Source organism: Actinokineospora auranticolor, assembly GCF_002934265.1.
In the GTDB taxonomy this organism is placed as follows: Bacteria; Actinomycetota; Actinomycetes; order Mycobacteriales; family Pseudonocardiaceae; genus Actinokineospora; species Actinokineospora auranticolor.
Map to the genome: position 1 here is coordinate 690,093 of NZ_PTIX01000001.1, position 115,343 is coordinate 805,435.

General features: G+C 72.9%; 65 protein-coding genes and 3 pseudogenes. 42 read left to right on the forward strand and 26 right to left on the reverse strand.

Features of this window, described 5'->3' with window-relative positions; genetic code table 11:
- The first annotated feature begins 37 nt into the window (after positions 1–37).
- The 17 genes and pseudogenes from CLV40_RS02920 (at position 38) to CLV40_RS03000 (ending at position 43,984) form a co-directional block, all read left to right on the forward strand.
- Positions 38–1,069 carry a 3-oxoacyl-ACP synthase III family protein gene (locus tag CLV40_RS02920; RefSeq protein ID WP_245930989.1) on the forward strand — a complete coding sequence of 344 codons (1,032 nt, stop codon included), beginning with the start codon at positions 38–40 and terminating at the stop codon, positions 1,067–1,069.
- A gap of 11 nt (positions 1,070–1,080) precedes the next feature.
- A complete protein-coding gene (locus CLV40_RS02925) occupies positions 1,081–1,302 on the forward strand; it encodes a phosphopantetheine-binding protein (protein ID WP_104476812.1) in 222 nt (73 codons plus the stop codon).
- Entirely contained in the window at positions 1,299–2,039 is a 741-nt protein-coding gene (locus tag CLV40_RS02930) for a 2-oxo acid dehydrogenase subunit E2 (RefSeq protein WP_104476565.1), read from the forward strand. Before CLV40_RS02925 ends, CLV40_RS02930 begins: the two co-directional genes overlap by 4 nt.
- Complete coding sequence (locus CLV40_RS02935; protein ID WP_104476567.1) at positions 2,036–3,106, forward strand: alpha/beta fold hydrolase; 1,071 nt, start codon at positions 2,036–2,038, stop codon at positions 3,104–3,106. Before CLV40_RS02930 ends, CLV40_RS02935 begins: the two co-directional genes overlap by 4 nt.
- On the forward strand, positions 3,106–3,816 hold the full coding sequence (locus CLV40_RS02940) for a thioesterase II family protein (protein ID WP_104476569.1): 711 nt from the start codon (positions 3,106–3,108) through the stop codon (positions 3,814–3,816). The genes CLV40_RS02935 and CLV40_RS02940 overlap by 1 nt, the downstream gene beginning before the upstream one ends.
- A gap of 25 nt (positions 3,817–3,841) precedes the next feature.
- Positions 3,842–20,209 (forward strand): type I polyketide synthase, encoded by a 16,368-nt coding sequence (locus CLV40_RS02945; RefSeq protein WP_104476571.1) that lies wholly within the window; start codon positions 3,842–3,844, stop codon positions 20,207–20,209.
- A gap of 317 nt (positions 20,210–20,526) precedes the next feature.
- A complete protein-coding gene (locus tag CLV40_RS02950; protein WP_104476573.1) occupies positions 20,527–30,177 on the forward strand; it encodes a type I polyketide synthase in 9,651 nt (3,216 codons plus the stop codon).
- Between the two features lie 18 nt (positions 30,178–30,195).
- Positions 30,196–33,153 (forward strand): annotated as a pseudogene (locus tag CLV40_RS02955) (type I polyketide synthase); the annotation flags it as partial.
- Positions 33,154–33,161: 8 nt separating this feature from the next.
- The gene (locus CLV40_RS02960; RefSeq protein ID WP_104476577.1) at positions 33,162–35,048 is read left to right on the forward strand and encodes an HAD-IIIC family phosphatase; all 1,887 of its coding nucleotides are present in this window, start codon (positions 33,162–33,164) and stop codon (positions 35,046–35,048) included.
- Positions 35,049–35,711: 663 nt separating this feature from the next.
- Entirely contained in the window at positions 35,712–36,080 is a 369-nt protein-coding gene (locus CLV40_RS02965; RefSeq protein ID WP_281261637.1) for a transposase family protein, read from the forward strand.
- Positions 36,081–36,347: 267 nt separating this feature from the next.
- Positions 36,348–37,343, forward strand: coding sequence for an MsnO8 family LLM class oxidoreductase (locus tag CLV40_RS02970; RefSeq protein ID WP_104476581.1), 996 nt, complete (start codon positions 36,348–36,350; stop codon positions 37,341–37,343).
- Between the two features lie 195 nt (positions 37,344–37,538).
- Positions 37,539–39,137 carry an ABC transporter substrate-binding protein gene (locus tag CLV40_RS02975; protein ID WP_219823882.1) on the forward strand — a complete coding sequence of 533 codons (1,599 nt, stop codon included), beginning with the start codon at positions 37,539–37,541 and terminating at the stop codon, positions 39,135–39,137.
- Positions 39,134–40,111: an ABC transporter permease gene (locus CLV40_RS02980; RefSeq protein ID WP_245930992.1), complete on the forward strand. Its 978-nt coding sequence runs from the start codon at positions 39,134–39,136 to the stop codon at positions 40,109–40,111. Before CLV40_RS02975 ends, CLV40_RS02980 begins: the two co-directional genes overlap by 4 nt.
- Entirely contained in the window at positions 40,111–40,959 is an 849-nt protein-coding gene (locus tag CLV40_RS02985; RefSeq protein ID WP_245930994.1) for an ABC transporter permease, read from the forward strand. The genes CLV40_RS02980 and CLV40_RS02985 overlap by 1 nt, the downstream gene beginning before the upstream one ends.
- Complete coding sequence (locus CLV40_RS02990; protein ID WP_104476585.1) at positions 40,956–42,560, forward strand: dipeptide ABC transporter ATP-binding protein; 1,605 nt, start codon at positions 40,956–40,958, stop codon at positions 42,558–42,560. Before CLV40_RS02985 ends, CLV40_RS02990 begins: the two co-directional genes overlap by 4 nt.
- 43 nt (positions 42,561–42,603) lie before the next feature.
- Complete coding sequence (locus CLV40_RS02995; protein ID WP_104476587.1) at positions 42,604–43,791, forward strand: cytochrome P450; 1,188 nt, start codon at positions 42,604–42,606, stop codon at positions 43,789–43,791.
- A 4-nt stretch (positions 43,792–43,795) separates the two neighbouring features.
- Complete coding sequence (locus CLV40_RS03000; RefSeq protein ID WP_104476589.1) at positions 43,796–43,984, forward strand: ferredoxin; 189 nt, start codon at positions 43,796–43,798, stop codon at positions 43,982–43,984.
- A gap of 87 nt (positions 43,985–44,071) precedes the next feature.
- On the opposite strand, the gene CLV40_RS03005 is transcribed toward CLV40_RS03000, so the two are convergent.
- The 4 genes from CLV40_RS03005 to CLV40_RS03020 all read right to left on the reverse strand — a co-directional run bounded on the left by CLV40_RS03005 (position 44,072) and on the right by CLV40_RS03020 (position 49,183).
- The gene (locus tag CLV40_RS03005; RefSeq protein WP_104476591.1) at positions 44,072–45,070 is read right to left on the reverse strand and encodes an aldo/keto reductase; all 999 of its coding nucleotides are present in this window, start codon (positions 45,068–45,070) and stop codon (positions 44,072–44,074) included.
- A gap of 3 nt (positions 45,071–45,073) precedes the next feature.
- Positions 45,074–45,583 carry an allene oxide cyclase barrel-like domain-containing protein gene (locus CLV40_RS03010; RefSeq protein ID WP_219823883.1) on the reverse strand — a complete coding sequence of 170 codons (510 nt, stop codon included), beginning with the start codon at positions 45,581–45,583 and terminating at the stop codon, positions 45,074–45,076.
- Positions 45,584–45,648: 65 nt separating this feature from the next.
- A complete protein-coding gene (locus CLV40_RS03015; RefSeq protein WP_104476593.1) occupies positions 45,649–48,393 on the reverse strand; it encodes a helix-turn-helix transcriptional regulator in 2,745 nt (914 codons plus the stop codon).
- 151 nt (positions 48,394–48,544) lie between these two features.
- On the reverse strand, positions 48,545–49,183 hold the full coding sequence (locus CLV40_RS03020; protein ID WP_104476595.1) for a TetR/AcrR family transcriptional regulator: 639 nt from the start codon (positions 49,181–49,183) through the stop codon (positions 48,545–48,547).
- Between the two features lie 104 nt (positions 49,184–49,287).
- Here CLV40_RS03020 and CLV40_RS03025 point away from each other — a divergent pair, with 104 nt between their 5' ends.
- Positions 49,288–50,727 (forward strand): MFS transporter, encoded by a 1,440-nt coding sequence (locus CLV40_RS03025; protein ID WP_104476597.1) that lies wholly within the window; start codon positions 49,288–49,290, stop codon positions 50,725–50,727.
- Between the two features lie 9 nt (positions 50,728–50,736).
- On the opposite strand, the gene CLV40_RS03030 is transcribed toward CLV40_RS03025, so the two are convergent.
- Positions 50,737–51,495, reverse strand: coding sequence for an AfsR/SARP family transcriptional regulator (locus CLV40_RS03030; RefSeq protein WP_219823884.1), 759 nt, complete (start codon positions 51,493–51,495; stop codon positions 50,737–50,739).
- 460 nt (positions 51,496–51,955) lie between these two features.
- On the opposite strand from CLV40_RS03030, the gene CLV40_RS03035 reads away from it, so the two are divergent.
- Positions 51,956–53,167: a cytochrome P450 gene (locus CLV40_RS03035; RefSeq protein ID WP_104476600.1), complete on the forward strand. Its 1,212-nt coding sequence runs from the start codon at positions 51,956–51,958 to the stop codon at positions 53,165–53,167.
- Positions 53,168–53,236: 69 nt separating this feature from the next.
- The gene (locus CLV40_RS03040) at positions 53,237–53,638 is read left to right on the forward strand and encodes an HNH endonuclease (protein ID WP_104476602.1); all 402 of its coding nucleotides are present in this window, start codon (positions 53,237–53,239) and stop codon (positions 53,636–53,638) included.
- Positions 53,639–53,640: 2 nt separating this feature from the next.
- Here CLV40_RS03040 and CLV40_RS03045 read toward each other — a convergent pair whose 3' ends face one another.
- From CLV40_RS03045 to CLV40_RS03055, 3 genes are read right to left on the reverse strand one after another with little or no spacing between them, the layout of a single operon-like run.
- Entirely contained in the window at positions 53,641–54,063 is a 423-nt protein-coding gene (locus CLV40_RS03045) for a nitroreductase family deazaflavin-dependent oxidoreductase (RefSeq protein ID WP_104476604.1), read from the reverse strand.
- A 56-nt stretch (positions 54,064–54,119) separates the two neighbouring features.
- Complete coding sequence (locus CLV40_RS03050) at positions 54,120–54,875, reverse strand: class I SAM-dependent methyltransferase (RefSeq protein WP_104476606.1); 756 nt, start codon at positions 54,873–54,875, stop codon at positions 54,120–54,122.
- 38 nt (positions 54,876–54,913) lie between these two features.
- The gene (locus CLV40_RS03055; RefSeq protein WP_104476608.1) at positions 54,914–55,240 is read right to left on the reverse strand and encodes a plasmid stabilization protein; all 327 of its coding nucleotides are present in this window, start codon (positions 55,238–55,240) and stop codon (positions 54,914–54,916) included.
- Between the two features lie 216 nt (positions 55,241–55,456).
- Between CLV40_RS03055 and CLV40_RS37715 the strand changes: the two genes are divergently transcribed.
- Positions 55,457–56,080, forward strand: coding sequence for a hypothetical protein (locus CLV40_RS37715; protein WP_181043286.1), 624 nt, complete (start codon positions 55,457–55,459; stop codon positions 56,078–56,080).
- Here CLV40_RS37715 and CLV40_RS03065 read toward each other — a convergent pair.
- The 11 genes and pseudogenes from CLV40_RS03065 to efeU all read right to left on the reverse strand — a co-directional run bounded on the left by CLV40_RS03065 (position 56,073) and on the right by efeU (position 65,012).
- Positions 56,073–57,122, reverse strand: coding sequence for an MFS transporter (locus tag CLV40_RS03065; RefSeq protein ID WP_281261638.1), 1,050 nt, complete (start codon positions 57,120–57,122; stop codon positions 56,073–56,075). The two genes, CLV40_RS37715 and CLV40_RS03065, sit on opposite strands and share 8 nt — an antisense overlap.
- On the reverse strand, positions 57,123–57,446 hold the full coding sequence (locus tag CLV40_RS38745; protein WP_219823886.1) for a hypothetical protein: 324 nt from the start codon (positions 57,444–57,446) through the stop codon (positions 57,123–57,125).
- 77 nt (positions 57,447–57,523) lie between these two features.
- Positions 57,524–57,952 (reverse strand): RidA family protein, encoded by a 429-nt coding sequence (locus tag CLV40_RS03070; RefSeq protein WP_245930996.1) that lies wholly within the window; start codon positions 57,950–57,952, stop codon positions 57,524–57,526.
- Between the two features lie 24 nt (positions 57,953–57,976).
- Positions 57,977–59,529: pseudogene (locus CLV40_RS03075) on the reverse strand (amidase).
- A gap of 85 nt (positions 59,530–59,614) precedes the next feature.
- Positions 59,615–59,836, reverse strand: a complete 222-nt coding sequence (locus CLV40_RS03080; RefSeq protein ID WP_104476614.1) for a hypothetical protein — start codon at positions 59,834–59,836, stop codon at positions 59,615–59,617.
- The gene (locus CLV40_RS03085; protein ID WP_219823887.1) at positions 59,833–60,171 is read right to left on the reverse strand and encodes a hypothetical protein; all 339 of its coding nucleotides are present in this window, start codon (positions 60,169–60,171) and stop codon (positions 59,833–59,835) included. The genes CLV40_RS03080 and CLV40_RS03085 overlap by 4 nt, the downstream gene beginning before the upstream one ends.
- Before the next feature lie 67 nt (positions 60,172–60,238).
- Positions 60,239–60,982 (reverse strand): VOC family protein, encoded by a 744-nt coding sequence (locus CLV40_RS03090; RefSeq protein ID WP_181043287.1) that lies wholly within the window; start codon positions 60,980–60,982, stop codon positions 60,239–60,241.
- A 62-nt stretch (positions 60,983–61,044) separates the two neighbouring features.
- Positions 61,045–61,767: a class I SAM-dependent DNA methyltransferase gene (locus CLV40_RS03095; RefSeq protein ID WP_104476617.1), complete on the reverse strand. Its 723-nt coding sequence runs from the start codon at positions 61,765–61,767 to the stop codon at positions 61,045–61,047.
- Between the two features lie 16 nt (positions 61,768–61,783).
- Complete coding sequence (efeB, locus tag CLV40_RS03100) at positions 61,784–63,028, reverse strand: iron uptake transporter deferrochelatase/peroxidase subunit (RefSeq protein ID WP_104476619.1); 1,245 nt, start codon at positions 63,026–63,028, stop codon at positions 61,784–61,786.
- A complete protein-coding gene (efeO, locus tag CLV40_RS03105; RefSeq protein WP_104476621.1) occupies positions 63,025–64,161 on the reverse strand; it encodes an iron uptake system protein EfeO in 1,137 nt (378 codons plus the stop codon). The genes efeB and efeO overlap by 4 nt, the downstream gene beginning before the upstream one ends.
- Complete coding sequence (gene efeU, locus CLV40_RS03110) at positions 64,158–65,012, reverse strand: iron uptake transporter permease EfeU (protein ID WP_104476622.1); 855 nt, start codon at positions 65,010–65,012, stop codon at positions 64,158–64,160. Before efeU ends, efeO begins: the two co-directional genes overlap by 4 nt.
- 217 nt (positions 65,013–65,229) lie before the next feature.
- Between efeU and CLV40_RS39285 the strand changes: the two genes are divergently transcribed.
- Both CLV40_RS39285 and CLV40_RS03120 read left to right on the forward strand, forming a co-directional pair.
- Positions 65,230–66,822 (forward strand): serine/threonine-protein kinase, encoded by a 1,593-nt coding sequence (locus CLV40_RS39285; RefSeq protein ID WP_245930997.1) that lies wholly within the window; start codon positions 65,230–65,232, stop codon positions 66,820–66,822.
- A 94-nt stretch (positions 66,823–66,916) separates the two neighbouring features.
- Complete coding sequence (locus CLV40_RS03120; RefSeq protein ID WP_104476624.1) at positions 66,917–67,891, forward strand: dioxygenase family protein; 975 nt, start codon at positions 66,917–66,919, stop codon at positions 67,889–67,891.
- Between the two features lie 157 nt (positions 67,892–68,048).
- On the opposite strand, the gene CLV40_RS03125 is transcribed toward CLV40_RS03120, so the two are convergent.
- Positions 68,049–69,359 carry a M20/M25/M40 family metallo-hydrolase gene (locus tag CLV40_RS03125; protein ID WP_245930998.1) on the reverse strand — a complete coding sequence of 437 codons (1,311 nt, stop codon included), beginning with the start codon at positions 69,357–69,359 and terminating at the stop codon, positions 68,049–68,051.
- 185 nt (positions 69,360–69,544) lie between these two features.
- On the opposite strand from CLV40_RS03125, the gene mptB reads away from it, so the two are divergent.
- Positions 69,545–71,155 carry a polyprenol phosphomannose-dependent alpha 1,6 mannosyltransferase MptB gene (gene mptB, locus CLV40_RS03130; protein WP_181043288.1) on the forward strand — a complete coding sequence of 537 codons (1,611 nt, stop codon included), beginning with the start codon at positions 69,545–69,547 and terminating at the stop codon, positions 71,153–71,155.
- 102 nt (positions 71,156–71,257) lie between these two features.
- Positions 71,258–71,494: a hypothetical protein gene (locus CLV40_RS03135; RefSeq protein ID WP_146107906.1), complete on the forward strand. Its 237-nt coding sequence runs from the start codon at positions 71,258–71,260 to the stop codon at positions 71,492–71,494.
- Between the two features lie 45 nt (positions 71,495–71,539).
- Here CLV40_RS03135 and CLV40_RS03140 read toward each other — a convergent pair whose 3' ends face one another.
- Positions 71,540–73,243 (reverse strand): serine/threonine-protein kinase, encoded by a 1,704-nt coding sequence (locus CLV40_RS03140; protein ID WP_104476819.1) that lies wholly within the window; start codon positions 73,241–73,243, stop codon positions 71,540–71,542.
- Between the two features lie 229 nt (positions 73,244–73,472).
- Here CLV40_RS03140 and CLV40_RS03145 point away from each other — a divergent pair, with 229 nt between their 5' ends.
- Together CLV40_RS03145 and CLV40_RS03150 are read left to right on the forward strand one after the other, a co-directional pair.
- On the forward strand, positions 73,473–73,778 hold the full coding sequence (locus CLV40_RS03145) for a hypothetical protein (RefSeq protein WP_104476630.1): 306 nt from the start codon (positions 73,473–73,475) through the stop codon (positions 73,776–73,778).
- Between the two features lie 74 nt (positions 73,779–73,852).
- The gene (locus CLV40_RS03150) at positions 73,853–74,239 is read left to right on the forward strand and encodes a VOC family protein (protein ID WP_104476632.1); all 387 of its coding nucleotides are present in this window, start codon (positions 73,853–73,855) and stop codon (positions 74,237–74,239) included.
- A 654-nt stretch (positions 74,240–74,893) separates the two neighbouring features.
- Here the strand turns inward: CLV40_RS03150 and CLV40_RS03155 are convergent.
- Entirely contained in the window at positions 74,894–77,704 is a 2,811-nt protein-coding gene (locus CLV40_RS03155) for a polysaccharide lyase family 8 super-sandwich domain-containing protein (RefSeq protein WP_146107907.1), read from the reverse strand.
- A gap of 65 nt (positions 77,705–77,769) precedes the next feature.
- Entirely contained in the window at positions 77,770–78,438 is a 669-nt protein-coding gene (locus CLV40_RS03160) for a class I SAM-dependent methyltransferase (protein ID WP_104476821.1), read from the reverse strand.
- A 337-nt stretch (positions 78,439–78,775) separates the two neighbouring features.
- On the opposite strand from CLV40_RS03160, the gene CLV40_RS03165 reads away from it, so the two are divergent.
- Complete coding sequence (locus CLV40_RS03165; protein WP_181043289.1) at positions 78,776–79,240, forward strand: MBL fold metallo-hydrolase; 465 nt, start codon at positions 78,776–78,778, stop codon at positions 79,238–79,240.
- On the opposite strand, the gene CLV40_RS03170 is transcribed toward CLV40_RS03165, so the two are convergent.
- On the reverse strand, positions 79,220–80,500 hold the full coding sequence (locus CLV40_RS03170; protein WP_104476635.1) for a cytochrome P450: 1,281 nt from the start codon (positions 80,498–80,500) through the stop codon (positions 79,220–79,222). The two genes, CLV40_RS03165 and CLV40_RS03170, sit on opposite strands and share 21 nt — an antisense overlap.
- A gap of 119 nt (positions 80,501–80,619) precedes the next feature.
- On the opposite strand from CLV40_RS03170, the pseudogene CLV40_RS03175 reads away from it, so the two are divergent.
- The 12 genes and pseudogenes from CLV40_RS03175 to CLV40_RS03230 form a co-directional block, all read left to right on the forward strand.
- A pseudogene (locus tag CLV40_RS03175) lies at positions 80,620–93,354 on the forward strand (amino acid adenylation domain-containing protein); the annotation flags it as partial.
- Positions 93,351–94,739: a phthiocerol/phthiodiolone dimycocerosyl transferase family protein gene (locus CLV40_RS03180; RefSeq protein ID WP_181043290.1), complete on the forward strand. Its 1,389-nt coding sequence runs from the start codon at positions 93,351–93,353 to the stop codon at positions 94,737–94,739. The pseudogene CLV40_RS03175 and the gene CLV40_RS03180, both read left to right, overlap by 4 nt.
- 15 nt (positions 94,740–94,754) lie before the next feature.
- Positions 94,755–95,627, forward strand: coding sequence for an SDR family oxidoreductase (locus CLV40_RS03185; RefSeq protein ID WP_104476639.1), 873 nt, complete (start codon positions 94,755–94,757; stop codon positions 95,625–95,627).
- Complete coding sequence (locus CLV40_RS03190; RefSeq protein WP_104476641.1) at positions 95,624–96,763, forward strand: FAD-dependent monooxygenase; 1,140 nt, start codon at positions 95,624–95,626, stop codon at positions 96,761–96,763. Before CLV40_RS03185 ends, CLV40_RS03190 begins: the two co-directional genes overlap by 4 nt.
- 24 nt (positions 96,764–96,787) lie before the next feature.
- Positions 96,788–97,687 carry an esterase/lipase family protein gene (locus CLV40_RS03195; RefSeq protein ID WP_104476643.1) on the forward strand — a complete coding sequence of 300 codons (900 nt, stop codon included), beginning with the start codon at positions 96,788–96,790 and terminating at the stop codon, positions 97,685–97,687.
- Positions 97,688–97,692: 5 nt separating this feature from the next.
- Complete coding sequence (locus CLV40_RS03200; RefSeq protein ID WP_181043291.1) at positions 97,693–99,051, forward strand: cytochrome P450; 1,359 nt, start codon at positions 97,693–97,695, stop codon at positions 99,049–99,051.
- A 521-nt stretch (positions 99,052–99,572) separates the two neighbouring features.
- A complete protein-coding gene (locus tag CLV40_RS03205) occupies positions 99,573–100,928 on the forward strand; it encodes an FAD-dependent oxidoreductase (RefSeq protein WP_219823888.1) in 1,356 nt (451 codons plus the stop codon).
- Positions 100,928–101,605, forward strand: a complete 678-nt coding sequence (locus CLV40_RS03210) for a DUF6875 domain-containing protein (RefSeq protein WP_104476648.1) — start codon at positions 100,928–100,930, stop codon at positions 101,603–101,605. The genes CLV40_RS03205 and CLV40_RS03210 overlap by 1 nt, the downstream gene beginning before the upstream one ends.
- A complete protein-coding gene (locus CLV40_RS03215) occupies positions 101,602–105,840 on the forward strand; it encodes a non-ribosomal peptide synthetase (RefSeq protein WP_104476650.1) in 4,239 nt (1,412 codons plus the stop codon). Before CLV40_RS03210 ends, CLV40_RS03215 begins: the two co-directional genes overlap by 4 nt.
- A 218-nt stretch (positions 105,841–106,058) precedes the next feature.
- Positions 106,059–107,393: an MFS transporter gene (locus tag CLV40_RS03220; RefSeq protein WP_104476652.1), complete on the forward strand. Its 1,335-nt coding sequence runs from the start codon at positions 106,059–106,061 to the stop codon at positions 107,391–107,393.
- On the forward strand, positions 107,371–111,339 hold the full coding sequence (locus CLV40_RS03225) for a non-ribosomal peptide synthetase (RefSeq protein WP_104476654.1): 3,969 nt from the start codon (positions 107,371–107,373) through the stop codon (positions 111,337–111,339). Before CLV40_RS03220 ends, CLV40_RS03225 begins: the two co-directional genes overlap by 23 nt.
- A gap of 389 nt (positions 111,340–111,728) precedes the next feature.
- Positions 111,729–112,601 carry an alpha/beta fold hydrolase gene (locus tag CLV40_RS03230; protein ID WP_104476656.1) on the forward strand — a complete coding sequence of 291 codons (873 nt, stop codon included), beginning with the start codon at positions 111,729–111,731 and terminating at the stop codon, positions 112,599–112,601.
- A gap of 60 nt (positions 112,602–112,661) precedes the next feature.
- On the opposite strand, the gene CLV40_RS37725 is transcribed toward CLV40_RS03230, so the two are convergent.
- Together CLV40_RS37725 and CLV40_RS03245 are read right to left on the reverse strand one after the other, a co-directional pair.
- A complete protein-coding gene (locus CLV40_RS37725; RefSeq protein ID WP_181043292.1) occupies positions 112,662–113,207 on the reverse strand; it encodes a hypothetical protein in 546 nt (181 codons plus the stop codon).
- A 134-nt stretch (positions 113,208–113,341) separates the two neighbouring features.
- The gene (locus tag CLV40_RS03245) at positions 113,342–113,806 is read right to left on the reverse strand and encodes a nuclear transport factor 2 family protein (RefSeq protein ID WP_104476662.1); all 465 of its coding nucleotides are present in this window, start codon (positions 113,804–113,806) and stop codon (positions 113,342–113,344) included.
- A 101-nt stretch (positions 113,807–113,907) separates the two neighbouring features.
- Between CLV40_RS03245 and CLV40_RS03250 the strand changes: the two genes are divergently transcribed.
- Complete coding sequence (locus tag CLV40_RS03250; protein ID WP_104476664.1) at positions 113,908–114,708, forward strand: TetR/AcrR family transcriptional regulator; 801 nt, start codon at positions 113,908–113,910, stop codon at positions 114,706–114,708.
- 126 nt (positions 114,709–114,834) lie between these two features.
- Complete coding sequence (locus CLV40_RS03255; RefSeq protein ID WP_181043293.1) at positions 114,835–115,182, forward strand: DUF3253 domain-containing protein; 348 nt, start codon at positions 114,835–114,837, stop codon at positions 115,180–115,182.
- Positions 115,183–115,343 lie beyond the last annotated feature (161 nt).

Here is a 115,343-nt window from a genome sequence, read left to right on the forward strand (position 1 = left end):
GGGCGGGAATCCTCGGCAATTCCGGGAGGGACGGACGGTGGGCGGGTTACCGGCGCGGGTGTTGGGTGTGGGGACGGCGCTCCCCGGGGGCGCGGTCGACACGGCGGCGTTGGCGGGGCGGTTCGGGATGAACCAGGTGTGGCAGCAGTGGGTCGACGCGTTCATCGGGACGCGGACGCGGCACCTCGCGATTGACCTGGCGACGGGGGAACAGCGGTACTCGTTGGCCGATCTGGCGGAAACGGCGGCGCGGCAGGCTATTGAGGACGCCGATGTGTCTGTTGAGGACATCGACGTGGTGGTGTTCGGGACCGCGACGCCGGACGACCTGATGCCCGCGACGGTCAACGTCGTCGCCGACCGGTTGCGGATCGACGGGATCCCGACCTTCCAGCTGCAATCCGGGTGTTCCGGCGCCGTGCAGACCTTCGACGTGGCGACGGCGCTCCTCTCTACCGGCCGCTACCGCACCGCGCTGGTCATCGGGGGTGATGTGATCGCCAAGCACTACGACGTCACGGCCGACCTGACCGGTGTGCCGCCGGAGGAGCTGGTCAACTACGTCCTCTTCGGCGACGGCGCGGGCGCGGCAGTGCTCAGCACCGAGGAACGCGAAGGTGCGCCCGTAGTGAGATCCGTCCTTACCAGACTATCCGGATTGGACCGGCAGCCCGGGCAGGTGTTGCGCTGGTTCGGCATCGTCGACCGGGATGGCGCGGCGGTCCCGGCCAGCGAGGACTACCGGGCCATCGCCGAGTCGGTCCCCGTGCTCGCCCGCGAGGTCGCCGACGAACTCCTCGACGACCTCGGCTGGGCCCGCGACGAGGTCGACTTCCTGCTGCCGCCCCAACTCTCCGCGACGATGACCGCGAAGATCACCGAGGCGTTGGGCTTCCCGGCCGCCAAGGAGGTGTCGCGGGTCGCCGACATCGGCAACAACGGCAACGCGTTGCTGTTCTTCCAGCTGCGGGACCTGGTGCCCGCCATGTCGGCGCCGAGCCGGGCCATCGCGGTGGCCATCGAGTCCAGCAAGTGGATCAAATCGGGTATCGCCCTCGAAGCGGCGTGAAGGAGACACACGTGACCACCGCGGAGTTCGTCCGCATCATCCGGGACGAGATCGGCCTGGACGTGCGCGCCGACGACCTGGACCGCGACCTCGACGAGGTCCGCGACTGGGACTCGGTGCACCTGCTGGCCCTGGCCATCTCGCTGGAGAAGCACAGCGCGGCCCGGGTGTCGCTGCCGGACCTGCTGGAGGCCCGCACCCTCGGCGCCATCCACGGCCTGGTGACGGCATGACCGCGCCCCGCCCCATCCCCGCGCAGCGCAGGCACACCCTGCTCTTCCTCGACCAGATCCGCGACTTCAGCCCCGTCCACCTCGACACCGAGGTCGACGCCACCGCGATCGTCGCCGCGCGGGCCGGGGCCGAGGCCGACGGGCGCAGGCTCTCCGTGGTGACGCTCATCGTCAAGGCCGCCGGGGAGGTGTTGGCCAAGCACCCCGGTGCCAACTCGGCGATCCACGGCACCGAGATCATCACCTTCGACTCCGTCAGCGCGAAGGTGACGCTGGACAAGCGGTTCGACGGTGCGCGGGTCGTCCTCGCCACCGTCCTCCCGGCCGACGCCGATCTCGCCGACATCCAGGCGGGCCTCGACGACGCCATCGCCGCCGACCCCGACACCGACCCGCGCTTCGCCGGGATCCGCGCCCTGCGCGAACTGCCCGCCGAAGCCGCCCGGAACGCCTTCCGCGAGTCCGCCGCCGACCTGACCCGCCGCGCCCAGCTCACCGGCACGTTCGCCGTCACCTCCCTGGGCCACCGCGACGTCGACGGGTTCCACTCCGTCGGCGGCACCACCGTGACCTTCGGCGTCGGGCGGATCGTCGACCGGGCCGTGGTGCGCGCCGGGGAGATCGTCGTCGCGCCGGTGTTGCGGCTGTCCCTCACCTTCGACCACCGGGTGATCGACGGCGCCGAGGCCGCCGACGTCCTGACCGAGACCAAGACCGCCCTGGAGGGACTCGCGTGAGCGACCTGGCCGAGTTGAAGCAGTTCGTCGTCGCGCACGCGATTTCGCAGAACCTGCCCGCCGACCACTACACCCGCCTGCTCGACGCCATCACCACCGCCGACGGCGACGGCCCCGGTTCCTGGGCGCACGAGTGGATCGCGGCGGGCGACGCCGAGACGGACCCACAGGCCGCCACCCAGTACTACGTCCTGGGGCGCTTCCCGTTCGTCGAGGGACCCGGCCGCGCCCGTGCCCTGGCCAAGGCCATCGAGTCCTTCGACCGTTGGCGCGCGACGGAACCCGCCATCGAGCCCCGCACCGTCGAGGTCGAAGGCGAGACGATCACCGTCTGGACCGCCGGACTGTCCACATCGGAACTCAAGCCGCTCCTCGTGCTCAGCGGCGGCATCGTCAGCCCCAAGGAGCAGTGGGCCGCCGTCCTCCCGCAGATCGCCGCCTTCGGCCTCGCCGGTGTCGTCACCGAGTACCCCGGCGTCGGCGAAAGCCCCCTCACCGCCCACAAGGAGAGCTGGCGGCTCTTCCCCGCCATCCTCGACGCGCTCAAAGCCGAGGCCAAGGTCGACCAGACCTACCTGCTGGCCCTCAGCTTCAGCGGCCACCTGGCCCTCCGCGCCGCGCTCGACGACCCGCGCGTACGCGGCGTCGTCGGCAACGGCCCGCCCCTGCGCGACTTCTTCACCGACACCACCTGGCAGGGCAAAGTCCCCGCCATCACCCGCGACACCCTCGCCCACCTCGCAGGCGTCACGCCCGACCTGGTCTGGGACCACGTCCGCGACTGGGCGCTCTCCGAGGACGACCTCCGCGCCCTGAGCATCCCTGTCGCCGCCGTCACCGCCCGACGGGACGAGATCATCCCGGCCTCTGACACGGCGTTGCTGCGCGCGGCCGTCGCGGACATCACGATCAACGAGCACGACGACGTGCACGGCGCGCCCTCCCACCTGGCCGAGACCCGGGTCTGGAGCCTGCTCGCCGTGCTGCGCCAGTGGCCCGACGCCCACCCCGCCGTCCTGGCCGCCCTGTCGGCCGCGGTCGACGCCGCCCGGAAGCCCGCGGACTGATGCGCTGGCTCCGCCGGTTCGCGACCACCCCGCCGGGCGCGCCGCGCGTCGTCTGCTTCCCGCACGCGGGCGGCGCCGCGGGCGCGTTCGTCCCCCTGGCCAAGGAACTGGCGCCGCACGTCGAGGTGCTCGCCGTGCAGTACCCCGGCCGCCAGGACCGCCGCCAAGAGTCCACTGTAGACTTGAGGACCGCCGCGCGCCTGGTCGTCAACGAACTCGCCGCGCTCCCACCCGCGCCCACCACCGCCTACTTCGGACACAGCATGGGCGCGATCGTGGCCTTCGAGGCCGCGCTCCTGGTCCGGCCGGAGGTCCTGTTCGCCTCCGCCGCCCGCGCGCCGTCCCGGGTCGACGTCGACCCCGGGCTCCTCGACAGCGAGCAGGCGCTGGTCGCCGAGGTGCTGGCGCTGGGCGCGACCTCGGCGCGCGTGCTGGCCGAGCCCGACCTGCGGGCCATGGTCCTGCCGCCGCTGCGGTCGGACTACCGCGCGCTGCTCGGCTACCCCGGCAACCGGTCCCGGATCGACGCGCCGATCGTCGCGCTGGTCGGCGACGCCGACCCCCGCGTGGCCGAGGCGGACGCGCTCGTCTGGGCCGACCACACGACCGACTTCACGTCGCGGGTGTTCCGCGGCGACCACTTCTACCTGATCCCCGGGCTGCGCGAGGTCGCGCGCGTCGTCGGGGCCGAGCTGGCCGCGCTCGTCTGAGCGCGACGGGAAAGGTGAGCCCCAGGTGTTCTCCCAGTCGACAGGGCCCGAGCCGATCGCGGTGGTCGGGGTGGCGTGCAGGCTCCCCGGCGCGCCGGACCCGACCGCGTTCTGGCGGCTGCTCGCCGACGGCGGCTCCGGCGTCGGCGCCGTCCCCGCGCACCGCGTCGACCCGGACGCGCTGGCCCGGCAGGTGGAACTCAGCCCGGGCGCGCGGTTCGGCGGCTACCTGGAGCACATCGACCGGTTCGACCCCGAGTTCTTCGGCCTGTCCCCGCGCGAGGCCGCCGCGACCGACCCGCAGCAGCGGCTCGTCCTCGAACTCGCCTGGGAAGCCTTGGAGGACGCGGGAATCCGGCCGCGGGACCTGCGCGACGGCCCGACCGGCGTGTTCGTCGGTTCCATCGCCGACGAGTACGCCGCGCTCGCCAAGCGGGGCCACATCACCCGCCACACCCTGGCGGGCACGACCCGGGGCGTCATCGCCAACCGCGTCTCCTACGCGCTCGGCCTGCGCGGCCCCAGCATCGTGGTCGACACCGCCCAGTCGTCGTCTCTGGTCGCGGTGCACCTGGCCGTGGAGAGCCTGCGGCGCGGCGAGTCCGAGGTCGCCATCGCCGGTGGCGTCAACCTGATCGTCGACCCGGCGGGCACCGCGGTCGTCGCCGAGTTCGGCGGCCTGTCCCCGGACGGCCGCTGCCACACCTTCGACACCCGGGCCAACGGCTACGTCCGCGGCGAAGGCGCCGCGCTCGTCGTCCTCAAGCCCCTGGCCAACGCGCTGGCCGACGGCGACGACGTGTACGCGGTGATCCTCGGCGGCGCGGTCAACAACGACGGCGCGGGCCAGGCCACCGGCCTCACCGTGCCGGACGCCGACGCGCAGGCCGACGTCATCCGCGCGGCCCGCGCCGCCGCCGGGGTCACCGCCGACGAGGTCCAGTACGTCGAGCTGCACGGCACCGGCACCCCGGTCGGCGACCCGGTCGAGGCCCGGGGCCTGGCCCTGGCCGGACCGGCGGACGTCGCCGTCGGCTCGGTGAAGACCAACGTCGGCCACCTCGAAGGCGCCGCGGGCGTGACCGGCCTGGTCAAGACCGTGCTCAGCCTGCGCCACCGGCACATCCCGGCCACCCTCAACCACGTCGAGGCCGCCGTCACCGGCGTTGACGTCCGCACCGAAGGCGGCGACTGGCCGCGCCCGGACGAGCGGCTGGTCGCCGGTGTCAGCTCGTTCGGCATGGGCGGCACCAACTGCCACCTCGTCCTCGCCGAGGCCCCCGCGCAGACCCACCCGGCCGCGACCACTGCGGGCCCGCTGCTGCTCAGCGCCCGCACCCCGGCCGCCTTGCGTGCCCTGGCGACCGCCGTGGCCGCGGTCGAGACCGACCACGCCGCCGTCGCGCGCGCCCTGGCCACGACCCGGACCGCGTTCGCCGTGCGGGCCGCGGTGACCGGGGACGTCCGCGCTGGGCTCGCGGCCGTCGCGGCGGGGGAGACCGGCGTGATCGGCGATCCCACACCGGAGGCGGAGCGGTTCGTCGCGGGCGACGACGTCGACTGGACCGCGGTGTTCGGCCCGCGCGGCGCCCGCGTCCCGCTCCCCACCTACCCGTTCCAGCGGCAGCGGTACTGGCTCGACACCGCCCCGACTGACGCAGCCGCCCGACCCGCCGACCTCGACGGGATCGTGGCCGCCGAACTCGCCGCCGTCCTCGGCCACCCCGACGCCGTCGACCGCACCGCGACCTGGTCCGACCTCGGCCTCGACTCCCTCGGCGTCACCGAGCTGCGCGACCGGCTCACCGCCGCGCTCGGCGTCGAGGTCACCACCGCCGACATCTACGGACACCCCACCGCCGCCGCCCTCACCGACCGGCTCCGCGGCCCACGCCCCAAGATCACCACCACTCGGCGCCACCGGGACGAGACCGACCCCGTGGTCATCGTCGGCATGGGCTGCCGCTACCCCGGCGGCGTCACCTCACCCGAGGACCTGTGGCGGCTCGTGCTCGAAGGCCGCGATGCCACCAGCGAGTTCCCCACCGACCGCGGCTGGGACCTCGACACCCTCTTCGCCGACGACCGCCCCGGCACCACCTACACCCGCCGCGGCGGCTTCCTGCACGACGTGGCCGACTTCGACGCCGAGTTCTTCGGACTCTCCCCGCGCGAGGCCCTGGCCACCGACCCGCAACAGCGCCTCCTGCTCCAGGTCACCTGGGAAGCCCTCGAGCGCGCGGGCATCGACCCGTTGTCCCTCAAGGGAACCGAGACCGGCGTCTACATCGGAGCCACCACCTCCGACTACACCCCCCGCCTGCACGAGGGCGACGGCAGCCTCGACGGATACCTGCTCACCGGCGGCACCCCCAGCGTGGCTTCCGGCCGCATCGCCTATGTCCTGGGCCTTTCCGGCCCCGCGCTGACCGTCGACACCGCCTGCTCCTCCTCCCTGGTCGCCCTCGACCTCGCCGTCCGGTCCGTCCGGTCGGGGGAGTGCTCGCTCGCGGTCGCGGGTGGCGCGACCGTGCTCGCGTCACCCGGCATGTTCGTCGAGTTCGCCCGCCAGCGCGGCCTGTCCCCGGACGGCCGCTGCCGCGCGTTCGGCGACGGCGCGGACGGCACCGGCTGGGCCGAAGGCGTCGGTGTGGTCGTCGTCGAACGCCTCTCCACTGCCCGCGCGGCCGGTCGCCCGGTCCTCGCGGTCGTCGCCGGGACCGGCGTGAACTCCGACGGCGCGTCCAACGGCCTGACCGCGCCCTCCGGCTCCGCGCAGGAACGGGTGATCGCCCGGGCGCTCGGCGACGCCGGTCTCGGACCGTCCGATGTGGACCTGGTGGAGGCGCACGGCACCGGCACCCGGCTCGGCGACCCGATCGAGGCCCAGGCGCTGATCGCGGTCTACGGCGGTGAGCGCGACCGGCCGCTGCTGCTGGGGTCGCTCAAGTCGAACATCGGCCACAGCCAGGCCGCCGCCGGGGTCGGCGGCGTGATCAAGGTCGTGCAGGCGCTGCGGCACGGCACCGTGCCCCGCACCCTGCACGCCGACGCGCCCACCCCGCACGTCACCTGGGCCGACGCGGGTGTGCGGGTCGCGTCGCGGCAGACGCCGTGGCCCCGGGTGGACCGGCCGCGTCGCGCCGGTGTCTCGTCGTTCGGCATCTCCGGCACCAACGCGCACGTCATCATCGAACAGGCCCCGACCGTCGACGAGGCAGGCGTCGACGTCCCGGTGCTGCTGACCGCACCCGACCAGGAAAGCCTGGTCCGGCAGGCGAAAGCGCTCCTAGACAACCTGCGGGACGCGCCTGCCGGGGAGATCGGCGCGGTCCTGGCCACCCGCGCCCGGCACCAGCTCGGCATCGCCGTGCACGGCGAGTCGATCGCGGACGCGCTCCGCTCGTTCGTCGACGGCGAGCCGCACGACGACGTGGTCCGGGGCGCCCGCCGACCCGGCAAGACCGTGTTCGTCTTCCCCGGCCAGGGCTCGCAGTGGGTGGGGATGGCGCGGGCGCTGCTCGACGAGTCCCCGGTGTTCCGCGCGGAGATCGAGGCCTGCGCCGCCGCGTTCGCCCCGCACACCGACTGGTCCCTCCTCGACGTCCTCGCCGGTGACGGCGCCGAGCTGGCGCGGGTCGACGTCGTGCAGCCCGCGCTGTTCGCCGTGATGGTGTCCCTCGCCGCCCTCTGGCGCGCCCACGGCGTCGAACCCGACGCGGTGATCGGCCACTCGCAGGGCGAGATCGCCGCCGCGTACGTCGCGGGCGCGCTGTCGCTCACCGACGCCGCCAAGGTGGTCACGCTGCGATCACAGGCGATCATCCGCATCACCGGCGACGCGGGCATGACGTCCGTCGCGCTGAGCGCGGACGACCTCGCCGAAGTACTCCCCACCTGGGGCGGAGCCCTCGAGATCGCGGCCAGGAACGCGCCGCGCTCGACCGTCGTCGCGGGTGCGGCCACCGCTCTGGACGAGCTGGCCGCGTGGTGCGACGAGCGCGGCGTGCGGGCCCGGCGCGTCCCCGTCGACTACGCCTCCCACACCCGCGCCGTCGAACCGCTGGAGCCGCACCTGGCCGCTGCGCTCACCGGCATCACCCCGCGCGCCACCGGCCCGGCGTTCTACTCGGCGGTCACCGCCACGAGGCTCACCGGCACCGAACTCGACGCGGGCTACTGGTACACCAACCTGCGGAGCCAGGTCCGCTTCGCCGACGCGGTGACCGCCGCCCTCGCCGACGGCCACGACCGGTTCATCGAGGTCAGCGCCCACCCCGTGCTCGTCGGCGGGATCGAGGCCGTGCTGGACGGCGCGGGCGGCGTGCTCGGCAGCCTGCGCCGCGACCGGGGCGACACCGCCGAGTTCCGCCGCGCCCTCGCCGCCGCCGACCTCGTCGGCGCGCCCGTGCGCTGGCCCCGGCCCGGCCGGTGGGTCGACGTGCCGACCTACGCGTTCGAGCCGCGCCGCTTCTGGCTCGCCCCGACCGCCCGCTCGACCGACCGCGACGGGCACCCCGTGCTGGGCGCGCTCGTCCCGCTCGCCGACGGCGGCGCGGTGGCGAGCGGCGTACTCGACCCCGCGATCCACACCTGGGTCGCCGACCACAGCGTCCTCGGGACCGTCCTGGTCCCCGGCACCGCCCTCGTCGACCTCATCGCGCACGCCGTCCCGGAAGGGCTCGGCTCGCTCACCCTCGAAGCGCCGCTGCCGCTGGCGGCGGTGACCCGCGTACAGGTCCGAGTGTCGACTCCGGACGAAGTGGGCAAGCGCTCGGTGTCGCTGCACTCGCGGACGGGCGACGGCGACTGGACCCGGCACGCGCACGCCGTCGCCGGACCGGTCGACCTCCCCGCCGGGCACGTGGACCCCGTCGGCGACCCGATCGACGTATCGTCCGTCTACACGCGACTCTACGAACTCGGCTACGACTACGGCCCCCGCTTCCAAGGCCTGACCGCGGCTTGGCGTGAAGGGGACACCGTGGTCGCCGAGGTCGCCGCCGCGACCAGCCCCGACGGCTACGGCCTGCACCCCTCCGTGCTCGACGCCGCGCTGCACCCCGTGGTCGCGGGCCTGACCCCGATCACCCCCGGCGCGGCGGGCCGCCCGCTGCTCCCGTTCGCCGCCGAGGGCGTCCGCCTGCCCGCGCGCGCCGAGGGCCTGCGCGTCCGCATCGAACCCCTGGGCGAGTCCCGCGTCCGCCTGGTGCTGGCCGACGGCGACGGCGTGATCACCGGCGGCATCGACTCCCTGTCGTTCCGCCCCCTCACCCCGACCCGCCCGCCGGTCCACCGCGTCGACTGGCGACCCGCGACCTTCGGCACCGCCGACGCCACCGTCCTCCCAGGCGCAGGCGACACCACCTTCGTGACCGGTACCGGCCAGGCCACCGACACGTTCGTGCTGCCGATCGCCTCCGGAACCGGGCACACGCCATCGGAAGCCCTGGCACTGACCACCTTCACGGTCGCCGAGCTACAGCGCGTCCTCGCCGAGCCAGACGGCCGCGTCATCGTGGTGCGCCGGTCCGACGACCTCGCGGCGGCGGCCGCCGACGGCCTGGTCCGCTCGGCCGCCGCCGAACACCCCGGCCGCGTCGCGCTCGTCGTCGTGGACGAACCGACTCCCGTGGAGGTCATCGCCGGTATCCGCGAACCCGAGGCGCGCGTCACGCCGGACGGCGTCCTCGTGCCCCGGCTCGTCACCGCCGAACTCGGCGACGCGGGGGAGTGGCCGTCCGGCACGGTACTGATCACCGGCGGCACGGGCGCCCTCGGCGCGCTGGTCGCCCGCCACCTCGCCGCCCCCGGCCGCCACCTCCTGCTCGCCAGCCGATCCGGCCGCGCCCCCGACCTCGCCGACGAACTGCGCGAGCACGGCGCGGAGGTCACCGTCGCGGCCGTCGACGTCGCCGACCGCGCCGCGCTCGCCGCTCTGCTCGACACCCTCCCCGACGACAAGCCGCTGCGCGCGATCGTGCACGCCGCAGGCGTCCTCGACGACGCCACCGTCCTCGCCCTGACCCCCGAACAACTCGCGACCGTCCTGCGCCCCAAGGTCGACGCGGCCTGGCACCTCCACGAACTCGCCCCCGACGTCGAGCGGTTCGTCCTGTTCTCCTCGGCCGTCGCCGCCGTCGGCGCGCCCGGCCAGGCCAACTACGCCGCCGCCAACTCCTTCCTCGACGCCCTCGCCACCCACCGCCGCGCCCAGGGCCAGGCCGCCACCTCCATCGGCTGGGGCCTGTGGTCCACCAGCGGTGTCATGACCGACCACCTCACCGCCGACGACCACACCCGCCTCGCCCGACGCGGCATCGGCCTCATCGCGCCGGACTTCGGCCTCGACGTCCTCGACAGCGCGACCCACCCGCACCTCATCGCGTCCACCCTCGACATCGCTGTGCTCCGCAAGGAAGCCGTCGCGGGCACCCTGTCGCCCCTGTTCGCCACCCTCGTCGGCACCCCGATCAAAGCGTCCGGCAGCGCCTGGACCCAACGCCTACGCGGTGCCGCCGACCCCACCCGAACCCTCGTCGCCCTCCTACGCGAACAGACCGCCGCCGTCCTGGGCCACCCCGACGCCACCCGCGTCGACACCGACCGCGCCTTCAAGGACCTCGGCTTCGACTCGCTCACCGCCGTCGAACTCCGCAACCGCCTCACCGCCCAGACCGGCCTGCGCCTCCCCGCCACCCTCGTCTTCGAACACCCCAGCGTCACCGCCCTCGCCGACCACCTCCTTCCCCAGCTGACCACAGTTGTCCACAGCCCCCATCCGAACGCCCCGAAACTGTCGTCCCCCACCACTACGCTGGAACTCGGGGGGCCGACGGCCGCCCAAGATCAAGACTTCAGTGATCCGGTCGTCATCGTCGGCATGGGCTGCCGCTTCCCCGGCGGCGTCACCTCACCCGAAGACCTCTGGCGCCTCGTCCTCGACGGCCGCGACGCCACCGGCGACTTCCCCACCGACCGGGGCTGGGACCTCGACACCCTCTACGCCGAAGACCCCGACCGCCCCGGCACCACCTACACCCGCCGCGGCGGCTTCCTCCACGACGCCGCCGACTTCGACGCCGAGTTCTTCGGCATGTCCCCCCGCGAAGCCCTCGCCACCGACCCGCAACAGCGCCTCCTGCTCCAGATCACCTGGGAAGCCCTCGAACGCGCGGGAATCGATCCCCTGTCCCTCAAGGGTTCCGACACCGGCGTCTTCATCGGCGCCATGTACGAGGACTACGCCTCCCGCCTCCGCGAGGTCCCCGCCGAGCTGGAAGGGCTGTTGCTCGCGGGCAACCAGTCCAGCGTCGCGTCCGGCCGCATCGCCTACGTCCTGGGCCTTTCCGGCCCCGCGCTGACCGTCGACACCGCCTGCTCGTCCTCGCTGGTCGCGCTCGACCTCGCCGTCCGCTCGGTCCGCTCCGGAGAGTCGACCCGGGCCATCGCGGGCGGTGTCGCGGTCATGGCCTCACCCGGCGTGTTCGTCGAGTTCGCGCGCCAACGCGGCCTGTCCGCCGACGGCCGCTGCCGCGCCTTCGCCGCCGACGCCGACGGCACCGGCTGGTCGGAAGGCGCGGGCGTCGTGGTCGTCGAACGGCTCTCCACCGCCCGCGCCGCCGGTCACCCCGTCCTCGCCGTCGTCCGCGGCTCTGCCGTCAACCAGGACGGCGCGTCCAACGGCCTCACCGCCCCCAACGGCGCCGCGCAGGAAGCCGTCATCCGCAAGGCCCTCGCCGCCGCCGCGCTGGCCCCCGGCGACGTCCAGGCCATCGAGGCGCACGGCACCGGTACCCGCCTCGGCGACCCCATCGAGGCCCGCGCCCTGATCACCGTCTACGGCGGCACCCGCGCCACCCCCGCGCTGCTCGGCTCGCTCAAGTCGAACATCGGCCACACCCAGGCCGCCGCGGGCATCGGCGGCGTCATCAAGATGGTCCAGTCCCTGCGCCACGGCGTCCTCCCGCGCACCCTGCACGCCGAGAACCCCACCCCGCACGTCGACTGGCGGGACGCCGGCGTCACCCTCGCCACCGCCACCACCCCGTGGCCCGCGACCGACCGTCGACGCGGCGCGGTCTCCGCCTTCGGCATCTCCGGCACCAACACCCACGTCGTCCTCGAACAGTCCCCGGACCAAGACCCCGAACCGACCCCGGACACCACCGACCTGCTGGTGCTCTCCGCCCGCACCGAACAGGCGTTGCGCGCGCAGGCGGCCCGGCTGGTCGACGCGCCGAACGCGGGCTACACCCTCGCCCGCCGCGCCAGGTTCGGCGTGCGCGCGGCGGTCCGCGGCGCGGAAGGGCTGCGGGCACTCGCCGAAGGACGCGAACTCCCCGGCAAGGCCGGGGACGGCAGGCTCGGCGTCCTGTTCTCCGGCCAGGGCAGCCAACGCGCGGGCATGGGCGCCCGGCTGCTCGGCGACGGGCTCGACGAGATCGCCGAACACCTCGACCCGCTCCTGGACGTCCCACTCCGCGACCTGGTCCTGGACGCGGAACTCCTCAAGGAGACCCGCTACGCCCAACCCGCCTTGTTCGCCGTTGAAATCGCCGGATACCGGGAGATCGAAAAGTTCGGGATCACCCCGGACGTCCTCATCGGACACTCGATCGGCGAGTTCGCCGCCGCGCACGTGGCCGGGGTGCTCAGCCTGCCCGACGCCGCGAAAATCGTAGTGGCGCGCGGCCGGTTGATGCAGTCGGCCCGACCGGGCGCGATGGCGGCGGTGGAGGCCACGGTCGAGGAGGCCGAGGCTTTCGAGCACGTCGAGATCGCGGCGGTCAACGGGCCGCGCGCGGTCGTGGTGTCCGGCGACGCCGACGCGGTCGACGCCGTGGTCGCCGACTGGAAGGCCGGGGGCCACCGCGCCACCCGCCTGCGCGTCGGTCACGCCTTCCACTCCGCGCACATGGACGACGTCCTCGACGAGTTCCGCGCTGTCCTCGCCACCGCCACCTTCCACGAGCCCCGCGTCCCGATCGCGTCCACGGCCCTGGGCCGGATCACCGACGAGGTCACCGACCCCGAGTACTGGGTCCGGCAGCTGCGCGGTCGGGTCCGGTTCGCCGAGGCGGTCGAGGCCGCGCACGCCGACGGCGTGACCACCTTCCTGGAGGTCGGACCCGACGGCGGCCTGGCCGCGGCGGCCCGGCAGACCGTCGACGTCGTCGCCGTGCCCCTGCTGCGGCCCGGAAAGGACGAGTTCGAGACCCGCGACACCGCCCTGGGCGCCCTGTTCACCGCCGGGGTGCCCGTCGACCTCACCCCGCTCTACCCGCGCGGCCACGTCGTCGACCTGCCCACCTACCCCTTCCAGACCCGCCGCTACTGGATCGACGCCACCCCCGGCCGCGGCGACGCGACCGGACTGGGCCTCACCCCCGCGCCGCACCCGCTGCTGGGCGCCGTGGTCGACCTGCCGGACGGCGGACTCGTCGCCACCGGCCTCCTCGCCGCGAACACCTTCGCCGACCACCGGATCGACGGCCGGACCGTGGTCCCCGCGGTCGCGCTCCTCGACGTCATCACCGCGCTGGTGGGCCCGAACGTGGACGACTTCGTCGTGCACCGGCCGGTCGAGGTCGAGCAGGACACCCGGCTCCGCGTCACGGTCACCCCGGGCGGCGACGTCACGATCGCCGCCGGACCGGACTGGGACACCCACGCCACCGCCGCCCGCGGCACCGCGACCGACACCCCGACCGCACCCCGGACAACGCCCGCCGACCCCACCGACCCCTACCGCGAGCTGGCCGGCAACGGGTACGAGTACGGGCCGACCTTCCGGGGCCTCCGGGCCATCGCCCGCGTCGGCGACACCGTCCAGGCCGAGGTGGAGGTGCCCGAATCCGCGCACAGCGCCATCGCGCTCCTCGACGCCGCCCTGCACGCGTTGGTCATCGAACGACCGAACCGCGTCCCGTTCGCCTTCGACGGCGTCTGGTACAAACCCGGCACCGCGCGCCGGGCGACCGCGTTCCTGACCGAGATCGACACCGACACCTACCGCGTCCTCGTCACCGCCGACGGCGAACCCGTGTTCCGCGTCGACCGGTTGCGCCTGCGAGGACACGCCACCGACGCCGACCTCTACACCGTGCGCTGGACCCCGACCGCGACAAGCGACTCCGTGCCGCACGTGGTCGTGGACGTCACCGACGTCGACCAGGTCCGCCGAGCCGTGCTCACCGACGGCCCCCGCATCGTCTTCCGCGCCAACGGCATCCACACCCCCGAAGTGGCCGCCGCGTGGGGCTTCATCCGCGCGGCACAGGCCGAACGCCCCGGCCGTTTCGCGCTGCTCGACACCGACGGTACCGCCCCGGACACCGCCGAGTTCCCGGAAGCGTCGATCCGCGCGGGCCGCGTCCACCGCCCGCGCCTGGTCCCCGCCGGGAACACCCCGGACACCCCCGACCTCACGGGCGGGACCGTCCTGATCACCGGCGGCACCGGCGCCCTCGGCACCCGGCTCGTGCGACACCTGCGGGAACGGCACGGCGTCGGTGAAGTCGTCGTCGTCAGCCGCGGCGGCCGTGCGGTCGAAGGCGCCCGATCCATCGCACTCGACATCACCGACGCCGACGCGGTCGCCGTGCTCCTGACCGAACTCGGCCCGCTCACCGCCGTCATCCACGCCGCCGCCATCGCCGAAGACGCCATCATCGAGCGCGTCGACCCGGAGGCGTTGCGCCGCACCTTCGACGTGAAGGTCCGCGCCGCCCAGACCCTGGACGAACTGACCCGCGAACACCCACCCGCCGCGTTCGTGCTCTTCGGCTCCGTCGCCGGCGTCCTCGGCACGGCGGGCCAGGCGGCCTACGCGGCAGCGAACTCCGCACTCGACGCCGTCGCGCGCGCCCGCGTCGAAGCGGGCCTACCGGCCACCGTCGTCCACTGGGGACTTTGGGACCTCGCCGACGGACTGGCGGGCGGCCTCGCCGCCCGCGACCGCGAACGCCTTGCCGCAGCGGGCATCCGACCGCTCACCGAGACCGACGGCCTCGCCCTTTTCGACCGGGTACTCGGCGTCCAGGGCAGTGTCACCGCGGCCCGACTCGACCTCGGCGCCGTCGCCCGACACCGCGCCTTCCCGGTGACCGCGACCGCCTCCGGAGACCTCGACGACGTCGTCCGCACCGCCATCGCCGCGGTCCTCGGCCACGACTCCGCCGCCGACATCGACCGCGACCGCCCCTTCACCGAACTCGGCTTCGACTCCCTGATGGCCGTCGACCTCCGCAACCGCCTCACCGACCGCCTCGGCACCCGACTGCCCACCACCATCGTCTTCGACCACCCCACCGCCGCCGCCCTCACCGACCACCTCCGCACCCAGCTGTCCGCAGTTATCCACAGCCCCCACCCGAACGCCCCGAAACTGTCGTCTCCCGCGACTAAACCGGAACTTGGGGGGCCGACGGCCGCCCGAGATCAAGACTCCAGTGATCCGGTCGTCATCGTCGGCATGGCCTGCCGCTTCCCCGGCGGCGTCCGCACCCCCGACGACCTGTGGACCCTCCTCCGCGACGGCACCGACGCGATCACCGAGTTCCCCACCGACCGCGGCTGGGACCCCGCCCTGTTCGACCCGGACCCGGACCACCCCGGCACCTCCACCGTCCGCCACGGCGGTTTCCTGCACGACGCCGCCGACTTCGACCCCACCTTCTTCGGCATCAGCCCCCGCGAGGCCCTCGCCGTCGACCCGCAGCAACGCCTGCTGCTGCACACCGCCTGGGAGGCCGTCGAGGACGCGGGCATCGACCCCACGACCCTGCGCGGCAGCCAGAGCGGCGTGTTCGTCGGCGTCATGTACTCCGACTACGGCGCCCGCCTGCACCAGCGCCCCGGCGCCAGCGGCGACCTGGAGGGTTGGCTGGTCAGCGGCAGCGCGGGCAGCGTCGCCTCCGGCCGCGTCGCCTACACCCTCGGACTGGAGGGCCCGGCGGTCACCGTCGACACCGCCTGCTCGTCGTCGCTCGTCGCCCTGCACCAAGCCGCGCAGGCGCTGCGCGCGGGGGAGTGCGACCTCGCGCTCGCCGGTGGCGCCACGGTGATGGCGAGCCCGGCCACCTTCATCGAGTTCTCCCGCCAGCGCGGCCTGGCGCCGGACGGCCGGTGCAAGCCGTTCTCCGCCGACGCCGACGGCACCGCGTGGGCCGAGGGCGCCGGGATCCTCGTCCTGGAACGGCTCTCCGACGCGCGCCGCCACGGCCACCGCGTGCTCGCCGTGGTCCGGGGCTCCGCGGTCAACTCCGACGGCGCCTCCAACGGCTTGACCGCGCCGAACGGCCCGTCGCAGGAGCGCGTCATCCGGCGCGCCCTGGGCGTGGCCGGGCTGCGGCCCGCCGACATCGACGTGCTGGAGGCCCACGGCACCGGCACCCGGCTCGGCGACCCGATCGAGGCCGGGGCGGTGCTGGCCACCTACGGCGCCGACCGCGCCGGGCGCGCGCCGCTGCGGATGGGCTCGGTGAAGTCCAACCTCGGCCACACCCAGGCCGCGGCGGGCGTCGCCGGGGTGATCAAGCTCGTGCAGGCCATGCGGCACCGCGAACTGCCCGCGACCCTGCACCTGCGCGAACCGAGCCCGCACGTGGACTGGTCGGCGGGAACGGTCGTCGTGCCCGCCGAGACCACCCCGTGGGACACCGACGGACCGCGCCGCGCGGCCGTGTCGTCCTTCGGCATCGGCGGCACCAACGCGCACGTGATCCTCGAAGAAGGACCCGACCCCGCCACGCCGGACCGGCCGGACGACGGCACCACCCGCGTCTGGGCGCTGAGCGCGAAGACACCCGAGGGCCTGCGCTCCCAGGCCGCGCGCCTGGCCGAGCACGTGCGGACCACCGACCCCGACCTGACCGACCTGGCGTTCTCGCTCGTCACCACGCGCACGCGTTTCCCGGTGCGCGGGGCCGTTGTGGGCGCCTCCCGCGAGGACCTCCTACGCGGTCTCGATCACCTCGCGGCCGGGACCACCGGCGACGGCGTGGTCACCGGGTCGCCCGCCAAGGGCGCGGTCGCGCTGCTGTTCACCGGGCAGGGCAGCCAGCGGACCGGCATGGGAACCGCGCTGCGCAGCCGGTTCCCCGTCTACGCCGACGCGTTCGACGCGGTCGCCGACGAGTTCGGCAGGCACGGCATCGACGTCCGAGCCGCCATCGCGGGCACCGAACTCGACCAGACCCGCAACACGCAGGCCGCGCTGTTCACCGTCGAGGTCGCCTTGGCCCGGCTGCTGGAGTCGTGGGGGCTCGTCGCGGCGGGCGCCGCCGGGCACTCGATCGGCGAACTGGCCGCCGCGCACGCCGTCGGCGCCCTGTCGCTGGCCGATGCGGTGGCGGTCGTCGCCGCTCGGGGCACGCTCATGCAGGCGCTGCCGACCGGCGGGGCCATGGTGTCCGTCCGCGCCGCGGTCGACGAGATCCCCGACGGGGTCGACATCGCCGCCGTGAACGGGCCGAACTCGGTGGTGCTGTCCGGGCCGGAGGACGTCGTCACCGCCGTCGCGGCCGGGTTCGCGCGCACCAAGCGGCTCACCGTCAGCCACGCGTTCCACTCGGCGCTGATGGACCCGATGCTGCCCGGCTTCCGCGACGCCATCGGCACCCTCGACGCGCGCGAACCCGCGTACCCGCTGCTGTCCACCGTCACGGCCGCCCCCGCCGACGCGCGGCGGCTCGGCTCGGCGGACCACTGGGTCGACCAGGTGCGGGGAACCGTGCGCTTCGCCGACACCGTGGCCGCGCTCGGCGCCGGGGTGTTCGTCGAGGTGGGGCCGGACGCGGTGCTGACCACGCAGGTGGGGGAGACGCTGCCGGACGCGGTCGCCCTGCCCGCGCTGACCCGCCGCGCCGACGACCTGACGGCGGTGTGGACGCTGGTCGCGCGGGGTTTCGTCGCCGGGATCGGCTGGGACTGGCGGGCTCTGTACCCGGAAGCCGCACCCATTCCCTTGCCCACCTACGCCTTCGCCCGCGAGCGGTACTGGCTCGACGCGCCCGCACTGGCCCGGCCGGATGCCCCCGGTCACCCGTTGCTCACCGGTGCCGTGACGATCCCCGACACCGATCAGACCGTCTACACAGGACTTGTCTCGCTCGCCGCTCAGCCGTGGCTTGCCGACCACGCGGTGTTGGGGACCACGCTGGTGCCCGCTGTCGCGCTGGTCGAGTTGGTGGGGTGGCTCGGTGCGCGGCACGGCAAACCCGTTGTGGAGGAACTCGTCCTGCACGCGCCGCTCATCGTCACCGAGACCGTCGACCTTCGGGTCACTGTGGATGGCGACTCGCTACGCGTGCACAGCAGGGTCGGCGACGAACCCTGGTCGCTCAACGCCGAAGCCACCGTGGCCGACTCGGGACCCGAGGACGTCTGGGATGGCCACCGTCCTGCCGCCGAGCCTGTTCCCGTGTCGTACCAGGCACTCGCGGCACTCGGGTACGACTACGGCCCGGCGTTCCGGAACCTGATCGCGCTATGGCGCGACGGCGACCACCGGTACGCCGACGTCGCCCCGGCCTCGGCGGTCGGCGCGCTGGACGCCGTGTTGCACGCGTGGATCGCCGACCGTGAACCGGGAGCCCCGGTCGAGATTCCCTATGCCTGGCGCGGAGTCCGTACGCACACCGTGCCGGAGGGGCCGCTACGGGCGCGGATCACGTCGACCGGCGCGGACTCGTTCGCCGTGAGCGTCATCGACCGAGCCGGGCGCCCGGTACTGACCGCCGACGAGGTCCGGCTCCGCCCCACGAGCGGACTCGGCGGAGTGCGCGTACCCGCGCCCTACGAGGTGGTGTGGGTACCGACCCCGCTGCCGTCGGGCAACGCCGAGGTCCGAGTCGTCGAGCCGGACACCTCCGACCCCCGTGCGGCCTTCCGCGAGGTCCGGGACCTGATCCTGACCGCGCCGGAGCACGTCGTCGTGGTCACCCGGGGCGCGGTGGCCGCCGTCGACGGCGACACCGTGGCCGACCCGAACGCCGCTGTGCTGTGGGGCCTGGTCCGCACGGCCCGCGCCGAGCGACCCGGCCGCGTCAGCGTCATCGACACCGACGACGACCCGTCCAGCATCGCCGCGTTGTCGGCGATCGCCGCCGGGCGGCCGGGTGAGGTGGCCCTGCGTCGCGGTGGGGTCTCGGTTCCGCGCCTGCACACCCCGACCCGGTCGGACACCCCGGTCGACTTCGGCGACGGGACCGTGCTGCTCAGCGGCGCGGGCGGTGCGCTCGGCGCCGCCGTGGCCCGGCACCTGGCCGACACCCACGGCGTGCGGAAGCTGCTGCTCGTGTCACGGCGGGGGCAGGCCGACCCGGCGCTCCGGGCACTCGGCGAGGAGTTGGGCGCGGAGGTCCGCGCGGCCGACCTGGCCGACACGGACGCCACCCGTGCGCTGCTTGACACCGTCCCCGACCTCACCGCCGTCATCCACGCGGCAGGTGTGCTCGCCGACGGCGTCCTCGAGAACCTGACGGACGACGACGTGGACCGTGTCTTCCGCGCCAAGGTGGACGCCGCCTGGACCCTGCACCACCTCACCGCCGACCGCCCGCTGCGCGTCTTCGCGCTGTTCTCGTCCATCGCGGGCGTCATCGGGAACGCGGGCCAGGCCAACTACGCCGCGGCCAACACCTTCCTCGACGCCCTCGCCGCCCACCGTCAAGCCTCGGGTCTCCCCGGCACCTCCCTGGCGTTCGGCCTCTGGGACACCGGCATGGGCGCCGAACTGGACGCGGCCCACCGAGCCCGGATCGCCGGACTCGGCCTCCGGGCCGCCACCATCGCCGAAGGGTTGGTCCACTTCGACGCGGCCCTGTCCTCCGGTCGGGCGACCACCGTCCCCGCGCTGATCTCCGCCCGCCCCGGCGGTCCGGAGATCTTCGCCGACCTGGTGCCGCGCCAGAAGACCACCACGGTGACCCTGGTCGAACGAGTGTCCACTGTGGATGTCGAAGCCGCGCGACGGATCGTCCGCACCACGGTGGCCGACCGGATCACGGAGGTGCTGGGCCTGGCCGTGGTCCCCGACGACACCGGCCTGTTCGACCTGGGGCTCGACTCGCTGACCGCCATCGAGCTGCGCACCAAACTCGGCCTCGACATCGGTGGCCAACTCCCGGCGACTCTCCTGTTCGACCACCCCACAGCCGCTGCCCTCACCACCCACCTCCTTGACCTGGTCACCGACACCAAACCCGACCTGTCCGCCCTGGACGCACTGGTAAGCACCGCCCACCGCGACGACAACACCCGCGCCGACATCATCGCGGCCCTCAAGGCGGCCTTGGCGGACCTGGGTGACACCCCGGACGCCTTCGGCGTGGACTCGGCCACCGACGACGAGCTGTTCGGGCTACTGGACAAAGAACTCAGCGAATGAGCGAGTGCAACGGACGGTGGCGGGGTTCTCCGACCACTGTGATTGGGGCATCTCCTCGCCGCTCGCCCGCGAGATCGCGCCGGTCTCCGGACTGAGCGATTTCGCGGGGCCCCCTGGGGCCTCGCGAAATCGGGAGGGAAGAGATCGGATCAAAGGCGATCTGGCCGCCGAGGCGGAGCCTCGGCCATTGTCACAGCTCTCGCCGCCTCGGCGGAGCCGAGGCCATGTCACAGCTTTGGTGGCGGTTTGGCGCGCGGTGATGAGCTGGTGGCGTTGCTGGAAAGCGAACTGAGCGAGTGACGGGAGCCGTGCCGCCGATGTCTAGCGAGGACACACTTCGCGACTACCTCAAGCGCACCACCGCGGAGTTGCTGCGGACGCGCACGCGGTTGGAGGAGGTCACCTCCGCCGCGCGGGAGCCGTTGGCGGTCGTGTCGATGGCGTGCCGCTACCCCGGTGGGGTCGGCACCCCGGAGCAGCTGTGGGACCTGCTGGCCGACGGCCGCGACGCCGTCGGGCCGTTCCCCACCGACCGGGGCTGGCCCGCCGACCTGGTCGACCCCGACCCGGACAAGCCCGGCACCACCTACTCGGGGTCCGGCGGCTTCCTGCACGACGCCGCCGACTTCGACGCCGAGCTGTTCGGCGTCGGCCCGCGCGAGGCGCTGACCGTCGACCCGCAGCAGCGGCTCCTGCTGCACACCGCCTGGGAGGCGTTCGAACGGGCCGGGATCGACCCCAGGTCCGTGGCCGGGCAGCGGATCGGCGTGTTCGTCGGCGTCATGTACGCCGACTACGGCTCCCGCCACGGCCGCGCCCCCGACGGTTTCGAGGGCTACATCGGACTCGGCAGCGCGGGCAGCATCGCCTCCGGCCGGGTCGCGTACGCCTTCGGGCTGGAGGGACCGGCGCTGACCGTCGACACCGCGTGCTCGTCCTCGCTGGTCGCCCTGCATTACGCCGCCCAGGCCATCCGCCGCGGCGAGTGCGCGCAGGCCCTGGTCGGCGGCGCGACCGTGATGGCCACCCCCGGCACGTTCGTCGAGTTCTCCCGGCAGCGCGGCCTCTCCCCGGACGGCCGGTGCAAGGCCTACTCCGCCGACGCCGACGGCACCGGCTGGGCCGAGGGCGTCGGCCTGCTGCTCATCGAACGCCTCTCCGACGCCCGGCGCCTCGGCCACCCCGTGCTGGCGGTCCTGCGCGGCAGCGCCGTCAACTCCGACGGCGCCAGCACCCAGCTCTCCGCCCCCAACGGCGCCGCCCAGCAGCGCGTCATCCGCGCCGCGCTCGCCGACGCCGCCCTCACCCCGGCCGACGTCGACGTCATCGAGGGCCACGGCACCGGCACCCCGCTCGGCGACCCGATCGAGGCCGGTGCCCTCGCCGCCACCTACGGCGCCGCGCACTCCGCCGCCGACCCGGTGCTGCTCGGCTCGCTCAAGTCCAACATCGGCCACACCCAGGCCGCGGCGGGCGTCGGCGGCGTGATCAAAGCGATCCTCGCCCTGCGCAACGGCACCCTCCCCGCCACCCTGCACGCGGCCACCCCGTCCCCGCACCTCGACTGGCCCACCTCAGGCCTGTCCATCGCCACCACCGCCACCCCGCTCCCGCCCCGCGACCGACCGCACCGCGCGGCCGTGTCGTCGTTCGGCATCAGCGGGACGAACGCGCACGTCATCATCGAAGCCGTCCCCGAACCGGCCGCCGCGGAACCGACCCTAGGCGAAGACGGTGCCCCGGTGCCGTTGTTGCTGTCGGGTGCGAGCGCGGCGGCTGTCCGGGCGCATGCCGAGAGCATCCGCGCTTTCCTCGCCGCGGGCGGCGACCTCGCCGACACCGCGCACACCCTCGCCACGGCGCGCGCACGACTCGCGCACCGGGCCGTCGCGGTCGGCGGCACGCTGGCGGAACTGGACCAGGCGCTGGCCGCCGTCGCCGCGGACCTCCCGTCGCCGCGCGCGGCGGTGGGGGACAGCGTGCGGGTCGAACAGCCCGTGTTCGTCTTCCCCGGGCAGGGCGCGCAATGGGTCGGCATGGCCGCCGCGTTGCTCGACCAGGCGCCCGCGTTCGCCGACGAGATCCGGCGCTGTGCCGACGCCTTGGCCCCGCACACCGACTGGGACCTCGTCGACGTGCTGCGCGGTGCCGACCCGGAGGTGTTCGCCCGGGTCGAGGTCGTGCAGCCCGCGCTGTTCGCGGTGATGGTCGGCCTCGCCGCGCAGTGGAAGGCGGTCGGGGTCACCCCGGCGGCCGTCGTCGGCCACTCGCAGGGCGAGATCGCGGCGGCGTACGTCGCGGGCGCGCTCGACCTCGCCGACGCCGCCAAGCTCGTCGCGCTGCGGTCGCGCGCCATCGCGGCCATCGCGGGCAGCGGCACCATGGCGTCGATCGAACTCGCCGCCGACGAGGTCACGGAGCACCTGCGGGACGGGGTGGTGATCGCCGCGATCAACGGCCCCCGCTCAACCGTCGTCGCCGGACCGGTCGACGCCGTCACCGCGCTGGTCGAGTCCTACACCGACGTCCGCGCCCGAGTGATCTCCGTCGACTACGCGTCCCACTCGCCCGCCGTCGAGGCGCTCCGAGACGACCTGACCACCGCCTTCGCCGAGGTCCGCCCCCGACGATCCGCCGTCGAGTTCCACTCCACGGTGACCGCGGGCCCGATCGACACCACCACTCTCGACGCCGGGTACTGGTTCGACAACCTCCGCCAACCGGTCCGCCTCAGCGACACCGTCGCGGGACTGGCCGCCGCCGGGCACCGGGTGTTCCTGGAGATCAGCCCCCACCCGGTCCTCACGGCCGCCCTCGGCGACACCGTCCCCGACGGCACCGCCCTCGGCACCCTCCGCCGCGAGGACGGCGGCCTCGACCGGTTCCTCGTCGCCGCGGGCCACGCCCACGCCGCAGGCGTCGCCGTCGACTGGTCCGCCCACACCCCGGGACGCGTCGTCGACCTGCCCACCTACCCGTTCCAACTCCGCCGCTACTGGCTCGACACCGTCACCACGCGCGGCGCCACGTCCGCCGAACACCCGCTGCTCGACGCCGTCGTCCACGGTGCCGACGGCAGCGCCTTGGTCAGCGGGCACATCCCGGGCACCGGCTGGACCGCGGCGCACCGCGTCGGCGACCGCACCGTGCTCCCCGGTACCGCCCTGGTCGACCTCGCGCTCGCCATCGGCGCCGAACTCGGCCTACCGGACGTGCGCTCCCTTTCCCTGCTGGCACCCGTAGACGTCCCCGAACGCGGCATCGACCTGCAAGCCACCGTCAGCCCCGACGGCGACCTGACCGTCTACACCGGATACTCCCGTGCTTGGGTCAAGGTCGCCACCGGAGTCCTCACCGCCGACGACACCCCGGTTCCACACCCTCCAACCTTCCCCGAAGGGCACACCGTCGAGGTCGCCTACGAGACGCTGACCGGCGTCCACTACGGCCCGGAACTCCGCGCCCTCAACGCAATCACGCGCGGCTCGAACACCGTCACCGCCGAAGTGGCCGTCCCCGAACCGATCCCCGGCCACGCCATCATCCCCGCCCTGCTCGACGGCGCGATCCAGGCCCAGTTCCTCGCCCGCCCCCGCGACACCATCACCGCCCCCTTCGACTTCACCGCCGTGCGACTGCACGCCCGCAACGCCACCGCTCTCAGGTTCCTCATCACCGAAACCGGCACCGACACCATCGCACTCACCGCTGTCGACCAATCCGGTCTGCCCGTCCTCACCATCGACGCCCTCACCTTCCGCACCATCGACCCGACCACCGTCGCGGCCACCACCCACGCACCTGCCCCACGCACCCGCCAACTTCGCAGCGCGGACGCGGGCAACGGCATCGGCGCCACTCCCGACGCCGCGCTCGCCACGGTCCGCAAGGTCGTCGCGGGCCTCCTCGGCCACGACTCACCCAACGCCGTCCGCCCCGACCTGCCCTTCCGCGACCTCGGCCTGGACTCCATGACGGCAGTCCAAGTCCGCGACCACCTAGCGAAGCTCACAGGCACCCCACTCCCCGCCACCCTCGTCTTCGACCACCCCACCCCCCGCGACCTGGCCCGTTTCCTGACCTCCCAGGCCACCGAAACCCGCCAGATCACCAGAAATACCGACGAACCGATCGCCATCGTCGCCACCGCCTGCCGCTACCCCGGCGGCGTCACCTCTCCCGAGGACCTGTGGCGGCTGGTCGAATCCGGCACCGACGCCATCGGCGAGTTCCCCGACGACCGCGGCTGGGACCTGGCCGCCCTCTTCCACGACGACCCGGACAACCCCGCCACCTCCTACGCCAGGCACGGCGGCTTCCTGCACGACGCCGCCGACTTCGACCCCGCCTTCTTCGAGCTCAACCCCCGCGAGGCGCGCGCGGTCGACCCGCAGCAGCGGCTGCTGCTGGAGACCTCGTGGGAGGCGGCGCAACGCGCGGGCATCGACCCGACCACGCTGCGCGGCAGCCGCACCGGTGTCTACTTCGGACTGATCTACACCGAGTACGGCGCCCGGGCCCGCACCGCCCCCGGCGAGCACGGCGGCTACCTCGGCACCGGCAGCGCGGGCAGCGTCGCCTCCGGCCGCGTCGCCTACACCCTCGGCCTCACCGGGCCCGCGCTCACCGTCGACACCGCGTGCTCGTCGTCGCTGGTCGCCCTGCACCTGGCCGCGAAGGCCCTGCGCGACGGGGAGTGCGACCTCGCCCTGGTGGGCGGCGCGACCGTGATGGCGACCCCGGACACCTTCGTCGAGTTCTCCCGGCAGCGCGGCCTGTCCCCGGACGGGCGCTGCCGAGCGTTCGCCGACTCGGCCGACGGCACCGGGTTCAGCGAGGGCGCGGGCGTGCTGCTCGTCGAGCGGCTCTCCGACGCCCAGCGCAACGGCCACCCGGTCCTCGCCGTGCTGCGGGGGTCGGCGGTCAACCAGGACGGCGCCTCCAACGGCCTGACCGCGCCGAACGGCCCCTCCCAGGAACGGGTCATCCGCGACGCCCTGCGCGCCGCCGGGCTCGGCCCCGCCGACGTCGACGCCGTCGAGGCGCACGGCACCGGCACCACCCTCGGCGACCCGGTCGAGGCGAACGCGATCGTCAACACCTACGGCGCGCCGCGACCCGAGCCGGTGCGGCTGGGCTCGCTCAAGTCCAACATCGGCCACACGCAGGCCGCCGCGGGCGTCGGCGGGGTGATCAAGATGGTCGAGGCGCTGCGCCGCGAGACCCTGCCCCGGACCCTGCACGTCGACGCCCCGAGCACCCGGGTCGACTGGTCCGACGGCGTCGCGCTGCTCACCGAGAACACGCCGTGGCCGCGCGGCGCCCGCCCGCGCCGGTTCGGGGTGTCCGCGTTCGGCATGAGCGGCACCAACGCCCACGTGATCATCGAGGAGCCCCCGATCGTCGAGGACCACCAGGCGGTCGAGCCCCTCGCCCGCCCGGTCCCGCTCGCGCTGTCCGCCAAGTCGCCCGCCGCGCTCCGCCTGGCCGCGAGCCGACTGCGCGACTACCTCGACGCCGAGCGCGACCTGGCCGACGTCGCGGCCGAACTGGTCCGCTCCCGGCCCGAGTTCGACCACCGCGCCGTGATCGTCGCGACCGGCACCGAGCAGGCCCGGGAAGCCCTGCACGCCTTGGCGTCCGACGAACCGCACCCGTCCGTCGTGACCGGGCACGCCACCGGACCGCACGAGCCCGTCTTCCTCTACCCGGGGCAGGGCGCGCAATGGGACGGCATGGCCACCGCGCTCCAGCAGTACCCGCCCTTCGCCGAACGGCTCGCCGAGGCCGCCGCCGCGGTCGACGCCGTCACCGGGTGGTCCCTGCTGGGGCACCTCGCCGGGCAGGGCCCGGACGCGTCGGTCGACGTCGTGCAGCCCGCGTTGTGGGCGACGATGACCGCGCTCACCGCCGTGTGGCGGTCCTTCGGTGTCACCCCGGCCGCGGTGATCGGGCACTCCCAGGGCGAGATCGCCGCCGCCGTCGCCTCCGGCGCGCTCGCCCTGCCTGCCGCGGCGGCCGTCGCCGCGCTGCGCAGCCGGGCCATCCGGGCCATCGCCGGGCGCGGCGCGATGCTGTCGATCGCCGCCCCGGCCGCCGAGGTGGAACCGCTGCTCGAACCGGGCGTCAGCGTCGCCGCGCACAACGGCCCCCGCGCCACGGTCGTCGCGGGCGACCCCGACGGCGTCGCCCGGGTCCAGGCCCGGTTCGACGAACTCGGCGCACGGACCCGGCTGATCGACGTCGACTACGCCTCCCACACCGCCCACGTCGAGTCCATCGCCGACGAGATCCGGTCCGTGCTCCCCGAGGTGGTGCTCGGCGAGCCGACCGCCCAGGTCTTCTCCACCGTGTCCGGCGCGCTCGCCGAACCGGACGGCCTGTTCCAACCGGACTACTGGTACCGGAACCTGCGCCAGGCGGTCCGCCTCGACCCGGCCGTGCGCGCCGCCGCGGCGGCGGGCCACCGGGTGTTCATCGAGATCAGCCCGCACCCCGTGGTGTCGGTCGCCGTGCAGGACACCCTCGACGAGGTGGACCGCCCTGACCTCGCCGTCCTCGGCACCCTCCGCCGCGGCGACGGGGGACTGGACCGCGTCCTCGCCTCGGTCGCCGAGGCCTGGGTGCGCGGCGTCCCGGTCACCTGGGCGGGCTACCTCGGCGACCGGCGCCGCGTCTTCGACCTGCCCGCCTACGCCTTCGACCGCAGGCGGTTCTGGCTCGACGCCACGACAACAGCTCCCGCCCGCCCCACCGGCCACCCGTTGCTGGACACGGTCATCCGCACCCCCGACGGTGTCCTCACCCAGGGCACCGTCGCCCTGAGCACCCACCCGTGGCTCGCGGACCACGCCGTCGAGGGCACCGTTCTGGTCCCCGGCGCGGCACTCACCGAACTCGCCGCCCACACCGCCGGTCTCCTCGGTGCCCCCACCATCGCCGAACTGGTCCTCGCCCGCCCGGTCGTCCTCGGTGACGACCCGGTCGAGATCCAGGTCGCCGTCGACGCCGACCGCGCCATCACCATCTCCACCCGCCCCGGGACCCACGACACCCCGCTCGGCGCCGAGTGGACCGTCCACGCCACCGGTTCCGCCACCGCCCCCGCACCACTCGGCGAGTGGCTCCCCGCCTGGCCGCCCGCCGGCGCCGAGCCCGTGCCGGTGGACGCGGTCTACACCGACCTCGCCACCGCGGGCTACCACTACGGCCCGAGCTTCCAAGGCCTCCGCGCCGCCTGGCGCCGCGCCGACGAGGTCTTCGCCGAGATCGAGGTCAACGGCCCCACCGGCTTCGCCCTCTCCCCGGCCCTGCTGGACACCGCGCTGCACGGCGTCGGCCTGGTGGGCTGGTTCTCCGGCGCCACCCGCCTGCCCTTCACCTGGCGCGGCGCCACCCTCACCCCGGCCGACGGCAGGCTCCGCGTCTGGCTCCGCAAGGGCGACGACAGCGTCACCGCGCGCATCGCCGACCCCACCGGCCGCGTCGTCGCCGACATCGCGGGCATCGACTTCCGCGCCGTCGACCTCGCCGACGTCCCCCTGCACCACGTCACCTGGGAGGCGGCCACGCCTGCCGAGGCGCCCGCGCACACCGTTCTGCACGTGCCCGCCATCGGCTCGACGAGCCTGGAAAGCCACCTGGCGGACTTCGCCGACGCGCTCCGCCGGGCGCTCGCCGCGGACAGCGGCACGATCGTCGTCCGCACGACCGGCGCCGTGGCCGCGGTGCCGGGGGAGCGGCCCACAGTGGACGGTGCCGCCGTGTGGGGGCTCGTCCGCAGCGCCCAGTCGGAGGAGCCGGGCCGGATCGTGCTGCTCGACAGCGCGAACGAGCGCGTCGAGGCGCTCGCCGCGGACGAACCGCAGCAAGCCGAACGCCACGGTGGCCTGCTGGTCCCCAGGCTCCGCGGGCTCGCCGCGCCACTGCCCACCCCGGACGCGGAGGACTGGCGGTTGGCGGCCGGGGCGGGCGGATCCGCCGACGACCTGGTCCTCAACCCCCTTGCGCCGCAACCCCTCGGGCCGACCGACGTGCGGATCGCCGTGCGCGCCAGCGGTCTCAACTTCCGCGACGCCATGCTCGCCCTCGGCATGTACCCCGGCGCCGCCGACCTCGGTACGGAAGGCGCGGGCATCGTCACCGAGACCGGCACCGACGTCACCGGACTCACCGTCGGCGACCGCGTCTTCGGCCTGATCAGCGGCGGCATCGGCCCGTCCGCCGTCACCGACCACCGCCTCGTCACCCGCATCCCCGCCACGAGGACCTTCACCGAGGCAGCCGCGATCCCGGCAGTCTTCCTCACCGCCTACTACGCCCTACGCGACCTCGCCGCCGCCAAACCCGGCGAATCCGTGCTCATCCACTCCGCCGCGGGCGGTGTCGGCGGCGCCGCCATCCAACTCGCGCACCACTGGGGTCTGACCATCCACGCCACGGCCTCACCCGCCAAGTGGCCCGCCGTCGCACACGCCGCGACCATCGGCTCCTCCAGGGACCTCACCTTCGCCGAACCCATCGCGAACGCGGGCGGCGTCGACATCGTCCTCAACAGCCTCGCCCGCGAGTTCGTCGACGCCTCCCTCGACCTCCTCAGGACCGGCGGCCGGTTCATCGAGATGGGCAAGACCGACATCCGCGACACCGTCCGCCCCGACATCACCTACCGCGCCTTCGACCTCATCGAAGCGGGCCCCGACCGCATCGCCGAGATGCTCGCCGACCTCGTCGCCCTGTTCGAAGACGGCACCCTCACCCCGCCACCGGTCACCGCCTGGCCCGTCGACCGCGCCCCCGAAGCCATCCGCCACCTCCAACACGCCCGCCACATCGGCAAGGTCGTCCTCACCCTCCCGACCCCGCGAGACCCCGGCGGCACCATCCTCATCACCGGCGCCCCCGGCGGCATCGGCGCCCACCTCGCCCGCCACCTCGTCACCCGGCACGGCGCCGAACGCCTCCTCCTGCTGAGCAGGCGCGGCCCCGACTCGCCGGCCGCCGCCGAACTCAAGGCCGAACTGGGCGACGCCGTCGAGTTCGCCGCCGTCGACGTCGCCGACCGCGACGCACTGGCCAAGGTCATCCCCGACAACCTCACCGCCGTCTTCCACGCGGCGGGCGTGCTCGACGACGCCACCCTCCCCGGCATCACCGAGGACCGCCTGCGCGCCGTCCTCGCCCCCAAGGTCGACGGCGCCCGCCACCTCGACGAGCTGACCCGCGACCACGACCTCGCCGCGTTCGTCCTGTTCTCCTCGGCGGCGGGCCTGGTCGGCAACCCCGGCCAGGGCGGCTACGCGGCGGCCAACCTCGCCCTCGACGCCATCGCCGCGCGCCGGGTCCGCGACGGCCTGCCCGCCACCTCCATCGCGTGGGGGCTGTGGGCGTCCGACAGCGCCATGACCGGCGACCTCGCCGCCGCCGACCGGGCGCGACTCCGCCGGACCGGGCTGCTGCCGTTCACCCCGGCTCAGGGCCTCGCCGCGCTCGACGCCGCCATCGCCGCCCACGTCCCCGACCCGGTCGCCGTGCGGCTCGACACGACCGTCCTCGCCGCGGGCGAACCACCCGCCGTGCTGCGCGGCCTCGTGGCCAAGCGGCGGGCCGCGCCGCCCGCGGAAACCCCCGACCTGGCCGCGCGCTTGGCCGCCGACCCCGAACAGGGCCGCGATCTCGTGCTGGGCACCGTGCGCGGCACGGTCCGGGCCGTGCTCGGCGGCGGGGTCGCGGGCGACGAGGACCGCACCTTCAAGGAACTCGGGTTCGACTCGCTCACCGCGGTCGAACTGCGCAACCGGCTCGGCAAGGTGACCGGACTGCGGCTGTCGGCGACGGTGGTGTTCGACTACCCGACCCCCACCGCCCTGGCCGACCACCTGCTCGGCAGGCTCGCCCCCGCGCCCACCCCGCAGGCACCGACCGACGTGGACGAACTGTTCGCACTCATCGACGCGCAGCTGCGCTGAGGGGACGCCATGACCGACGAGCGGAAGCTGATCGACTACCTGCGCCGCGCGAGCGCGGAGCTGGCCACCACCCGGGCCGAGCTGGCCGCGGCCCGCGCCGAGTTGGCCGCGCGGCGCGACCCCGACCCGATCGCCGTGGTCGCCACCGCCTGCCGCTTCCCCGGCGGCGTCGACTCACCCGAGGACCTGTGGCGGGTCGTGGACTCCGGCACCGACGCGCTGGGCCCGTTCCCGGACGACCGGGGCTGGCCCGCCCACGACGGGGTGGGCGGGTTCTTGTCCGGCGCTGGCGGGTTCGACGCCGGGTTCTTCGGCATCGCCCCGCGCGAGGCGCTGGCCATGGACCCGCAGCACCGGGTGCTGCTGGAGATCGCGTGGGCCGCGCTGGAACGCGCCGGGCTGCGGCCTGCCGACCTGCGCGGCAGCCGCACCGGGGTATTCGCCGGGGTGATCCAGCAGGAGTACGCGCCGCCGGTCACCGCGGGCCCCAGCCCGCTCGACGGCTACTTCATGACCGGCAACGCCGCCAGCATCGCGTCCGGCAGGCTCGCCTACACGTTCGGGTTCGAGGGGCCCGCGGTCACGGTCGACACCGCGTGTTCGTCGTCGCTGGTCGCGCTGCACCTGGCCGCGAAAGCCCTGCGTGACGGGGAATGCGACCTCGCCTTGGCCGGTGGTGTCACGGTGATGGCCACACCACGCGTGTTCAGCGAGTTCGCCCGGCAGGGTGGGCTCGCGGGGGACGGGCGCTGCAAGGCGTTCGCCGACGGCGCGGACGGCACCGGGTTCGGCGAGGGAGCCGGCCTCGTTGTGCTGCAACGACTCTCCGACGCTCGTCGCGACGGGCGGACCGTGCTCGCGGTGCTGCGCGGCTCGGCCATCAACTCCGACGGCGCCAGCAACGGCATCACCGCCCCGAACGGGTTGGCCCAGGAACGGGTCATCCGGGCCGCCTTGACGAACGCCGGGTTGGCGCCCGGTGACGTCGATCTGGTGGAGGCGCACGGAACCGGGACCGCGCTCGGCGACCCGATCGAGGCAGGCGCGCTGCTCGCCGCGTACGGGGACGGCCGCGCGACGCCGCTGTGGGTCGGGTCGGTGAAGTCCAACATCGGGCACACCCAGGCCGCCGCGGGCATCGCCGGGGTGATCAAGGTGATCGAGGCGCTGCGGCACGAGACCCTGCCCGCGACCCTGCACGCCGACACGCCCAGCACGTTGGTCGACTGGACCGACTCGGTTCGCGTCATCCGTGCGGCGCGGTCATGGCCCGGCGGGTCGGTGCCTCGACGGGCGGCGGTCTCGTCCTTCGGGATCAGCGGCAGCAACGCGCACGTCATCATCGAAGAGGGCGACCGCGCTTCGTCCGAAGTGGACAATTCTGCTCCCGCGGTTCCGTGGGTCTTGACCGGGCGGTCGGCCGAGGCGGTCCGGGCGCTGGCGGACCGGCTTCGGGGTCGGCTCGTGGCAGGTGATGATCTGGCATCCGTCGCTCGAACCCTCGCGCACCAACGGACTCACTTCGCGCACCGGGCGGTGGCCGTCGGCGCTGATGCCGCGGAGCTGCGCCGCGCGCTCGACACCGTGCGACCCGCCGAAGCGGGCAGTCCGCGAGTCGGGTTCGCGTTCAGCGGGCAGGGGACGCAGCGGGTGGGCATGGGAACCGAGTTGGCCGAGGCGTACCCGGTGTTCGCCGAGGCATTCGACACCGCTTGCGCCGCAGTCGATGCCGGGGGATACGCCAACGCGCCGCTGCGGGACTTCCTCCGGGAGGCGCCGCGCGATGAACTCGACCGCACCGAGAACACCCAGCCCGCCCTGTTCGCCTTCCAGGTCGCGCTCGCGCGGCTCGTGGCGAGCTGGGGCGTGCGACCGGCTGCCGTGCTCGGCCACTCCGTCGGGGAGATCGCCGCCGCGCACGTGGCCGGTATCCTGACCTTGGCGGACGCGGGCAGGCTCGTGGTCGCGCGGGCCGCGGCGATGCAGGCGGCCCGGCCCGGTGGCGCGATGCTTTCGTTGCGGGCGGAGGAAAGCGAGGTGCTGCCGACCCTGGACTCCCGCGTCGCCATCGCCGCGGTGAACGGCCCCCGGGCCACTGTCGTCTCCGGCGACGCCGACGCCGTGCGGTCGCTCGCCACCGCTTGGCGCGCCCGAGGAGTGCGGACCAAGGCACTCGCGGTCAGCCACGCGTTCCACTCGTCGCACATGGAGCCCGCGCTGCCCGTTCTGCGCGAGGTCGCCGGTTCGATTCCTCTCACTGAGCCGGAAGTGCCGCTGGTGTCCACTGTGACCGGTGCGGTCGCGGGCGCCGGTGTGCTCGCGGGGGAGTACTGGGCCGAACAGGTCCGGCTCCCGGTCCGCTTCCACGACGCCGTGCGCGCGCTGGGCGACCTGGGCGTGGACACCGTGCTGGAGATCGGCCCGGACGCCACCCTCACGGGCATGATCGCCGACATCCGCCAGGCCACCGCGCTCGCCGCGTTGCGGCACCCGGCGACCGAGGCGGTGTCCGTGGTGTCGGCCGCGGGTGCGCTGTTCGAACGCGGCGTGCCCGTCGACTGGGCGGCTGTCCTGGGGGAGGGGCCGCACGCGGAACCCGCTTCCGTGCCCACGTACCCGTTCCAGCGCGAGCACTACTGGCTGCGGACGATCACCACGACTGCCGTCGCCGTCGAGTCCGCGCCGCCGGAGGTCACCCTGGTCGACCCCGCGGACGAAGACGCGCACGAGGTCATCATGTCGGCGGTCCGCGAGTCCGTGGCCGCGGTCCTGGGCCACGATTCGGCCGGGCTCAACGTCACCGCCGACCTCCTCGACCTCGGTCTGACGTCCTTCGGCGCCTTGGAGATCGCCGACCGGATCACCCGGGCGACCGGTCTGGCGCTGCCACCGGCAACCCTGTTCGACACCCGCACTCCCGCCGCGCTCGCCGACCGCCTGCACGCCCTGCTCGCGCCAGCGGGCCACGCGAACTGAGGACACCCATGACCACCGAGGACATCCACCGGGCGCCCGTTCGGACCGCACTGGACGAACTGCGCGCCCTGCACCACGACGGGCTCCTGGCGACGCACTACGACCGCGTACCCGCGCTGCTCGCCGATCCCGCCGACCGCGCCGCCGCGGGACGACTGCTGGCCCGCGTCGACCCGGACGAAGTCGCCGCCCTGCATTCCGGTCTGCCGACCGCGTCTGTCGCGATCACCGGCAGCGGCACCCTCAACGCGCTCGGCACGGCGCTGACCGCGGAACTCGCCCGTCACGGCTACCTGCCGCGTGTGCGGGTCGCGGACTTCAACACTTACGCGTTCGATCTCGACGACCCGTCCAGTGATCTGTACGCCAACCCGGCTGACGTGACGATCGCGGTGCTCGATCACACGGCGGTGTTCGGTGAGGTGCCGTCGCCGTTCACCGTGGCCGATGTCGAGACCGCGCTGGCCGCCAAAATCGCGCACTGGACCCGCCTCGCCAGCCGCTTCGCCGACCACGGCACCGGGACGCTCGTGCTCAACACCGTGCCGCTGCCCCGCGAATGGGTGGGGCGGATCATCGACCACCCCGGCCGCGCGCGCCTGAGCGCGGCGTGGCGGCGGGCCAACGCGGACCTGCTCGACCTCGGGTCGGCGCCCGGGCCGGTCACGGTTCTCGACCTCGACCCGCTCGTGGACGGGGTTCCGCTCGCCGATCCCCGGTTCGCCACCTATGCGCACGCGCATCTGTCCGACGAACTGCTTGGCCGCTACGCGCGGGATGTCGCGCACCTTGTACGAGCGCGCACCGGTCGTCTTCGCAAGGTGTTGGCTCTTGATCTCGACAACACGTTGTGGGGCGGGGTTCTCGGCGACGACGGTGTCGAGGGGATCGAGGTCGCGCACACGCCGCGCGGGGAGGCGTTCCAGGCTGTCCAGCGGCTGGCGCGGCAGTTGCAGTCGCAGGGGGTTCTGCTCGCCGCTGTCAGCAAGAACGACGCGGACACCGTCGCCGCCGCCTTGCGCGACCACCCGGACCTGGGTGTTCCGGCGGACGCGTTCGTCCGCGTGATCGCGAACTGGCAACCCAAACCGGACAACCTGCGTCGACTTGCCCGCGAACTCAACGTGGGCATCGATACCGTGGTATTCGTCGACGACAGCGCACACGAGATCGCGGCCGTGCGGGCCGAATTGCCGACAACCACGGTGCACGTGGCGGGAGACCCAGCCGAGCACACCCCCACAATCCTCGCCGACGACTGGTTCGCGACCACCGAGATCACCGACGAGGACAGACACCGGACCCGCCTCTACCACGAGGAGGCGGCCCGCGAGGAGTTCCTGTCCGCCTCCGACTCGATCGGTGAGTTCCTGGCAGACCTGGGAATCTCCGTGCGGCTCGCCCCCGCCACACCCGCCGAGATCGCCCGCGTCGCGCAACTCACACTGCGCACCAACCAGTTCAACCTCACCACGATCCGACTTCAGCAGGATGACGTGGTGGCGTTGACCAAGGACCCGGCCGCCCGGGTGCTGACGATCACAACAGCGGATCGCTTCGGCGGCAACGGGATCGTCGGCGTACTGGTCCTGCGGGCCGCTGGTGCCGAGTTGAGGCTGGAGAACTTCCTGCTGAGCTGCCGGGTGTTCGCGCGCGGGATCGAGCAGGCTGTGTTGTCGCTGGTGTTGACGGCCGCGCGGGAGGGTGGGTTCGTTGCGGTGACCGGTGAGTTCCGGCCGACGGCGAAGAACGGGAAGGTGGCGGAATTGTTGCCGCACTTCGGGTTCGAGACGTTGGCGGAGGGGACGTTCCGGCACGACCTGGGCGAGATCGTGACGATTCCGGAGCATCTGGTGCTTGATGTTGCGGAGAAGATCGTGCCTGATCGGCCGTGACGGCGCGGGCTCTTGGGTGCGGTTCCAGCGGGGTTGCGTTCTCTCGTGGTCCAGGCGCGAGTTTTCGAGCTGCGCTCGATGGGGTGAAACGTCTTTGTGCGGGGCCCCTACGAACCTGCGGTGGGGCAAAGCGGTGGGAGGGGCAAGCCCACCCCACCCGCGGGCGAGCTTGGCAGGTCCGTCCCCCCACACAAAGACGTTCCACCCCATCGAGCAGAGGGTGGGGCGCGGTGGATTGAGTGGTGGGTCGGGCTGGCACACGTCGGCGGGTGGCGGGTTCGGCTTGGCGGGGTGGGGAAGGGTTGCGAGGCAACCTGGGTGGGGTGGGCGAGCGGGGCTTAGGGGGTGGAGTCCAGGCTGGCGCAGGTCGGCGGGTAGTGGGCCCGGCCTGGCGGGGTGGGGACAATTGCGTGGTGGCCTGGCCTGCGCGGGCGTGTGCGGCCTGGCTGGGACTGAACTCCCTTTTGTTTTGAACACCCCACCCGGACCCAGGACAGCCCCCGCCCTCCGCCGGGGGTGTGTGTTCGTCGGTGGTCGCCGGTTCTCGGTTTGTGTCGCTCCGTGGTGGTCGCGGTGGCGTATTCGCGTCGGAATCGGGTTCAAGCGGAGTCGGCGGATGCGTTCGAGGTGTCGCGGTCGACGATCGGCCGGGCGATCGCGGCGGTGGCCCCACTGTTGCTGGACGGGCGTGTGAGGTGGGTGTCGGATCCGATGCCGGGACCTCGGAACGACATCGTCGGCCTGGAGGTCTCGCACGTTCTCGAGGGACGGGATCCCGGCGCCTGGCTCGGCGACGAGGGCTGCGTCGGCGGCGGAGTCCTGACCCCTATCAGAAGACCCGGAGACCGGGAGCAGCCCGACCGGGAACGGGAGTTCAACCGACACCACGACTCCCTCCGTGTCGTGGTCGAACGCGCCATCGCCCAACACGAAACCTGGCGCGTTCCCCACACCGACCACCGGCGCCCCGTCAACACCTTCGCCGACACCAGTTCCGCGGTCATCGGCCTCTACTTCTCCGCCGCTGAATAACCCTCTGTGGATAGGTACAGCGGATGGGGACAACTCGCGATCAAGGAAACTCTCCCGCCGGGCAGGCCGCGCGGAGCTGGTTGGTGAACGCCGGAGTCGGTGGTCGGCCCGCTGAGGTGGGGGAAGTGGCGAGATCGCTGTCGTGAGGGGGCGGGTGCGGCCTGGGCAGCGGGGTGAAGTCGATCAAGCTTGACAAGGGGAGGGGGCCTCGACTTGACTTGGGGGTAAGTCGAGTGTGCCTCCGGATGGGGTGCGGGAGGAGTGGGTATGGGGAAGGCTGTCGCGGTGTCGGTGCACGACACGGCGCCCGTGTGGTCCGGGGATACCGCTGGGGACGCGTTGCGGCGCAGTATTTCGTTGGCCGAGGCGGTGGACGAACTGGGGTACGCGCGCTACTGGGTCGCCGAGCACCACAGCACCCCCGCGCTGGCCACCTCGGCGCCCGTCGTCCTCGCCGGGCAGGTTCTCGCCGCCACCTCCACCATCCGCGCCGGTTCGGGGGCGGTGCTCTTGCCCAACCACTCCCCGCTGGCCGTCGCCGAGCAGTTCGGTGTGTTGGCCTCCCTCTACCCGGGTCGGGTCGACCTGGGGCTGGGGCGTGGGTCGGGTGGGTCGCCGGTCTCCGCCGCGCGCCTGGGGGATCCCGTGCGCCGCGAGTTCGACGCCCAGTTCGCCGAGCTGTCCGGCTACTTCGCCAACGCGGGCCGGGGCGTCGGGGGAGTGCGGGCGGTTCCCGAACCCACCGAGCCGCCCGCGTTCTGGATGGTCGGGTCGAGCCCCGGCAGCGCCGCCTACGCGGGCCGACTCGGGCTGCCCTTCGTCTTCGCGCACTCCATCGTGCCCGGTCTCGCCGTCGAGGCGCTCGCCGCCTACCGCGCCTCCTTCACCCCCTCCCCGTGGCGCGCCGAGCCGTACGCCGGGGTCGCCGCCATCGTGGTCGCCGCCGACTCCGAGGACCGGGCCTGGGAACAGGCCAACGCGTTCGTGCTCGGGCAGATCCGGATGCGCACGGTTGACCCCAACACGACCCTGCCCACCGCCGCCGACGCCAAGGCCCACCGGTTCTCCGGGGCCGAGGAGCGCTTCCGCCGCGAGAAGACCGACCCGCAGTTCATCGGGACCCCGCGCACCATCACGCCGCGCCTGGCGGCCTTCCTGGCCCAGACCGGCGCCGACGAGCTGATGGCGCTGACCCAGGTCCCCGACCACGACGCCCGCGTCCGCTCGTACGAGCTGCTGGCGAAAACGGTCCTCTCGCTCTGACCCGCGCCGAGCGCCGCGCCGTCCACCCCGGACCGCGCGGCGCTCTGAGCTGCGCAACCAGCTCTTGATCCAGCCAGTGGACGCGTTCAGCGTCGCTTTAGCGCCGTTCGCCACGGTGTGCCCGCTCCGCGGTCTGCGGGGCGTCGAAATAGCAGGTGAGGAAGAGGTATGAGGTCGCGGTCTACAAAGGCGATAGTGGGTACGCTGCTGCTGGGCACGGTGGCGTCCTGCGGCGGGACGACGGAGGCGGCGGGGCCCAGCGGCGCACCCGTGCGGGGCGGCACGCTGCGGGTCGCGGTCGCGGATGAACCGGAGTGCCTGGACCCCCAGCAGAGCCCCACGGCGGCCAGCAGATTCCTGGCCCGCCCGCTGGTGGACTCGCTGGTCAACCAGGGCGGCGGTGGGCGCATCGCGCCGTGGCTGGCCACCGAGTGGCGGGTCTCGACAGACCGGCTGGCCTACACCTTCACCCTCCGCAAGAACGTGAAGTTCGCCGACGGCGCGGTGTTCGACGCCGCCGCGGTCAAGGCCAACCTCGACCGCGTGGTCAACCCCGCCACCAAGTCGCTGCTCGCCGCGAGCCTGATCTCCGCCTACGACAAGTCGACCGTCGTCGACGAGCACACCGTCGAGATCCGCCTCAAGCACCCCGACTCCACCTTCCTCTCCGCGCTGGCCACCCCCAACCTCGGCATCCAGTCGCCCGCCACGCTCACCGGCGACCCGGCCGCCCGCTGCGCCACCGTGATCGGCACCGGCCCGTTCCGCAGCGCCGAGGGCTTCGCGTCGCAGAAGGGCATCTCCTACACCCGCAACCCGGACTACGCCTGGCCGCCGGAGGGCGCGGAGAACGACGGCGCGGCCTGGCTGGACGCCATCGAGATCCAGATCGCCCCGGACGCGGGCGCCCGCTACGGCGCGCTGACCAGCGGCCAGGTCGACGCCATCGCGAACGTCTCGCCGACCAACGCCCGCGAACTCGGCTCCACCAACGGGTTCGTGCTGCACTCCACCCCGTACCCGGGCATCCCGTTCAGCTACTGGCCCAACACCGCGTCCGGCCCGTTCGCCGACCGGAAGGTGCGCACCGCCTTCCGCCTGGGCATCGACTGGCCGCGCATCACCGAGAACGTCTACTTCGGTGTCTACGGCCCGGCCAAGGGCGTCCTCACCCCCACCACCCCCGGCTACGACGCGTCGCTGGAGTCGCAGTACCGCTTCGACGTGGCCGAGGCCAACCGGCTGCTCGACGGCGCGGGCTACGCCACCAAGGACAGCCAGGGCTACCGCACCAAGGACGGCAAGCGCCTCACGGTCCGGCACATGTGGTCCGACGCGGGCGTGACCGACCTGGCCACCCAGGTGCAGGCAGGCGCCAAGGAGATCGGCATCGAGACCGTGGAGGAGAACCTCGACGGCGGCACCTTCGTCGACCGGCTGCTCAAGGGCGACTACGACCTGATCGACACCAACTTCGCCGCCCCCGGCCCGCAGGTGCTCCAGGTCCTGCTCGGCGCGGAGAACATCCCGACGCCCGAGCGCGGCATCGCCAACAACATGGCCCGCTACACCGCCCCCGCGGTGCAGGCCGACTTCGCCCGCGCCCTCGAGGCGGCCGACCAGGAGTCGCAGTTCAAGGCGTACGCCGACGCGCAGCGCAAGATCACCGACGACGCCGCGGTCTTCCCGATCTACGACGACCGCACCACCTTCGGCGCCACCAGCCGGGTCAACTCGGTCGCCTTCCTCGCCGACGGCGCGCCCGACTTCCACCAGATCTGGCTGTCCCAGTGACCTCGTTGGCGATCAAGTCCGAGCCGCGGCGGGTTTCCCCCGCCGCGGTTCGGGTCCTGCGAGTGGTGGCCGTGCGGCTGCTGGGCGCCGTCGGCGTCCTGGTCGGCGCGGCCACCGCCACCTTCTTCCTCATCCAGGCCATGCCCGGCTCCACCACCGACGTGCTGCTGGCCCGCACCCAGGCCAGTCCGGCCGTGCGGGCCCAGGTGATCGCCGAGTACCGGCTGGACGATTCGCTGTTCACCCAGTTCTTCGCCTACCTCGGCAAACTGGCCACCGGCGACTTCGGCACCAGCTTCGTGCTGCGCCGACCCGTCTGGGACGCCATCGGCACGCAGCTGCCCCGCACACTGGAACTGGTCGCCGCGACGCTCGTGCTGACCGTGGTCGCCTCGGTCGTGCTCGCGGTGATCGGCGCGGGCAGGCGCCGCTGGGCGCGGTCGCTGTTCTCCGGCGTCGAAGGGCTCATCGTCGCCGTGCCGCCATTCTGGCTCGGATTGGTGCTGCTGGGCGTGTTCTCCTTCTCGCTGCACTGGTTCCCCGCCATCGGCTCCAGCGACTTCTCCGGCCTGGTGCTGCCCGCCATCGCGCTGGCCGCGCACCCGGTCGCCGTGGTGACCCGCGTGCTGCGGGAAGGTCTGCTGCGCACGCTCGACGAGCCGTTCGTGCTCGCCGCCCGGGCCCGGGGCATCAGCGAGGTGGCGCTGCGCGCGCGGCACGTGCTGCGGCACGCCGCGCTGCCGGTGACCTCGCTGCTGGGCTGGATCACCGGGTCGCTCATCGGCGGCGCGGTGATCATCGAGATCGTGTTCTCCCGGCAGGGCGTCGGCAGGCTGCTGCTGTCCGCGGTGCAGAACAAGGACATGCCGCTGGTGATCGGTGTCGTGCTGTTGGCGGCCACGGTGTTCGTCGTGGTCAACGCGCTCGTCGACGCCGCGGCCTGGCTGCTGGACCCGCGGACGAGGGAGCACTAGTGGTCACCGCGCTCGACACACCGACCCCGGTCCGCCGCGTGCGGATCCCCAGGGCCGGGATCGCCGCCGCGCTCGTCGTCCTCGCGGTCGTCGCCATCGCCGCGCTCGCGCCCGGGCTGCTGACCGGCGTCGACCCGAACCACGCCGACCTCGGCGCGACGCTGCGGCCGCCGGACTGGGACCACTGGTTCGGCACCGACCAGAACGGCCGCGACCTGTTCGCCCGGGTCGCGCACGGCGCGGGCGCGTCCGTCCTCATCGGACTCGGCGCCACCGGGCTCGCGCTGCTCGGCGGGATCGTCATCGGCACGCTGGCCGCGCAGACCGGGCGGTGGGGCGACGAGATCATCAGCCGACTGCTCGACGTCGTGCTCGCCGTGCCCGGTCTGCTGCTGGTGTTCCTCGTCGCGGCCGTGATGGGCGCGAGCGGGTTCACCGCCACCATCGGCCTCGCCGTCGGCACCGTGCCCGGGTTCGCCCGGGTCGTGCGGGCGGAGGTGCTGCGGGTGCGGGCCTCGACGTACGTGGAGGCCGCGCACGGGCTCGGGCACCCGGGTCCGCGCGTGGTGCTCGTGCACGTCGTGCCGAACGCGGTGGGGCCGGTGTTCGCGCTGGCGACCGTGAGCCTGGGCGCGATGATCGTGGCGTCCTCGTCGCTGAGCTTCGTCGGTCTCGGCCCGAAACCGCCCACCGCCGAGTGGGGCGCGATGCTCGCCGCCGGCCGGGACCTGGCGTCCGTCGCGTGGTGGCCCACGGTGTTCCCCGGCGTCGCGATCACGTTGACCGTGCTGGCCGTCACCGTGCTGGGCCAGCACCTGCAGGCCCGATTCGAGCGGAGGACCGTGTGAGCCCCCTGGTACGCGTCCGCGACCTGGTCGTCGCGTTCGGCGGACGGCCCGCCGTGCGCGGGGTGTCGTTCGACGTCGAGCGCGGCCAGGTGGTCGCGCTGGTCGGCGAGTCCGGCTCGGGCAAGAGCGTCACGGCCCGCAGCCTGCTCGGCTTGTGCGGTCGCGGCGCGGTCGTCGAGGCGGACGAGCTGGCTTTCGACGGGCTGGACCTGCGGTCTCTCGGCGAACGCCAGTGGCGCGGCCTGCGCGGGCGGCGCGTCGGGCTGGTCGCCCAGGACGCGCTCGGGTCGCTGGACCCGCTGCGCCGCGTCGGCGCCGAGGTCGCGGAACCCCTGCGCGAACACCGGATCGTGGACCGGGTGCGGCCGGAGGTGTTGCGGCTGCTGGCCGACGCCGGTGTGCCCGAGCCCGAGGTGCGGGAACGGCAGTGGTCGCACCAACTCTCCGGCGGTCTGCGGCAGCGCGCGCTCATCGCGACCGCGCTCGCCGCCCGCCCGGAATTGCTCATCGCCGACGAACCCACGACCGCTCTCGACGCCACGGTCCAGAAGCAGGTGCTCGGCCTGCTGCGCGCGAAGGCGGCCGCGGGCACGGCGTTGCTGCTGATCAGCCACGACCTCGCCGTGGTGGCCGACCTCGCCGACTACGTGCACGTGATGAAGGACGGCGCGGTCGTCGAGCACGGCGTGCCGGCAGACGTCCTCACCAACCCCCGGCACCCGTACACGCGCGCGCTGCTCAACGCCGTACCGACCGCCGAGCGGCGCGGACGCGGCCTCTCCGGCACCATCCCGGCACTGGATCAACCCGACCGGCGCGTGCCGGGCCGGGAACTGATCACCGTCACCGACGTGGTGAAGCGGTACCGGGTCCGGGGACGGCCGCCGATCACCGCGGCGGCCGGGGTGTCGTTCACCGTGCGCGCGGGGGAGACCCTGGGCATCGTCGGCGAGTCCGGCTCGGGCAAGTCCACCGTCGGCCGGATGCTGCTGGGCCTCGTGGCACCGGACTCCGGCGCGGTCGAGTTCGACGGCGTGCCGTGGTCGGCCCGCGCGGGCGCCGAGCGCCGGGCCGCGCGGCGCCGGATCCAGATGATCTACCAGGACCCGCTGGCGTCCTTCGACCCGCGCTACACCGGCAGGCAGATCGTCACCGAGGCGAACCCCGACCCCGAGCGGGTCGCGGAGCTGCTGCGCCTGGTCGGCCTCGCCGAGTCCCAGGTGGACCGACCGGCGCGGGAGCTGTCCGGCGGGCAGCGGCAGCGGCTGGCCATCGCCCGCGCGCTGGCCGCCGACCCGGCGGTGATCGTGTGCGACGAGCCGGTGTCCGCGCTCGACGTGTCGATCCAGGCCCAGGTGCTCGACGTCCTCGTGGACGCGCAGCGGCGTCTCGGGGTGGCGTACGTGTTCATCTCCCACGACCTCGGTGTCGTGCACCACATCGCCGACCGGGTCCTGGTGATGCGCGACGGCGCCGTCGTCGAGTCCGGGTCCGCCACCGCCGTCCTCGCCGAACCGCGCCACCAGTACACAAAGGACCTGGTCGCCGCCGTGCCCGGAACCGTGCTGCGCCAGGCACAATCGGTTCTGAAGCCCGGCTAAACGATCCTTGCCCAGTCGAATCCCGGAAAATACCTTTCCCACCATGACCGCTGCTCCGCCGTACCCGCAGAAGCGCACCTGCCCTTACCAGCCGCCGGAAGGCTACGCGGCGGTCGAGGAGCAGGGGCCCGTCCTCAAGGTCACCCTCTTCGACGGGCGGGAGGCGTGGATGATCACCGGGTTCCAGGAGGCCCGGGAGATCCTGACGCACCCGAACCTCAGTTCCCAGCGCACGCACCCGAACTTCCCGATCGTGGCTCCCAGGTTCCGCTCCGGCATCGCGCGGAACCTGGCGCTGATCGCGATGGACCCGCCGGTGCACGACACCTACCGCCGGTTCCTCAACCCGCACTTCAGCCTCCGGTCCGCGCGCACCATGCGCAAGGACATCGAGGAGGTCGTCAAGGGGTACGTGGACGACATCCTGGACCAGGGCCCACCCGCCGACCTGATCCCGGCCCTGGCGGTCCCGCTGCCGTCGCTGATCATCTGCAAGCACCTCGGCGTCCCCTACGCCGACCACGACTTCTTCCAGGAGGCCAGCGGGCGGGTCATGCTCGGCACGGAGGAGGACTCCGTGGCGGGCGGCCAGGCGCTGGTCGACTACCTCGACCGGCTGACGCACGACCAGATCGCGAACCCCACCGACGGCCTGCTCGGCACCCTGGTGCGCGAGCGGGTGCAGACCGGCGAGATGAACCACGACGAACTCGTCTCGATCGCGCTGGTGCTGCTCATCGCCGCCCACGAAACCACCTCGTCCTCCCTGGCGCTGGGGCTCATCACGCTGCTGGAGCACCCGGACCAGTGGGCGCGGCTCCAGGCGGACATCTCGGGGCTGCCCCGGGCCATCGAGGAGATCCTGCGGTACGTGGCCACCACGGACCTGGTCGCGACCCGGGTGGCCAAGGGTGACATCGAGATCGGCGGCCACACGATCAAGGCGGGTGAGGGCGTGCTGGTCTCCGGCACCATCGCCAACCGCGACGAGGCCAACCACGCCGACCCGCACACCTTCGACATCGGCCGCCCCGACACCCACCACCTCACCTTCGGCTTCGGCATCCACCAGTGCCTGGGTCAGAACCTGGCCCGCCTGCAGATCGAGATCGCCCTCGAGGCCCTGATCACCCGCATCCCCACCCTGCGCCTCGCCAAGCCGGTTTCGGAACTGCCCATCCTCGGCTCGGGCACGGTCCAACGCGTGCTGTCCCTCCCGGTCGAGTGGTGACCTCGTGAAGATCACCCTGGACCGCGACCGCTGCATCAGCGCGGGCCGCTGCGCCTACGCCGCGCCGACCGTGTTCGACCAGGACGACGACGGCGTCGTGGTCCTCCTCGACACCGATCCCGGGGAGGACGTGGCCCACCTCGTCGAGGAGGCCCAGTACCTCTGCCCGGCGATGGCCATCACGACTGCTTGAACACCTGGAACCACACCGAATACCGAACAGCCCGCCTGCGACCCGGCGGGCTGTTCGGTATTCGGGGCTCGTGGGACCGCGGAGTGCTCAGCGGTTGACGAAGGACATCGAGTGCTCGTTCCACCGCTCGCCCGCAGCGGCGCCTCGCGGCCAGATCGCGTCGATCGCGGCCAGGTCCGCGGGAGTCAGGGTGAGGAACGCGGCGTCGGCGTTCTCCTCCAGGTGGGCCTGGGTGCGGGCGCCCGGGATGGGGACGACGTTCGGGCCCTGGTGGTGCAGCCAGGCCAGGGCCCACTGCGCCGGGGTGGCGCCCGCCTGGGTCGCCAGGTCGGCGAACCGGTCGACCAGGACCAGGTTCGCCTCCCGGTTCCCGTCCTGGAACCTGGGCTGGGCCAGCCTGCGGAAGTCGTTGTCGGCCAACGACTCCAGCGTTCGGATCGCGCCGCTGAGGAAACCCCGGCCCAGCGGCGCGTACGGCACGACGGTGATCCCCAGCGACCGGGCCAGCGGCGCGATCTCCACCTCGATGTCGCGCGACCACAGCGACCACTCGGTCTGCAACGCGGCGATCGGGTGCGCGGCGTGCGCGCGGCGGATGGTCGCGGGTGCCGCCTCCGACAGGCCGATCTCCCGCACCAACCCCTCGCACACCAACTCCGCGAGCGCCCCGACCGTCTCCTCGATCTCCACCGACGTGTCGACCCGGGTCAGGAAGAACAGGTCCAGGTGGTCCACGCCGAGCCGCCGCAGTGAGTCCACACAGGACTGGCGGACGTAGGCCGCGTCGCCGCGGACACCCACGCCGACACCGGGTCCCGGCCGCTGCACGCCGAACTTGGTCGACAGCACGGCGCGGTCCCTGCGGTCGGCCACGGCCTTGCCCAGCAGCTCCTCGCCCGCGCCGAACCCGTACACGTCGGCCGTGTCGATCAGCGTCACCCCGAGGTCCAGCGCGCGGTGGATGGTGCGCACCGCCTCCGCCGGGTCGGCGGGGCCGTAGGCGTCGGACATCCCCAGGCAACCCAGGCCCTGGGCGCCCACCTCCAGCGCGCCGACGCGGCGGCGGGGGAGTCGGGTGATGGTCATGGGTCAGGCCCGGTACAGCACGATGGCCGACTCGTAGACCCGGTGGGTCTCGTTCGCCACCGGGCGGAACGTCCGGTAGCCGACGGCACCGGCCAGCGGCCCCTCGACGACCGTCGCCGGGAACGACGCCCACTCGCCCCCGGTCAGCCTGCCGTCGTCGACCAGGCCGCCCGCGCGGATCACGTTGCCGTCGTCGAGGGTGATGGTCTCGCCGAAGTACGCGAGGAAGGTGCCGGACCCCTGCTTGTAGAGCATCCGGCCCGCGCCCTTGGTCCGCCCGATGCGCGTGTCGCCCGCGAAGATCTCCAGCTCGACGGTGGCGAAGTCGTGCTCCGTCGGCGTCTCGCCGGTCGGGTCCGGGTTGTTCGACTCGTACGCGACGACCTTCTCCGTCAGGTCGCGCAGGACCAGGACCGCCGAGGGGTCCAGGAGCCCCGCGACCCGGTCGGACGCGGTCTCCGGCGGCACGTCGAACGACGTCCGGGCGGCGGGCTCGGTGTGCTGGGCGGTCACGGGTGCCTCCAACGGCAGCTGCGGACTGGTGCAGCGCGACGCTAGGTGGCTCCGCCTAAGGAGTTCTAAAAACCGGTCTCCTGGGTCAGGGCCAGCGCGAGCTGCACCTGGGAGCGCACACCGGTCTTGCGGTAGATCCGGGTCAGGTGCACGTCGACCGTGCGCAGGCTGATCTCCAGCGCCTCCGCGATGTCCTTGCGCTTCATGCCGGAACTGACCAGCAGTGCGATCTCCCGCTCCCGCCGGGTCAGCTCGCCGAGCACGGCCACCTCGACCGGCGCCGCGTCCACCGCCCGCGGTTCCGGGCAGGTGAACCACGCCAGCAGCGTCTGCGCCGCGCACCGGCGGGCCACCTCGCGCCCCAGGTCCGCCCGGTCCGCCGCGCCGTCGCGGTGCCCGGTCGCGGACAGCAGCCGGACCGCGTGGCCCAGCGCATAGGCCTGCTCGACCTGCATGCCCGCCATGGCGAACAACTCCGCCGCCCGGTCGTAGTGGTGCACCGCGCGCATCACCAGCCGCTCGGCGCGCCGCTCGTGGCCCCTGGCCAGTTCGGCGTACGCGACGTTGTGCGGCAACGGGAACCGCTGCGCGTGCTTGATCGCGTGGTTGGCCGACTCCTCCGCCACCGACATGCCCGCGTCGACCGCGGCGGCGCACAGCAGCTCCCAGGTCGCCGCCCGGTGCCAGATCGGGATACCGAGCAGCGCCACCCCTCGACCCTCGTTGAGCAGCAGCGTCACGCAGTGCTTGGCGTCGCCGTCGAGCCACGCGCACTTGGCCAGCGGCAGCGCCGCCAGCGACGCGCAGCCGTTGATCCCGCCCCACGGCACCGACTGCTGGGCCAGCGCCTGCTGCGCGAGCACCCGGGCCCGCCCGTCGCCCGGCGCCTCCCGCCACACCTCGGCCAGCGACTTCAGCGCCAGGGCCTGGGCGTGCCGGTGGTTGTTGCCGCCGGACTCGATGATCGCGTCGTCGGCCGCGTCGTACGCGGGCCGCAGCCGCCCCAGCTGCCGCTCGGCCTCGCTGAGCAGCACGTGCAGCGTGGGCAGCAGGAACTGCTGCTGCCGCGCGTTGGCGACGCCGACACCGCGCACCAGGTACCGGCGGGCCTCCGGGTAGCGGCCCGAGTAGAGCGAGCCGAGCGACAGGAGCACGACCGTCGGCAGCGCCGCCGCCAGTTGGTGCTCGGGTGCGCGGTCGACCAGTTCCCCCGCTGCGGTCAGGTCGTCGGTGGCCTCCCGCACCCGGCCGGACGGGATCGCCTCCAGCGCGCGGATGGCCAGCAGGCCCGCGGCGACGAGGTGGTCGCCGTGCCCCCTGGCCGCCTCGATCGCGCCGTCGAGGGGCGTCGGTTCGCCCCGCCAGCCCGCGAAGTGCTCGCGGAACGCGTTCGCCAGCACCAGCGCGGGCCTGCCCGGGTCGGTGCTGGCGGTGCCGCGTAATCGCTCGGTCAGCAGGTCCATGACCTGCACGTCGTGCCCGAGCACGCCCTCCACCACCGCGACCGCGGCGACCTGGCGGGACAGCTCGACCGGGTCGGCGGTGCCCGCGTCGTGCACGGTGAACAGCAGCTCGCGGCTCTCCGCGACCCGGCCGACCTGGGCCAGCGCGCCGCTGAGCGCCAGCCGGGCCGACACCCCGACCTCGCTGTCCAGCGGCGCCTCGGTCAGCACCGAGGTCAGCCACGAGATGGCGGAGGTGATGTCGCCCGAGGTCAGCTCGCCCGCCGCCGCGACGATCCTGGCCAGCTCGCCCTCGCGCGCCCGCGACAGCGAGTTCACCAGGTGGAAGCCGAGTTCCCGCTCGGCCAGCCCGCGCGCGGTCAGCCGCTGGATGGCCCGCTGGTGCGCCCGCGCCGACCAGCACGGGTCGATCGTGCGGTGCAGCAGCGTGCCGAACACGTCGTCGCGCAGGGACAGGCGATCACCCTGGTCGGGCCGCAGCAGGTCCCGGCGGGCCAGCGACTCCACGGACGCGGCCACCACCAGCGGGTCGACCTCGGCCACCTCGGCGAGCAGGTCCCGGTCGAACCGCGACCGCAGCACGGCGGCGGCGTGCAGCACCACGCGCTCGTTGAGGGTGAGGTCGCGGGTCTCGCGCAGCACCGCGAACTCGTACGGTGCCACGGCCGTGTCGGTGCCCAGCCGGGCGCTCTCGTCGAGGGCCTGCAAGGCCAGCAGGGCGAACGGGTTGCCCGCGCTGCGCCTGCGCGCGTCCAGCGGCGCCGGTGACACGGCCAGCAGCTGCTCGTCCGACAGCGGTCCCAGGTCGACGCGCACCGCCTGGCCGTACACCGCCGCCATCCGCAGCGCCTCGTCCAGGTGCGCCGGGGTCTGCCTGCCGCGCAGCGCGATCACCACGTCGGCCAGCGGGGCAGTGGTGCCCGCGGCCATGTCGCACAGCTCGGCGACGGTGGCCTCGTCGGCGAGGTGCGCGTCGTCGATCACCACCAGTTCCCTGGTGGACCGCCGGGGCCGCAACCGGGAGACGACCGCGACCTCGCGCTCGTCGGCCCGCCGCGCGCGCCGCAGCAGCGTCCGCACCTGGTCCATGGTCGCCCGACCGGTGCCGGGACCGCGCCGCGCGCACTGGTGGACGGTCGCGGGCCGCTCGCTCCACTGCCGCTCCCGGACGAGTACCCCCAGCAGGTGCGTCTTGCCCGAGCCCGGCTCGCCGACCACGGCGATCACCCGCCCGGGGGCGTCCGGGTCGAACACCGCCGCCAGCAGCAGCGCCAGCTCGGCGGCGCGCACCGAGTCCGTCCTGGCCAGGGCGTCACCCAACCGGGCGCTCCCGTCGGTGTGCGTCATCGACCGTCTCCCCTGGTGCGATCCGTGTGGACCGTGGATACCTCCTGTAGCGCTGCGGCGGCGCTGCCACCGGTGAATTCAGCCGGCGGACGGGGGGAAAGCAAAGCCCATCCGCATCGTAGGAACGCCCGTGCCGTGGGCACGATCACGATCACCGGGCGGTCAGGCCGCCCACCAGCAGGTCGATGAGCCGGTCGGAGTCGTCGCGCTCCGGTCCGGTGGTCTCCCGCACCCAGGCGATGCCGTGCAGCAGGTCGAACAGCTCGACCGGGGTCAGGTCGGCGCGGATCGCGCCCGCGTCCTGGGCGGCTGTGAGCAGGTCGGCGCCGCTGCCGTGCATCTGCGCGCACATGGCGTGCGACGGCGTGCCCTCGTCGTACATGCTCCGCACGAGGATGCCGACGAGGCCGCGGAAGGTGCTGAAGTGCAGCACCGCCTGCCGCATCCAGGCGACCAGCGCGGCCAGCGGTTCCTCGGTGCCCGAGACGTGCTTGGCGTGCGCGACCAGGTCCTCCAGACCGTTGCGGGTGGACGCCTCGACCAGCGTGGCCCGGGTCGGGAAGTGCCGGTACAGGGTGCCGATCGCGACGCCCGCCTTGGCCGCGATGTCCTCAAGGGACGCGCCCGCGCCGTGCTCGGCGAAGGCGGTGCGGGCGGCGGCGAGGATCGCGTCGTAGTTGCGCCTGCCGTCCGCGCGCTTGGGCCGCTGCGCGATCAAGGGCGCGACCTCCTTGGCCGCGTCGTCGTCGGTCGCGGCGTCCCGCGTAGTGGAATCCGTACTGCCCGTCATGGTCCTCCTTGACTACCTGAGGCTGCCTCCGGTTCACTGATCGCGAACCAACCGGAGGTGGTCTCATCTTAGTCCGACCGCCGCCCGGAGATGAGGAGGAAGCGATGAGCACCGAGACCAGCCCCGACGCGGCCGACCAGGGGGCGTCACCCCCGGCCGCCGCGCCTGCCCGGGCCGCGGCCGCGTTCGGGCTGATCCTGGCGGCCATCGTCGGCGCGGAGTTCCTGCTCCAGCTCGACGGCACGATCGTCACCGTCGCCCTGCCCGACCTGCAGGACCACCTCGGCGTCGGCGTGGTCGCCGCGTCCTGGGTGCCCAACGCGTTCCTGCTCGCCTTCGGTGGGCTGCTGCTGTTCAGCGGCAGGCTCGGCGACACCATCGGCCACCGCCGGGTGTTCCTGGTCGGCATCGGCCTGATCACCGTCGCGTCGCTGGTCGCGGGCCTGGCCCCGAACCTGCCGGTGCTGCTGGTCGGCCGCGCGCTGCAGGGCGCGGGCGCCGCGCTCGCCGGACCGGCCGGGCTCGCCCTGCTGACCACGGTGTTCGAGGGGGAGCGCCAGGCCAAGGCGTTCGGCCTGTACTCGACGGTCACCGGCCTCGGCGCCGCCGCGGGCATGATCCTCGGCGCGGTGCTGACCCACCTGGGCGACTGGCGCTGGAGCCTGCTGGTCAACGTCCCGGTCGGACTGGTCATCCTGGTGATCGCGCTGCGCACCCTCGGCGTGCGCGGGGACGTCAAGCGCGGCCACTCGCTCGGCCTGCCGAGCGCCGTGCTGGCCACGGGCGCGCTCGTGCTGCTGGTGTTCGGCCTGGTCGGCGCGGCGGAGGCGGGCTGGGGCAGCACCCGGGCGCTGCTGCCGCTGGCGGCGGGTGTCGTCGCGATCGGCGCGCTGGTCGCGGTCGACCGCAAGGCGAGCGAGCCGCTGCTGCCGGGCCGGGTGTTCGCGCTGCGCGCCCGCGCCGGGTCGTTCGTCGTGTTGCTGCTGCTGGCCTCGGTGCTGACCGGGTTCCTGCTGTACCTGGTGCAGTTCCTCCAGGTGGCGCTCAAGTTCACGCCGCTGCAGGCGGGTCTGGGCATCCTGCCGTTCGGGTTGGCGCTGCTGGTCGTGATCCAGTTCGGCACGCCCCGGCTGGCCAAGGTGGACATCAAGGTGCGCGGCCTCGCCGGTCTCGCGCTGGTGCTGGTCGGTGTGCTGTGGCTGACCGGTCTGGACGGCGCCGACAGCTACGCCGCCGGGGTGCTCGGCCCGATCATCGTGCTCGGCCTCGGTGTCGGCCTGGCGATCGTGCCGGTCAACATGGTCATCCTGACCACCAGCGCGCCCGAGGACATCGGCATCACCTCCGGCCTGCTGCAGACCAGCCTGACCATCGGCGGCGTGTTCGGCGTGGCGATCCTGCTGGTGCCGTACACCGGCGGCGCGCCGGGCGACAGCATCGGCACCCTGTTCGTGTGGAGCTCGGTCATCGTGGCCGCCGCGCTCGTGGTCGCGGCTCTGACCTGGTTCGGTGGCAGGAAACCGGAACCCGCGGCGGCCGGGTAGCGCCCGCCGTCAGCCCGCGAGCGACAGGTCGCGGTCGGCACCGAGGATGTGGGACTGGAGCCTGCGCATCGACTCGCGCGGCTCCAGTCCCAGCTCCTCGCGCAGCACCCGGCGCGCGGACTGGAACACCGCCAGCGCCTCGGCCCGCCTGCCCGACCGGTACAGCGCCACCATCAGCTGCTCGCGGAACGCCTCGTGCAGCGGGTACTCCTCGGCCCACTTGGCCAGGTCCCCGATCACCTCGCGGTGGCGGCCGGTGACCAGCGAACCCCGGGCCACCGCCTCCAGGCACTCCAGCCGCAGCTCGTCGGCCCAGCGGCCGAACCCGCCGACCACCAGCCCGTTGCGGATGTGGCCGAGCACCGGCCCCCGGAACAGCGCGGCGGCCCGGGTGAACGCGGCCAGCGCGGCGTGCGGGTCGCGGTCCACAAGGGACTGCCCGAGGGCGTGCTCGCGCTGCAGGTCGGTGACGTCCAGCCGGGACTCGTCCACTTCCAGCAGGTAGCCCTGCCCGTGGGTGCGCAGCACGGCCGCGCCCGGCTCGTCGGCGGTGAACCGCTTGCGGATCTGCGAGACGTAGACGTGCAGCGCCGAGCGCACCCGGCGCGGCGGCTGCTCACCCCACAGCTCACCGATCAGCTCGTCGGTCGAGACGGCCCGGTTCGCCCGGATCAGCAGCGTGGCGAACAGCGTCTCGATCTTCGGCGCGGTGATCGTCAGGGTGGTCTCGCCTGCGATCTGCAAGGGGCCCAGCAGCAGATAGCGCACGGGTGTCCTCCAAGGGTGGGGCCGGGGATGCTTGATGCAGGCATCCTGTCCCCGCGCCCTCGGGCCGCACATCAGCGGATGTGCTTACTGTCCACACTGTGGGTACGTACCGCCACACCTGGTGACAACAATAGCCAGTGCCGCTAAAGCACACCACAGCCGTCCACCACCGCGAGACAGCCGTCCACCACCGCGAGATCGCGCTCCACCCGAGGCTGACCACCACCGCGAGATCGCGCCGGTCTCTGGACTGAGCGATTTCGCGAGGCCCCCTGGGGCCTCGCGAAATCGCGAGGGAAGAGATCGGCTGAAAGGCGATCTCGCCGCCTCGGCGGAGCCGAGGCCAAAGACACAGTGCCAAAGACACCATGAAGCCGGGCTGAAGCGGCGTTGGCGGTCCGGCGGTTCGCTCGTAGCGTCCCGGCGGGCGTCGATCCGTTCCGGCCCGGGAGGACCCACCATGCTGCAGTACCCGCAGGACCGCCAGTGCCCGTTCCAGCCGTCCGGCGCCTACCAGCCGCTCGGTGCGGAAGGGTCCCTGCACCGCGTCGAGTTGTGGAACGACGAGACCGCCTGGCTCGTCACCGGCCACGCCACCGCCCGCGCGCTGCTGTCCGACCCGAGGGTGTCCGCCGACCGGACCCGCCCGGACTTCCCGGTGGTGCTGCCCCGTTTCGAGGCCGAGATCTTCAAGCCGCTGGCCCTGATCGGCATCGACCCGCCCCGGCACAAGGCCCACCGCGAGCTGCTCGCCGCGCACTTCGGCCTCAAGCAGGCCCGCGCTCAGCGCGACGAGATCACCGCGCTGGCGCACTCGCTCATCGACGCGATCGAGGCCAAGGGCGCGCCCGCCGACCTCCTCGCGGACTACGCGCTGCCCATCCCGTCCGCGGTGATCTCCCGCCTGCTGGGCGTGCCGTACGAGGACCACGCCTTCTTCGAGAGCGCGTCGGCCGCGCTGTTGCAGGCCACCTCCGCCGCCGGGGCCGAGGAGGCGGGCCGGACCCTGTTCGACTACCTGGACCGCCTGGTCACCGCCGAGCGGGCGGAGCCGACGCACCGGGGTCTGATCACGGTGCTGGCCGGTGCGATCGGCGACGGGCCGGACGCGGACGTGACCCACGAGGACGCCGTCCGCATCGCGTTGACCCTGCTGCTCGGCGGCCACGACACGACCGCGCAGATGATCACCCTCGGGGTGGTCACGCTGCTGGCGCACCCGGAGGCGCTCGCCGCGATCCGCGCCGACCGGGACCTGCTGCCCGCCGCCGTCGACGAACTCCTGCGCATGGTGTCGGTGACCGACCTGTCCGGGGTGCGGGTGGCGGACGCGGACATCGAGATCGATGGCGCGGCGATCCGGGCGGGGGAGGGGCTGATCTTCTCGTCGTCCATGGCCAACCGGGACCCGGCGGTGTGGCCGGAACCGTACGAACTGGACTTCCTCCGGGAGCGCAAGGACCCGAAGGCGTCCGGGCGCAGGCACCTCACCTTCGGCTACGGCATCCACCAGTGCCTCGGCCAGAACCTGGCCCGCCTCGAACTGGAGATCGCCTTCGACGTCCTGTTCACCCGCCTGCCGGACCTGGCCCTGGAAACCCCGTCCGACGCCCTGCCCTACCGCAGCGGCGGCACCATGCAGGGCGTCCACGCGTTACCGGTCGTCTGGTAGACCACCGGTACGGATGACCCCCGCGAGTCGGACCACGGCCCGGCCCCGGTTCCCGCGTAGCCTGACCGAATGGCGGTCAACCGCAGTAGGAGCGCACGGCTGTCCCGCAAACGCAGGCGCCGCATGGCGAAGGTCGACCACGACCTGACCGACACCCAGTGGCTGGCCCTGCAAGCGGCCTGGGCGGGGTGCGCCTACTGCGGTTCCACCACCGGCCCCTACCAGCGCGACTGCGTCCTGCCCATCTCGCGCGGCGGCCGCTACACCGTGGACAACGTCGTCCCGGTCTGCGGCTCCTGCAACTCCAGCAAGTGCAACACCGAGGTGACGTCGTGGTTGCGCCGCAAACGCCTCGACGAGCGGGCGTTCCTCACCCGCCACATCGAGATCCGCGCGGTGCTCGCCGCCGAGGTCGACGACATCGACGAGACCCCGGCGGCCGAGCACGACGACGTGGACGTGCCGGGCTGACCCTACTTGGGTTCCAGCACGAACAGCGGGATCAGCCGGTCGGTCTTGACCTGGTAGTCGGCGTACTGGGGGAACGCGGCCACGGCGCGCTGCCACCACTCGTCGCGCTCGGGGCCCTCGAGTTCGCGGGCGGCGTAGTCCTTGGTCACCGCGCCGTCCTGCAGGGGGAACTCGGGGTGCGCCTTGATGTTGTGGTACCAGGTCGGGTGCTTCTCGTCGCCGCCGTTGGACGCCACGACCACGTAGCGGCCGTCGTGCTCGACGCGCATCACCGGCGTGTAGCGCAGCTTGCCGCTCTTGGCGCCGCGCAGGGTCAGCAGCACGATCGGCCTGCCGAGCACCTTGATCCCGTCGGTCGTCCCCTCCTCGAGGATCCGCTGCGTCTGGTTCCGAACCCACTCGGTGGGGCTGAGCTCTGCGGTCATGCCACGCCGAACACCGAACCACCCACCGCTATTCCGCCGTCACCCGGTGGTGTGGTTCAGCCGGGTCGGCAGGCCTCGATGAGGAAGCGGTGGGAGAGGGTGCGCAGGGCGCCTTGCGCGCGGATCTGCTTGTCCAGCAGCAACAACCGCTCGCGGTAGGGGTCGACGGCGAAGTCGGGGATGAACCAGACGATCTTGCGCAGCAGGTAGACGACGGCGCCGATGTCGTCGAACTCGGCGCGCAGGCCCGCCTTGCGCAGGGCCACCACCCGCAGCCCGGCGGTCTCGGCGGCGGCCGCCTCCTGCTCGGCCAGGCCGCCGTCGGCCTCCTGCGGGCCCAGCATGGCCTCGACCAGCTCGCGCCCGTAGCCGGAGCCGTACTGCTGGGCCAGGTACGTGCCGCCCGGGGCGAGGACGCGGGCGACCTGCGTCCAGTCGGTCGACCCGATCCTCGGGTGCCTGCTGACGACCAGGTCGAACGCGCCGGGCGTGAGGGGCAGGTAGCCGTCGTCGGCCCGGACGAGCACACCACCCAATCGGGCGAGGACGGGCTTCGCGCGGTCGAGCAGCGCCGGTCTGCTCTCGGTGGCCGCGAACACCGCAGGCCTGGCGCTCAACGCCGAGGCGATCACCCGGCCGTCACCGGTCTGCGCGTCGAGCACCCGCTCGGCCGAAGCCGCCCGTTCGGCCACCAGGTTCGCGTACCCCCACGGCGTGCGCTCCTCGCGGGCGCGCCCCGCCAACCAGGAGAAATCCGACCCCAGGACGTCGACCGACGCGGCCTCGCGGACGAGTTCGTCGAAGGAACGCACGGCCCCAGTGTGGCAGGACACCGTACGGCCCGCAGACCCTACTTCCCGAGCGCGTCCGCAAGCTCCTTCTTCGTCATTTTCGACCGCCCCCGCACACCCCGCTTTTTCGCCTCGTTGTAGAGCTGGTCCTTGGTCGGTCCCTTCGGCCCCTTGCGCCCGGACCGCTGCCCACCGCGCTTCTGCGGCGACATGTCCCGCGTGGACGTCCTACTGGCCTGTTTGGACTCACCGGCCTGAGCACGGTTCTTGTTCACCGTGCGCGCCGCGATCTCCTCTGCCCGGCTCTCGGAGGCACCTCGGTCCTCGGCTGAATCCTTGATGTGCTGGTACTGCCGCTCCCGTTTCCTGCTCCACGCCTGGGGCACGTCAACCTCCTCGAATGGCCGTGTCGACCTCGGGGTACCCCGCCCGTGACGGGTCATGCGAACGGCCCATCCGGGCACCGGACGTCCTCGGTGACGACGTCTTCCACGCCGAAATCCTGGCCGCCGCGGTCTCGACGAGGACGGTGGCGTCGCCAGGGTCTGGTCACCAGCCCCACCTCGCGTCGTCGCCTGACCGCCTCGCCGACAATTCCACCCGTGCGCCGCGGCATCGCCGGCAAGATCACCGCCATGACGAACCTGACCGTCGAGGCCGCGCACGAACTGGCGGCGGTGTTGCGGGCGCGTGCGGACGACCTGGCCAGCGACGAGTTGGCCACGGTGGCCGAGGCCATGACCGCCGTGCGAGTGGCGGCCCGGGCGGTCGAGGCGGCGCTGACCGCCCGGGGCTGGGGTGGCGATGTGCTCTACGGCTTCGGCGACCCCGTCCACGACGACCTCGACGACGCGGACGATGAGGACGACGCGGACGAGGAGGACGTGGAGGACGAGGACACCGGCGACGTCGAGGAGTTCGTCGCGCCGCGGGGGCGGCGCATGACCTACCAGTCGCGGGTCGACTTCGTGGTCGTCGACGAGGACGCGCTGCTGGACCACGTCGAGCGGCGGGCGGCCGAGCTGGGGGACACCGGCTGGACCCGCGACTCGATCATCGAGCACAACCCCGCGTTCGTGCTGTGGTTCCTCGGGGGCCCGGGCACCCGCGACTTCGAGGGGGCGGGCATCGTGTCCGCCGGTGCGCAGGACGTGGTGGCCGAGGTGCCCGTCACGCTGTGGGAGTTGGACCACGAGGCGAGGGGCGACTGCTACCCCGTCAACTAGCGGAGCGGGCGACGGGATCCCGGGTACGGCTCGCCAGGAGGGCGAGCAGCAGGCTCGGCACCGCGAGGATCGCGAAGGCCGCGCCGAAGCTGAGTCGGGTCGCGGGTGCCAGCAGGCTGAACAGGGCGGAGGACGCCGCCGTGACGCCCAGTTGCCCCAGGTTGCGCGACGTCATCATCGCGCTGCTCGCGGAGCCTTGTCGCCCCGGTTCGGCGTGCGCCAGGGACAGCACGGTCAGCATCGGTGACACCATCCCCATGCCGATCGCCGCGAGGACCAGGGACGCGGCGGGGAAGTACGCGGGCAGGCCGAAGAACGGGCCCGCGGCGGCCAGGGCAGCCGCGGCCACGACCAGGGTCGCCCCCATGGCGACAGTGCGGTGCCGGGGCACATCGACCAGAAAATGGCTCTGCGCCCACGACGACCCCGCCCACGCCACGGCCGCGCCGGTGAACACCAGACCCGTCAACGCGGGCGGCACGTCCTCCGCCGTGTCCAGCAACAGCGGGACGAACGCCTCCAGCGTGCAGAACGTCCCCGACGCCAACCCGTTCAGCAACACCGTCGCCGGGAGTCCCCGCGCGGCCGTCAACGTACGTGGCGGCAGCATCCGGCGGACGAAGGCCACGACCAGCACCACCGCGACCGCGCCGAACACCAGGTGCGCGACGTCCCCGCCCGTCACCGCGTACTGACCCGCCGCCGCGCCCGCGCTGACCGCCGCCGCCACCAGCAGGCCCGGCCGCCTGCCCTCGGACGGTGGGGGAGGGGCGTGCCGGGTCTTGCGCAGCAACAGCACGACGGCGACGGCGGGCGGCAACGTCAACGCCGCCAGCCCGAAGAACACGACCCGCCACGACGTCCACGACACGACCAGGCCCGCGAGGGGTGGGCCGAGCAGCGACGGGCCGACCCAGCTCGCCGCCATCAGCGCCAACACCCTGGGACGCAACCGGTCCGGGTACGTCTGCCCGATCGCGGTGTTGATCGCGACGATCGTCATCCCCGCCGACACACCGTCCAGGAACCGGCCCGCCGCCAGCTACCACACCGAGACGCTGATCGCCGACACCACCAGCGTCACCACCGCCAGGGCCAGCGCGACCGCCAACGGCCGCCCCGCACCGACCCGGTCGGCCCAGTTGCCGCCCAGGACGCCGCCGAGCAGGCTCGCGGCCACGAACGAACTCGCCACGAACGGGTACAGCCACACCCCGTCGAGGTCCCGCACCGCCATCGGCAGCGTCGGCACGACCGCCAAGGCCGCCAGCCCGGCCAGGGCGTTCACCGCGACGAAACTCGTCGTCGCCGCCAAGTAGGTCCGCGAGAACACCCCGGCGGGGGCTTCAGCCGTGGTTCCGGACACGCGCGGGATCGACCTCCCCAGGTGGTCAAGCGCTCAATGACCATCCTGGTGCGGGCCGGGGGCCGCGGGCAACGCGATTACGCCCGGTCCAGCTCCCGGACCGCGACGACCTCGACCTCGACGACGACGTCCGGCAGGAACAGCCGCGACACCTCGACGACCGTGCTCGGCGGCAGCGCGTCGGCGGGCAGGTACTTGGCGCGGGTCTCGGCGTACGCGGCGCGGTCGTCCATGTCGGTCAGGTACGTGCGGGTGCTGGTGATGTCGGCGAAGGTCGCGCCGTGCGCGGCCAGCAGGATGCCGATGATCTCGAAGACCCGGTCCGTCTGGCCGACGATGTCACCGGGCGCCACGACCGAGAGGTCGTCGCCGATCGCGCACTGCCCGGCCAGCGTCAGCGTCACGGTGTCGGCGATCTCCACGCGCGAGACGTGCGAGTAGCGCCCCGGCGGGGGCGCGGGCACGCCCGCCGGGTTGTCGACGAACTTCTTCACGAAGGCCCCCAAGGGTGGAACGGTCCACCCTGGACACTACCCCGTGGTCAGGTAGCGGGGCGCGTGCCGGGCCGGGTTGGCCTTCTCGAACGCGGCGGCCAGGGCGAGGACCTTGGCGTCCGACCAGCGGTCGGCGAAGAACGACAGCCCGATCGGCAACTCGCCGCCGTAGCCCGCGGGCACCGTGACCGCCGGTAGCCCGCCGCGGCGGCCGGGGTGGAGGTGCCGAGGATGTACGCGTCGCCGTGCTCGTAGTCGGTCTTCCACGCCGGGCTGTTGGTCGGTGCGATGAGCGCGTCCAGGTGCTGGGCCTTCAGCGTCTCGTCGATGGACCGGCGGGCGAGCGTCGTGGCCGTCTCGCGCTGCTGCTTGTACGTCGGGTCGTCGGGGCCCGGCGCCTTCACGGCCTCCTCGAACAGCTCCTGCCCGAAGTACTTCAGCTCCACCGGGTCGTTCCGGTTGAAGTCGACCAGCGCCTGCATGGTCTGCGGCGCCCCGGGCCGCGTGCGCAGGTACGCGGGCAGGTCACGCGCGAACTCCGTGATCAGCGCCGGGTACTCCACCGCTCCGATCTCCGCCTGGTACGGGAGGTCGACCTCGACCACCGTCGCCCCCTGGGCGCGCAACACCTCGACGCTGCGCGCCACCACCCGGTCCGCGTCGGGGTCGACCCCGCGCATGCTCCACAGCCCGAGCCGCGCACCCCGCAACGCCCCCGGCCGCAACGCCGCCGCGTAGTCACGGGTCTGCGACGCCGGGTAGTCCAGGGTCGCCCGGTCGGCGCGGTCGCGGCCCTGCAGCACCGACAGCGTGATCGCCACGTCCTCGACCGTCCGCGCCATCGGCCCCGCCGTGTCCTGCTCCAGCGAGAGCGGCACCACCCCGCTCCGGCTGACCAGCCCCAGACTCGGCTTGTGCCCCACGACCCCGTTCGCCGCCGCCGGGCACACGATCGACCCGTCGGTCTCCGTCCCGATCGCCACCTGAGCCAACGACGCCGCCACCGCGGCCCCCGACCCCGACGAAGACCCACACGGGTTGCGGTCGAGCACGTACGGGTTGTTCGTCTGCCCACCGACGCCGGACCACCCGGAGCTGGAGTGCGTCGACCGGAAGTTGGCCCACTCGGACAGGTTCGCCTTGCCCAACACCACCGCCCCCGCGTCCCGCAGCCGCCGCACCAACGCCGCGTCCGCGGCGGGCGGCTTGCCGAGCAGGGCCCGTGACCCGGCCGTGGTCTGCACGCCCCGGGTGTCGATGTTGTCCTTGAGCAGCACGGGAATCCCGTCCAACGGCCCCCGCGCGTGCCCGGCCCGCCGCCTGCGGTCACTCGCCTCGGCCTGCGCCACGGCGGAGTCGTCGAGGGCGATGACCGCGCGCACCTTGCGGTCGACGGTGCGGATGCGGTCGAGGTACTCGCGGGTCAGGCGCGCGGAGCTGAGCCTGCCGCGGTCCATCAGGTGTTGGAGTTGGGGGATCGTCGCCCGGTCGAGGTCGAACCCGAGCCCCGCGGGCGCCGCGACCGCCGCCGGACTCGGCACCGCCGCGACGACGGCGACCAAACAGGCGACCGGGAAGATCCGCTTCATCCGCACCCGCGTGATTCAAACCAGGGCCGCCGACCTCGTCAACCACGCGCCGTTCCCGTTCCCAGTCACGGGAAAACGCCCCACATCAACACGAACAAGTACCACGGCACGCGTGCGCCCGGCGGCGGTGCCGCCACCACGGGCCCGCCGCCGCGAGCACTGACACGACGGCCACGGCGATGAGGGTGTTGGTCAGCACCGCCGCGCCCGCGCCGGTCAAGACACCGGCCGTGACGAGCAGCGGGGCGGCGCCGACGGCAGGCCCGACGCCGATCTTGGCCGCGCACGGCGGCTCGGTGCCGGTCATCGGGTGTCACCGGTGAAGGGATGGGCAGCACGGGGTGGCGGCGCACGTGGCGAGACCGTCGAGGACCCCGACCCGGCTGACGGGATGGAGATGTCCACGCTCAGGTGCTCGTCGCGGTCGAAAGCGAAGGTGAAGAACGAGCAGCACTCGGTCTCCCTGGCCGCCAGGTCACGTGCGATGGCTTCCACCGAAGCGTCCAGCACCAGCCGCAGCCGGGTCGGCTCGGGTCGCTCGACGGCTCGGAGAGCGGTGAACAGCGCATCGAACTCGGCCAGCCTGAGCGGCTGTTCGGCGGTGGGCAGCGCGCACGCCCGGGGAACCCAGGCAAGGTCCACAGTGGTGTCTGTTGATGCTATGCCGCCAAGGTAAACCTATACCTGGGTGCCGAATGCGACCCTCGGGTCAGGTTTGGTACAGGTAGAACACGGTCCCCTCCGGGTCCGCGCAGTCGGCGAGCAGGCCGAACGGGCGTTCCTTCGCCTCCCCGGCCTTCCCCCCGTGCGTGGTCACCGCCCGCAGCGCGGCCTCGATGTCGGCTACACGGAAGCACAGCTGGTTGGCCGGTTCGTCGCCGTTCGCCCACAGGCCGATGTTGCTGTGGTTGGCCACCTGCCACGCGCCCTCCACCGAGCCCGGGACGAACTCCCAGCCCAGCACCGCCCCGTAGAAGCCCTTCGCCCGGTCGGCGTCGCGGACGACCATCGTCAGGTAGTCCGACTCGCCGACCGGGGTGCGGGAGCTGCGGACCGGGGTGCCCGTCACCAGCCAGCGGTGGCCGAACGGGTCGACGAGCACCGCCACCCGCCCGTAGTCCTGGTCCTCGGGGTGTCGTTCGACGGCCGCGCCCTCCGCCACCGCGCGGGCGAAGGTCGCGTCCACGTCCTCGACCTGGATGTTCAGGGAGTGGGTGAAGGTGGTCGGGTTGTCCGGTGCCACGACCGGCACCTCACCCACCCCGCCCTCGGCGAGCATGAGCACCGCGTCCCCGATCCCGATCTCCGCGTGCCCGATGCGGCCGTCGGGCATCAGGTACGGCTCACCGCGCCGGTGGCCGTCGAACACGCGCACGTACCAGTCGATGGCGCGTGGGGCGTCGGCGACCGCGAGGTAGGGGGTGATGGTGGCGGGACGGGTGAAGGACGTCACCGGCGTGCTCCAATCGGGAGGGTCGCGCCCATCATCGTCCTCGACCACCCCGCCGCGCGACCCTACGCGGCCACGAGTTGGGTCAGGAAAACGAACTCCCGCCCCGGCCGGTCCGCCGCCTCCCGGACGTCGAGCACCCGGTACCCCGATTCGACCAGCGACGCCTCGACCTCGTCCCGGTCGCGGAACCGCAGCGTGGAGTCCGATGTGAGCGTTCCCCCGTCGGGGAACTCGTAGGTGAAGCGGAACGACACCAGCGGCAACCGCACCTCGGTGACCGCCATGCGCCGCCGCACGGACCCGACCCCGTCGACGTCCAGGGTGTGCCACGCCGTGTCCGCCGCCCAGTCCTCCCAGAGTCGACGCTCCGGCCGACGGGTCTCGAAGACCAGGTGCCCGCCGGGCCGCAACGCCCCACGGACACCGGCGAGAGCGGTGGTCCAGTCGTCGTCGGTCAGGAACACCTGGGCCACGTTGGCGGTCATCACCGCGAGGTCCGCCGCCACCGCGGGCAACGTCGCCGCGTCACCGCGCACCCACGTCGCCCGCGGTTCGCGCCGCCGCGCGATCTCCAGCGACGCCCCGGCGGGCTCCACCCCCACGACCTCGACCCCGCGCGCCACCAACAGCGCCGCCAGGTTCCCCGTTCCGCTCCCCACGTCCAGCACCCGAGAAGCGCCCAACTCGGCCGCGATCGCCACGTACGCGGCCAAATCGTCCCGAGGTCCGTCGAAGGCGTCGTAGGTCGCGGCCAACCGGGGGTCGTCGAAGATCGCGTCAGGCATCCGATCACCCTAGGGATCAGCCGAACAGGTCGTCACCCCAGAACCGGCCCTCCGCCAACCCCGGCGGGCAGGCGAAGTGACCGGAGCCGGTGTGCTCCAGGTACTCCATCATCCGGTCGTGCGCGGACAGCGCCTGCTGCATCGGGATGAACTGCTTGCGCGAGTCCCGGTTGAAGCAGACGAAGAACAACCCCGCGTCCAGGTGGCCCAACCCGTCGGACCCGTCGGTGAAGTTGTAGCCGCGACGCAGGATCCGGGCGCCGCCGAGGCTCTCCGCCGACGCCAGCCGGATGTGCGAGTCGTCCGGGATCAGCGGCACCCCGCCCGCGCCCCGCACGTGCAGGTCCACCGGGTCGAACTCGGCCGTCTGGCCCAGGGGCGCGCCGGAACCCTTGGCGCGGCCGACGATGTCCTCCTGCTCGGCCAGCGACGTGCGGTCCCAGATCTCGATGTGCATCCGGATCCGGCGGGCCACCAGGTACGTGCCGCCGACCATCCACCGCGGACCCTCGGTGACCCAGACGTGCTCCGCGAGCGCGGCCGGGTCCTCCGCCTTGAGGTTGTTGGTGCCGTCCTTGAAGCCGAACAGGTTGCGCGGGGTGGCCTGCGCGGTCGAGGTCGACGACGTGCGCCCGAACCCCAGCTGCGACCAGCGCACCGCGACCTTGCCGAAGCCGATGCGCGCCAGGTTGCGGATCGCGTGCACCGCCACCTGCGGGTCGTTCGCGCACGCCTGCACGCAGATGTCCCCGCCACCGCGCTTGGCGTCGAGGTCGTCGCCGCGGAAGTGCGGCAGGTCGACCAGCGCTTCCGGCCGCCGGTCGGCCAGGCCGAACCGGTCGTCGAACAGCGACGGGCCGAACCCGATGGTCAGCGTCAACGCCGACGCGGGCAGGTCCAGCGCCTCCCCTGTGTCCGCGGGCGGCGCCTGGCGCGATCCGCCCACGGCACCGCCCTCGGCGGCCTCCCGGCCCGCCGTCATCCGCTCCGCCGCGGCCGTCCACTCGCGCAGCAGCTCCACCAGCGCGCCCCGGTCCCGCGTCGTCACGTCGAAGGCGACGAAGTGCATCCGGTCCTGCGCGGGCGTGATGATCCCCGCCTGGTGCTGACCCCGGAACGGCACCGGCGCCGACGGATCCGGTCCCCGGGGCGCGGGCGCCGGTTCACCCGAGGCGAGCACCCCGGCCGCCGCGCCGATCCCGACGGCCGCGACCCCCGCGCCCGCCAGACCCAGTACTCCCCGCCGCGACAGTCCGCTCACTTCTGGGCCACCACCTCGGCGACCTTGCTGATCGGCTCGCCGAGCGCGTCCACGGCCTCGGCGAACGCCTTGACCTCCGCCGCGGACAGGTCCGTGTAGAGCTTGAACCCGTCACCGGCGCGCTGCTTGTCCAGCAGCGACTGGACCGCGGCGAACCGCTCGTCGATGGTCTTGGCCAGCGCGGCGTCCCGGCCCTCCACGACCGGCCGCAGCGCCGCGACCGCCGCCTTCGAACCCTCCACGTTGGCCTGGAAGTCCCACAGGTCGGTGTGCGAGAAGGTGTCCTCCTCGCCGGTGATCTTGCCGGTGGCCACCTCGTCGAGCAGCTCCTTGGCGCCGTTGGCCAGCTGCAGCGGGGTCAGCTCGACGGTCTTGGCCCGGTTGACGATCTCCGTCACGTCGGTCTGCAGCTGGTCGGCGACCTTGCCGCTGTCGGCCCGCAGGCCGCTGACCCACAGGTCCTTCTCCAGCCGGTGGAAGCCGGTGAACTCCTGCCCGGGCTCCAGGTCGGCCTCGCGGGCGTCGATCCTCGGGTCGAGGTCGCCGAAGCTCTCCGCGACCGGCTCGATGCGCTCCCAGTAGGTCCGCGCGACCGGGAACAGCGCCTTGGCCTCGTCGACCTTGCCCGCCTTGACCGCCGCGACGAACTCGGCGGTCTTGGTCTGGAGAGGCTCCACCTGCGCGTTGACGTAGCGCTGGTAGCCCTTGGTCGCCTCGCCGAGCTGGGTGTTCGCGTCGGCCTGGCGGGCCGCGGCGCCCTTGACGGTGAACTCGGCGCGGATGCCGTCGCCGGTCATGCCGGGGCGGCACGAGGTCTGGTACTTGCCGCCGTCGGCCACCTCGACGATCAGCTTGCGGGTCAGGCCGGGGGTGATGTTCTCGACCTCGCCCATGATCCGGTCGCCCTCGCCGTAGAGGTAGAACTCGGTCACCCGGCTGCCGCCGTTGGTCACCTCGAAGGTGATCGTGCCCGCGTCCGCCTCGGCGCGCGCCACCCCGCACGCGTCGTCCTTGGCCTGCACCGCGATGGGACCGCCCGCGCCGCCGGGCGCGGCGCCGCTGTCCCCGCACGCGGTCAGGGTCACCAGGGCGGCGACGCCGGTGAGGCAGGCGCGGAGGGGTCTGGCGGTCACTTCGATTCTCCTTGGGCGGTGGCAGTGGCGGGGACGGGCGCGGTGGTGCGCGCGGGTCGGAGGAAGAGGTAGAGCACGACCACGACGTAGATCGCCCAGGCCCAGGCCTGCAGCTTGGTGGTCTGCGCGGAGTAGTTGAAGATGCCCTTGAGCAGGGCGCCGTACCAGGAGTCCTCGGGTACCGGGCCGGACAGGTCGAACGCGTGCGACCGCAGACCGGGCAGCACGGCCGCCTCCTGGAGGTCGTGCAGGCCGTAGCCGAGCACCCCGGCCGCGACGAAGATCAGGAATACCCCGGTGATCTTGAAGAAGCGGGTGAGGTTGATCTTGATGGCGCCCCGGTAGATCGCCCAGCCGAGCGCGACGGCCAGCGCGATGCCGATCAGGAAACCGATCAGCGGTCCGCTGTCGCGGCCCGCGGACTGCGCGGTGGCGTAGAAGAAGACCGCGGTTTCCAGCCCCTCGCGGCCCACGGAGAGGAATGCCACGACGACGACCGCGACCGGGCCGATGGCGACCGCGTCGGAGAGCTTCCCGCGCAGTTCCCCGCTGATCTTGCGGGCCGTGTTGCGCATCCAGAACACCATGCCGGTGACGAACACCACGGCCAGCAGCGACATCGCGCCGCCGAAGGTCTCCTGCGCCTCGAAGGGGAGGTGCGCGCTGGTGAACGTTATGACCGCGCCGACCAGCACGGACAGCAGCACGGCCGCCGCGACGCCCGCCCACACCCACTTCAGCGCGCCCCGGCGCTCGGTGCGCACGAGGTACGCGAGCAGAATGCTCACCACCAGCGCGGCCTCCAGGCCCTCGCGCAGGCCGAGCAGCGCGCCCGTGAACGCGTATTCCATGGTCACCTCCCGTCCGGCCGTCAGCTGATCAGCCAAGGCTTACCTGAGGAAACGTAGGTAAGGCTTGGCTCAATTGTCCAGTGCGACGCGCGCTACACCAACCGGTTGATCAGCGAAAATGTCCGGATCGTCCTCGATACCGCCGACTCGGGTCCGCGCCAGGGGTATAACAAATCGGTAGCCTGCCGGAGACGGGTTGGTGTGGGAGGGTGTCGGGGTGCGGGAGTTGCGGGCCGGCGATCCCACGCGGATCGGTGACTTCGCGCTGGTCGCCCGCCTCGGCCGGGGCGCCATGGGCACGGTCTTCCTGGGCCGGTCGCCGGGCGGTCGCCCGGTCGCGGTGAAGGTCGCCCGCGCCGAACTGGCCGACGACCCCGCCTTCCGCGCCCGCTTCCGCCAGGAGATCGATATGGCCCGCGCGGTCGGCGGCTTCTGGACGGCCGCGGTCGTCGGCGCCGACCCGGACGCCGAGCGGCCCTGGCTGGCCACCGAGTACGTCGCGGGCCCGACCCTGTCCGAGGCGGTCTCGACGAACGGGCCCCTGGCCGAGCCGGTGGTGCGCGCCCTGATGGCAGGCCTGGCGGAGGCGCTGGCCGCCATCCACGGCGCGGGCCTGGTGCACCGCGACCTGAAACCGTCGAACGTGCTGCTCGCCGCCGACGGCCCGCGCGTGATCGATTTCGGCATCGCCAAGGCCGTGCGCGGCGCGGGCCTGACGCTGACCGGGATGGTCTTCGGCACCCCGGGCTACCTCTCCCCGGAGCAGATCTCGGGCACCGAGGTCGGCCCGGCCTGCGACGTCTTCGCCCTGGGCGCGGTCATGGTGTTCGCCGCGACGGGGCGCGGGCCGTTCGGGGAGGGCGAGATCCCCGCGCTGCTCTACCGCGCGGTGCACACGGGCCCGGACCTCACCGGCGTCCCCCGGGAACTGCGCCCAGTGGTGTCCCGGTGCCTGAACGTGCGGCCGGAGCTGCGCCCCACCCCGGCGGACCTGCTGGCCGAAGCGGGTACCGCCACCACCGGCGACTGGCTGCCGGGCTCGGTGCTGGCCATGGTCGACGAGCGCACGACCGCCCTGCGCGCCCACCCCGCGCCCCGCCGCCCCACCCTCGTGGACACCCCGTCGGGCGCCGACCCCGCCCGGGTCGCCGACGCCACGGCCGCCGCCCGGGCCGCCGAGTCGGCGCGCGCCGCCGACTCCGCCCGGGCGGCGAGGGCGGCCGAGGAGGCCCGGACCGCCGCCGCGGCCCGCGCCGAGCGGGTCCGCCTCGCGACGGCCAAGGCCGCCGAACTGGTCCGCGCCCGCACGGCGGCGGCGAGCGCCCCGGCGGTGTTCGCCAAGTCCCGACTGCCCGACCTCGCGCGGGCGCTGCTGGTCGGGTGCGGGGCGGTGGTCTTCGGCGTCGGCGCGGCTTATGGCGTCGATCGCGGCGACCACGCGCTGGCGGCGGGTCTCACGGTCGCGACGGTCCTCATGGCCCTGTCGGCCCTGCGGTCCCTCTACCGCGTCCTCCGGGCCAAGCCGCGGTCGGTGGAGATCTCCCCGTCCGGCCTGGTCATCCGCGATACCGCCGACAGCCGGACCATGGCCTGGTCGGAGATCGGCCGGGTGGAACTGGTCGCCGACGGCCGCGAGACCTGGCTGGTCGTCTGGCCCCGGGACCCCAAGGACCAGGCAGGCGGGCTGGGCAAACGCCACTCCCGCAGGCACGGCGGCTTCCGCGTCCTCCCCGTGCGGGGCCCACGGCAGATCGACGACCTCAGCGACGCGCTCCAGCGCCACGGTGGTCGGCTGTTCGTTATCACCTGATCAGGTGGTGTGCGGGGGCGTTGCCACCGGGTTTCCGTGCCGTGGGTCGCGCTCCTCGTGCGGGGGCCAAGGGGGTCGTACCAGGATTCGCCGTATGAACCCGACGTACGAGGGCAGGCCCCTGGCCCGCCCGGACGACGAGGTCGTGGACCAGGGTTTGGCCTTCGACATCGCGACCCTGTTCGACCGCCGACGCGCCCTGCGCTTCCTGGGGTTGGGCGCCGCGGGGGCGGCCCTGGCCGGGTGCGGCACGAGCGAGACCCCGGGCGGCGCGACCACCACGACGACCGCGTCGACCGCGTCGACCGCCACCGCCGACGGCTCGACGGCCGGGGGCGAGATCCCCGACGAGACCGCGGGCCCTTATCCGGGCGACGGCTCGAACGGTCCCGACGTCCTGGAGCAGAGCGGCGTGGTCCGCGGTGACATCCGGTCGAGCTTCGGCGGCTCCACCACCACCGCCGAGGGCGTCCCGATGACCCTGGAGCTGGCGGTGGCCGACCTCTCCGCGGGCGGCTCGGCCCTGGTGGGCGCCGCCGTGTACGTCTGGCACTGCAACCGCGACGGCGAGTACTCCCTGTACGGCAAGGGCATCGAGAACGAGAACTACCTGCGCGGCGTCCAGATCACCGACACCGCGGGCAAGGTCCGCTTCACCAGCGTCTTCCCCGCCTGCTACGACGGCAGGTGGCCGCACATCCACTTCGAGGTCTACCCGGACCAGGCGGCCATCACGGACTCGACCAAGGCCCTGGCCACCTCCCAGGTAGCGCTCCCGCAGGACACCTGCAAGATCGTCTACGCGACAACGGGCTACACCGCCTCGCTGACCAACCTCGCCAAGGTCAACCTCACCACGGACAACGTCTTCGGCGACGACGGCGCGGCCCTCCAACTCGCCACCGTCACCGGAGACGCGACGAGCGGCTTCACCGTCACCCTCCCGGTCCGCATCGACCCCACCACAGCCCCCGCCGGCGGCAGTGCCCCCGGCGGCGGTACACCTCCCAGCGGCGGTCCAGGTGGCGGTGGCAAACCACCCAGCGGCGGGATGCCCCCAACCCGCTGACGGTCCGCGCCTCCGGCCCCAAAGCCCGGCGTGGTCGAACCATCGCTCAACGCGGCGCGAGGGGTCCCCGGAACAAGGGAACCCCTGTTTTCTGATTCTACCTGGGAAAACCGAGCGGCCGAGGCCGCGGAAGCGCGCCTGTGGACAACTCGCGGGGTCAGCCGGAGAGGAAGCGGTCCAGGACCTCGACGCCGAAGCGGAGGCCGTCGACCGGCACCCGCTCGTCCACCCCGTGCGCCATCGCCCGGTAGTCGAAGCCCTCGGGCAGGAGCAGTGGGGCGAAGCCGAAGCACTCCACGCCCAGGCGGGAGAAGGCCTTGGCGTCCGTGCCGCCGCCCATGCAGTACGGGACGACCACCGCCGCCGGGTCGTGGGTGCGCAGCGCCACGGCCATCGCGTCGAACCAGGGGGAGTCGACGCGGGCCTGGACCGGGGGTTGGTGGGAGATGAACTCGCGGCGGACGCCGGGGCCCAGGAGGCGGTCCACGTCGGCCAGCAGGTCGTCCTGGGTGCCGGGCAGGACCCGGGTGTCGACCTGGGCCTGGGCCACGCTCGGGATCACGTTGACCTTGTAGCCCGCCGACAGCACCGTCGGTCGCGTGCTGTTGCGCACCGTGTTCTCCACCAGCTTCGCCGCCGGGCCGAACCGGGCGATCGTCGCCGCCACGCCCTCCTCCGTCGCCAGGTCGACCGGCACCCCCAACGCCGCCGCCGTCCGCTCGATGAACGCCCGCACCGCCGGGGTCAGCCGCACCGGCCACGGGTGCGCCGCCAGCCGGTGCAGGGCGTCCACCAGCTTCACCACCGCGTTGTCGTCGTTGCGCCGCGACCCGTGCCCGGCGCGCCCGGTCGCGGTCAGCAGCAGGTGTGACACCCCCCGCTCCGCCGTTCCCACCGGGTACAGCCGCACCAGCGACCCGTCCGGCCGCCGCACCGGGACGGTGTGACCGCCGGACTCGCCGATCGCGGCGGCGCAGCCCTCGAACAGGTCGGCGTGGTCGTCGACCAGCCAGTGCGCGCCGTAGAAGCCGGTGTCCTCCTCGTCCGCGACGAAGGCCAGCACGACGTCGCGCTCCGGCACCCGCCCCTCCTCGGCCCAGCGGGCGGCCACGGTCAGCACCGTCGCGACCATGTCCTTCATGTCCACGGCGCCGCGGCCCCACACCCAGCCGTCCCGGATCTCACCCGCGAAGGGGTGCACCGCCCACTCGTCCGCGTCGGCGGGCACGACGTCGAGGTGGGCGTGCACCAGCAGCGCGGGCAGCTCCGGTCGCGCTCCGCTGACCCTGGTGACCACGTTGCTGCGGCCGGGAGCCCGCTCCAGCAGCCGCGGCTTGAGCCCCGCGTCGGTGAGCCGGTCGGCCACCAGCTCGGCCGCGGCGCGCTCGCCGGTGGCCTGGCCGTGGCCGCGGTTGGTGGTGTCGAACCTGATCAGCCGCGCGCACAGGTCCTCGACCGGCTCGATCACGGGGGCCTCCCACGGGGGTCGGGTCGGGGCGTCTCCGCGCTCCACACTGCGCACCCCGGCCGTCCGTCGCAACGCGAACCACGCCGTTCGGCGGCGACCGGGTGTGACCATCCGCACGCCGAAGGTGCGGCCGGACCGACCATTGCGCGGTGGGGCTCAGGTGGCCTGTGTAATCTCATCTCCCGATGGCCACCAGCACCGATCCGTCCTCAGACCTGGAAACTTCCTTGGGCGCACAGAACGCAGACACCGCAGGAGCACCGTCGGAGCCCGACGACACCGTCGACGACGGTCGCGCCGAGCACCCCGACGAGCGGCCCGGACCGCTGCCGGTGCGCACGATCGCGCTCGGCACCGCGGGCAGCCTGATGATCCTGCTCAGCGCGTTCGGGGCGGCCGGGGTGCTGGTCAACGACCCGGTACTGGGCCACGGCCCGCTGTCCTGGCTGCGCTACGGGCACGGCCAGATGCTGGCCACCGCGACCATCTACCTCGGCTTCGGCCTGGTGGTCTGGGCGTGGGTGCGGCTGGGACGGCACGTGCTGGCCGGTCGGGTGAGCTCCCGCCCCGTGCTGATCGCCGCCGCGGCCTGGATGGCGCCGCTGGTCATCTCGCCGCCGGTGTTCACCCGCGACGTGTTCTCCTACATCGCCCAGGGCATGCTGCCGCTCTACGGGCAGGACCCGTACGTGGTCGGCCCGATCGTGCTGAGCATGCAGGACGTCGTGCAGAACGTGCACCCGTTCTGGCAGACCACCCCCGCGCCGTACGGGCCGCTGTTCATCCTGCTCGCCAAGGGCGTGGCGTGGGTGTCGGGCTCCAACATGATCCTCGGCGTCGTGCTGATGCGGATCGTGCTGATGGTCGGGCTCGTGCCGCTGCTGTGGGCGCTGCCCGGCCTGGTCCGCCACCTCGGCGGCCACCTGCCGACCACGCTGTGGCTGGCCGTGGCCGGTCCGATGACGGTCGTGCACCTGGTCGGCGGGCCGCACAACGACCTGATCATGGTCGGCCTGCTCGCCGCGGGCACCCTGTGCGTGCTCGAGCGCAGGCACGTCACCGGCATCGTGCTGGTCACGCTGGCCGCCGCGATCAAGGCGACCGCCATGATGGCCCTGCCGTTCCTGGTGTGGGTGTGGGCCGCGCACCTGGGGGCCACGTTCTGGCGCAACGCGTTCCGCGCGGTCGCCGCCGCGCTGGCCACCTTCCTCGTCACCTTCGGCGGCGTCACCCTGCTCGCGGGGGTGGACCTGGGCTGGTTCAAGGCCCTGCAGGCGCCGACGATGATCGTCAACTGGCTGTCCATCCCGACCGCCGTCGGCGAGTTCGCCCACACCGTCGCGGACTTGTTCTTCGACGCGAACAAGGCCTGGTTCGTCAACACCGCCCGCGTCATCGGCGGCCTGGCGTTCTTCGTCATCGCCGCCCGCCAGTGGTGGCTCTCCCGGCACGGCGGCTCCGACGCGGTCCGCCGGATGGCGTTCATCCTCTTCGCCCTCGCCGTGCTCTCGCCCGCGACCCTGCCGTGGTACGTGACCTGGGGCTTCGTCATCGGCGCCGCCCTGCCGTGGCAGCGCCGCCAGCTGGCGATCCTGGTCAGCGCCGGGGTGTTCCTGGTCCTGACCTACTCCCCGGCGGGCGAGGACCTGCTCTACAACTGGCCGTTCATCGCCTGCGCCATCGCGGGCTCGGTCCTGGCGGGCATCTCCCTGCTCCGCGTCGACCCGCTGGGCCTGTTCGGCCCCCGCCGCGAACTGGTCACCGTCGACGTCCCGACCCCGGCCGCCAAGGTCTGACGGGTCTTTCGACGAAGGCCCGTCCGGGGCTGATCGGTCCCGGACCGATCCGACCGGTCGGTGGATTGTCGGCCCGCCCCGCGGCTGCCCAGAATGATCTCCATGCTGAGACGCGCGGGAGTGGTGGCCGGTTTGGTCGGGATAGCCCTGTCGGTGCTGACGCCCGTGGCGTCAGCCGGTTTGACGCCCGGGTGGGTGGGCCCGTTCGCGGACAAGGAGTCCTGCGAAGGCCAGCGGGAGATCACCATGGAGTACCACCCGGTCGGCTGGTGCCAGTACCGGGACGTCCCCGGCGACCACTCCGACGGCTGGTACTTCCGAGTCTGGACCAACGACTGACCGGAGCGGGCGCGTCGGCTCACCGGTCGACGCGCCCCGTCGCGCTCACTCCCGGGGGTAGAGCTTGGTCACCTTGCCGTCGAGGGTCGCGGACAGGTAGCCGGAGCCGTACTCGTCGTTGACGTAGAGCCGCAGGGACGGGGTGCCGTCGATGATGTCCGAGTCGACGATGATGTAGCGCATCTCCGGCTTCGGGACGTTGAGGTCCTTGTTCGCGCGCTCCCACAGCGCGGGCAGCGCGTCCCAGTTGACCTTGTTCAGGTCGATCAGGACCTGGTCGGCGTCCACGCCGTCGGCGCCGCGGCGGGTCGCGACGCCGTTGCGGTACTCGAACTTGTCGAAGCCGTTCTTGACCGCGGTGGTCGGGGCGGTGGCCATGGCGTACTCGCCGTAGATCGTCAGCTCCGCGACCTTGCTGCCGTGCATCACCTCGGTCAGCGCGCCGACCACCGAGCGCGCGCCCGCCGGGGTGAGCAGGTCCTTCTCCGCCTTCGGCGCGGTGGTCGTGGTCGTCGGCTCATCGGTGGGCTCTTCGCCGCCCGCCTCGCTGACCTTGGTGACCTTGGGCTGGGCCCCGGTGGCCTTCGGCTGGGAGGCCGACGGCGTGTCCGGGTCGCCCGACCCGGGGCTCGCTTGGTCGTCCTTGTTGTTCAGCACGGTGATGAGCACGATCGCGACCGTGAAGGCCACCGCGACCGCGGCTACCGCGGACCACATGGGCGTGGCGCGCTTGCGCGGGGGAGCCATCGGCAGCGGCCGGGACCCCGAGTCGGACGGCTTGTGCACCGGGTGCTGCTGCTGCCAGCCCGGCTGCTGGTAGCCCGGCTGGGCCGGGAAGCCGCCGGTCGGGGTCGGCTGCGCGGGGAAGGCGGGCCCGGCCGGGGTGGGCGGGCCGAGGTACGGCACGGCGCCGTGCTCGGCGGCCGCGAGCATCCGGTCCAGCACCTCGCCGGACGGCCGCGCGTTCGGGTCGGAGATGAGGACCGCGGCGAGGGCCGCGCCGAGCGCGGGACCGGCCCGCCGCGCAGGCGGGACCTGGTCGGTCATCACGGCGGCGAGGGTGGCCATGGTGGTCGCGCGGCGCAGCGGGTGGTAGCCCTCGACGGCCACGTACAGCAGCATCGCCAGCGACCAGAAGTCCGACGCGGTCTTGGTCTCGTCGCCGAGCAGCCGCTCCGGGGCGATGTACTCCGGTGAGCCGATCACCTCGCCGGTCGCGGTGAGCTGGCCGTGGTCGTGCAGGTTGGCGATGCCGAAGTCGGTGAGCACGGCGCTGCCGTCGAGGCGCAGCAGGACGTTGCCGGGCTTGACGTCGCGGTGCATCACCCCGGCCGCGTGCGCGGCGCGCAGGGCGCCCAGGACGCCGCGGCCGATGTGGGCCGCCTCGGGCGGGGTGAGCGGTCCCTCGGCCAGCCGGGCGTCCAGCGAGGTGCCGCGGACCAGCTCCATGACGATCCACGGGTACTTCGAGTCCGCGGACTCGATGATCTGGTAGATCGACACGACGTTCGGGTGCTGCAGCCGGGCGAGCGCGCGCGACTCGCGCAGCACCCGCTGCCGCTGCTGCTCGGCCAGCGTCGGGTTGTTCTCGTGCAGCGCGTCGCTCGGCCGCACCTCCTTGATCGCGACCTCGCGGTGCAGGCCGAGGTCACGGGCCCGCCACACGGTGCCCATACCGCCGCTGCCCAGCCGCCCCAGCAGCTCGAACCGGCCGTCGATCACGCGCCCGGGTTGTTCACGCTCCGACACCGCGCACACGCTAGCAACCGCCCCCGGGGGCCCGATCGGCCGCCGGGTCGCTCGTTCGCACTGGTGAACGCCGTGGTCGACGGTGGGTCGCGGACCGACCACACGGCGCAACCGGACGGCGCCGGATGTCCCAGCCCGACCGATCCCCGCCCGTAGGCGGTACGCGGTCCGCGCCCGGTCGGCGAGGATCCAGATGTCCGCAGTGGACGGCCCGAGGGGAGACAGAACGATGAGACGAACCCTGACCGCGGTGGCCCTGGCAGCGGTGGGCGCGGCCTGCCTGACCGCTCCCGCGCAGGCGAGCCCCTCGGCGTGCCGGTGGACGTGGGTGTACCAGGTGAGCGACCCCGCCGGGGCGGACACGTACTCGCGCAGCGGTCAGCTGGTCGACCACGCGAAGCAGTACGACCTGATCAACGTGACCGAGCGGGGGACGCGGTACTTCGGCACCAACATCGGCACGGACGTGTGGGGCGGCATCGACCCGGTCCACCTGACCTTCACCGGTCAGAGCGGCTGTTTCCCCCTGGGGTGAAACACCTGGACCTCCAGTTAGGTGGAGAGGTTAGCGTCGGTCGCGGGAGGAAGACAGACCACTGGAGGGATCCCATGACCGTCGAGCTCAACCACACGATCGTGCAAGCGTCCGACGACCTGGCCTCGGCCCGGTTCCTGACCGAGCTGCTGGACCTGCCGGAGCCGACCCCGTTCGGCCCGTTCCAGGTTGTCGCCCTGTCCAACTCCGCCTCGCTCGACTACCTGCGCGTGGACGGCCCGATCACCGGCCAGCACTACGCCTTCAAGATCAGCGAGACGGAGTTCGACGCGGTCTACGCCAAGGTCCTCGACCGCGGCATCACCTACTGGGCGGACCCGTTCCACGAGCGCCCCAACCAGATCAACACCCGCGACCACGGCCGCGGCTTCTACTTCGAGGACCCCAACGGCCACAACCTCGAAGTCCTGACCGAGTCCTACGCCGAGTACGCGGAGTAGACCGTTCGATCTGACGCGGGGGAGGGGCGGGTCCACCAGGGTCCGCCCCTCCAGCGCGTCCGGGCGCCGAGCGCTCTGGTCGATGTGCTGGGTTCTTGATCACCCCTTCGGAGTCTGTGGAAGCACCCGGACAACCAGCGTGATTCCCCCGATCGTCACCCCGCGCTGTTGGTCGACCTGATGGTGTTTGGGGTGGTCAAGCCATGCCTGGCGACCCCTCGCGTACGAAGCATCTATTCCGCACCACATGCCCGCGAAGCACCGCGTAATGGCGGTTACCGGGTTTTCCGGTCAAGCTCAGTTGCACGCCGTCGCGACGGTGTCAAGTTCCTTGGCGGCCCGGCAACTCGCGGACGTGCGCGACCTGTGCGGAATTCCTCTGCGACGACTGCTATCCCCCAAGTATCACCCCGAGGACCGCGGGCATCCTGCTGTTCGAGGACCACGACCACCTCGGACTGCTCCAAAGCGGCGAAGTTGCTCCTGCGGGAACGCTCGCCTCGGTCTTCGACCCGTTCTACCCGGATCGTGAGAGGGATCCAGACCGAGGATTCCGCCGCTGAGCCTTGATGGCTTCTCGTCGTGCCGGGGACCGAATGACGCACTCCGGCATCAGGCCTGAGAGTTGCGACCACCCGATCCCCGGAAGATCGGTCAGGTGATGATCTCCAGGACCGGTCGGTTCGCGGTTGCCTCGCGGCTGTCGAGTTGGACGCCGAACGGGCCGCCCGACAAGCCCAGGTGCAGGACGCCCGGGTTGGTGCTCAGCGCCGCCGTCACGTCCAGGCCGATCCAGTCCGCGGCGCGGCTGATGCGGGCCGTCGACAGGGCCGGGCCGAGGGTGGGTTGGTTGTTCCAGGTCACCCCCGTCTCCGTCCACGTCCCGGTCAGCCGGTGCGCCGTGACCGTGGAGTGCAGGTTCTCGCCGTCGCTGACTTTGCCGTGCAGCCACAGCACCGCGCGTCGGGGGGCGGTGGGGAGGGTCAGGTCGAAGCGGAGGAACGCGCGGCGGTTGAAGTTGGTGGAGGCGGTTTTCACGAGGAGGGGGGCGGTGCCGTAGTTCTGGGTCGGGGAGCCGTCGCGGACGTGGGAGTCGGCGGCGGCTTGAACGGTCGAGGCGGTGGCCGGGGTGATGGTCGGGCCGGTGCCGAGGCGGACGACGCGGCTGGCGCCTAGGGTGCCGCCGACCTCGACCAGGAGCTTGGTGGTCGGCGAGGTCCGCAGCACGGTCACCCCTGGGTCGGCCGAAGCCGTGGTGAAACCGGTGTCCGGGAGGGTGATCGTCACGGTGGGGGAGGTGCGGGACGGGTCGGCGACGGCCACCGACAGCGCCGAACCGTCCTGCCGGGCCAGCACCGAGCACGGGGCGTCCGCCGTGATCGAGCCGCACGCGCCCGCCGCGAAGAAGTTCGCGGCCCGCACGGATCCGGCGGTGATGCCTTGGACGGACGAAGTGTTGGCCACGACCGTCACACCGGGCGAGGCGCTGCGTGCGGCGGTGGTCACCGCAGTAGCGCCGGGGAGCAGCAAGTAGGCGTAGGAAGCGTTGGTCGGGTTGGTGCCGTGGTCGTAGTACAGCCCGAGGTAACGCCGAGTGATCGAACCGCTCGAACCGCCGCTATCGATGTCGTGCCAGGAACCCGTGCGCGCGGCCCGATCCGCCGTCACCGTCGCGCCGCCCAGGAACACGTACCCGCCGAACCCCGCGATGGATGCCCACTGCGCCCCGGTGAACTGCTGGTTCCACGGCAACGACGTCGGCTGCGCCACCCCGTTCACCACCAGCGCGTGCGTCCCCGCGGCCCCGAGATTCCGATTGTCCACCACGGACTCCACGACCGCCCCGTCCGTCGCGGTGATCCCCGCCCCAAGGCACACCACGGCATCATCCAGCGGAAACCACGACTTGCGACCGGTAAGCGTCGACTCCAACCCCGTGACATGCTGCCCAACCGCCGAAACCACACCATCCGACGCCCCACCGGCCCAGACGTTCGTCGGCGGCGTCTTGTTCCACGTACCCCCCGCCTCATCCGCCAGCGGTTTGCGCGACGCCGTCACCCCCGGCAGCCGGTACGGGTCGACCGTCGGCCAGAACGCGTCGGAGTACTGGCCAAGGCCGTAATCCTGCCCCCACCAGTACGTCATCCCACTACCGGTGTGCCACCCGCGCAGGTTCTCGCCGTTCCCGGTCTCGTAGAAAGTCGTGCGCGCGGAGTGCATCGACACCGCGAACGCCCACTGTGGACGGTGGTGCACTGCCCGGTCCATCGACCCGAAAACCCGACTCGACGACGGCGACGCGCCGGTGGGTACGCTCCCGTCCGCCAGCAACCCCACCGCCCGCGCCAGGTCCGGCACCGGCATGTGGTCCAGGTACGGCGCGTACGTCTCCCGCGTGATCCACCCCTTCACCAGGCTCCGCCACCGGCCCGCCTCGGCCACCGTGGCCAGCCCGGTCGTCGCCAGCAGCAGCGTCGACGCCATGACGTTGTGCCCGCGCTTGTGGTCGTCCTGGTCCTGCCGCGCGATGCCCCGCCCGGACACCGAGTCGACCATCAGTCCATTGTGGATGAACGGCGCGAACGACGACTCGACGGAGTCGAACAGCACCTGCCGGTTGGGGTCGGTCACCGCCCAGGTCGTGCTCCCGAGCAGGGACATGACCTTGGTGAGGCCGCCGAGCAGGACGGCGCCGTAGCCGCCCGCGTAGGGGACGCGGTCGTGCTGGATGAACGACCCGTCGGCGTGGAAGCCGTCCCCGAGCAGCACCGTCGGGAACACGGGGGACAGGCCGTCGCGGGCGGCGGCGATGCTCGTCGGGTCCTGGCCGAGCACGCCGCGCAGCGCGATCACCTGGCACAGGTCGACCCGGTTCGCGCCCGTGCTGTTCTCCTCGTAGGCCGACAGCAGCGACACGGGCACGTGGTGGTCCACCGCCGCGAGGGTGTCCGCCAGCTCGGCGGCGGGGACGGACAGCAGGCAGCAGATGTCGAGCAGCCGCTGCGGCGCGCCGATCCGCCAGTCCCACCAGTTGCCGGGTTCGCCCCCGGTGGCGGTGTAGGCGTTGTCGAGCATCCACCGCAGCCCGTCCACGACCGCGGTGGCCGTGGTGGCGGAGCCGGTGTGACCGGTCCCCGGCTGGGCCCAGGCCAGCGCTATGGTGCGCAGGCGGGTGCAGCAGGTGGTGATGTTCGCGGACTTCGCGCCGATGGGCAGGTCGGCCCACAGCGCGGCACCGCCGGGGGTCATGTCGTCGAGGTACCCGGTCGCCGAGTCGCCGACGTCGGCCAACGCGCTCGTGAACGGCTCGACGCGCGGGTCGAAACCCACCCCCGTGAGCAGGTCGCGCCACCGCGACCGCATGATCTCGTACGGCGTCACGGCGAACGCGGGCACGTCAAGCCCCAGCGTGATCGCCGCGATCGAACCCACCACCAGGAACCCACGCCGAGACACCGTCACGCGCTTCTCCTCCCAGGTTGATCACCGCCGTCTACACGGCCCGCCGCCCCCGGGGGTTGCCCGCGTCAGCCGCGCGCCACGACCAACCGGAAACCCGCGTCCCATTCATCCAGTTCGAGCAGATCCCGGTGGCGTTCCCGCCAGCGCCCGGTATCGAGGTCGTCGCGCAGGCGGCGCACGCCCCGCTCGACGGCGTCGGGGTCGGCCAGCGAGAGGGCCGACGTGGCGCGGCGGACCCCTGGGTCGAGGTAGGCGTCGGGGCGCCGCCAATAGGCGGGGAACACGCCGTCGGTGAAGTCCCAGGGCAGGGGCAGCGGGATGACCTCGTCGGTGCCGAGTTCCCGGGCGATGTCGGTGGCGGAGGGCCTGCCGCGCTCCAGGTCGCCGATCTCGGGCACGTACTCGCGGACGAACCAGAAGTCCGCGTGGTGGGCCGTCTCGTAGGCGAGGAGGACCTGGCGGGGCGCCACCCGGCGGAGTTCGGCGAGCCCGGCCCGCCAGTCGGTCCAGTGGTGCGCGGTGAGCACCCCCAGCACCGCGTCGACCGCCCCGTCCCGCAACGGCAGCGCCTCGGCCACCGCCCGCACCACCGGCCCCGGCGGCCGCTGCCGAACCATCTCACCGGACGGCTCGATGGCGATCACCAGCCGGTCATCCGGCTCGTAGGACCCCGCACCGGCGCCGACGTTGGCCACGGTCCGCGCGTCCCCGAGGGCGGCGAGGATCGGCGCCATCCAGCGCGGATCCGTCCGCCGCCCCGACGAGTACCCGGTACCGATGCGGTCGTAGAGCGCTGCCACCCTTGCCTCCCGGTGATCGACTCCCCCGAGCGTAGCGACCGGTACGAGCGGTCCACTGAGGATTGTCGGCCCCACCCCCCTAGCCCGCTTACCCGACGGCGACCTGTTCCCGTTGTACCTGGCCGAATGGGAGCACACCTCGCCGGACCTGGCCGAGTTCGACCGGAACACGGGGTCGTACCAGTGGCTACGCGGTCTGGATCGGCCGCGACGCGGACGGTGGCGTCGTCGACTTCACCATCGACTTCGGCGTGGTCAAGCGGCCACCGACGTGCGCGCCTGGCACGGGGCGACCGTGTACGCGGGCGACGCCGACGTCGTGCGCGGCACCGCGGCACCCGGCATCCCGCGTCTGGCGGACTGGGAGGTGGAGATCTTCGCGCAGGTCATCCCGCACGTGCCGCCCGCTCCCGTGTGCGCGGTCGACGTCGAGCTGACCGGCGGCGAAGTGCTCGACTTCGGCGACCGCGCCCGGGTCATCGCCGTTCCCGGCCACACCGAGGGCAGCGTCGCGGTCTTCCTGCCCGAGCACGGTGTCCTGTTCACCGGCGACACCATCGCCCAGTCCCAGGACGAGGTGATCCTCGGCGTCTTCAACGTCGACCCCGAGCGGGCCGCGCGGTCGCTGCGCACCCAGGCCGACCTCGAACCCGCGGTCCTCTGCTTCGGCCACGGCCCGCCGGTCACCGAACACGCCGCCCGACGCCTCCGCGACCTAGTCGAGCGGATGGAGTAGCAGCGGCAGGCCGTCAGCAGGCGCGGGCAGGGAGGTGAAGCGCCAGGGAGCGTCGTAGGTGCTCGGGTACGACCACTTGAACCGCTCCAGCAGCGCCGCCACGACCAAGGCGACCTTGCGCATCCCCAGGTGTTCCCCGACGCACTTGTGGTGGCCGAAGCCGAACGGGAGCCACGCCAGCCGGTGGGGGAGCGGGGTGGCCATGCGGGTCGGGTCGAAGTCGTGCGGGTCCGGCCACAGGTCCGGCAGCAGTTGGGTCGCCCCCGTGCACACCGACACCAGCTGGCCCGCCGGGATGTGGTGGCCCAACACCGAGGTGTCCCGGGTCGTGACCCGCATCGCGATGGGGGACGGGGAGACGAGCCGGATGCTCTCGCGGATGGCGTGGTCGAGGGTCACCCCGTCGGCCCGGGCCTCGTCCTGCCAGACCGGGTGCTTCCCCAGGAAGTACACCGCGGCGATGGTGGCGGCCGTCGTGGTGTCGTGCGAGGCGATGAGGGTGAACAGCAGGTGTTCCGCTGCCTGGCGCGGGGTGAGGCCGTCGACGCGGGAGAGGGTCGAGAGGAAATCCGTGCCCTCGCGGGGGTGGCGCAGGGCGGCGGTCAGGTAGGTCAGCAGGCGGTCGCGCGCCCGGTGGGCACGCTGCCACGCGGTACCGGGAACACGGACCCGCAGCAGCGCGGTCTCGGCGCGCACGCAGGTCTCGACCGCGCGCATGATGTGCTCGGCTCGATCCGACGGCAGGCCCAGGAACGCGCGCGTGGTGACGCGGGACGACAACGCGCGCAGTGCCGGGACAGCGGCGAACGTCCGCGCCACCGGCCACCGGGACAGCTCCGCGTCGATGTCCGAGGACATCGCGGCCAGGTAGCCCGCCATCGACTCCGCGGAGTACGCCGCCGACAGCAGCCGACGGGCACGGAGGTGCTCCGGCGCGTCCAGGGCCAGCAGTCCGCCGTCGAACCACGGCCCGATGGTGTCCGGCCAGCCCGTGCGGAACGCCTTGTCCTGGTTGGTGAGCACGACCCGGCACGCCTCCGGACCGGTGACCGCCACGATCCGCCGACCGAACGCGCGCCACCACGACACGGGGCCGAACCGCCGGTACAGCGCCAGTTGGCACGCCGGGCCGTCCCGGACCGTCTGCACCGCCAACCCCAGCACCGGCGGACCCGGATCACCCAGCACCGGCCGCAGCCCGGCGGGCGCGGGCGCCAACTCGGCGACCCGCTCGGACATCCGCTCCACCAGCCAGTCCATCACGCCCCCGGACGCTACGACCCACCGGTTACGCGACTCGCCGAACTATCCGCATAACCGTGCGCGAACTCGCCGTTCTTACCTTCCGCCACATGCGCCATTCATGGGGGAACGAGCCGGAACCGGTCGCGGTCGTGGGCATCGGGTGCCGCTACCCGCGCACCGTGGCCTCGCCGAGCGACCTCTGGGACCTCATCGCGGCGGGCGGGTGCGCCGCGACACCGGGCTTCCCGGCCGACCGCGGCTGGGACCTCGCCGCGCTCGACACCGGCACGTACGTCCGCGCCGCGTCCTTCGTGGACAACGCGGGCGACTTCGACGCCGCGTTCTTCGGCATCAGCCCCCGGGAAGCGCTCGCCATGGACCCGCAGCAGCGGATCCTGCTGGAGACCTCCTGGGAGGCCCTCGAACACGCGGGCATCGACCCGACCGGCCTGCACGGCACCCGGACCGGCGTGTACTTCGGCGTCGTCGCCCAGGAATACGGCCCCCGCGTCTACGCCGGGAACCCCGAGCACGCCGGGCACCTCACCACCGGCACCACCCCCAGCGTCGCCTCCGGCCGCGTCTCCTACACCCTCGGACTCGAGGGACCGGCCGTCACCGTCGACACCGCCTGCTCCTCCTCCCTGACCGCCATCCACCTCGCGGTCCGGGCGCTGCGCGCGGGCGACTGCGGCCTCGCGCTCGCCGGCGGCGCGAACGTGGTCTGCGCGCCCAGCATCTTCGTCGGCTTCTCGGCACTCGGCGCGCTCGCCCCGGACGGCCTCAGCAAACCCTTCTCCGCCGACGCCGACGGGTTCGGCGTGTCCGAGGGCGCGGGCGTGCTCGTCCTGGAAACCCTGACCGAGGCCCACCGGCGCGGCCACACCGTGCTCGCGGTGCTGCGCGGCACCGCGATCGGGCAGGACGGCGCCTCCGACGGCCTCTCCGCGCCCAGCCAGGCCGGGCAGTGGCGGGTCATCCTCGACGCGCTCGCCGACGCGGGCCTCGACCCGGCGGACGTCGACCTGGTGGAGGCGCACGGCACCGGCACCCGGGTCGGCGACCCCGTCGAGGCCCGCGCCCTGCTCGCCACCTACGGCGTCGACCGGCCCCGGGCGACCCCGCTGCTGCTCGGCTCGGTGAAGTCGAACATCGGCCACACCCAGGCCGCCTCCGGGGTCGCGGGCGTGATCAAGGTCGTCGAGGCCATCCGGCGCGGCGAGGTCCCCGGCACCCGCCACCTGACCCGGGCCACCGACGCCGTCGACTGGTCCGCGGGCACCGTCGAGATCCCCACCGACCCGACCCCGTGGCCGGACCGCGGCCGCCCGCGCCGCGCGGCCGTGTCGTCCTTCGGCATCAGCGGCACCAACGCGCACGTCATCGTCGAACAGGCCCCACCCGGCCGAACCCGCCCCACCCGCGCCGCCGACCCCGTGGTCCCGCTCGTCCTCTCCGCCAAGTCCGAGGCGGCGCTGCACGACCAGGCGACCCGGCTCGCCGACCACCTCGAAGCCAACCCGACCCTGTCCCTGGTCGACGTCGCCCACACCCTCACCGCTCACCGCGCGCGCCTCGACCACCGGGCGGTTCTCGTCGCGGGCAACCACACCGAGGCCGTCGAGGGGCTCCGCGACCTGACGGGTGCCGTCACCGGGAAGGCCGACACCGAAGGCGGGGTCGTGTTCGTCTTCCCCGGCCAGGGTTCACAGTGGACGGACATGGCGAGCGAACTCCTGGCCACCAGCCCGGTGTTCGCCGAGCAGATCAAGGCGTGCGACCGCGCGTTCGGCGAGTTCGTCGACTGGTCGCTGCTCGACGTCCTCAGCGGCGAACCCGGCGCCCTTGACCGCGTGGACGTCGTGCAGCCCGCCCTGTTCGCCGTGATGGTGTCGCTGGCCCGCTGCTGGGAGTCCCTCGGCGTGCGGCCCGCCGCGGTGATCGGGCACTCGCAGGGCGAGATCGCCGCCGCGCACATCGCCGGGGCGCTGAGCCTGCGCGACGCGGCGGCGGTGGTCACGTTGCGCAGCAAGGCGATCGTGGCGATCGCGGGCACCGGCGGCATGGTGTCGCTGCCGCTGGACGTCGACGACGCGACCCGGCTGATCGAGCCGTGGTCGGACCGCGTCGGCGTCGCGGCCGTCAACGGACCCCGCGCCACGGTGCTCTCCGGCGACGCGGGGGCGCTGGACGAGATCCTGCGCGCCTGCGACCTCGAAGGCATCCGGGCCCGCCGCGTCCCCGTCGACTACGCCTCGCACTCCCCGCACGTCGAACCCCTCGAAGCCGCCATCCGCGCCGCCGTCGCCGACATCCGGCCCCGGCCCGCCGACGTCGAGTTCCTGTCCACGGTGACCGCCGCGCCGCTCGACGGCACCGCGCTCGACGCCGCCTACTGGTACCGCGGCCTGCGCGCGCCCGTCGAGTTCGAGAGCGCGGTGCGCCTCGCGCACGAGCGGGGGCACCGGTTCTTCATCGAGGTCAGCGCGCACCCCGTGCTGACCTACGGCATCGAGGACGCGCTCGAGCGCGGCGTGGTCGTCGGCAGCCTCCGCCGCGAGCAGGGCGGCCCGCGGCGGCTGTTCGCCTCCGTCGCCGAGGCGCACGTCGCGGGCGGCCCGCTGGACCTGTCCCGGTACCTCGCCGAGCACCGGCCAACCCTGGTCGACCTGCCCACGTACGCCTTCCAGCGCACGCGGTACTGGCTGGCCCCCGACCTCGCGCACCGCGCCCAGGGGGTCGAGCACCCGCTGCTGGACTCCGCGCAGGACCACCCCGAACACGACGGATTCCAGTTCGGCGGCACGTTGTCGTTGTCCACGCACCCCTGGCTGGCCGACCACGCCGTCAACGGCGTCGTGCTGCTGCCCGGCGCGGCACTGGCCGAGCTGGCGCTGTGGGTGGGGGAGCGGATCGGACTGCCTGCCCTGTCCGAGTTGGTGCTGCACGAGCCCTTGGTCATCACCGACACCGTGGCTATCCGGATCGTCGTCGACGGTTCCGGCGAACTCCGCGTGCACTCCCGGCCCGAGACCGCACCAGGCGACCGGCCCAAGTGGACAAAGCACGCCGAGGGAAGCTTGACCGCCGAAGCCATTCCCACCCCGGACTCCCGTCCCTGGCCGCCGGAGGCGGAGTCCGCCGACATCGCCGACAGCTACCAGCGCCTGGCCGCGCGCGGCTACGAGTACGGGCCGGTGTTCCAGGGACTGCGGGCCGTGTGGCGACGCGACAAGGAGGTGTTCGCCGAGGTCGCCCTCCCCGACGCCGAAGGGTTCGCCCTGCACCCGGCCCTGCTCGACGCCGCCCTGCACGCCTTGGCGTACCTCGACCCCGCCACCGACCCCGATTGCGTTCGGCTCCCGTTCTCCTGGTCCGGGGTCCGCCTGCACGCCGTCGGCGCCACCGCGCTGCGCGTCCACATCCGGGAGACCGGCCCCGACCGCTACCGCCTCCATCTTGCCGACCCGGAAGGCAGGCCGGTGTGCGAGGTCGAGTCGCTGACCCTGCTGCCCATCACCCGCGACCGCCTCCGGACCACCACCGACTCCCTCTACGCCCTCGACTGGCAACGCGCGGAAACCCCGGCCCCCAACGACATCGACTGGGCCGCGTGGCCCACCGAATCCCGCGCCGCCGTCCTCCGCTGCTTCGACACCCCCGCAGGCGACCTCCCCGAACGCGCACGGCAGGCCGTCACGGAAGTCCTCGACGTCGTCCGCGTCTTCCTCGACTCGGACCGCGAAACCCTCCTCGTCCTCACCCACCGCGCCGTGGCCACCGACGACGGCGAGGACGTCCCAGACCTCACCCACGCCGCCGTCTGGGGGCTCCTGCGCAGCGCGCAGACCGAGAACCCCGGCCGGATCGTCCTCGCCGACCTCGACGACCGGAACACCTGGCACGACCACGTCCCCGCCCTGCTCGCCGCCGGTGAACCTCAACTCGCCGTACGCCGCGGCACGCTCCTCGTCCCGCGCGTCGCCCGCGCCGACCGGCACGCCATCGGCGGCCTCGACCGCGTCACCACCCCCGACTGGCGGCTGCGCACCCAGGGCGATGGCACCCTCGACGCCGCGAACCTGGCCTTCACCGCCTGGCCCGAGGCGTCCCGACCGCTGGGGCCGGGCGAAGTGCGGATCGCGGTGCGCGCCGTCGGTCTCAACTTCCGCGACGTGATGATCTCCTACGGCCGCTACCCCGACCCGGACGTCGACCTCGGCAACGAGGGCGCGGGCGTGGTCGTCGAAGTGGCCCCGGACGTCACCGCGCTCGCCGTCGGCGACCACGTGGCGGGCACGTTCCTCGGTGTCGGCCCGCTCGTGGTCCGCCACCACGGCTACCTCACGCGTTACCCCGCGACCTGGTCCGCCGCCCAGGCCGCCACCATGCCCGCCGCCTTCCTCACCGCGTTCCGCGCGTTGCGTGACCTGGCCCGGCTCGGTCCCGGCGATCGGGTCCTGGTGCACGCCGCCACGGGTGGCGTGGGGATGGCGGCGATCCAACTCGCCCGGCACGTCGGCGCGGAGGTGTTCGCCACCGCGAGCACCCCGAAGTGGCCGGTGCTGCGCGACCTCGGGTTCGACGACGACCACATCGGCGACTCCCGCACCACCGCCTTCCGCGACCGCTTCCCGGGCGTGGACGTCGTGCTGGACTCCCTGGCGGGGGAGTTCGTCGACGCCTCGCTGGCGCTGCTGCGGCCCGGCGGTCGGTTCGTCGAACTGGGCAAGACCGACCCGCGCGACCCGGCCGACCACCCGGACATCGAGTACACCGCGTTCGACCTGACCCTCGACGGACCCGAGGAGACCCGGGCCGTGTACGCGGAACTGCTGCCCCTGTTCGTATCCGGCGCCCTCCGGCCGCTGCCCGTGTCGGTCCGGGATGTGCGGCAGACCCACGACGCGCTCACCACCCTCGGGCAGGCCCGCCACACCGGCAAACTCGCCCTGACCCTGCCCCGCGCGCTCGCAGGCACCGTCCTGATCACCGGCGGCACCGGCACCCTGGGCGCGCTGCTGGCCCGGCACCTGGTGACCGCGCACGGCATCCGCGACCTCCTGCTGCTCAGCCGCCGAGGACCCGACGCGCCCGGCGCGGGCGACCTCGCCGCCGACCTCGAAGCGCTCGGCGCCCGCGTCACGATCGCCGCTGTCGACGTGGCCGACCGCGACGCGCTGACCCGCCTGCTCGACGACGTCCCGCTCACGGCCGTGGTGCACGCGGCCGGGGTCCTCGACGACGGGATCGCCACCGACCTGACGCCCGAGCGCGTCGACCGCGTCTTCCGGCCCAAGGTCGACGCCGCCATCGCCCTGCACCACGTCACCCGGCACCACGACCTGGCCGCGTTCGTGCTGTTCTCCTCCGCCGCGGGCGTCCTGGGCTCGGCGGGCCAGGCCAACTACGCCGCCGCCAACACCTTCCTCGACGCCCTGGCCGCGCACCGCCGCCAACGCGGCCTCCCCGCCACCACCCTGGCCTGGGGCCTGTGGGCCGACGGCTCCGGCATGACCGGCCACCTCGACGCCCAGGACCACGCCCGCCTGCGCCGCACCGGGTTCGCCGCCCTGTCCACCGCCGAGGGCCTGGCCCTGTTCGACGCCGCCCTCCGCCACGGCCGCGGCGCCCTCGTCCCCGCCCGCCTCGACATCCGACCGGGCGCGGACCTGCCGCCGGTCCTGCGTGCTTTCGCCCGCCCGACCCGGCGCGCGGCGAGCACCTCGCGGAAACGCGCGGGACTGGCGCCCGACCAGCTGCTCGACCTGGTGCGCGGCGTGGCGGCGACGGTGCTGGGGCACGACTCGCCGGACGCGGTCGACCCGGACGCGGACTTCAAGTCCATCGGGTTCGACTCCCTCGGTGCCGTCGAGTTCCGCAACCGGCTCAAGAAGGCCACAGACCTGCCCCTGCCCACCACCGTCGTCTTAGACCACAAGACCCCGGCCGCGCTCGCCGCCCACCTGCGCACCCTCATCGCCCCGGCCGAGACGGCCCACACGCCACGGGCCGAGGTCGTACCGTTGACCCGCTACCAGCGCGATGTCGCCACCACCGCGCTCGCCTACCCGGATCTCCCGCTCGCTCAACCCAGCGGCTACCTGCGCGTCCCCGGACCCGTTGACGTGGAACGGATGCGTGCGGCCGTTCGCGCCACGGCAGACCGCCACGACGCGATGCGGCTGCGCGTGGACAGCGGGGAGATGACCCAGCGCGCGGTCGCGGACTACGGTGAGATCGAAGTCGTGTCCTTTATGGACTGCGTGGACCCGGTGCGGGCGTGCCTCGACTGGATCGAGCGGACGACCGCGACCGTCATCCCGCTGGACGGCGAACTGGTGCGGACCGCGATCCTGCTCGACGACCGCGACTCGCTGATCGTGTACTGCCGCTTCCACCACGTCGTCGCCGACGCCTGGGGCATCAACCTGGCGCTGGACGAGATCCGCCGCCGCTACCGGGGCGAACGGGACTTCGAGCCCGCGCCGAGCTGCCTCGACCTCGCTGCCGCCGACCAGGACTACCGGGTCTCCGCCGACTGGCGCGCCGACCGGGACGCGCTCGTCGCCGCCACCGCCGACCTGGAACCCGCGCTGCTGAGGCGGACGTCGACCGTGCGGGAACACCGGCGCCGCCGCTGGTCCACCCGGATCCCCGCTGAGGCCGCGGCGAAAGCGCGCGACACCGGGCGGTCGGTGTTCTCCGTGACCGCCGCCGCGCTCGCGGTCTACCTGCGGCGCCTGCACCGCGAAGGCGACATCGTGCTCGGCGTGCCGCTGCTCAACCGCGCGACGCCGGAAGAGCTGGCGACGATGTCGGACGTCACCAACATCCTCCCGCTGCACGTCCCGGTCGACGAGGACCTGTCCCTCCTCGACCTCGCCGACCGGGTCCGCGACGGCGTCTGGGACCTCACGGCCCGCCAGCGGTTCACCCTCGGCGACCTGCTCTCCGCGCTGCCCGAGGAAGGCCACCCGGGACGCGCGTTGTTCGACGTCACCTACTCCTACATCCCCGGCTCCTCCGCCGACGGCACCGTGCTGTCCTCCGGCTACTCCCTGGACGCGGTCAACATCGTCGTCCGCGAGGACGACGCCGACGGCTCGCTGGAGGTCGACGTCTTCTACGCCGACGACATCTTCGACGACGACTTCACCGTCGAGGCCGCCATCGGGCACGTCACCGTCCTGCTGACCGAAGCGCTCAAGGCACCTGACCAGCCCCTGAAGTCGCTACCGGTCCTCACCTCCGACGAGTCCGCCAGGCTCGGCGCGTTCGAACAGCCGTCGACCGCCACCCACGCCGACACCACGCTCGACCGGCTCTTCGCCTACCAGGCGGCCCGCGTCCCCGACCGCACCGCTGTCATCGCCGCCGACGGCACCACCCTCACCTACGACGAGTTCGCCCGCCGCGTCGCGGGTCTCGCGCGTGAACTCGACGGCACCGGCCCCATCCCGATCCTCCTCCCGCGCTCCACCGAACACCTCATCGCTGTCCACGCCGTGCACGCGGCAGGTGCCCCGTACGTGCCGATCGACCCGACCTACCCGCCCGCCCGCGTCCGCACGATCCTCGCCGACTGCCGCGCCCGCGTCGCCATCGCGGGCGACGACTTCGCCGACCTGCTCGCCGAACTCGGCATCGAGCACGTCACCGTCGACGCCACCGAGGCCGAACCCGTTGACAGCGCTACGAACCCGAACGACCTCGCGTACGTCATCTACACCTCGGGGTCCACCGGCGTGCCGAAGGGCGTGATGGTCGAGCACCGGTCGGTGGTCAACCGGCTCGCGTGGGCGCAGCGCGCCTACCCGCTCGGCGCCGACGACGTCGTGCTGCACAAGACCCCCGCCACCTTCGACGTGTCGGTCTGGGAGCTGCTGTGGTGGGCCCAGGCCGGGGCGCGCGTCGTGGTGGCGGCCGTGGGCGCCGAGCGCGACCCCCGCGCGCTCGGCGCCGCCATCCACCGGCACGGTGTGACGATCGTCCACTTCGTACCGTCGATGCTCGGCCCGTTCCTCGACCACGTCCGCACCGCGCCCGACCAGGTCCGCACCCTGCGCCGGGTGTTCGCCAGCGGCGAGGCGCTGAGCCCGGAGCTGGCGCTGCGGTTCCGCGCGGCGCTGCCGGGCGTCGAGCTGGTGAACCTGTACGGGCCAACGGAAGCGGCCATCGATGTCTCGGCCCACGACGTCCCCGCCACCGGCCCGATCACCCGTGTCCCGCTGGGCAGGCCGATCGACAACACCGCGCTGCTCGTGCTGGACCCGCTCGGCCGCCGCTGCCCGATCGGCGTCCCCGGGGAGCTGACCATCGCTGGTGTCGCGGTCGCACGGGGCTACCTGGGGCAGCGGGCCCGCACCGACGAGGTATTCGCCGTCGACGCCGAGCTGGGCCGCCGCTACCGCAGCGGCGACCTGGCCCGGTGGCTGGCCGACGGGACACTGGAGTACCTGGGGCGCACCGACGACCAGGTCAAGGTGCGGGGCAACCGGGTGTCACTCGGCGAGGTCGAGACGGCGCTGACCCGCTGCCCCGGTGTCCAAGCGGCGGTCGTGCTCCCGGAGGAGGGCACCCGGCTCGTCGCCTACGTCGTTCCGCGGGACGAAGGCGACACCGGCCTGGTGAAGTCCCTTGTGGACATCCTGGGCCAGTGGCTGCCGCCCTACCTCGTGCCCTCCGAGTTCATCCCGGTTCCCAGGTTCCCCTTGACCCGCAACGGCAAGGTCGACCGTGCCGCACTCCCGGCCGTGCGGCACCGCGCGGCGGGCAGTGAGCCGTCCGACCCGATCGAGCGCGCCTTGGCGGAGGTGTGGGCCGAGGTGCTCGGGACGTCCGGGTTCAACGTGCACGACGACTTCTTCACCGTCGGCGGCGACTCGATCCTGGTGCTGCGGCTGCGCACCGAGGCCGAGAACCGCGGCCTGGCCTTCGACATCGACCACTTCTACGCGCAACCAACCATCGCCGGGCTCGCCGCCCGGATCGGCACGCACACCCCCGCACCCGCGCGGGAGCCGTTCGACCTCGTCCCGCTGCTCGACCGACCCGCGCTGCGCGCTGCCGAGGACGCGTTCCCCGCGTCCCGCCTGCAACTGGGCATGCTCTTCCACAGCCTGCACAGCGCCGATTCACCGCGCTACAAGGACGTCTTCCACTACCGGCTGCGCATGCCCTGGGACGAAAACGCTTTCCGGCACGCCCACCGCCGCATGGTTCGGTCGCAACCGGCCCTGCGCTCCACCTTCGACCTGACCTGCCGCTCCACGCCGTTGCAGGTCGTGTTCCCGGACCTGCCCGAGACACTGGAGATCACCGACGCGGGCGATGTCGAGGCGTACCTGGAGGGGCGCCACCGCACCCGCTACCCGCTGCTGGACGACGGCCCACCGACCGCGCTGCACGGCACGCGCGTGTTCGTCCGCGACGGCGAGGCCGACCTGGTGTTCCACTTCCACCACGCCATCCTCGACGGCTGGAGCGTCGCCACCCTGGTCAGCGACCTCCTCGCCGACTACCTCGCGCACCTGAGCTCCGACATCGCCGCCGAACCCGGTCCGCTCCCGACCGCCCTGCTCGCCGACCACGCCCACGCCGAACGCGCGGCCCGCCAGGACCCGGCCACCCGCGCCTTCTGGGCACGCGTCCTCGACGGCGCCGAACCGACCACGATCGAATCCACCCGCGCCCACGTGATCACCGAACCCGGACGCGACCGGGTCGTCGCGGTCCCGGCCTGGCTGGAGGGCTGCGTCGACCGGTTCGCCAGGGCATCGCGGGTGCCGGTGAAGTCGGTGCTGCTGGCCGCGCACTGCCTGGCGCTGCGGGCTCTGTCCGGAGTGGACGACGTGGTGACGGGCTGCGTCACCCACACCCGCCCGGACCGCGCCGACGCCGACCGCTGCGCCGGGCTGTTCCTCAACACCGTGCCCGTGCGCGTCGACAACGCGCCGAAGACCTGGCGGGACGTGGTGACGCACGTCGTCCGCTGGGAGCGCGAGGCCGTGCCGCACCGCCGGTACCCGATCAGCGACCTGGTGGCCGAACGCGGCGGACCGGTGTTCGAGACCGCGTTCAACTTCGTCGACTACCACGCCTTCGACGCGGTCCTGGTCGAGATCGAGCTGGTGGATGTCACCGTGCGCGAGGAGACCGATTTCGCGCTCCTCACCACCGCCGTCCTCGACCCGCGCGGCGGCCTGTTCCTCCGCGTCAGCGCGGACACCCTCGGCGCGGACCAGTGCGCCCGGTTCGGGCAGGCCCTCATCGCCGCGCTGGCCGAGATCGTGCGCCACCCCGATCGCGCCGTCGACCTCGCCGCGGCCCAGGCCGACGACGTCGCCACCCAGGTCGCGCACGTCGCCGCCGTGCGACCGGACGCCACCGCGGTGGTCGACGCGGGCGGGACCTGGGACTACCGCGCGCTGTCGACCGCCGCCGACACCGTCGCCCAGAACCTCCTCCACCGGGGCCTGCCGCGCGGCGCGCGGGTCGCGCTCAGCCTGCCCCGCTCGGCCGAGCTCGTCGCGGTCGTGCTGGGTGTGCTCCGCGCCGGTGCCGCCGTGGTGCCGCTCGACCCGTCCTACCCGGCGGCCCGGTCGCGCGCCATGGCCGACATCGCCCGCCCCTGGTCGACCATCACCGACCCGGCACCGCTGCTCGCCGCGCCCACCGAGGTCGTCCCGCTGCCCCGGCCGCACCCGGAGGACACCGCGTACGTCCTGTTCACCTCCGGCTCCACCGGCGAACCCAAGGGCGTCGCGCTCCCGCACCGGGCCCTCACCAACCTCATCGCGTGGCAGAACCGCCGCCCCACCGGGGCCGTCGGCGCGGTGACCGCCCAGTTCGCCCCGCTCGGCTTCGACGTGTCGTTCCAGGAGATCTTCTCCACCCTCTGCGGCGGCGGAACCCTGCGCGTCATCGACGACGAGGCCCGCCGGGACATCCCGGCCCTGCTCGACGCCCTCGACGGCGTCAACCGCGTGTTCCTGCCGTATGTCGCGCTCCAAGCCCTTGCGGAGGCCGCCGCCGGGCGCGGTGCCCCCGCGTCGCTGCGGACGATCGTGTCGTCGGGGGAGCAGTTGCGGATCACCCCCGAGATCCGGGAGCTGTGCGCGGGCCGGACGCTGGAGAACCAGTACGGGCCGACCGAGACCCATGTCGTCACCGCGCACCCGTTGTCCGATGCCGAGTACCCGTCGCTGCCGCCGATCGGGACCGCGATCACGGGTACGACCGTGGTGCTGCTCGACGAGCGGTTGGCGCCGGTGGCGCCGGGGGTGCGGGGCGAGATCTACGTGGAGGGCCCGTGCGTGGCGCGGGGCTACGAGAACCGACCCGGGCTCACCGCGCGGAGGTTCGTCGCCGGGCCGGGCGGCCGGGTCCGCTACCGCACCGGCGACCTCGGCATCGCCCTGCCCGACGGGACCATCGCCTGCCTCGGACGGCAGGACGGCCAGGTCAAGGTCCGCGGCTACCGGGTCGAACCCGCCGAAGTGGAGCTGGCCGTCCTGGCGCTCCCCGGTGTCGAGGAGGTCGCGGTCGTGGCCCGCGCGCTCGGCGGCGCGGACTCGGTGTTGGAGGCGTACCTCGTCGGCGACATCGACGTCACGGCGATCAAGGCAGCGTTGGCGGAGGTACTGCCCGCGCACCTGGTTCCGTCGCGATTCCACCTGGTCGACGCCATCCCGCGCACGCCGAGCGGCAAACGCGACGACGCCGCGCTGCGCGCGCCCGCCACCCCCGGGTCGGCGTCAGGCGACGAACTGGAGCGATCGGTCGCGGCGGTGCTGGCCGAGTTCGCCGGAGTGGACGCCCTCGCCGTCGACGCGGAGTTCTTCGCGGCGGGCGGCACCTCGATCGGCGCCACCCGGGTCGCCATGACCGTCGCCCGCCGCTGGGGCGTCGAGATCCCGCTGCGCGCCTTCCGCGCCGCGCCGACCGCCCGCGACCTCGCCACCCTGATCCGCCGGGACGGCTCCGGGACCGGCTTCGACCCGGTCGTGCCGCTGCGCGAGACCGGCGACCGGACGCCGCTGTTCCTCATCCACCCCATCGGCGGCACCGTCCTGTGCTACCGCGAACTAGTCGACCACCTGCCCCCGGGCCGACCCGTCCACGGCCTCCAGGCACCCGGCGCCGAACCCGGCACCACCCCGCTGTCCACCATGGAAGCCCTGGCCGCGACCTACATCGACGCCATCCGCCGCGTCCACCCCGAAGGGCCGTTCCACCTCGCGGGCTGGTCCTTCGGCGGGTACGTCGCCATCGAGATCGCCCGCCAACTCGGCCACGCCGCCCTCGCCTCGGTCACGCTCCTCGACACCGTCGCGCTCGGCGAGGGACCCCGAGCCCTGATCGACGACCGCGAACTCGTCGAACTCTTCTTCCGCGAACTCCTCTGGTCCACCACCGGCGCCGCGGAAACCCGGCTCGACTTGTCCGAACCGGACACCGACCGGCTCTTCGACACCCTGTTCACCAGGTCCGTCGACCTCGGCGTGCTGCCCCACGACGGCTCACCACGACTGCTGCGCAGGCTCTTCGACGTCTTCCGCGCCCACTACCGCGCCACCGTCGACTACCGCGTCACCAGCGTCCCACCCGACCTGCTCCTGCTGCGCGCCGCCGACAAACCGCCGAGCGGGCTCGCCGACGCGCACCGCCGCTTCGGCGGCGTGGCCGACAGCCCCACCAACGGCTGGCAGCACTGGACCGACCGGCCCGTGCGCGCCCACCGCGTGCCCGGCGACCACCTGTCCATGATGACCGCCCCGCACGCCCGGGTCCTCGCCGGGCACCTGGGCGCCGCGCTGGAGCGCGCGGACACGGCGAACCCGATCGAGATGGAGGTGGCGGGATGACCGAGACCACCACGAGGCCCACGACCACCAGGGCGAACCCGCGCCGGATCCGGCGGCGGCTGAGCCCGATGGAGCGCTGGTACTGGGTGTGCGACCAGCTGTCCCCGCTCAACGTCGTCGCCCGCGTGCGCGTCGAGGGCGCGTGCACCCGCGACGACCTGGCCCGCGCGTGCGCCCGGCTGGCCGAGGAGCACCCGCTGCTGCGCGTGGCCATCGACGCCGACCCCGACGGCAGCCACCCGTGCTTCGTCGGCGCCCGCCACGACCGCCTGCCCCTCCGCACGGTGTGCGCGGACCGGCTCGACGTCGACCGGTGGGAGCGGGAGGTCGACGACGTGGAACTCGTCGAGCCGCTGGACTGGCGGTCCGGGCCGCTGGCCCGCGTCGTCGACGTCGCGCGCGGCGCGCCGGGCAGCGCGGAGGAGACCCACGACCTCATCCTGACGGTGTCCCACGTGATCGCCGACGGCACGACCGCGCTGGCCCTGCTGCGCGGGCTGGTCGAACTGGCCGCGACCGGGCGGTCCCGCGCCGCGGCCGTCGAACCGGCCCGCACCCGCGCGCCGCTGCCGCCACCGGAGGAGCTGCTGCCGCGCCGGATCAACGGCGTGCCGCGCACCGCGCACCTGGTGGCGTCGGTGGTCGCCGACCGGATCACGACCGCCGTCGCCCGACCCCGGCGGCTCGCGCCGGTCACCCCGGTCGCCCCCGAACGCAGGCGCTCGCGGCTCATCCGCCGGGAACTCGACGCCGAGCAACTCGCGCGGCTGACCGACCGGTGCCGCGCCGAGGGCGTCACCGTGCACAGCGCCCTGGCCACCGCCATGGCCGTCGCGGTCGCCAGCGTCGAACCGACCGCGAAGACGCTGCGGGTGTCCATCGGGTCGCCGGTCGACTTCCGCGCCGAACTCGTCCCACCGGTCGAGCCGGGTGACGCGGGCGCCTACGTCGCGACCGTGCCGTCCTACATCCGCGTCGGGCCCGCCATCGACCTGTGGACCGCCGCGCGTGGCGCGTTCCGGACCCTCAAGCGCAGCAGGCGGTTCCACCACCACCTGGCGCTCGTGTCGATGCTGCGGCTGCTGTCGCCGCGCTCGGTGGGGGAGAGCGCGAAGGCCGTGGCGATGGTCGACCGCGTGGGGCCGGGCAACGTGTGCCTGTCCAACGTCGGCCGCTACGCCTTCCCCGACCGCGTCGGCGGGTGGCGGCTGTCCGGCGCGCAGTTCGCCGCCGGGATCTCGATCAGCGGCTACCTGGTGGCGACGGTCAACACCAGCCACGACTCGCTGCACTGGAACTTCACCTACGTGGACGGCGCGGTCACCGGGGAACGGGCGGAGCTCATCGCCGACCGGGCCCTGTGGACAGTTCTCGCCGCCCTGTGACCCCGGGAGGGCACCATGAACGAGCCAGTGCTGATCACCGGTGCGTCCTCGGGCCTGGGCGAAGTCACCGCCCTGGCCCTGGCCGACACCGGGCACACCGTGCTGGCCGGGGTCCGGTCGGCGGCGAGCGCTGAACGTCTCACACGGGTCCACCCCCGGCTGCGGCCGGTGACGCTGGACGTCACCTCGCACGAGTCCGTGCGCGCGGTCGGCGAGCTGGTGCGCGCGGAGTACGGCGGGCTGCGCGGGCTGGTGAACAACGCGGGCATCTGCGTGACCGCGCCACTGGAGTGCGTCCCGCTCGAGGACCTGCGCGCCGAGCTGGAGGTGCACGTCGTCGGCGTGATCGCCCTCGTCCAGCGGCTGCTGCCGCTGCTGCGCGGCCACGACGGGCGCGTGGTCAACATCAGCTCGGGCATCGGCCGGGTCGCCGCGCCCTACCTCGGCGCGTACGCGGCGTCCCAGTTCGCCAAGGAGGGCGTCTCGGACGCGTTGCGCCGCGAGGTGGCGCCGCTCGGGGTGTCGGTCTCGGTCGTCGAGCCCGGCGCGGTGATGACGCCCATCTGGTCGAAGGTGGCCACCGGCGCCGAGCGCGCGCTGGACGGGGTGCCCGACGAGGTGGCCGCGCGGTACCGGGCGCGGTTCGCCGAGTTCGTCGCGCTCAACGACAAGCGCGCCCGGGAGAGCCGGACCCGGCCCGAGGCCGTGGCCCGCGCGGTCGTGCACGCCATGACGGCTCGGCGACCCCGCACCCGGTACCGCGTGGGCCCGGACTCGTGGGCAGCGTCGCTGGCGGCCCGGTTGCTGCCGGACCGCGCGCTCGACGCGGTCATCCGGCGCCAGTTCCGCACGGACCCGGTGCCGAGCGGTTCGGTGGTGGCGGGGTGAAGGCGATCGTGGTCGGCGCGGGTGTCGGCGGCCTCACCGCGGCCCTCGCGTTGCGCGCGCGGGGGATCGAGGTGGAGGTGCTGGAGTCCGCGCCGGGGGAGCGCACGTCCGGCGGCGGGCTCGGTGTCGCGTGCAACGCCTCGAAGGTGCTGCGCGCGCTCGGGGTCGACCTCGCCGCGTCCGGTGTCGGGCGGGTGTGCGAGCGGTTCAGCCTGCGCACGCCGTCCGGCAAGCCGATGCGGGAGCTGCCGATCGCGTCCATCGCCGTCGAACTGGGCGCGCCGGTGGTCAACGTGCGTCGGCACGACCTGATCACGGCGTTGCGGGCCGCGCTCGGCGACACGGCGGTCCACTACGGCGCGAACGTCGTCGGGTTCGACCGCGTGGCCGGTGGGGTCACCGCGATCACCCTCGACGGGCGGATGCGGTCGGCGGACGTGCTGGTCGGCGCGGACGGCATCCGGTCGGTGGTGCGCGGTCAGCTGTTCGGGCCGGAACCGGTGAACGAGTACGGCTACGTGTGCTGGATCGCGACCGTGCCGTTCACCCACCCGAACCTGCCCCCGGGCGCCGCCGCGCACTACTGGGGCCGCGGCAAGCGGTTCGGGCTGCTCGACATCGGCGGCGGCGACGCCTACTGGTGGGGGACCATGAACGTCCCCGCCGGGCGCCGGAGCGGCGGCAAGCCGGAGGTCCTGCGCTGCTTCGACGGCTGGGCGCCGGAGGTGGTCGACATCGTCCGGCGCACGCCGCCGGAGGACATCGTCGCGGTACCGGCCCAGGATCGCGCGTTCCGCGACCAGCCTGGCGAGGGACCGGTCACGCTCGTCGGCGACGCCGCGCACCCGATGCTGACCAGCCTCAGCCAGGGCGCCGGTTCGGCCATCGAGGACGGTTACCACCTCGCCCACGCGCTCGCGGCGGCCGACCACCCGGTCACCGGGCTGCGTGCGTACGAGCGCGCCCGCCGAGACCGGGTCCGCGCGCTCGTCGCCGCGTCCCGGCGGCTCAGCCGCGTCGAGCAACTGGCCAACCCGCTCGCGGTCGCCCTGCGCGACCTCGCCATCAAGCACGCGCCGCGCGCGGTCGTCCGCCGCGGCAACCTCGCCCCCATGCGATACGACCTCCCGGCCTGAGCCGGGCGCACCGAAGGGAACACCATGACCGAGGAGCAGGGACCGGGGAGTCGGCCGGGCACGGGCGCCTTACCGGTGCCGTGGGACATGCGCGCGGGCGTCCGCGCGTGGTGGACGCCGAGCAAACCGCCGCCGGGCGCCAACGACCCGCACTTCGCGCCGACGCCCGAGCACCCGCGCCCGGTGCTGCTGCTGCACGCGTTCATGTCCAACCAGTCGTTCAACTTCCAGGCGGGCGCGCCGTTCTTGCGCAACCACGGGTACTGCGTGTTCACCTTCAACTGGGGCAGGCCGAAGTGGGCGGGCACGCTGGACGTCCCGTTCTGCGGCAACGCCGACCTGCGGCACAGCGCCGAGCAGTTGGCGGAGGAGGTCGAGCGGATCAAGGAACTGACCGGTGTGGACAAGGTCGACCTGGTCGGCCACTCCGGTGGCGGGGGACTGCTGATGCAGTACTACCTCAACGTCCTGGAGGGCTATCCCGACGTGGACAAGGCCATCTCCATCGCCCCCTCCAACCACGGCGTGTCGTTCAGCACCCTCACGTGGGTGTTCCGCAACGTGTTCCCGCGCTCGTACCACCTGTTGTCCCGCAAGCTGTTCCCGCTCGCCGACCAGGGCGCGGTCGGCTCGGAGACCGTCGAGCTGATCTACGGCGACGGCGACACGCGACCCGGTCCCGCCTACACCGTGATCATGACCGAGCACGACCAGATCGTCACCCCGTACACCAGGGCCTTCCTGGACGGCGACAACGTCACCAACATCCTGCTCCAGGACGGTTGCCCGGACGACTACTCGGAGCACGCGAGCATCATCTACAACGAGCGCGCGTGGTTGCACGTGCTCAACGCCCTGGACCCCGCGAACGCGGTTCCGGTCCCAGCGTTCCGGGTCGACCCCTACTTCCCGGGCTGGACGTGATCGCGGTGACCTCCGTCGTCGATCGGCTGCGGAACTGGAAGCCCGACATCCGGCGCCCGATCCCGGGCCCCGGCGAGTCCCTGCCACCCGGCCCGCGCGCGCCCCTGGCCTACCAGTCGGTTCGGGTGTGGGGGAGTCGGAACACGTATTTCCCGGCACTGCAACGCAGGTACGGCGACACGTTCCTCATACGTACCGCCCCGCTCGGTGAGGTCGTCGTGCTCTGCGATCCGGCGGACGTCCGCAGAGTGGCACTGGGCGGCCCGGACCTGTTCCCCGTCGCGGAGAACAACGCCCTCTTCGTCCCGCTGCTCGGCGCCCGCACGGTCCTCGCCTTGGACGGCGAACCGCACCGCCGGGAACGCCGCCGCATGACCCCGCCACTGCACGGCGAACGCGTCGCCCGCGCGGTGTCCATCATGGAGCGACTGGCCTCGGACGAGGTCGCTTCCTGGCCGGTCGGCAGGACGTTCAAGCTGGTGGAGGGCATGCGCAGGCTGACCCTCCGCGTCATCGTCAAAGTAGTGCTCGGTGTCGACGACCCCGCCCGCGCGGAGCGGCTGATCAAGGCGCTGCACCGGGTCATCGACGTGAAGGTCCTCGACATGCTCATGTGGACCTGGCCCCGCCTCGCCGACCACGGCCCCTGGCGCCGCGCCGTCGAGGCGTTGGAGCACGCGGACACCCTGCTGTACGAGGAGATCGCGCGCCGCCGCGCCGACCCGGACCGCGACGCCCGCCCGGACGTCCTCGCCATGCTCCTCGACGGCGAACCGGACGATGACCTGGTCCGCGTCGAACTCCTCACCCTGCTGACCGGCGGCTACGAGACCACCGCCGTAGCCTCCGCCTGGATGTTCGAACGAGTGCTGCGCCACCCCGCCGTCCTGGCCAGACTCCGCGACGGCCTGGACGACGACAAGGACGACTACCGGACCGCCGTCATCAAGGAAACCCTCCGCCTCCGCCCCGTCAGCTACAACGTCGGCCGAAAGACCACCCGACCCACCGATCTCGGCGGCCACCGAATCCCCGCGGGCACCTTCGTCTGGCCCTCCCTCGCGGCCCTGCACACCGACCCGGAGACCTGGGGCCCCAACCCCCACACCTTCGACCCCGAGCGCTGGTTCGACCCGGCCGTCCCCACCAAGGCCTTCCTCCCCTTCGGCGGCGGCGTCCACCGGTGCCTCGGCGCCGTCCTCGCCCAGGTGGAGATGGACGTCATCCTCCGGACCGTCCTGCGCCAGGTGGACATCCACCCCACCCACCCCCGCGACGAACCCCAGACCATGCGCAACATCGTCCTCGTCCCGAAACACGGCACCAAAGCCCGCGTCACCCGCCGCCGGACTTCGGCCCGGTGACAATTCCCGGTCTCTTTAGGGGTCAAAGTTTCCGCATATCCGCACGGCGCCCGGTATAGCCGCGGCGCGTCGCCGAAATGGTCGAAACCCGGTCGAGTCCCGACCCGACACGTGAATGCGATTCGTGGAAACGCCCGGGTCGGCGCGGTGGCGCCCGGGGTGGACGCGAGGCCATCCCGGGCGTCCCCGAGGTCCGCCCGAAGGTGTCGCGCGGCACACCCGCCCCCGCTTGGGGCTCTGCTGCCTGCGTGTTCCCCCATCTTGGCTAACCGGACCGGCCAGTCCGAGACGGTCGTTCCCTCGACACCCAGGTCAGAGCCGAAAGGCCGACTGTCGGGCCGGGAGCCCCGTCGGTCCTCGTCGGCCGAATGGTCGCGCACCACTCCCGCCCGAAATCCGCGCGCTAGGCCGAAAAGGGCAATGCGATTCCAATTATCGGAGCAATCTGTTTGGGCGTCGCTCATGGATACTTCCGAGGAACCGCACGCGGGTGGCGCGTCGTACGGAGGAGAGGGGCGTCAATGGGTGCGGGATCGCCGGATGCCTCGGGCGGTCGGGATATCCGGGATGTCGCCGTGGTCGGGGCCGGGTTGTCCGGGTGCCTCATGGCGGTGCTGCTCGCGCGGCGCGGGTACCGGGTACGGGTGTTCGAGCGCCGACCCGACCCGCGGCTCGGCGCGGGCGACGAGGGGCGTTCGATCAACCTGGGACTGTCGCAGCGGGGGATCAACGCCCTGCGGCACGCCGGTCTCCTCGACCGGGTGCTCGCGCACGCCGCGCCCATGCGCGGCCGGGTCGTGCACCTGCCCGACGGCGACCTCGGCTACCACCCGTACGGCACCAGCGACGACCAGATCCTGCGCTCGGTGCTCCGCCACGACCTGAACGTCGTCCTCCTCGACGCCGCCGAGTCCGCCGGTGTCGCGCTGCGCTTCGACGCGCGGCTGGCCGACCTCGACAAGGCGGACGGCGCCGTGACCCTGCGGTTCGAGGACGGGGCGGTGGTCGAGGCGGGCACCGTCATCGGCGCCGACGGCGCGTTCTCCACCGTGCGGGCGCGGATGCAGCGCGGCGAACCGGCCGACTACCACCAGGAGTTCCTGCCCTGGGGCTACAAGGAACTGTCCATCGCGGCTGGGGCGCCCGGTGACCGGCGCGCGGACCCGGAGTCGCTGCACGTGTGGCCCGCCGACGGCGGCCTCGTCGTCGCGCACCCCAACGCCGACCGCTCGCTCACCGGCACGATCTTCCTCCCCCTGACCGGCCCCGGCGGCTTCGACGCGCTCCGCACCCCCGACGCGGTCCGCGCCATGATCACCGCACGGTTCCCCGACCTGACCGGGCTGGTCCCGGACGTGGTCGAGCAGTTCCTCAGTCAACCCACCGGCCACCTGGTCACCGTGCGCACCGCGCCGTGGCACTGGCGCGGCCGGGTCGTGCTGCTCGGCGACGCCTGCCACGCCGTCTACCCGTTCTACGGGCAGGGCATGAACTCCGCGTTCGAGGACTGCGTGATCCTCGACGGTTGCCTCGACCGCAACGCGGCCGACCACGCCGCCGCGTTCGCCGAGTACCAGGCGATCCGCAAGGCGGACACCGACGTGCTGGCGGACCTGTCCGCGGCGAACTTCGTCGAGCTGCGCGACCGGCTGTCGTCGCCGCTGTTCCTCGCCCGCAAGAAGGCCGACCTCGCGCTCAACCGGCTGCTCGGCCGCCGGTGGGTGCCGCTCTACACGATGATCTCGCACACCACGACGCCCTACGCCGAGGCGCTGCGCCGCTCCCGCAGGCAGAACGCGACCCTGGCCTGGCTCGCCTGCGCGACCGCCGCCGCCGGAACCCTTCTGATCCACCGTTTGTCGCGCCAGGGGAAATGATGCTCACCAGTGCCAACGACCCCGAGCGGATCCTGCTCGAGGTCGGCGATATCGAGGACGACCTCCTCCCGCCGTCCATGACGCCCTACCGGGCGCCGCTGCGCACAGTCCTGGACTGGGCCCGGCAGTACCTCACCCGGCCGCACGAGAGCCTGGGCAGGCGGGGCAGCGTGTGCCCGTTCGTCCAGTCCTCATTGGACCGGGGCCGGTTCTACCTGACCGTCTACCCCGGTAGACCGGCCGACCCGCGCGCGGTCGCCGACGCGGTGCTGCCGTACCGGGACTGGTTCCTCGAACTCGCGCCGACCTCGGCGGGCCCGGCCCAGCTGACCACGATCCTGGTGCTGTTCCCCGACCTGCGCACCGAGGACGTCGACCGGATGATCGACGGCTCGCAGGAGGCGCTCAAGTCCGACTACGTCGACCGCGGCCTGATGATCGGCGAGTTCCACGACGGCCCGCCCGACAAGGGCGGCCTGTGGAACCCGGAGTTCCGCCCGCTGCGCAGCCCCGTGCCGCTGCTGGCGATCCGGCACATGGTGCCGACGGACTTCCCGTTCCTCACCGCCAACCGCGACCACGCCTCGGCCTACCTGCGCCGGTTCGCGAGCGAGTTGCCCGCGTCCGTCCGCGAGGCGATGGTGCGCGCACTCGTCCGCGAACAGGTGGCACTGTGACGGAAACCGCGCCCCAGTCCTTCGCGCAGCGGCGGATGTGGTTCCTCGACTCGCTGTACCCGGGCTCGGCGCTGTACAACGTCCCGGCCGCGGTCCGGGTGCGCGGCCCGCTCGACCTGGTGGCGCTGCGCGCCGCGGTCGACGTTCTCGTCGCCAGGCACGGCGCGCTGCGCACGGTCTTCGCGGACCACGACGGCGAACCGGTGCAGATCGTGCGCCCCAACGGTTCCGCGGACTTCAGGGTGATCACGGTGGACCCTGCCGACGCCGGGCGGCTGATGCGCGACGAGGCGCGCCGCCCGTTCGACCTGTCGACCGGCCCGCTCCTGCGCGTCCTCGTCCTACGCCGCGCCGACGACGATCACCACGTCATGATCACGCTGCACCACATCGTGACCGACGGCTGGTCCCAGGCCGTGCTGTTCGCCGAACTCGGCGTCGCCTACGCCGCCTTGACCCGCGGGGAATCACCCGAGCTGCCGCCGCTTCCATTGACGTACGACGAGTTCACCCGCGAGCAACTCAAAGAGGCGGAGAGCCCGCTCGGCGAACTGTCTCTCCAGTACTGGGTGGACACCCTGCGCGGCGCGCCCGAGCTGCTCGCCCTGCCGACCGACCGGCCCAGACCCGCCACGCAGTCGTTCGACGGCGCCGTGCACCGGCACACCATGCCCGCGGCGGCGATCCGCGCGGCGCTGCCGGAGCTGGGCGGCACGGTGTTCATGGTGCTGCTCGCCGCGTACCAGGCGCTGCTGGCGCGCTACACCGGTCAGGACGACGTCGTGGTGGGCACCGCCGTCACGGGACGGTCCCACCCGGACGTGGAACCGCTGGTCGGCCTGTTCGTCAACACGATCCCGCTGCGCACCTCGCTGGCGGGCGGCCCGACGTTCCGCGAGCTGGTGGCCAGGGTGCGGGACGTGGCGCTGGACGGGATGAGCTACGCCGACGTGCCGCTGGAGCGGATCGTCGCGGAGGTGGCGCCGTCGCGGGGCCAGGGGCACGCGCCGGTGTTCCAGACCGGGTTCACCGTGACCAACACGCCGTCCGCCCGGCTGGAGCTGGCCGGGGCGGAGGTGTCGGAGCCGGAGTTCGTCATGTCCGGCACCGCGAAGATGGACCTGACGGTCGCCGCCGTCGACACCGGCGACGAGATCGTCGTGGACCTCGAGTACGACGTCGCGCTGTTCGACCGGTCGACCATCGAGTCGTTCGCGGACCGGTTCGCCCGGCTCACCGCCGCCGTCGTCGCCGCGCCGGACACCCGCGTCCACGACGTCGACCTGACCACCGCCGCGGAACGCGCCATGACCACCGGCGGGGACTTCAAGCCCGCGCCGCTGGTACCCGGCCTGATCGCCGCGCGGGCGGCGTCGACTCCCGAGGCCGTCGCGGTGGTCGACGGCGACAACGTGCTGACCTACGGCTCGTTGGCCCGCCGGGCCAACGACCTGGCGTGGCGGCTGCGCGAGCACGGGGTCGGACCGGAGACGATCGTGGCGCTCGGGCACTCCGCGAGCGTCGAGGCCGTCGTGGCCATCACCGGGATTCACGCGGCGGGCGGCGCCTACCTGCCCGTCGACCCCGCGCACCCGGCCGACCGCTTGGCCGCGCTGCTCGCCGACGCCATCCCCGCGGTCCTGGTGACCGACCGCCCGGCGGCGTTCCCCGGGTTCACCGGTCCGGTGCTCGCGGTCGGCACCGACGAACGCGACACACCGCCGCCGGTCGATCTCGACCGCGACCACCTCGCGTATGTGATCTACACGTCCGGCTCGACCGGGACGCCCAAGGGTGTCGCGGTCCAGCACGGCACGCTGGCCAACCTCGCCACCGCCTTCGCCGACGCGCACCCGTTCAGCCTCGACGACCGCGTGCTGATGATCCCGCCGCTGACCTTCGACGCCTCCGCAGGCGACGTGTTCCCCGCCCTGATCAGCGGTTCGGCCCTGGTCCTGTGCCACGACCCGGCCGCGCTGACCGGCGCCGACCTGCTGCGACTGTGCACGAACCAGGGGATCACCATGGTCGACACCGCCGCGCCGCTATGGCGCAAATGGGTGGACGACCTGGCCGCCACCGGAGTCCCAGGCCCCTCGCCACTACGGACCATGATGGTCGGCGGCGACGCCGTCGACGTCGCCGCCGTGCGGGAGTGGGTGGCGATGACCGGCGCGACGCTGGTCAACCACTACGGCCCCACCGAGGCGACGGTCTGCGCCACCCTGCACACCACCGTCGGCGACGACCCCGGCGCACGCCTGCCAATCGGTAAGCCGCTACCGCACGTGCGCGCATACGTCCTCGACGACCACCTACGCCCCGCACTCACCGGCCTGGCGGGCGAGCTGTGCCTAGGCGGGGACACCCTCGCCCGCGGCTACCTCGGCCGCGGCGACCTCACCGCCGAGCGGTTCGTGGCGGACCCGTTCGGTCCGCCGGGGTCGCGGATGTACCGCACCGGTGACCTGGCCAGATGGCGTCCGGACGGCACGCTGGAGTTCCTCGGCCGGGTGGACCGTCAGGTCAAGGTCCGCGGACACCGCGTCGAGCCCGCCGAGATCGAGGCGGCCTGCCGGACGCACCCGGACGTCACCGACGCCCTGGTCATCGCCCGGGACGACCGACTCGTGGCCTACGTCATCCCGGACCACCCGGTCGACCTACGAGCGACGCTGCGCGCCTCGCTGCCGGAGTACCTGGTGCCCACCGAGTTCGTCGGCATTGCCGCCTTTCCCCTGACCCACAACGGAAAACTGGATCTCACCGCCCTCCCGGCCCCGGCGCGGCGCCCCACCTCCACCACACCCCCGCGCTCGGCCACCGCCCGCGTCCTGGCCACTGAATGGGCCGCCCTGCTCGACGTCGACTCCGTCGGCGAGGACGACAACTTCTTCGACCTGGGCGGCCACTCCCTGCTGGCCGCCCGCATGATCACCCGAGTCCGCCTGGCCCTGGGCATCGACATCCCCCTACGCGCCGTCTTCGACGCGTCATCGCTGGGCGAACTCGCCGCCATCATCGACCACCGTTCTCCCGCCGCGCACGTCGACCTACGCGCAGAGGCCACACTCCCCGCCGACATCCGTCCCACGCCCACCCCGGACGCGATGCACCGAGCCTGCGCTCCCACCTCGATCCTGCTGACCGGCGCGACCGGCTTCCTCGGCGCCTACCTGCTCGCCGACGCCCTGGAACACACCACCGCGACGGTCTACTGCCTGGCACGCGCCAACTCCGAACCCGAAGCCCTGAGCCGGATCGAACACGCACTGCGAACCTACGACCTCTGGACACCGTCGGCCACCGAACGCATCGTGCCACTACCCGGCGACCTGGGATTCCCCCGCCTCGGCCTCGACGAGCCCCGCTTCGACGCCCTCTCCCGCACTGTCGACACGATCATCCACTGCGGCGGTACCGTCCACTTCGCACAGTCCTACGCGGAACTCAAAGCCGCCAACGTCTCCGGCACACTAGAGGTACTCCGCCTAGCCACCCGCCACGGCGCCACACCAGTGCACTTCGTGTCGACACTAGGCGTGTACCCGCTGCACCTGGCAGGAACCGTCACCGAAGCCGACCTGCCGGACCAGCCCGAGCAACTGGACCGCGGCTACGAACAAACCAAGTGGGTAGCGGACACCCTCGTCCGCGCCGCGCGGGGCGCTGGTCTACCGGTCACCATCCACCGCCCGGCCCGCGTCACCGGCGACAGCCGCACCGGCGCCTGCTCCGGCACCGACCTGTTCGCAGGCGAACTACGCGCGATCACCACCCTGGGCGTGACCCCCGACCTCGACGTCGCCGAGGACATGGCCCCGGTCAACCACGTAGCCACCGCAATCGGCCACCTGACACGACAACCATCGGCACACAACCGCGACTTCCACTACTACAACGCCAACACCATCAGCTCATCCGAGATCGCCCAAACCCTCCGCGACCACGGCTACCAGGTCGAGGAAGTCACCTACGCCCAGTGGTACACCGCCCTCCTCACAGCGGTAGCGGAATCGAACAACCCCGCCCTGGCCGCCATCGCCGCCGCCTCCGGCCCAACCCCAGACCTCCGCCTCCGCGAGTTCGACTGCGCCACCACCAACACCCACCTGGCCAACGCCGACATCATCTGCCCACCCGCGGACCCGGCCCTCCTGCACCGCTACGTAGACCACCTAGTCCGAACAGGCCACCTACCAGCCCCCACCGCGGCGGTGCCCCATGTGCGTTGATGGGCTCGTTCAACCGCCGACCCGAGGCCACTCGCCCCACCACCGCCGCTCCACCACCCTCGAACCTGAGCGGCGCGTGTCGATCCACCCGCCGTCCGGACCACTTCGTCCAAGCCTGTCGCTACCGAGGCGGTGCGCCATGCGCGGTGACGGTTTCGCCAAGACCCGGGTTCACCCTCCGGCAACGTTCGCAAGCCCGCCTGCGAAGGAGGTGACCCGTGCGCGGTGACGGCATCGGACGCTTCCTCGCGATCGGGGCCGGGCAGCTCGTCTCCGTCGCGGGGACCGGGATCACCGGGTTCGTGCTCGGGGTCTGGGTCTTCCAGGTCACCGGATCCGCCACCCGGTTCGGGCTGATCATGCTGCTGGAGGCCGTCGCCGCCATCGCGGTGGCGCCGCTCGCGGGCATGGCCGCCGACCGCGTCGACCGACGGGCCATCCTGCTGGTCTCCGACGTCGTGGCCGCCGCTGCGACCGCCGTCCTGCTGACCCTCGTCCGCCAAGGCGAACTGGACGTCTGGCACGTCTACCCGATCGCCGCGATCACCGCGATGTGCGCGACGTTCCGCGTGGTCGCCTTCACCACCGTGCTCCCGCTCCTCGTCCCCGAACGCCACCTCGGCCGCGCCAACGGCCTGGCACAGGCCCAACCCGCCGTGCAGATCGCCGCACCGCTGGCCGCCGGGGGCCTGCTCGCCGTGGTCCACCTGAGCGGCGTCGTCCTCATCGACCTGTGCACCTACGCCGTGGCACTCGCGATCACCCTGCTCGTCGGCCTGCCCGAGAAGGCGGTCGTGCCGAGCCGGGCGGGCGCGCCGGGGGAGGGCGCCCTGGCGGAGCTGACCGGCGGCCTGCGCGAACTGCGCCGCCGACCCGGCCTGCCCCACCTCCTCCTGCTCCTCGGCGCCTTCCACCTCGCCGCGGGCATGGCGGGCGTGCTCGTCCAGCCGCTGATCCTCACCTTCACCGACCCGTCGACGCTGGGCGTGCTGATGTTCGCGGGCGGCGCGGGCATGATCGCGGGCAGTGCCGTCATGACCGCCTGGGGCGGGCCGGACCGGCGGATCACCGGCGTCCGCGCGTTCCTCGCCATCGCCGGGATCGCCCTCGCGCTGCACTCGCTCGCCCCGTCGGCGCTGCTCATCGGCGTGCTCGCGCCCGCGTTCCTGTTCACCCTGCCGATCATCACCGGCAGCGCGATGTCGTTGTTGCAGACCAAGGTCGACCCCAGCGCGCTCGGCCGCGCCATGGCGAGCGCGCGGATCGCGGCCCAGGGCGGCACCGCCATCGGATTCGCCGCCGCGGGCCCGCTGGCGGACCTCGTCTTCGGGCCGATGCTGCAACCGGACGGCGCGCTCGCGGACACGGTCGGCGCGGTCATCGGCGTCGGCGACGGCCGCGGCATCGCGCTGATCTTCGCAGGCACCGGCGCCGCCCTCGTCGCGCTCGCCGCGTGGGCCACCGCCTCGCCCGCCCTGCGCGCCGTCGACGACCTCCCCGACCTGCTGACAACCGACAAGAGGGAAGCCGATGCTCGACCTACCCCAGGCTGAACGCCAGGCTTTCGCCGACGGCGCCGCCCCCGCGCCGCACCTCGACCTCGTGCACGCCCTGTCCTTCCGCGCGGCCGGGGCGGCCCTGCGCCTGGGCGTGTTCGACCACCTCGGTGACGAGCCGCGCACCGCCGCCGCGGTCGCCGCGGCCATCGGCGGCGACCCGCGCGGCGTCCGGGTCCTGCTCGACGCGCTCACCGGCTTCGGCTACACCACCCGCGACGACGACGGCTACCGCGCCACCCCCGCCGCCGCCTGGTTCGGCACCGGCTACCGCGCCGCGTTCTCCTTCTGGCACCGCGTCCTCTCGGACCGCTGGACCGACCTCGAACAGTCCATTGTGGATGGAAAGCCGCCGCGCGACTTCTACGCCTGGCTCGCCGTCAACCCGAACACCCTCAACGAGTTCCAGTCCATGCTCGCCGAACTCGCCGACGCCGTCGCCCCGGCTGTAGTGGCTGCTGTCCCCGGCGCGGCCCGCAGACTGCTCGACATCGGCGGCGGCCACGCCCGCTACGCCACCGCGTGCTGCGCCGCGAACCCCGACCTGCGCGCCGACGTCATCGACCTCCCCGGCTCCTTCGACGGCAGCCAAGCCCCCGACCGTGTCCGGTTCCGCGAAGCGGACTGGACAACCGACGACCTCGGCGTCGACTACGACGTCGTACTGGTCTTCAACGTCCTGCACTGCCTCCGCCCCGACCGCGCCGAAGACCTCCTCCGCCGCGCGGCCCAAGCCCTGCGCCCCGGCGGCACCATCCTCATCCTCGAGGAAACCGCCGATGTACCAACCGAAGCAGGTGCGCTCGGCGCCGCCTGGGTTCCCGCGTCGAGCCTGAATCTCTTCCACACCCAGGGCGGTCAGATCTACGACCGCGCGCACTTCGCCGAATGGCTCAGCGACGCCGGATTCTCCGTCCCCGACGAGACCCCGATCGCCGCCGCACCAACCTTCACCCTGTTCGCCGCCACCAAGCGGCGAACAACGGGCCGAGCCCTGACCGCCACCCAACGCCAGATGCTCGCCTTCGACCGACTGCACCCGGACTCGACCTGGTACAACGTGCCGCTCACCGCGCGCATCTCCGGGGCCCTGGACGTCCCCCGCCTGCGGGCGGCCCTCCGGCGGAGCTGGCAGCGCCACGAATCACTGCGCTGCACCCACGACGGCGACACCGCCATGACCGGCGTCACCCCGCAACTGCGGGAAGTCACCGTCGTGAGCGAGGCCGAACTCGCCCAACTGCGCGAACGCGAACTATGCACGAGATTCGACCTGACCCATGAGGCGCCGCTGCGCGCGACCCTCGCCAAGATCGACGATGACCACGAACTGATCCTCGTCACCCACCACATCGCCACCGACGGCTACTCCCTCACCGTCCTCCGCCAAGACATCCTCGACGGCTACGCCGACCCGACCCGCCCGTCAACGACCGCGCATCGCCCGGTGCAAGCCGGAAACCACGACGCGGACCTCGCCTTCTGGGACCACGCCCTAGCCGACCTCCCCGACGACCTCGCGCTGCCGTTCGCCGCGACCGGCGACCCGTCACTGGCCGCCGACGTCGTGCGGTTCCGACTCCCCGACGACGTGACCGCCACCGTTCGCCAGACCGCGCGCACCCGCCGCTCCAGCCCGTTCATGATCCTGCTCACCGCCTTCGGCGTCCTCCTCGACCGACTCGGCGGCGGCAAGGACGTCGTCATCGGCACCCCGGTCGCCGGTCGCGACACCCCGGGCAGCGAGGCCGTCGTCGACTGCCTGGTCAACATGGTCGCCCTACGCCTGCGCCTGAGCGAGGCCCGCACCTGGTCGGACGCCATGGACACCGTCCGATCAACCGCGCTGGACGCCTTCGATCACGCCAACGCGCCCTTCAGCGAGGTCGTGGACCGCCTGTCCGCACCGAGGTCGACCCAGCACCCGGTGTTCCAGGTCGTGTTCGCCGCCCCGCCCACGATCGCCGGACGGGCCACAGTGGACGGCGTCACCTTCGACTTCGTCGACGGCACCAGCACCGAGTCGCTGTTCGACATCGAGGTGCAGGTGCTCGACGCGGGCGACAGCATGGGCGGCTACCTCAAGTTCCGCACGACCCGGTTCACCCACGCCCAGATGACCGCGGTGCTGGACCAGTTCCAGAACCTCCTGGCCGGACTGGACCCGACCGCGCGCCTGTCCGACGCCACCCTCCTCACACCCGAGCAGCGCCACTGCGCGGTCGTCGAGTGGAACGACACCGCCACCGACTACCCGCGCGACAGCACCCTGGTCGAACTCGTTGAAGCTCGCGCGGACGAGCGCCCGAACGCGACCGCCGCGATATACGGCGACGACGTCCTCACCTACCGGGAACTGGACGAGCGAGCGAACCGACTGGCCGCGCTCCTGCGCGACCGGGGGATCGGACCGGAGGACCGCGTCGGCGTCCGGCTGGGATTCGGCACGGGCTGGGCGGTCTCGGCCCTCGCCGTGCTGAAAGCGGGCGCCGCGTACGTGCCGCTCGACCCGGCATACCCAGCGGCCAGGCTGGACCACATGTGCGCGGACAGCGGAGTCGAGATCGTCATCACCGATGAGGTGCTGCGGGACTCGCTCGCCTTCCCGCCCGACCGCACGGCCTCGCCCGCGACTCCGGACACACTGGCGTACGTCATGTACACCTCCGGCTCCACCGGCCAACCGAAGGGAGTCGGCGTCACCCACCGCAACATCGTGCGGCTCGTGCGCGACACCAACTATGTCTGCTTCGGACCGGATGACGCTGTCGCACAGGTCTCCACCCCGTCGTTCGACGCGGCCACCTTCGAACTGTGGGGCCCGCTCTGCGCGGGCGGACGGATCATCGGCGTCCCCAAGGACGACCTGCTGTCCCCGCCCGAGCTGGCGAAAACGCTGCGGGACAACGATGTCGCGCTCATGTTCCTCACCACCTCACTGGCCAGGCGCCTCGCCGCCACCGCCCCGGACACGCTCACCGGCGTACGACAGCTGCTCGTCGGCGGTGAACGGCTCGACGCGGACACCGTGGCGCGTCTGCGGTCCGTACCCGGCCTGGCCGTGGTGAACGGCTACGGCCCCACCGAGACCACGACATTCGGTGTGGCCTGGGCGGCCGGGGACGTGCCACCTGGCGCGGTCGTGCCGATCGGGCGGCCCATCGCGAACAGCTCCGCCTACGTCCTCGACGCCTGCCTGCAACCGGTCGCGCCCGGCATGGTCGGCGAGATCCACCTCGGCGGCGACGGCGTGGCCCGCGGCTACCTGGGCAAGCCCGACCTCACCGCCACCCGGTTCGTGGCCGATCCCTTCGGCGCCCCCGGATCCCGGCTGTACCGGACCGGGGACCTCGGCCGGTACCGCACCGACGGCCTCATCGAGTGCCTGGGCCGGGTCGACCGCCAGGCGAAGATCCGCGGGTTCCGCGTCGAGCCGGGCGAGGTGGAAGCGGCCCTGCGCGAGACCGGTCGCGTTGTAGACGTGACGGTGCAGGTGCGCGTCGACGAAGAACTGCTAGTCGGCTACGTCGTACCCGTCGACCCGGCCGAATCCATGGCCGACCTACGCGCACACCTCGCCGGGCTACTCCCGGACCACTTGGTCCCCACCGTGCTCGTCGCGCTGGTCACCCTGCCCACCACCCCGAACGGCAAGCTCGACACCGCCGCCCTGCCCGACCCGTTCAGCGGTGCCCCGACAGAAACCACCGCCGAGCCCACGACGGAAACGGAACGGATCGTGCGCGACATCTGGCGCGAAGTCCTGGGCAACCCGGACATCGGCGTGCACGACGACTTCTTCGCCCTCGGCGGCCACTCGGTCAAGGCCGGTCAGGTCATGGCCCGGATCCGCGCCGAGTTCCAGGTCCCCGTCACGCTGCGCCTGGTCTTCGACAACCCGACAGTGGCCGCACTCGCCGCCGCGCTGCCCGTTCCGCGCTGAGAAAACGCCTGCCACACCTGAAAAAAGTTCGGTTAACCGCTCGTGAACCCGCCCGGTTTCCCGAGCGGGTACTGAGCCGTGCGAGTGATCATCTTGCCGCTACGCCTGCCACTCCCGCGCGTTCGGATGGCCCGGAGTCGATCACCCGCGGCGAACGGGCGTACCGCCTGCGCGACCCGGTGAACGGCCTTGCCGCTGTTCCCGACCGGGCGCCAGTATCCCAGTAGTGATCATGTGCAGGGGCACATGCACCGGGTCCGGCGTGGGCGGCGGCGGACCATGCGGGAGTCGACAGGCCGGTCCGTGGTTCCACGCTGCCCCAAGGGATTCGTCTCTCTCATACCGGTTCGCCGCGTCGCTTTTCAGCCGTGAAAGGAAGTGTCTTCGCCATGCCCGAAGAGACCGGGGAATACGCCCCCGCCAACGGAATCCGACTGTGGTACCGCGACGAGGGCAACCCGGACGGTGAACCGCTGGTGCTGATCATGGGGCTGAACTCACAGCTTATCCTGTGGCCGGAGGAGTTCGTCGCCGCCCTGGGCGAGCGCGGCTTCCGGGTCATCAGGTTCGACAACCGCGACTGCGGTCTGTCGGACAAGATCGAGCCCGCCGCGGGCGCCGAGTCCACCCTGGCCGCCCCGGCCTACTACCTCACCGACCTGGCCGCCGACACCGTCGGTCTGCTGGACCACCTGGGCATCGACTCCGCCCACGTCGTCGGCGCGTCCATGGGCGGCATGATCGCGCAGCTCATCGCGATCCACCACGCCGACCGCGTCCGGAGCCTGTGCTCCATCATGAGCACCACCGGCAACCGCCTGGTCGGCGGCCCGAGCGCCGAAGCGGCCCTGGCCCTCCTCGAACCCACGCCCCCGGAGCGCGAGAAGGCGATCGACCACATCGCCAACGTCTACCGCATCATCGGCTCAAGGACCCACGCCGACGCGGAACAGCCCCGCAGGCGCCAACTCGCCGAAGCCTCCTACGACCGCGCGTTCTACCCGGCGGGCGCCCGCCGCCAGTTCACCGCGATCTCGGTCGCCGTCGACCGCACCCCGGGCCTCCGCGAACTCACCATCCCCACCCACGTGATCCACGGTGCGGAGGACAGCCTCATCAACGTCACCGGCGGCCGCGCCACCCACGACGCGGTCCCGAACTCGACCTACCTGGAACTCCCCGACATGGGCCACGACCTCCCGGAACCCCTGTGGCCCCAGGTGATCGACGCCATCGCCACGAACGCGACCGCCGCGTCCTGACGCCCGTCGACCGGGGAGTGCGCCGGAACACCGGCCTGCGCACTCCCCGCTCGCACCCGATCACCCCTCCAACACCCGCCACGGCTTGGGAATCCACACCCAACGACTACCGGTGTGGACGAGCCCGTCATAGGCCATGCCGCTGTCGGCACCGGGCTTGACGTACTTCCACCGGTACAACGTCACCCCGGGCTTGAGGTACTGCGCGATCTTGGCGTATCCACCGGGAAACTGCCCCGCATCCCCAGAATTCGCCTTGAGGTCCTCACTCGTCGCCGACCACAACTTCACCTCGGTCTGCTCCGGCTTGGCCAACGCGCCGACCTCAGGACTCGACGCACTGTAGAAAGCCTGCGCCTTGGCCGCGAAGTCGGCCTCGAACAAACCCCGAAAGTCATCACCGGTAGGCGCGAGCCCCTTGACCAGCACACCCGGATCGGCACTGGTACGCAACTCCTCCACCACCTTCTCCGCCCCTTCCTGCCCCGCCGGGTACGAGGCGGCAGTGGAAGCCTGCACGGGCGCCTTGGGCGGGCTGTCCGAGTTCGACGAACAGGCGCCGACCAACGACAACGCGACAACAGCACAAGCGGCGGCGATCCGCATAGGTGGACTTCCTCCTCGGTGGCGGCCCACACAGGGCGCATCGACAACGCACAGCACCCTAATGGGTGGAGTCGGCCGCCCGAGGGCAATCGAGCGATTCCCAGGCGCCTCTTGCCCCGCACCGCGGTCGTCGATCAGCCCAACCGCAGCGACTCGGCGAACTGCGGCAGCACACCCGCGACCTGAGCCCCGCGCAGGGTGTTCACGTAGTCCTGATACCGCACGACCTTGCCATCGCGCACCCGCACAACGCCGACGGACGACGGCAGGGCGAACGCCTCACCGGTGGCCCGAACCCTGCCCTCGATGGCGAACTGAACTGTCGCCTCGTGCGGGTCCGCGCCCTGGTGCACCTCCACCGTGACCCGCGTGAACTCCAGCAGGCCCCGCACCGGGTTCGCCTGCCCCAAGTGCTCGCTGATCGCGGCGTACCCCTCCCACCGCGACGGCCTACCACCCAGCACAAACGGCGTCTCGTAAACAGCGTCCTCAGCGAAGTGCGAGAGGAAGGCCTGGTCGTCCCCGGTCTCCATGGCCTGGCGCAAGCTCTCGATGACTTCGTGGGTCCCTGCGGCCGCCAGGTTGCTCGCCTCGGTCACAACACGCTCCTCGGTGGTTAGACTGAACTGAATGGAGAACCGGCTCCGTTTACCACCATACGGAGAGCCTTCTCCGCACAGCAACCCTCGGCGGTGACCAGATGAACAACGCACCCGACGATGACACCCACCCGCGCCGCGCCGACGCCCGCCGCAACCGCGCCCGAATCCTGGAAGCCGCGACACACCTCCTGGCCGAACACGGCGTGTCGGTCTCCTTCGACGAGATCGCCCGCCAGGCGGAGGTAGGCGTCGGGACCGTGTACCGACACTTCCCGACCAGGGAACACCTGTTCAACACGGTCGTCACCTGGGGGATGCGCCACCTGACCGACCAGGCACGAGACCTCCTGACCTCCCCGAACCCGGCCGACGCCTTCTTCCACTTCTACTACCTGATGATCGAACAGACCCTGCTCAACAAGGCACTCTGCGAGGCGTTCGAGAACCAGGGCGGCGAGCGGCTCACCCCACTGGCCACCGCCGAGACCGCTTTCGACACCGCCCTGGCAAACCTGCTCGCCCAAGCCCAGACCACCAGCCACATCCGCGACGACCTCGCCACCGACGACGTGCGGCAGCTGGTCGTCGCAGCGGCAACGGCCACCCGCACCACGGAGCCCCGGTCATGGCGGCTGGCCCGGCTCATCGGCCGGTCCCTGCTTCCCGACCCGGCCACCTATCCGGTACCCGAACCCGATGTAACGAAATTCGCTACACAACACAAGTTTCGTTACATACCCGATCCTGAGCCTACCTCCCGTCACGAAACACCCGGCAGACACCACTGCCCGGTATGCGGCACCACGATCCTCGCGAACCGCGTCGGCCGCCCGGCAAAGTACTGCGGTCCCGCCTGCAGACAACGTGCCCACCGAACACGGACCGGAGCAGGCCTCTAGGCGAGCCCATCGTGGTCCCTCTCCCTGGACCCATGGCCGGGTGGTGCCAACAGGCCATGCCGGTATCGACCGATCGAGACCGGCACTGGCCGAGCGGGCAGGGTGGATCGGTGCGATTCTGACGGTATGGCCGATCGGTCGGGGCCACGACGGGAGTTGGCGCGAATCCGGGACGGCGGCGGTGCCGGGGCAGACGCCGCTCGGGTCGCGCTGGGCGACGGCGCGGTGTCCGAGCGGCTGCGAGCCGCCATTCTGGCGCTGGTGTCCGGGCGGGGTGCGGCAAGCAGCACATGCCCGTCCGACGCCGCGCGGGCGGTGGCCGAGGATTGGCGGGACTTGCTCGATGAGGCGCGGGACGTGGCACGGCAACTGGCGCGTTCCGGTGTGGTGCGGGTGACTCAGCGGGAACGGGTGCTTGATCCGGAGGGGGAGTGGCACGGGCCGATCCGGATCCGTATGGTCTGGACGCGCTGAGCTAGCGCGGCAATACCTGGATCTACCGCGCTGCAAGGGAAATCGCCGTACTCGAGTACGTGAGGGCACCGATTCCCCTGATTCAGGGCAACCGCGGCGCTCGGGGATTCCCGGGCCGGGGCGGAGGCGTGAAGATCGAAACAGGCCGGACCGAGGGGGTC

What these genes read in the sequence shown, in the direction of transcription:
- CLV40_RS03040 (WP_104476602.1), top strand. Translation starts at nt 53,237, where the DNA reads ATGGCGGTCAACCGCAGTAGGAGCGCACGGCTGTCCCGCAAACGCAGG.
- CLV40_RS03205 (WP_219823888.1), top strand. Translation starts at nt 99,573, where the DNA reads ATGGGTGCGGGATCGCCGGATGCCTCGGGCGGTCGGGATATCCGGGAT.
- CLV40_RS03135 (WP_146107906.1), top strand. Translation starts at nt 71,258, where the DNA reads ATGCTGAGACGCGCGGGAGTGGTGGCCGGTTTGGTCGGGATAGCCCTG.
- CLV40_RS03015 (WP_104476593.1), bottom strand. Translation starts at nt 48,393, where the DNA reads ATGACGCACACCGACGGGAGCGCCCGGTTGGGTGACGCCCTGGCCAGG.
- CLV40_RS03005 (WP_104476591.1), bottom strand. Translation starts at nt 45,070, where the DNA reads ATGACCATCACCCGACTCCCCCGCCGCCGCGTCGGCGCGCTGGAGGTG.
- CLV40_RS03230 (WP_104476656.1), top strand. Translation starts at nt 111,729, where the DNA reads ATGCCCGAAGAGACCGGGGAATACGCCCCCGCCAACGGAATCCGACTG.
- CLV40_RS03025 (WP_104476597.1), top strand. Translation starts at nt 49,288, where the DNA reads ATGAGCACCGAGACCAGCCCCGACGCGGCCGACCAGGGGGCGTCACCC.
- CLV40_RS02940 (WP_104476569.1), top strand. Translation starts at nt 3,106, where the DNA reads ATGCGCTGGCTCCGCCGGTTCGCGACCACCCCGCCGGGCGCGCCGCGC.
- CLV40_RS03170 (WP_104476635.1), bottom strand. Translation starts at nt 80,500, where the DNA reads ATGGACTGGCTGGTGGAGCGGATGTCCGAGCGGGTCGCCGAGTTGGCG.
- CLV40_RS03195 (WP_104476643.1), top strand. Translation starts at nt 96,788, where the DNA reads ATGACCGAGGAGCAGGGACCGGGGAGTCGGCCGGGCACGGGCGCCTTA.
- CLV40_RS02930 (WP_104476565.1), top strand. Translation starts at nt 1,299, where the DNA reads ATGACCGCGCCCCGCCCCATCCCCGCGCAGCGCAGGCACACCCTGCTC.
- CLV40_RS03035 (WP_104476600.1), top strand. Translation starts at nt 51,956, where the DNA reads ATGCTGCAGTACCCGCAGGACCGCCAGTGCCCGTTCCAGCCGTCCGGC.
- CLV40_RS03020 (WP_104476595.1), bottom strand. Translation starts at nt 49,183, where the DNA reads ATGACGGGCAGTACGGATTCCACTACGCGGGACGCCGCGACCGACGAC.
- CLV40_RS03185 (WP_104476639.1), top strand. Translation starts at nt 94,755, where the DNA reads ATGAACGAGCCAGTGCTGATCACCGGTGCGTCCTCGGGCCTGGGCGAA.
- CLV40_RS03120 (WP_104476624.1), top strand. Translation starts at nt 66,917, where the DNA reads ATGAACCCGACGTACGAGGGCAGGCCCCTGGCCCGCCCGGACGACGAG.
- efeU (WP_104476622.1), bottom strand. Translation starts at nt 65,012, where the DNA reads ATGGAATACGCGTTCACGGGCGCGCTGCTCGGCCTGCGCGAGGGCCTG.
- CLV40_RS03095 (WP_104476617.1), bottom strand. Translation starts at nt 61,767, where the DNA reads ATGCCTGACGCGATCTTCGACGACCCCCGGTTGGCCGCGACCTACGAC.
- CLV40_RS37725 (WP_181043292.1), bottom strand. Translation starts at nt 113,207, where the DNA reads ATGCGGATCGCCGCCGCTTGTGCTGTTGTCGCGTTGTCGTTGGTCGGC.
- CLV40_RS03210 (WP_104476648.1), top strand. Translation starts at nt 100,928, where the DNA reads ATGCTCACCAGTGCCAACGACCCCGAGCGGATCCTGCTCGAGGTCGGC.
- CLV40_RS03250 (WP_104476664.1), top strand. Translation starts at nt 113,908, where the DNA reads ATGAACAACGCACCCGACGATGACACCCACCCGCGCCGCGCCGACGCC.
- CLV40_RS03150 (WP_104476632.1), top strand. Translation starts at nt 73,853, where the DNA reads ATGACCGTCGAGCTCAACCACACGATCGTGCAAGCGTCCGACGACCTG.
- CLV40_RS03080 (WP_104476614.1), bottom strand. Translation starts at nt 59,836, where the DNA reads ATGACCGGCACCGAGCCGCCGTGCGCGGCCAAGATCGGCGTCGGGCCT.
- CLV40_RS03045 (WP_104476604.1), bottom strand. Translation starts at nt 54,063, where the DNA reads ATGACCGCAGAGCTCAGCCCCACCGAGTGGGTTCGGAACCAGACGCAG.
- CLV40_RS03225 (WP_104476654.1), top strand. Translation starts at nt 107,371, where the DNA reads ATGCTCGACCTACCCCAGGCTGAACGCCAGGCTTTCGCCGACGGCGCC.
- CLV40_RS03180 (WP_181043290.1), top strand. Translation starts at nt 93,351, where the DNA reads ATGACCGAGACCACCACGAGGCCCACGACCACCAGGGCGAACCCGCGC.
- CLV40_RS03160 (WP_104476821.1), bottom strand. Translation starts at nt 78,438, where the DNA reads ATGGCGCCGATCCTCGCCGCCCTCGGGGACGCGCGGACCGTGGCCAAC.
- CLV40_RS02970 (WP_104476581.1), top strand. Translation starts at nt 36,348, where the DNA reads ATGGGGAAGGCTGTCGCGGTGTCGGTGCACGACACGGCGCCCGTGTGG.
- CLV40_RS03145 (WP_104476630.1), top strand. Translation starts at nt 73,473, where the DNA reads ATGAGACGAACCCTGACCGCGGTGGCCCTGGCAGCGGTGGGCGCGGCC.
- CLV40_RS02995 (WP_104476587.1), top strand. Translation starts at nt 42,604, where the DNA reads ATGACCGCTGCTCCGCCGTACCCGCAGAAGCGCACCTGCCCTTACCAG.
- CLV40_RS02950 (WP_104476573.1), top strand. Translation starts at nt 20,527, where the DNA reads ATGTCTAGCGAGGACACACTTCGCGACTACCTCAAGCGCACCACCGCG.
- mptB (WP_181043288.1), top strand. Translation starts at nt 69,545, where the DNA reads ATGGCCACCAGCACCGATCCGTCCTCAGACCTGGAAACTTCCTTGGGC.
- CLV40_RS02960 (WP_104476577.1), top strand. Translation starts at nt 33,162, where the DNA reads ATGACCACCGAGGACATCCACCGGGCGCCCGTTCGGACCGCACTGGAC.
- CLV40_RS03255 (WP_181043293.1), top strand. Translation starts at nt 114,835, where the DNA reads ATGGCCGATCGGTCGGGGCCACGACGGGAGTTGGCGCGAATCCGGGAC.